This window comes from Thermus antranikianii DSM 12462 (assembly GCF_000423905.1).
Classification (GTDB): Bacteria; Deinococcota; Deinococci; order Deinococcales; family Thermaceae; genus Thermus; species Thermus antranikianii.
The window spans coordinates 1-100000 of sequence record NZ_AUIW01000009.1 but is presented as its reverse complement, the minus strand read 5'-3'; the positions used below and the strand labels follow the sequence as shown (position 1 = coordinate 100000).

The window sequence follows — 100000 nt, the reverse complement described above, 5'->3', positions numbered from 1 at the left end:
AGGAGCTTCCCCAGATGATCGAGCGGGCCCGGAGCAAGGAGGGCATCGAGGACGTGGCCATCACCACCAACGGCCTCCTCTTTCCCAAAAGGGCCAAGGAGCTGGTGCAAGCAGGCCTGAACCGGGTGAATATCTCCTTGGACGCCATCACCCCCGAGGTCTTCACCCGCATCACCCGTGGGGGAAAGGTGGAGCGGGTTTTACAGGCCATAGAGACCGCCTTGGAACTGGGGCTTCACCCCGTCAAGCTCAACGCCGTGGTCATCCGGGGGATGAACGAGGAAGAGGTGGTGCCCCTAGCCAGCCTCTCCCTGGACCGTCCCTTGCACATGCGCTACATCGAGTACATGCACCTGGACAACTCCGACCCCGAGGAGTACCGCCGCCGCTTTGTGTCAGGGAAGGAGATCCGGGCGCGGATCGAGGCGGTCTTTGGCCCCTTGGAACCCGTTCCCCATGACCCCACCTCCCCGGCCCGGGTCTTCAGGATCCCGGGGGCCATGGGCACCCTGGGGTTCATCAACCCTGTGACCGAGCCCTTCTGCTCCAACTGCTCCCGGCTCCGCCTTACCTCCGACAAAAAGCTCAGGCCCTGCCTCCTTACCGATCTGGAGATGGATATCTCCTGGGCCTTTGCCGCAAAGGAACCGGTGGAAGCCCTGGTGGATGCCATCCTGATCGCCACCAACCGCAAGCCCGCCTTCGGCAACACCCTCCCCACCTTGAGGAAGCGGGTCATGCTGGGGATCGGCGGATAGCCTGGAAGGTGGCCAGGACCACCAGAAAGGCCCCAAGGCCCCCCAGAAAGCCCAACCTTTCCCCCAAGACGGCGAAGGCAAAAAGGGTAGCCCAGACGGGTTCCATGGTGTAAAGGATGGCCGCCTGGGGCGCGGGCACGTACCTCTGTCCCCAGGTCTGGAGCCAGGTGGTGAGGGCCGTGGCCACCACCCCCAGGTAGAGGACGGCACCCCAGGGTATCCCTTCCCACCTCACCCCCTCCCAAAGGGCCCAGGGCAGGGCAAGAAATGCCGTGCCGAAGATCTGGACCGCCGTGAGGGGCAAGGAGGGAAAGGCCTTGGCGTGCACCTCGAGGCGCACGATGTATAGAGCGTAGGTGAATGCGGTGAGGAGGGTCCAGAGATCCCCCACGTTCAGGGGAGGCTGGCGGGGATCGTAGGAAAGAAACCCCACGCCCAAAAAGGCCAAAAGGGCCGCCAGCCACACGCTCCCAAGCCTCCGGCCCACCAGGCCCAGGATCAAGGGCACCAAGACCACGTTCAGGGCAGTGATAAAGGCGCTACGGCTCGCCGAGGTGTGCATGAGGCCGATGGCCTGGGAGGCATAGCCCAGAAGCAGCCAAAAGGCCAGTTCCATCCCCGGGCCCCACACCCCCTTGGGCAGGCGAAAGGCCCAGGGGAGGAAGAAAAGGCTGGCCAAAAGAAAGCGCAGGAAGACCAGGAGGCTTGGGGCCATCTCCCCTACCGCCCCCTTGACCACCACAAAGGTGGTGCCCCAAAGAAGGGTGAGGAGGTTGAGGGCGAAAAGGCCCAAGGCGTAACCGCGCATGGCCTAAAGTGTATAGCATGACCCCTGCACCTGAGGAAGTGAAAAAAGCCCTCCAAGAGCGTCTTCTTGCCGGACTAGCCCACGCCGATCCCGATTACCAGGCGCTCCTTCGGGAGTACCCCGGCCGCGGCGGCAAAATGCTCCGGGGCCTCCTCACCGTCTACGCGGGGCTGGCCCACGGTGCCTCCTTCGAGGCCAGCCTTTGGGCAGGAACTGCCCTGGAACTTTTCCAAAACTGGGTGCTCATCCACGACGACATCGAAGATGGCTCCGAGGAGCGCCGGGGAAGGCCCGCCCTGCACCGCCTCTACCCCATGCCCCTGGCCCTGAACGCCGGGGATGCCCTGCACGGGGAGATGTGGGGGCTTTTGATCCGGGGCTTGAACGAAGGCCTCTTTGGACCGGAGGTGCTGGCCGAGTTCCACCAGGTGGTGCGCCGCACCGCCTACGGGCAACACCTGGACCTCCTCTGGACCCTTTCCGGCCGCCTGGACCTGGCCCCGGAGGATTACCTCCGCATGGTGGTCCACAAGGCCGCCTACTACACCGCCGTGGCTCCCTTGAGGCTTGGAGCCCTGCTTTCCGGGAAAACGCCCCCTGCCCTTTACGAGGAAGCAGGGCTAAAGCTGGGGATAGCCTTCCAGATCATGGACGATGTCCTCAACCTCGAGGGGGACCAGGCTTACGGCAAGGAGCTCGCCGGGGACCTCTACGAGGGCAAGCGCACCCTGATCCTGATCCGCTACCTCCAGGAAGCCCCCAAGGAGGAGCGCGCCCGGGCCGAGGCCCTCTTAAGCCTTCCCCGGGAGGCCAAGCCCGAGGCCGAGGTGCGCTGGCTCTGGCAAAACCTCCTGGTCTCCGGAGCCGTGGCCTGGGCCAAGGAGGAGGCCAAGAGACTTGCCCAAGAGGGCCTGGGTGCCCTTATTCCCTACCTGGACACCCTCCCCGGACGGGAGGCCGCCTCCCATTTGCAAAACCTCCTCACCGCCCTGGTGGAGCGCAGGGCATAATGGGGCCATGCAGGGGGTTCGGTTCAAGGTGATCACCGCCAACGATCCCGATATCTTTCAGGAAAGGCTCAACCGCTTCGTGGAGGAGCTTCCCGAGGACGTGGTCCTGGTGGAGGTGAAGTTCTCCGTGGCCGAGGGGTCCTCTCCCCTCTTCGCCGCCTTGGTGCACTACAAGGAAGTGGAGGCGTGGAAGGAGTAGAGGCCTTTCTCTTTTTCCTGGCCCTAAGGGGAGAAGCCCGGCGGGAGGAGGTGCGGGCCCGCTTCCCCAAGCTGGTGCCCTTGCTCAAGGCCCTGGACCAGGAGGTGGAAGCCCAAGGGGAAACCTTTCGCCTGAGAAAACCCCTCCGCCTCTCCTGGTTCGCCCCCCTTTTCCAGCGGGAATACTCCCCCCTTCTGCCCGAGGAGGAGCGAACCCTGGCCCTGGAAAGGCTCCTCGAGGCGGCCCACCTCTCCGCCCAGGAAGGAGAACCCCCGGCCGAGGCCGAAGGCCTCTTGAGGGTAGCCCGGGCCTTCCAGGAAGGCAGCCAGGCCCTCCTAAGGGGGGCCTACCGGGAGGCCCTCCACCGCTACGGGGAGGGCCTAGGGCTTCTGGAAAAGAAGGGCCTCCCCTTCCCCGCCACCGCCTTGGCCCTCCTGGCCCTGGCCCAGGAGGGCTTCCGCCCTGGGGGCAAGGGGCGGGAAACCGCCAGGAAGGCCCTGGAAAGGGCCAAGACCCCCTTTGCCCGGGAGGTAGCGGAAAGGCTCCTCGCCCAGGACACAAAGGCACAGGAGGCGGACGCCTAGAATGGAGGGCATGGAGAGGGGGCTAAAGCGCCTCTACTTGGCCCGGCCCAGGGGGTTCTGCGCCGGGGTGGTGATGGCCATCCAGACGGTGGAGCGCTGGGCGGAGGCCCTGAAACCCCAGGGGGAACTGGTGGTGTACCACGAGATCGTCCACAACCGGGCGGTGGTGGAGCGGCTTAGGGCCAAGGGGGTGCACTTCGTGGAGGACCTTTCCGAGATCGATAGCCTTCGCCGGGAAAGGCCCCTGGCGGGCACCCTGGTCTTTTCCGCCCACGGCCACCCTCCGGCCGTGCGCAGGCAGGCGGCGGAGATGGGCTTCCACATCCTGGACGCCACCTGTCCCCTGGTCACCAAGGTGCACATCGAGGCCAGGCGCTATGCCCAGGAAGGGTACTGGATCCTCCTGGTGGGGGATTCCGCCGACCATCAGGAGGTGAAGGGCACTTACGGGGAGGCCCCGGAAAGGACCATCCTGGTGGCGGTGCACACCCACGTGGGCAAGGACCCCCGCCTGGCGGACCCGCGCACGGTGGAGGTCCCCGACCCGGAACGGGTGGTGGTCCTCACCCAGACCACCCTGAGCGTGGAGGACACCTTAAAGACCATAGAGATCCTCAAGGCCCGCTTCCCCAAGCTGGTGGTGCCCAGGCGAAAGGACCTTTGCTACGCCACCCAGAACCGTCAGGAGGCGGTGCGGCGCATCGCCCCCCACGTGGACCTCTTCCTGGTGCTCACCAGCCCCCACTCCTCCAACGGGATGCGCCTTTTGGAACTGGCCCAAAGCCTTACCGGCAGAGCCTACCGCTTGGAAAGCGCCAAGGATCTCCAGGAGGAGTGGCTTCAGGGTGCCGAAAGCGCGGGCATCACCTCCGCCGCCAGCACCCCCGAGGACCTGGTGCAAGAGCTGGTGGAGTTGCTCCGGGCAAAATACCCGGGCCTCGAGGTGATCGAGGAAGGGGAAGAAGAGGACATCGCCTTCCGCGAGCCCAGAATCCTGTCCCCGGAGGAGGTCTTGCAGGGTGTCTGACCACCGCCTATCCGTGGCCCCCATGGTGGACCGGACGGACCGGCACTTCCGCTACCTGGTCCGCCAGATCAGCCGCAAGGTGCGGCTTTACACGGAGATGACCGTGGACCAGGCGGTGCTCCGGGGAAAAGCCGAAAAGCTCCTTGCCTTCCACCCCGAGGAGCACCCCATCGCCCTGCAGCTTGCGGGCTCGGATCCCAAAAGCCTAGCGGAGGCGGCGCGGATCGGCCAGGCCTGGGGATACAACGAGGTGAACCTAAACCTGGGTTGCCCCTCGGAAAAGGCCCAGGAGGGGGGGTTTGGCGCCTGCCTCCTCCTGGACCCCATAAGGGTGAGGGAGATCCTCAAGGCCATGGTGGAAGCGGTGGACATCCCCGTCACGGTGAAGCTCCGGCTGGGGGTGGAAGGGGAAAGCTACCCCCTCCTCGCCCGCTGGGTGGAAGCGTATGCGGAAACCGGGGTGCGGGTCTTCATCGTCCACGCCCGTAGCGCCCTCCTTAGCCTCTCCACCCGGAAAAACCGGGAGGTTCCCCCCTTGCGCCACGACTGGGTCCACCGGCTCAAGGCGGACTTTCCCCACCTCACCTTTATTCTGAACGGAGGGGTGCGAACCCTGGAGGAAGCCCTTCCCCACCTGAAGAAGGTGGACGGGGTCATGATGGGCCGGGCGGTCTACGAGGACCCCTTCGTGCTGGCGGAGGCGGACCGGCGGGTGTTCGGCCTGGCGCATAGGCCAAGCCGGCTGGATGTGGCCCGGCGCATGCGGCTCTACCTGGAAGCGGAGGCGCAAAAGGGTACCCCTCCGTGGGCGGTGCTGAGGCACATGATGAACCTCTTTCGGGGGCAGCCTGGGGGGCGGCTTTGGCGACGCCTGCTTTCGGAAGGGCGTTCCCTGGGCGCCTTGGACCAGGCCCTAGGGCTTCTTCAGGAGAAGGTAGGCCAGGAGGGTGAGGAGGAACACCCAGACCCAAAGGGGAATAAGGCGGTGAAGCGGACGGCGCTGGGGTTTTCCCGTCAGGGGATCTAGGGAAACAGGCGGGCGCATCTTGAGGCGGGTGGCCTGCTTCATGTGGGCTACCATCCTGTCCAGGTCCCCCTTCCTCTTGTAAAGGGCCGCCAGGTTCTCGTGGATCAGGGGGTCCTCCGGGGCCAGTTTCAAAGCCCGCCGGTAAAGATCCAAGGCCGCCTCCAGCTCCCCCCTTTCCAGGTGGAGGTTGCCCAGGTTGCTGAGGGCCCGGTGGTGATGGGGATCCAGGGCAAGGGCCTTTTGAAAACGGGCCTCGGCCTCCTCCTTTCTCCCCTCCCTCACGGCCCTTACCCCCAAGAGCACCTCCCGCTCCGCGGCGAACAGGGGGTCTTCCAGGCGTTCAGGGGCTTCCTCCAGCAGGCTAAGCCCGGCTAAAAGCCTCTCCCTAAGCTCCTCGGGGAAGCCTTCCGCATAGGCCCTGGCCTCCTGGTACTCCTTGTGCCTTAGGAGCCGGAGAAAGTGGAGCAGGGCCTGGGCCTCCGCATCCCCCGCCAGGGCCTTGGCCTCGAGGTCCTGAAGCATCCCTCCCATGTTAGCCCAGGGCCTTTCGGTAGACCTCCAGGTAGGCCCGAGAGGACCCTTCCCAGGAGAAGTCCTTCTCCATGCCCCTCAGGCCCAGGGCCTCCGGCCCCAAGCGGAAAAGGCGCAAGACCCCGTAGAGGAGGCCCTCGGGGTGGTAGGTTTGGAAGAGCACCCCCGTGCGGCCATCCTCTATGGTGTCCTTAAGCCCCCCCACCGCCCGGGCCACGGGCGGGGTGCCGTAGCGCTGGGCGATCATCTGCACCAGACCGCAGGGTTCAAAGCGGCTCGGCACCAAAAGGGCGTCTGCCCCCGCGTAGGCCAGGCGGGCCAAGGCCTCGTCGTAGGCCTCCACAAAGCGCACGAAGCCGGGATTCTCCTCCTCCACCTGCCTCAGGGCCTGCGCTAGACCCTCGTCCCCCACCCCCTGGACCAAGAGGTAAAAGCCCAGCTCCTTCAAACGGGGAATGGCCTTCAGGATAAGGTCCAGGCCCTTTTGCCCGTCCAGCCGGCCCACGTAGGCGAGGAGGGGCCCCTTAAGCCCCGTGCGCTCCCAAAGGGCCTTTTGCGCCAGGGCCTTGCCCCTTACATCCTCCCGGGAGTAGGGGGCGGGAAGGTGGGGGTCCTTGGCCGGGTCAAAGACCTCGAGGTCCAATCCATTCAGGATGCCGAAAAGCTTACCCGCATGGCGCCTCAGTACCCCATCCAGCCCCATGCCGAACTCCGGGGTCTGGATCTCCTCCGCATACGAGGGGCTCACCGTGGTCACGGCCCGGGCGAAGACAATACCCCCCTTCATCAGGTTCACCTGGCCGTAGAACTCCAGGGCCTCCATGTGGAAAAGGCTCCACGGAAGCCCCGTCCAGTGGAAGAAGAGGGCGGGGTCCACCAGGCCCTGGTGGGCCAGGTTGTGAATGGTGTAGACGGCGGGCACCCTGGCGGTAAGGGGCAGGAGGGCAGCGGTCCAGTCGTGGGCGTGGACCAGGTCAAACCCCAGGGCCACCCGGCCCGCCGCCACGGCAAAGCGGAGGTAGCGCTCCACGTCGTCGGGGTAGCCGTAAACCCGGTCCCGTTCAAACCCGGGCACGCCCAGAAGGAGAAACCGCACCCCCTCCTCCCACCGCTCCCCCAGGGGAGCCCTTTCCTCCTGTCCGGCGAAGGCGTAGGCCACCTCCCCCACCCTTTGCGCCCTCACAAAGCGGTGCCAGGGAAGAAGCACCGTGGCCTCCACCCCCAGGGGCCTTAAGGCCTTGGGCAGGGCCCCCACCACGTCGGCGAGCCCCCCCACCTTCACCAGGGGATAGGCCTCGGGGGCCACTATAAGGACCTTCATGGTCATACTATAATCGACTATAATGGTCTTATGCGCAGGGTGTCGGTAAGCCAGGCCAAGGCCCACCTCTCCAAGCTCCTAAGGGAGGTGCGCTCAGGGGAGGAGATCCTCATCCTAGACCGCGGCAAACCCGTGGCCAGGCTGGTGCCCGCCGCCTTGCCCGAGGGCCTGGAAGAGCTGGTACGCCTGGGAATGGTGCGTCCGGGGAGCGGGGAGGTGTTGGACTTTGCCGAAATGCCCCGGATACCCGGGCTGGTGGAGGCCCTTTTGGAGGAGCGACGGGAGGAAGGATGAGGTTTTGGGACGCCTCGGCTCTTCTTCCCCTTCTGGCCCTCGAGGCCGCCACGGAAAGGGTGCAGAACCTCTATCTGGAAAATCCTTTGGTGGTGGTCTGGTGGGGAACCGAGCTGGAACTGGTTTCCGCCCTTGCCCGCAAAGCCCGAGAGGGAACCCTAAAGGATGCGCCCCTGGCCAAAGCCCTGGATCGTCTGGAAAGGTTACAAAGGGCGTGGTACGAGGTGTTGCCGGGGGAGGAGGTGCGGAAAACCGCACGGCGCCTCCTCTTCGCCCACCCCTTGCGAACCGGGGATGCCCTTCAGCTGGCCGCAGCCTGGGTGGCCAGCCGGGGCCGGCCCCAGGACCTTCCCTTTGTAACCCTGGATGCGCGCTTGGCGGGAGCAGCCCTTAGGGAGGGGTTTCCCGTCCTTCCCGACCCGGGGGAAGCCTAGGCCGGCCACACCCCTTGGGGAAGCCAAACCGCCCCCTCGAGGTCCCCCAGGTAGAGGTAGGTCCAGGCGAGAAGGGGCCCCTCCTCCGTTTTCACCAGGACCCTAACCCGCCGGTACTCCACCCCCTCCTCCTCCAGCTCGTCCAATAGGGAGAGGGCCTCCTCCGGCAAGAAGAGGACCTCCCCATAGACCCGTCCCTCCCCGGGAACCATGCCGGGATAAGGGTAAGGACGGCCCGGCCCCTCGGCCAGGTGGAAGAGGCGATACCCCTCCACGTACCCGGGCAGGACCTTCACCACCTGCTTCTCCACCAAAGGGTAGTTCCTTTCCCCCCGCTTCAGGGTTCCGTAGACGAAAACCCGCTCCATCACTCACCCACGAAGCGGTACCCCATCCCCACCACGGTTTCAATGAACCGGGGAGCCTGGGGGTCATCCTTGAGCTTTTTGCGGAGAAGGCGGATATAGGCGTCCACCACCCGCTCCGAACCCTCAAACTCGGGCCCCCAAACCCTTTCCAAAAGCTCCTCCCGGGTGTACACCCTTCCTGGGGTCTGGGCCAGGACGAAGAGGAGGTTGGTTTCGGTGGCGGAAAGCTTCAAGGGCTGACCGTCCAGGTAGGCCTTTCTGGCCTCCAGGTCCAGCTCCAGGGGACCGAAATACCGCCTCCCTTCCTTTCCGCTTCGGCGCAGGAGGGCCTTGATGCGGGCCAAAAGCTCCTTGAGGGAAAAGGGCTTGCCCAGATAATCGTCCGCCCCTTCTAAAAGCCCCTCCACCCGGCTATCCTCGTCCGCCTTACCGGTTAGGAGCAAAACCGGAAGCAAAGGATCCAGGTCCCGCAAGGATTTGAGGACCTCGAGGCCCTCCAGGTCGGGAAGCCCCCGGTCCAGGACCACCAGATCCGGCTTGGTCCCTTCCCAGGCTTGCCTCAGGGCCTCCCTCCCCGTGCGGGCCCACACCACCAAAAGCCCCTCCTTTTCCAGAAACCTCTTGACCAGCTCCCCCACCTGGGGATCATCCTCCACCAAGAGAATCCGCGCCATAAATCCTTCCCCAAATACCTAGCGTCCCAGAATCACCACCACCCCAGGGTATTCCCCCTCGGGCAACCGCAAGAGGTGAGCCACCATCTCATCATAAAAGGTTTCAGCCGGGTATGCGGCCAGCCCCTGACCGATGGCGGAAAGGAGAACCAAGCCTGCGGCGTAACCCGCCTCAAGAAGGGCGTACCGGTATCCCCTGAGGCCGAAAAGGGCCTCGCTCCTTTCCGGAACCAGGGTGAAGACCAAAAGGGCCGCCACCTGCTCGAGGTTAAGACCCAAAAGCGCCTCCGACCAGGAGGCCTCCTCCACCCTGGCGGCGATCTGGAAGAGCTGGTGTTCCTTGGGGAAGTAGTGATAGATCCCTGGGAAAACCCCTTCCACCCGGCGCACCACCAGGTAGGCCTCCAAGGGATAAGCCTCCCCCGCTGAGGGGAAGCCCCGCCTCCCCGAGCGCTCCGCCAAGGGATAGAGGACCTGGGAAAGATCCTTGAGGGTCAGGGCCGAGCCCACCTCGGGCAAGAGGGGCCTGAGCTGGGAAAGAACCCGGAACAAAGGCGGCCCTCCCTCCTCCCGGAAGGGAGGCAGGGCCTGGGTTTCCAGGGGATTGGCGTAAACCTTGGACTTGGGCTTCCGCTTTAGGGGAAGCTCCTCCCCTTGGGCCAGGCGGGAAAGGCGATAGAAAAGCTTACCCGGATGCTTCTCCATGGCTAAAAGCGGTACCCCTTGGGCACCACCACCACCCCTTCCGGGGTAACGGTGAAGCCCCGGGCGCGGTCGGCCTCGAGGTCGTAGCCGATCTCGGTATGGGGAGGGATCTTCACGTCCTTGTCGATGATGGCGTTGCGGATCCTGCAGTAGCGGCCCACCTCCACGTCGTCAAAGAGGACGGAGCGCTCCACCAGGCTGTAGGAGTTCACCCGTACCCGCCGGAAGAGGACCGACTCCCGCACCGTCCCCCCGCTCACGATGACTCCCCCCGCCAGAAGGCTGTTCAGCGCCCGTCCTACTCGTTCCCCCGTCTCGTGGACGAACTTGGCGGGGGGGCTGAAAAGGTTGGCGGTCCTGAGGGGCCACTCGGGGTTGAAGAGGTCGAACTCGGGAACCACCTTCACCAGGTCCATGCTGGCCTCAAAGTAGGCGTCCAGGGTACCCACGTCCCGCCAGTACAGGTTGGGACCTTCCTGGCCAGGAATGGGATTGCGGTGAAAGTCGTAGGCAAACACCCGGTACCCCTCCTTAAGGGCCCGGGGGATCACGTCCTTGCCGAAGTCGTGGCTGGAAGCACTCTCCTTGGCATCGGCTTCCAGGAGTTCAAAGAGGGCCTCGGTGCGGAAGATGTAGTTGCCCATGGAGGCCAGGGCCAAGTGGGGCTTGCGGGGAATGGGCTTGGGGTTCTGGGGCTTTTCCTGGAACTCGGTGATGCGCCACTCCTCGTCCACCTGCAAAACCCCAAAGCGCCGGGCCTCCTCCACCGGCACAGGGTAGGCGGCGATGGTGATGTCGGCCCGCTTCTCGTAGTGGTATTCCACCATGTGGCGGATGTTCATCTTAAAGATGTGGTCGCCGCCAAAGATGGCCACGGCCATGGGGGCGTGGTTGTGCACCAGGTGCAGGTTCTGGTAGATGGCGTCGGCGGTACCCCGGTACCACACGGGGCCCAGCTCCTCGTAACGGTACATCTGGGCGGGCACCAGAAGGATGAAGTGGTCCTCCAGGAAGGTCCCGAAGCGCCAGTAGCGCTGGATGTGTTCGGTGAGGGACTGGGCCTTGAACTGGGTGAGGACGTAGATGGAGTAGATACCCGAGTTCACGAAGTTGTTCAGGACGAAATCAATAATCCGATATTTGGCCCCGAAGGGCACCGCCGGCTTGGCTCGCTTGGCGGTGAGGGGGTAGAGGCGGCTCCCCTGTCCACCCGCCAGGATCATGCCCAGGACCTCCACCTTAACCATGAAATCCCTCCTTTGTCCGCTAGTTTACCCCAGGCCCCTTAGGGCGTGGGTCCGGGTATAGTGAGCCCGATGCGGGTTAGCGATCTCTCCTGGTTCACCCCACCCACCGAGCCCAAACCTGCTCCCCCCTTCTTCGGCCAAGAGCGGGCCCTTAAGGCCCTCGAGGCCGCCTTCCGCCAGGGGGGGCACGGCTATTTGGTGGGGCCAAGCGGCCTTGGCAAAAGAAAACGCCTCCTCGCCTACCTGCAGGACCGCCCCTTTCCCAAGGAAGAGTTGGTGTACCTTCCCCTGGGGGAAGAAGCCTTCCCCCTTCTCCTCCCCGAGGGGCAGGGCCGGGCCCTGGTGGAAGGGGTGGAGGCCCTCCTCGCCGAGTTCACCCCCGCCCTCTTCCGGGAAAAGGGCTTCCTTTACGCCAAAAGCCTGGTGGAAGCCCGCTACGAGAAGGAGGCCGAAGCCCTCCTGAAAGCCCTGGCCCAGGAGGCGGAGGGCTACGGGTTTGCCCTTTTGGAAGGGGAAGGGGGCCTGAGGCTATCGGGGAAGGGTCCCATGCCCCCAGAGCTTTCCGCCAAGCTGGAGGAAACCGTCTTGGCCTACGTGGACGTGCGGCAGCGGGCGGAAGCGGAAGTGGCTGCCTTGAGGCGGGGCTTTGCCGAACGCTTCCTCCTGCCCAAGGCCCAGGAGCTTAAAAGGCGCTTCCCCCAGGCGGGCCGCTACCTGGACTGGATCACGGAAACCCTGTTGCGGGCCGCCGCTTTGGAGGAAACCCTCAAGCTGGAAAAGCTCCTACCCCGGCTTTTGGTGGAGGGAGGGGACCGGGTGGTCTATGAGCCCAACCCCAGCCCGGAAAGGCTCTTCGGCCACCTGGAGTACGAGATGCAAGAGGGTCTCCTCTCCACCCACCTGGGGCTTTTGCGCCCCGGGGCCCTGCACCGGGCCACGGGAGGGGTGCTGGTCCTCGAGGCCCACCGGGTGTGGGAACTCGGAAGCTACACCCTCCTGAAGCGGGCCCTGGCCACGGAGGAGGTGGAACCCATCTCCCCCAGGCCCGAGGTCAAGGGCCCCCGCCTCAAACCCGCCTCCCTCAAGGCCCAGGTCTTCCTGGTGGGCCCCCCGGAGGTGATCGCCTTCCTGGAGGAGGACGAGGAATTCCTGGAACTTTTCCCCTTCCGCGTGGAGTTCAGCCCGGAGATCCCCTATACGAAGGAAAACGTGGCCTACCTGGGGGGGTTTTTGCAAGCCGAGGGGGTGGCCCTGACCCCTGAGGGTCTCTCCGCCCTGGCGGACGAGGCCCGGCGCTGGGCCGGGCACAAGGAACGCCTGGACGCCAGGCTCTACCGCCTTTTAGACCTGGCAAAGGAAGCTTCGGCCTTCAAGCACCCTCTGGACCGGGAAGCGGTGGAAAAAGCCCTCCTGGCAAGGGAGGAGCGGTTCGGCTTGGAAGAGGAGCTTTACCTGAAGGACCTCGAGGAGGGGGTGGTGGCCCTCGAGGTAAAGGGTATGCGGGTGGGGGAGATCAACGGCCTGGTGGTGGTGGAAGGCCCCCTGCCCCGGGGGCGGCCCGTGCGCATCACTGCCCAGGCAGGCCCCGGGCGGGAGGGCATCCTTTCCATCGACCGGGAAGTGGGCCTGGGGGGGCAGGTGTTCCACAAGGCGGTCCTCACCCTGGCGGGCTACCTGCGGGGAAGCTACGCCAGCCTGGGGGCCCTTTCCGCCACGGTGAGCCTGGTCTTTGAGCAAAGCTACGGGGGCATAGAGGGGGATTCGGCGGGGCTTGCGGAGCTTTTGGCGGTGCTTTCCGCCATCTCTGGCCTTCCCCTAAGGCAGGACCTGGCGGTCACCGGGGCCATAGACCAGACGGGAAGGGTTTTGGCCGTGGGCCGGGTGGCAGAGAAGGTGGAGGGATTCTTCCGGGTCTGCCAAACCCTGGGGCTCACGGGAAGCCAGGGGGTGGTGCTTCCCAAGGCCAACCTTCCTCATCTGACCCTGCGGAAGGAGGTGGTGGAGGCGGTGGCCAAGGGACGCTTCCACCTCTATGCGGTGGAGGAGGTGGACCAGGCCATAGAGCTTCTCTTCGGCCGCAAGGCCTACTGGGTCCACGACAAGGTGCGGGAGGTCCTGGGGGAGTTCCGCAAGATGGAAAACGGGGAGGAGAACCCCTCCCCGTAAGGCGGCTTCGGCTAACGCCCGGGTTCCAGAAGCAACACCCTCTCCCGGGCCGGGGCGGCGAAGGCCATGGGCAGGTACTCCCCTCCGGCCCAAAGGGGCAGGAGGTCCCCGTAGCCAGGGGCCAGGAAGTGCCCCGTCTGGCCCATGGGGTGGATGAAGAGGGAGGCCTCCGGATGGGCCAGGTCCACGATCTGGCGGTAGCTGGGCCCATGGGACATGAGGAGGGTTTCAGGGTCAAAGGGGCCCACGTTCACCGTGTACCGGTCCCCGCCAAAGGGAACCCTCCGGTCCGTAAACCGCTTCAAGGGGGTGTGGGTGAGGACCGCATGGGGGAAGGTGGCCCGGTGCACCTGGCCCCAGGAGCGCACCCTCAAGGCCTCCTTCCGGTCCAAGGCCCTTTCCAGGGCCAAGGCGGCGAAGTCCAGGCAGGACTCCCGGTACTCGGTGTTCGGCTGGTCGCAGTTTGGATCCCCTTCCCGCATGGCCCGCAGGAGGTAGCGGGGCTCGTCCCAGAACTCCTCCCCCACCTCCCTTTTGGGCAGGCGGGTGAGCTCCGTGTACCACAGGGCGAAGACCAGGGCCTCCTCCGAACTTTTATCCATGGTTCCATCCCAGGCCAAAAGCCTTTCCCGAACGGTCTTGGCCCTTTCGGAGAGGGGGTTTAGAAGCTCCAGCACCGGGCGGAAGTCCCGGAAGAGGAGGGTCTTCTGGTCCTGCTGAATGGCCCGCATGTCCGCAAGCGAAAGCTTCTCCTTGCCGAGAAGCAGCTCCCTTATACGCTCCGCCCGGTAGGGCTCCGCCCAGTCGTAGGTGAGGGCGTAGGGAAAGCCCTCGGGGGTTACCTTGTTGTTGGCGGTGACCAGGAAGCCCTCCTTGGGGTTCAACACCTTGGGCCACTCCTCCGGCTTGCGGTAGCCCTGCCAGTCCCATTCCCCATTCCCCGGCACCGGCACCATGCCCGTGTGCCCTTCCTTACGGATGGGAAACTTTCCGGGAGCGATGTAGCCGATATTGCCGTCCGCATCGGCGTAGACGAAGTTCTGGCTGGGGGCGGAGTAGTGGCTTAGGGCGGCCACGAACTCCTGCCAGTTCTGCGCCCGGTTGATCCCCAGATAGGCCATGAGGATGTGGTCCTCCTCATCCAGGCTCACCCAGCGAAGGGCCATGGGAACCTGGGGAGGGTTCTCGAGGGCGTCGGTGATCACCGGTCCATAGACCGTTTCCCGCACCCGAAGGATCTCCTCCTTTCCCCCTTCGACCGGGATCCTCTCCTCCCGCACCCGGTAGGGAAGCACCTGGCCCCTGTAGCGGTACCCTTTCCCCCCCACGTCCTCCAGGAGGTAGAGGTCCTGTACATCCGCCCCCACGTTGGTGACCCCCCAGGCGATGCGGTCGTTGCGCCCGATGACGATCCCGGGAACCCCGGGGAGGCTGGCCCCGATAACCCGGTAGCCGGGGGCTTCAAGGGCCATGAGGAACCAGAGGCTGGGAGCCCCCAGGCGCAGGTGGGGGTCGTTGGCCAGGAAGGGCTTTCCCGTGACCGTGCGGCTTCCCGCCACCACCCAGTTGTTGCTGGCCTCCAGGAAACGGGGCGGGGCCATCCTAAGCAGGGCCGCCGGGGCTTCCTCCCGCTTCAGGGGAAGCTCCAGGTCCTCCCCTTGCAGGATGGTGGGGGCATCCTCCGGGTAAGGGGGAATGAGCTCCAAAAGCCTTTCCTGACTGATCCCCCGGGCCAGGAGGCGGTGGCGCAGAAGCTCCTCCTCCCAGTTCCCGGAAAGGTCAAAGCTCATCATCTTGGCCCAGACCAACACATCCGGCCCCGTCCAGGGCTCGGGGCGGAAGCCCAGGAGGCGGAACTCGGGGGGAAGAGGAGCCCCGCTTTGCAAAAAGGCGTTCACCCCGGCCACGTAGGCGTCCACCGCCTCTTTCTCCTCAGGGTAAAGCCGCTCGTAGGCGCTCTTTGCCGCCTGGTAAAAGCCCCAGGTGCGCAGGAAGCGGTCCTGGGCCCGGGTGGCCTCCCCCAGCACCTCGGAAAGCCTTCCCTGGCCCACCCGCCGCTGAAACTCCATCTGCCAAAGCCTTTCCTGGGCGTGAACAAAGCCCTGGGCGAAGAGGAGATCCTTTAGGGTCTGGGCCCGGATCCGCACCACCCCCCGGGCATCCCGCCCCACCTCCACGGGTGCGGAAAGCCCCTTGAGGGCCACCCGCCCTTCCACCTGGGGCAGGGAGGCCCGCAGGGTGACATAGGCCGCCAGAACCACCCCCAAAACCGCCAGGATGGCCAGGCCCAAAAGCCAGGCAAAAACCCGCAAAAGGCGTTTCATAGTTGGACCGAGTATACCACTATCATAGGAATCATGAGGCTGGTGTTCGTGGAAAACGGGCCCATCCGCTTGGAAGGCCAGCGCATCGTGGTGCGCATCGGGGAACGGGAGGAGGTTCGAGAGGGAAGGGTTTCCCTTTGCCGCTGCGGGGGATCGGGGAACAAGCCCTTCTGCGACGGCACCCACAAGCGAATCGGCTTCCAGGCCCCGGGAGGGGAGCTGGAGATGGGGGACTGACCCGCTGGTCAATTTCCGCCTCGAGGGGTAAACTCCGGTAGCCATGGGCGAGATGCGCTACCGGAAACTGGGCAAATGGGGGCTTAAGGTCTCGGAGATCTCCCTGGGGGCTTGGGTCACCTTCGGGGATGTGGTGAAGGACAAGGAAACCATCCGGGAGATCGTCAGGATCGCCTACGAGGGCGGGGTGAACTTCTTTGACAACGCTGACGTCTACGCCCGGGGGTTGGCGGAGGAGATCATGGGGGAGGTGCTTAGGGAGTTTCCCCGGCACACCCTGGTCCTCTCCACTAAGGCCTACTGGCCCATGTCGGAGGACCCCAACGACCGGGGCCTAAGCCGGAAACACCTCCTGGAGAGCATCACCCAAAGCCTGAAGCGGCTAAAGACCGACTACGTGGACCTCTTCTTCGCCCACCGCTATGACCCCGAGGTGCCCATGGAGGAGATCGTCTACGCCATGCACACCATCGTGGAAAGGGGCTACGCCCTCTACTGGGGTACCTCGGAGTGGCCCGCCGCCAGGATCGCCGAGGCGGTGGCCTTTGCCCGGGAAAACGGCCTCCACCCGCCTGTGGTGGAGCAACCCCAGTACTCCATGCTCTACCGGGAGCGGGTGGAAAACGAGATCCTCCCCGAGGCAGAGCGCTTCGGCGTGGGCCTGGTGGTCTGGAGCCCCTTGGCCATGGGCATGCTCACCGGGCGATACGACCAGGGAATCCCCGAGGACAGCCGTTTCGCCCGCTACCCCCAGTTCGCCGAGCGCTTCCTCACGGAGGAAAACCGGAAGAAGGTGCTGAAGCTCAAGGAGGTGGCGGACGAGCTGGGCCTCACCCGCACCCAGCTGGCCTTGGCCTGGGTGCTTAGGCTTCCTGAAATCAGTAGCGCCATCACCGGGGCCACCCGGCCCGAGCAGATCCGAGAAAGCCTGGGAGCCGCCGGGGTGGACCTGCCCAAGGATGCCCTGGAGCGGATTGAAGCCATCCTCAAGGGGGAGGCCTAGGGGGCTTAAGGCCAGGTCCAGGTGGAGGAGGTAGCGGGCCTGGCCCTCTTCCTGGCGAACCGGAAAGAGGGCGGCGCCGTTCTGGCAAAGGAGGAGCCCGCGCCCCCGACGTGATCGGGCCCGGACGCCGGAGCAAGGCCAAGGGGTGCCCCTGCAATGTGCCTCCCTTCCCTCCCAAGGGAAGGGGGAGCCTGTAGGTTTCCCCTATGGGGAAGCCTCTCCTCGCCCCGGCCCTCCGCCTCCTGGAGGAGGGGAAGGACGGGGAGGCCCTGGCCCTTTTGCAAGGCGCCCAAGAGGACCTCCCGGAGGCGGAACGCCTGGCCCTTTTAGGTTTCGTGGAGGCCCGCAAGGGGAACTCGAGCGCCTACCGGGCCCTGGCCTGGGAGGCCGCCCAGAGGGCCCAGACCCCCCTCACCCTCTACCACCTGGGCCTGGCCCTTCCCCCAAGGGCGGGGGCCTTGGCCCTGGAGGAGGCCCTAAGCCGCTTCCAGGGGGACGCCAAGGGGGAGGCCCGGCTCCACCTGGCCCTGGCCATGGCCCTGGAGCGCCTGGGCCGGCCCGAGGCCCTGGGCCACGCCGCCCTCGCCCGCCTGAAGGACCCCTCCCCCTGGACCACCTTGCATCACTTGCGCCTCGAGCTCTTCTTCGGCACCACCCCCCTCCCTTCGGTCCTGGAGGAGGCGGAGCCCTTTTTGCCCCACCCCTCCCCCGGGGTGCGCCTCCTCGCGGGGCACACCCTGGCCCTGGCCCACCTCCTCCGGGGAAGCCCGAGGCGGGCAAGGAACCTCCTCCGGGGCCTCCTCCCCCTCCTGGAGCCGCCAAGCCTCGCGAGCTTCCTGGCCCTCGGGGCCTTGGCCCTGGACCCCCCCGAGGTCCGGCTCCTCCTAGAAGGGGCCCAGGCCTTCCTCCCCCGGGAGGGCTGGCCCTGGGGGTTTTACCTCCTCGCCCGGGGGCTTCAGGAAGGGGATGAGGCCTGCCTCCTCGCCGCCCACAGCCTTTTGCGGGAGGACGGGGCCCCCTACGCCCTCCTGGCCGAGGCCCGCCTAAAGGCGCTCGGGGTGGAGGTGGAAGCCCCCCTGGCCCCGGGGCTTGCCCCCGGCCTGCGCCCGGAGGCCCGGGCCTTCTTCCTGGGCCCGGCCGAGGCGCCCCTCCTTCGCTTCCTCGGGGGAGGCCCCCTTCCCTCCCTGGGCCCCAGGGGCACCGAGGCCCTGGCCCTCCTCCTCGCCCGCGAGGAGGGCCTACCGGGGGAGGCCCTGGCGGAGGCCCTCTACGGGGAGCCCAACCTGGGGGCCCTGAAGGCTCTCCTCCACCGCCTGCGGGAAAAGGGCCTCCGGGTCTCCCGCGCTCCTTATCGCCTGGAAACCCCTCCCCCCTCGGACCTTTCGGCCTTCCTCCGGGCCCTCTCCTGGGGAGACCTGGAGGAGGCCCTGGCCCTCTACCGGGGCCCCCTCCTCCCCTGGAGCCAGGCCCCCGGGGTGGAGGAACTCCGCGTGGAGCTGGAGGAGGCCCTGAGGCAAGCCGTGCTGGCCCAGGGCGAGGTGGAAAACCTCTTCCTCCTGGCCGAGCGCCTGGGGGAGGACCTGGAGGTCTGGGAGGCCCTCCTGGAGAGGCTACCCCCGGAAGACCCCCGCCTTCCCATCGCCCGGGCCCGGGTGGCGAGGCTCCGCCGGGAGTACGGCGTGTGAGGCCGGGGGGACGCAGTTGGGGTCCCAGCAGGCCAAAGCGGGCCCGGAAGGCCGGGCCAGGAGGAGAAGCCAGGCCAAAAGCCAAAGCCAAAGGGCCTTGCCCCTCATGCCCCCAGGGTGCCACAAGGAAGGTTACACGGGCGGTCAAGGGTTACGCGAGGTTACGCAAGATGTGAGCCGCGGAACCCTTTCCACGTAACCTCGCGTAACCTCCCCCCTGCTACCCTGGGGCTAACCCGGAAGAGGAAGCTTCCTCCGGGTTAAAGGAGGGATGAGGCATGAAAAGGCTGGTGATGCTCAGCGGCGGCGTAGATTCCAGCGTCCTCCTCTACAAGCTAAAGAAGCAGGAAAGGCTGGAAGGCCTCGTGGCAGTTTACCTGGACCTGGGTACCCCTCCCGCCGAAAGGGAGTGGAGGGCAGCGGAAAAGGTGGCTTCTCGCCTTGGTGTAGCCGTTTACCGGAACCGCGTGCCTCACTTTGAGCTCGGAGATCGTCTTTTCAGCCCACCGGAGCTGGCTTTCCCTGGAAGGGAACCGATACAGGCTGGCTGGACAGACCCTTGTACGATGACCCCCATCACGGGATCCCTAGCGGCCAAAATGGGCGTGGAGGAAGTCTACCTGGGCGTCATCAAGGACGATTTTGCTTCTCACCCCAGGCTGGAGGCGTACCTTGCCCTCGTGAAGAAATTTTTGGAGTTTAACCAAGTTCAACTCAAGATGCCCCTTTCAGGGCTTACCAAGCAAGAAGTGGTGGCTCTGGGCCACGAGCTCGGAGTGCCGCTTGAAGAAACGTGGAGTTGCGTTGCCTCAGGGGAAGCCCCGTGTGGGGCATGCAACCCTTGCATTGCCCGTGAAGAAGCCTTCGCTCTTGCGGACGCTAAGGCCCTAGCCCGGTGATCCACGACGAGATCAAGCCCACCGTAGAAGCCCGCAGCTTAGGGGTGACCTTCCGGAGGGCTAAGGAGGAAGTGCAGGCCCTCCAGGGGGTCACGTTTCGCCTTGGTCCCGGGGAGGGCCTGGCCCTTCTTGGAGGGAACGGGGCTGGCAAGTCCACCCTGATCCGGGTTCTGGCTGGACTTCTCCTGCCCAAAGAAGGAGAAGCCCGGCTTTGGGGGCTGGATCCCTGGCGCTTCCGCACCCGGCTGGCCCGCCGCTACGGGCTTGTTCTGGGCGGGCGATCCCGCCTTTCGCCCCTGCTTTCCGTGGAGGAAAACCTAAAGCTCTGGGGAGCGCTCTACGGGCTTTCCCGGGCGCACACCAGGCGTAGGATCCAGGAGGTGGCGGAGGCCCTGGGCCTCACCTCCCTCCTCGGGGTTGCCGCCTCCCGCCTTTCCCTGGGACAACGCAACCGGGCGGAACTGGCCTTGGCCCTCCTACCCGAACCGGAGCTCCTCCTTTTGGACGAGCCCTTTATCGGATTAGACGCCTTGGGGCGCAAATCTGTTTTAGGGCTCCTACAAACCCTTAAGGCCAACCGGGGTACTACCCTCATCCTGGCTTCCCACGAGCTCTCGGGAGTGGAAGGGGTCCTGGAGCGAGCCCTGGTGCTGCGGCGCGGGAAGGTGGCCTTTCTAGGAGACCTCGCCACCCTCCGAAGGGGTTTGAACTTCCGCCGCGTCAGGGTGCTCTTCCAGGATCCCTTCCAGGGAAACCCTCCCCCAGGGGCCAACGTTTCCGAGGGGGGGTATGTTCTAGAAGCTAAGGTTGCCCCGGAGGAAATTCCTAGCTTCTTATCGCAGATGCTGGCCCTCGGGAGCATGCGGGAAGTCTCCGTCCAGGAACCCAGCCTGGAGGAGGTGATGGAGGAGTGGCTTCGCACCTAGCCGTCCTGGGATTCCATCTCAAGGAGGCCTGGCGGGGTTGGCCGGGAATGGCACTATACCTCGGCTACACCTTAATCGTCTATGTAGTGCTTTTTTCCCTTTGGGGAAGCCTGGAAGCGCCGCCGTGGGTCCTAGGGTACCTCTGGGCGGCAGAGGCCCTCTACATGGGGGTACCCAGGTTTTGGGGCCAGCTTCACCAGGAGGCCCAGAGGGGAGAGTTAGGCCTACGCCTGGCCCTTCCGTACCCCTTTGTCTTCCTTCGCTTTCAACGCTACTTGGCCACCACCCTCCTTCAGATCCCTTTGGTGGCCGCCGTGGGGGGCGCGGTCATTGGGGCGCTAGGACTATCTGCCTCCCTAAGCCTTTGGAGCCTTCCGGCCTTGGCTTTGGGCCTCATCCTGAACTTCCTTTTGGAACTCACCTTCGCCTTGCTGACCTTTCGGTCTACCTCACCCATGGCCCTGGGAGTCCTCCTGGAGATGTTGCGGCTCTTGGGGGGAGCCGTGGTGCTGCCCTTGGAGTTTTGGCCCGAAGGTGGAGCCCTCCTCCTCCAACCTCTGGCCGCGACCTTCTACCTGCCGGCCCGTGTGGCCGCTGGGGGTGAACCGGTTTGGCTTCTGGTTAGCCTGTGTTGGATCCTGGTTTTCCTAGGGCTTCTGGCCCGCCTTTTTCCTCGAGCCCTGGCCGCTTTATCGGAAAGAGGGGAGGTGTAGATGGAGGCCTGGTCCCGGTGGTTTAGAGCCTGGCCTTTGCTGCTGAGAGGCCGTTTCCTAGAGGCGTGGCAGGACTCCACGGGCTTCTGGGCAAGCATCCTGGCTAGAGGGATCAACAACAGCCTCTGGCTCTTGGTCTTTTACCTCTTCTTCCTGCGCTTCCCTGAGGTACGGGGCTTCCGCTTTGAGGACCTAGTGCTCACCTGGGCGATGGCCTTTGGCGCCTTGGGGCTTTTGCAGGTGCTCTGGGGCGGGGTGTTGGGCCTAGCCCGTTTGGCGGAAACGGGGGAGCTAGAAGTCCACCTTGCGCTTCCCGTTCCTCCCTTGCCCTACCTCCTTTCCCTTCGCCTCCAGCCCACAGGTCTAGGTGACCTTCTTTGGTCCATGGGAACCCTGGTATTCCTCGGCGTGAACTGGCTCTACGCCCTATGCGCCCTGATAGGCGCTTCCCTAGTGGCCTTGGGCTTCTTCCTCGCCTTGGCCTCCCTATCCCTCTGGGGCCTCAGGGTGCAAAGCCTGCTCCCGGTGGCCTACGCCGGGCTCGTTCAGTTTGCCACCTGGCCTCCCAACGTGTACAAACCCACCATCAAGGCGCTTCTGCTTAGCCTGATCCCAGCCTTTTGGCTGGGGCCGCTACCGGCACGGGCCGTCTTGGAGGGTTCTGGCCTCCTCACGCTTTGGGCCTCTGGCCTCGGATTCTTCGCCTTGGGAAGTGTAGGCTTCTGGGTAGGCCTGCGCCGCTACGTCGCCCCGGGAGGGTAGGAATGTTCGTGGGGGAAAAAGTCCGCTTAGATCCGATACAGCGAGCTCATCTGCCAAAAATCATCGCATGGATGTACAAGGAGGAGGTTATCGCACGCGCCTTCTTCGGCGACCCCTTGCCCAAATCGCTGGAGGAGATGGAGGCCTGGCTTCAGCAGTTGCGAGCCAACCCCAACGCCAGGGTCCTTGCCGTGATCCACCGCGAAACGGAAGAGATCGTGGGCGAGGTCGCCCTTCAGCCGATAGACTGGCGAAACCGCTCCGCATTCTTTGCCATAATCTTGGGCGAAGAGTCTAGGCGGGGTGAAGGCTTAGGAACCGAAGCCAGCCGCTTGGTACTTCGGTATGCCTTTGAGGGGCTCAATTTAAACCGGGTGGAAGCTAACGTGCTGAGTTCCAATGAAGCCTCCACCCGCCTGCTAAAGCGGGTCGGCTTTACGTGGGAAGGAAGGCGGAGGGATGCCGTTTGGAGATTTGGGCGATGGGAAGACATGGAAATCTATGGGATAACGGCGAGAGACTGGCAAGAAGGCAAAGGGATGGGGGAGGCTTAGCTCCAAAGACCTCAGTGAAGGAGGCACTTAAGGAAGCGCAGGAGGCCAAGATCGGCGGCCGGACGCGGCGGGTCCACGTGAAGCCCTTCGCCTGGAACCTGCACGCGCCCACCCAGGTGGAGGGGACCCCGGAAGGCAGGCTTCTCTTCTTGACCAGCGTCCCCTAATGCTTGCGGCCCCGCTCCTTGCCCTGGAAGCCCTCCGCCTCTTCGGGGCGGGGTTCTTCTACTTCGCCCACGCCACCCTGGCCGCCCTTGGGGCCCTAAGTCCCCTGGAGGCTAGCCTAGCCCTAACCTTGCGCCTTCTGGCCGAGCCCCTTTTCGCCCTCTATGGGGGACATCTAGCCGACCGGTGGCCCAGAGGCAGGCTCCTCCTCCTGGCCGCTTCGGGCCAGGGAGGGCTCACTCTGGCCCTCCTTCCCCTCCTCGGTGCCCCCTCTCCCCTCCCCCTCTACCTCTTGGGCTTTCTCTTCGCCCTCCTGGAGGCCCTGCGGATGGTGGCTGCCGGGGCTCTCCTCGCTGACCTCCTCCCCAAAGAGGCCTTAGCCCAAGCCCGGGGGAAGCTGGGAGCCCTCTACACCGCCGCCGACACCCTCTCCGACCTTTTCGCGGGCCTCCTCTTCACCCGAAGCCGCCCTTGGACCGTAGGCCTGGGAAGCGGGCTCCTCTTCCTCGCGGCCGGGCTCTACCGCACCCTCCCCCTGCCCCCAAGGCCCCCGGGGAGGCCCGAAGGGGGAAGCCTCTCGGGCCTGCGCTTCCTTTGGCAAAGCCCTCTCCGCCCCCTTCTCATCTTGGAAGCCCTCCTAAACGTGGCCTATGCTCTCTTCGCTGGCCTCCTGCCCTTCCTAGTCCTGCGGGGCCTGGGGGAAGCCCCCTGGGTCTTGGGCCTTCTGGGCGCGGCCCAAAGCCTCGGAGGGGCCTTGGGAGGGCTCCTGGTAGGGGCGGTCTTGGGAAGGCTGGGGGAAGGGAGGACGCTAAGGCTAGCCCTGGGCCTTGCGGGGCTCGGTCTTTTGGGAGGAGCTCTCCTTCCCCCTTGGCCCCTCCTTGCGGGATCGGCCTTTCTCCTGGGGGCTGGAGGTGCCCTCTTCGGCGCAGTGGCCGGGGCCATCCGCCTAGGTGAGGCCCCCCCGGAGCTTCGGGGCCGGGTGGCGGGAGGCTTTCTCTTCCTAAGTGGGGCCCTGGCCCCCTTAGGCCCCCTCCTGGGCGGGGCCCTGGCGGGGGTGGCCCTTCCCCTCCCCTTCCTCCTGGCCGGGGGGCTCCTCCTCGGCCTGGCCCCTCTTTGGAGAAGGGGAAGGGCGGCGTAAACTCAGGGGTATGGAAAAGCTCGAGGCCCTAAGACGCCTCTTCCCCGGACAGGTGGACCTCTCGGAAAGCGAACGCCTGCGCCATGGAAAAGACGAGGGCTACCCCGAGGCCAGGCCGGTCTTGGCCGTGGTCTACCCGGAGGGCGTGGAGGACGTGCAGAAGGCCCTCCACTGGGCCCGGGAGTGGGGCGTGGCGGTGATCCCCTATGGGGCGGGGACGAGCCTCGAGGGCCACCTCTACCCGGTGCAGGAGGCCATCAGCCTAGACCTGAGCCGCGTGAACCGCATCCTGGAGGTGAGGCCCCAGGACTTCCTTTGCGTGGTGGAGCCCGGCCTCACCCGCAAGGCCCTCAACGAGGCCCTGAAGGGCACGGGCCTCTTCTTCCCCGTGGACCCGGGGGCGGACGCCTCTTTAGGGGGCATGGCGGCCACGAACGCCAGCGGCACCACCACCGTGCGCTACGGGGGGATGCGGGCCAACATCCTCGCCCTGCAGGTGGTCCTGGCCAACGGGGAGGTGCTGGAGCTGGGGCGCCCGGTGCGCAAGACCAGCGCCGGCTACGACCTGAAGGACCTCTTCATCGGCTCCGAGGGCACCCTGGGGGTCATCACCCGCCTCACCTTAAGGCTCCACCCCCTCCCCGAGCACGTCCACACCCTAAGGGTCTTCTTCCCCGGGGTGGAGGAGGCGGCGGAGGCCAGCTTCCGGGTGATGGCCAGCGGGCTTCCCGTGGCCCGGCTGGAGCTTCTGGACGAGTTCGCCCTGAAGGCCCTCAACCGCCACCTGGGCACGGGCTTCCCCGAGCGGCCTGCCCTTTTCCTGGAGTTCCACTCCTCCACCCGGGAGGCCCTGGAGGCGGAAAGCGCCCTGGCCCTGGAGATCATGCGGGAGGCAGGGGCTTTGGAGGTGGAGGCCGCCAAGACCGAAGAGGAGCGCAGGCGCCAGTGGGAAGCCCGCCACCAGGCCTACTGGGCCCTGGTGCACCTCTTCCCAGGCCATCGCTTCGTGATCACCGACGTGGCCGTCCCCCTTTCCCGTCTACCGGAGATGGTGCGCTACGCCCAAGGGCTTCTCGAGGAAATGGGCCTTACCGGAAACATCCTGGGCCACGTGGGGGATGGGAACTTCCACACCCTGGTCCCCATCCTGCCCCAGGACTACCCCAAGGCGGAGGCCTACGCCGAAGCCCTGGTGCGAAGGGCCTTGGAGCTGGGAGGCACCTGCACCGCTGAACACGGGGTGGGCCTGAGGAAGAAGAAGTATCTACCCTTAGAACACGGGACTGCTCTGGAATGGATGCGAAAACTAAAGGACCTCCTTGACCCCGAGGGGCTCCTGAACCCGGGCAAGGTGCTTGACACACCCCCTTCTTCCCGCTATAGTTAAGGATGGCGACGCGGGGTGGAGCAGCCTGGTAGCTCGTCGGGCTCATAACCCGAAGGTCGCGGGTTCAAATCCCGCCCCCGCAACCAAACGAAACCCCGGGCACACGGGCGCCCGGGGTTTTCCCTTACCCTTAAGGCATGGACTGGGAAACCTGGCAAAACCCCGAGCGCCTAGTCAAAACCTTCCGCTTTGCCAACTTCCAAGAGGCCATGGCCTTCGCCAACAGGGTGGCCGAGTTGGCCGAGGCCAAGGGCCACCACCCCCGCCTCACCGTGGAGTGGGGGCGGGTCATGGTGGAGTGGTGGACCCATAGCGCCGGTGGCATCACCGAGAAAGACCGGGAGATGGCCCGCCTCACCGACCTTCTCCTGGGGTAGCCTGGGAAAGGTATGGAGGCACGCACCTTAGAGCTCGTCTTCCCCGAGCACACCAATCCCCTGGGGGCTGCCTTTGGCGGCTTCGTGCTGGGCCTTATGGACAAGGTGGGTTCCTACGCCGCCGCCCGCAGGGCCCGAAAGCCCGTGGTAACCGTGGCAGTGAGCAGCGTGGAGTTCAAGGTACCCATCCGTACCGGGGACCTCCTGGAGGTGGTGGCCAAGGTGGTGCGGGTGGGGCGCACCTCCTTGACGGTGGAGGTGGAGGTCTATAAGGAGCACTTCGGCCAGGAAGATGGCCGGGTACTGGCCACCAAGGGGGAACTCACCTACGTGGCGGTGAACGAGAAGGGCCAGCCCGTGCCCGTGGACTAGACCCCATGCCCGAGCTACCGGAAGTGGAAATCACCCGGAGGAAACTTCTTCCCCTCTTTGTGGGCAAGAGGCTTCTCCAACTGGAACACCGGGATCCCAGGCGCTACCGCCACACGGAACGGGTGGCAGGCCAAAGGGTAGAGGGAATCCGGCGCCGGGGGAAGTTCCTCCTCTTCGCCCTCACGGAAGGGTGGGAGATGGTGGTCCACCTGGGGATGACGGGGGGCTTTCGCCTGGAAAGGACCCTCCACACCCGGGTGGCCTTCCAGCTGGAGGACCAGGAGGTCTTCTTCCACGACCCCCGGCGCTTTGGCCGCATCTGGGTGGTGAGGAAGGGGGATTACCAGGAGATCCCCCTTCTCCTTCAACTGGGCCCGGAGCCCCTTTCAGAGGATTTTCGGTTCCACGAGTTCTGGCTGGGGCTAAAGGGAAGCCAAAAGCCCCTCAAGACCCTCCTTCTGGAGCAGCGCCTGGCCGCCGGGGTGGGGAACATCTATGCGGACGAAGCCCTTTTTAGAGCCCGCCTCTCCCCTTTCCGCCGGGGACGGGAGCTTACGGAAGCCGAAGCGCAAAGGCTTTTCGCAGCCCTTAAGAAGGTGCTCGCCGAGGCCATCCTCTTGGGAGGAAGCACCCTTTCCGACCGCACCTACCAGCAGCCCGATGGCCTTCCGGGAAGCTTCCAGATGCGCCACGCCGTCTACGGCCGCACAGGGCTTCCCTGCCCGGTTTGCGGCACACCCATCGCCAAGAGGGTGGTGGGGGGAAGGAGCACCCACTTCTGCCCCCGGTGCCAAGGTATGCATGGCCTCCTCTAGCACCTCCCTCAGGCCTTCCTTGGGGATGGCGTATCCCGCCCGGATGTAGCCCCTGGCCCAAGCAAACCGCTCAAGCCCGGACCCTTGTCAAGAACAAACCGAACCACCCAAGACCTACCTCCCCTAACCCGACGCAACTCCGCAGTCCCCAGCTTCCCCCCAAGTTAGGAACCCTTAAGCCGCCAAGGCAAGACGCTGGCCCATCCCGTGGCCTTTGGGTATGCCCCCTCCCCAGCTTCGTATCCTAAAATCCAAGCCCCTACACGCGGCCTCCGCCCCATCCCTCACACAACCCTCCTGGCCCCCTAATACGCTAGAAAACCCCCATCTACCACCACAGCCTGGCCCGTAAGATAATCCGCATCCTCCGTGCAGAGCAATACCCCCACCTTAGCGATTTCCTCTGGGGAAGCCCAGCGACCCAGAGGAATACGATGGGTGATGGACTGGTACAAATCCGGGGTATTCCACACGGGGGCAGTGAACTCCGTTTTGACGTAGCCTGGGCAAAGGAGGTTGACCCGGATCCCAAAGGGGGCCCACTCCTTAGCAAGGGCCCGCGTCAAACCCAACAGTCCCGTTTTTGCGGAAACATAAGCAGAAATGGGCACAGGTCCTCCCCCGGTAAAGGTAGTCACAGATCCTATGAAAAGGATCCGCCCCCAGCCTGCGCGCATCATCTGCGGGGCCACCGCCTTCGCCAGGAGAAAAGCAACATCAAGGTGAAGGTATAAAACTCGCCGCCAATCCTCATAGGAAAGCTCTAGTGCAGGCTTGCGTACATTAACCCCTGCCGCATGGACGAGAACATGGATGTCCCCTTGACCACGAGCAAGTTCCACCGCTCTCTCAGGGGGGTCCCTTTCCAGATCGATAGGCACTCCAAACGCGGAAAACCCCTTTTGGGTAAAGGCATTTACCGCATCTTCGGGATGACGACTAGCTATACCCACCTTGAATCCTCTCTTTGCAAGCTCCTCCGCCAGGGCTCTTCCTATCCCCCGGCTTCCTCCGGTGACCAAAGCCACCCGCATGGTCTCACCCCTAGCGATCCAAACTCAAATCTTCCGCCAAAAAACCAAAAAGATCCTCTCTGGAAGGCGCTCCCTCATAGTCCCCTAGGTTCGTCACCGCCAAAGCCCCCAGCGCATTGCCCAGTTTGAGCCTTTCCTCCAAGGGATGACCCCACAGAAACCCTGCCAGATAGCCTGCATTAAAGGCGTCCCCAGCTCCCACAGGATCTACCTCCTTTACAGGGAATCCCCTTGACTCCAAGAAAGATCCGTTGGAAAAGCCCAGAGCTCCTCTTTTCCCTCGCTTTAATACAACTTCCCTCGGCCCCTTGGCAGAAAGGGCTCCAAGCAGTTCCTCTTCCCTTTCAAATCCCTCCTCAGACCAGAGGACCGCATCCTCTTCGCTTAGAAAGAGAATGTCGATCAGAGGAAGGATATCCTCCACAAAGACCCTAGCCTCCTCAGGTACCCAAAGCTTCTTGCGATAATTCACGTCAAAGCTAACCACCACGTTACGCTTCCTGGCCTCCTGCAAGATCCAGCGCGTAAAGGACCTTGTGCTTTCCGAAAGCGCGGGGGTGACCCCACTTAGGTGGAAAAGCTTTGCTTCGTTTAGGAGTTCCGGACTAAACGATTCGGGGTGCATAAAACTCGCCGCAGAGCCTTGGCGGTAATAAAAAACCCGCCCTCGGCCACTGGGCAAACACTCACGTAGGTAGAGCCCGGTAGGTGCTCTTGTTCGTTTGGAAAAAACCTGAATTCCTTCTGCACGCAAACGGTTCAGGACCAACTCACCCAGCTCATCCTGACCCAAAAACGTGAGAAAACTCACAGAAAAACCAAGCCGGGCTAAAGCCACGGCCGTGTTAGCCTCAGCTCCCCCCACGCGCACCTCGAGGTACGGTTGATGACGAAGGTAACCCTGCCTTGGAGGCAAGAGAAGCACCATGGCTTCTCCAGCAGTTACCACCTCAGACATGGCCCACCTCCAAGGTCATCCCGTAGCGCCGACCTAACTCTTGTAAGGAGCGGACAACGGCCTCCTCGAGGGGCACACCGTGAATAAGGCGCTCACCCCTAAGGCGAAATTCTCGCTCCCCAGGTATAAGGACTTCGGAAAAACCTGGCGCAGGCGGCGTGGCTTTAATCTGATCCCACAACCATGCTACCCGCCTCTGAAAGTCCTCTTTGGGCAAAAAGAAGCTGGGCTCTACCGCTATGAACAAGTGACCTACATTTTGGGGGCGATGCCAGTCGTCGTACATTCGGCCTATGGACTGCGTAATCCCAGCCCCTGTGAGCACCCCCGCAAGCACTTCTACCATCAAAGCAAGGGCATACCCCTTAGCTCCCCCTAGGGGCAGTAACGCCTTAACCCTATGAGGATCATCCGTAGGAAAGCCGTCTTCGTCTACTCCCCAATCCAAGGGAATCCTGGTGTTCTTTGCCCGGGCCATGAAAACCTTACCCATAGCAGCTTGCGAAGTGGCCAGATCTACCAAGATGATTCCCTGCGGGGCAGGAGCGGCAAAGGCTATTGGGTTAGTTCCCAGCGCTGGCTTCTTTCCGCCGAACGGCACAACATCTGGTTCCGCGTTGGTCAGCGCTAGACCCAACATTCCCTCTTGGGCGAGGACTTCCGTGTAGTATCCAGCCGCACCAAAGTGGGAACTTCGCCGTACCCCTACTACGCCCACACCCTCCCTTTTAGCCAACTCCTTAGCCTTCTCTACCGCAAATAACCCTACCCTTGGCCCCAAGCCATGATCCCCATCTATAACGGCAACAGCTCCACGCTCATCAAGAACCCGGGGGGACGGAGCTGGGTTAACCAACCCGTGCTCAAGCCGGCGCACATAGATAGGAAGGCGCACCAACCCATGACTATGAATTCCCTTCAGGTCCGCATCCAACAAGACCTGTGAAGTGGAACGTGCTGAAACTTCATCCGCCCCAGCCGCCCTTAGAACCCCTTCTGCGAAGCGTCGAAGTTCCTCCGCGGGCAACGTGATCATAGGCTCATGCCCCCATCGACCACAAACACGCTCCCCGTGGCAAAAGAGCCCTCATCAGAAGCCAAGTAAACTGCCAAAGCTGCAATCTCTTCCGGACGGCCCAAGCGCTTCAAAGCTTGACGCTCGGCAAACGCCCTCAGGCCCTCCTCACCCCCCGCCCGCTCCCGTAGAGAAGGGGTGTCCACCGTACCCGGGCAAATCGCATTGACCCGTACTCCCGCTGGAGCAAACTCCAAAGCCGCTGCCTTGGTCATAGCCACAACGGCTGCTTTGGTGGCGGTGTAAATAAAGCGGTTGGGAACCATTTTAAAGGCAGCTACCGAGGCGATATTGATCACGGCGCCACCCCCCTGAGCTGCCAACTTAGGCAGAGCCGCCTGCATCGACCAAAAAATGCTCTTCGCGTTCAATAAGAAAGCTTGGTCCCAATCTTCATCCGTGGCCTCCATAATACCCCCTACGGGCACAATACCTTGAGCGTTGACCAAAATATCCAACCTCTCCAGGCTATTTATAAGCTCAAACACCGCCCGCTTGTTCGTGGCATCTAAGTGCACTGCAGGGACCACGCCCTGAAGCTTCTCTGGGTGCAAGGTGGCTCCGAGCACTTCGGCCCCCTCGTCGCGGAAAGCAATGGCTATAGCCCTCCCGATTCCCTGCCCCGCAGCTATAACTAGGGCTTTTTTCCCCTTTAGCTTCATATCGCACTCACCTCCTGAAAAGAACTTCTGGCAAAAAGAGAACTACCTGGGGGAATAAAAGGGCGATAATCAGGGTCGTCAAGGCTGCCACAAACAACGGCCACCCCTCCCGAACATACTCCTGAATACCACACCCCATAATTGAGCAGACAGAGTACATGGAAAGCCCCACGGGTGGCGTGAGTAAGCCTATGGCGCACGCCATGACCATAAGCACCCCAAAATACACCAGGTCAATACCAAGGGCCTTGGCGGCCGGCACCAATATGGGGGTAAGCATTATGATCATAACCGTCGAATCCAAAATCGTTCCCAGCAAAAGAAGGGATACTAGGATGAGAATCAACGCAACTTGAGGATCCTCTATTACCCCGACAAGAAATCTGGAAACCTGCTGGGGAATCATCTCCCACTTCATTCCGTACCCCAATACCCCAGCCATGGCTATAAGGAACGAAACCATACCCACGTCGCGGACAGAGTTGGAGAGAGCCCTACCTATCCGCTCTAGGGAAAGCTCCCTATAAACCACGCCAACGAGGAGAGCGTATACAACCGCAGCAGACCCCACCTCGGAAGGTACAAAGACACCCAGGCGAAGGGTGACCAAGAGGAGCAGGGGAAATAGTACAGCCCAGAAACCATCCCTAAGGGCATACAAAATCTGGGCCCCATCAAAGGAACCCTCTTTGGCTGGGAGTTTCGAACTCAAAATCGTCACCGTGAACAAGAAAATCAGAGCCATAAGCACTCCTAGCCCAATTCCTCCGGCGAAAAGCTGGCCAATCGACACCTGGCCGATACTTCCGTAGAGAATTAGACCAATGCTAGGAGGAATGGCTACAGCCAACAGGCCGGCAAAACCTTGAAGTGCTGCAATAAAACCCTTGGAAAAACCTTTACGCACCATCTCAGGCCCCAAAAGCCTGGCCTGCATGGTGGCGTCTGCTATAGCCGACCCCGAAACCCCGCCCATAAGGAAGCCAAGGATTATACTTGCGTGAGCCAACCCACCCCGCACAAAGCTAGTCAAGGCATAGGCAACCCTCAGGAGTCGCCGCGTAACACCCAATTCGTTCATGAGATTGCTAGCTAAGATGAAGGTGGGAATGGCTAGCAGGGAAAAATTCTGGGTTTCTGCCAGTGCAAGTTGCACCGGCATAGTCAGCTGAAGTTCGGGCTGCGTAAGGAAGTAGACTAGGCCCCCAATCCCTATAGCGAAAACCACGGGCATTCCCAAGAGGAGCAGCGTCAGGAATACCAAAAAGCTTATTAGCAACATAATCATTCTCCTCTACCCGCTTCACGTAGCCTCCTTAAAGCAGTCAACATCATGAGCAAGCTCCCTACAGCCACGCTTAGCATTACCCACGAATAGCTAAAACCCTGGATCCCCTGAAAGCTACGGAAGCGCACCTGATAGGCAGCCAAGGCACTGTAGACAATCAGCACGCAGAGGAAAAGGACAATGAGGCCCCATATCAAGGTGCGAACATAGCGTTGATACGCTTCGGGAAGTCGACCAAGCAGGATCTCCACCGCGACATGCCGATTCTCCTTAAAGGCTAGGTCCGCTCCTAAAAACGTGGCCCAAGCAAAACAAAACGTAGCAAAGTCCATGGACCAGTCCAACGGATGCCCGACAAAGCGCCCTACCCCTCCTGCAAACACAATCAAAGCGGAAAGGAGCAAGCAGATCTTCGCTAGAACATCCTCCACTCCTTGGAGAGAAGACCACCAGCCCCTCATGCCCTACGGCCTCCTAACGAGACTTTTCACCGTTTCAACGCCTGATAAAGAGCATCCCGTATGGTTTTAAGCCCCAAGCGCTGGTAAGCCACCTCAGCCGCCTTGCGGAAAGCACTCAAGTCAACATCCGTGACGATGGTCATACCCCTCTGCTTAGCAAGCTCCCTGATCTGTCCCTCTTCGCGGGAAATGCGCTGAGAAGTCTCCCTCCCCGCCCGTACACATTCCTCCCGAAGGATTTGACGATAGTTGGCAGGAAGACGCTGGTACCAAGCTTCGCCAACCACCTGGAAGTTGATGAGAAGGAAATGCTTGGTCTCATTAACATACCGAAGGACTTCCCATAGGCTCATGTCCGGTATGTTGGCGTAAACCAATTCCACCCCATCGATGGCCCTCTGCTGAAGGGCAGAGTAGATTTCTCCGAACGGCAGGGCAATGGGGGTCGCACCCAAAGCCCGGACCGATTCCTGCCACACGGGGGCCGGTGGAGTACGAATCCTAAGCCCTCTTAAATCCTCGGGTCGACGCACGGGACGGTTGGTCATGAAATGACGATATCCCTGTACCCAGTTGAAACAAACCACACGAATACCGTACCGCTGGGCTAACCTCTCAATCCAACCTTGGACTGTGGGAAGGGTCGCTAGCCGTTCCACAGCAGCGTAATCATCCACAAAATAGGGGCCGTTGAAAACACCCAGTTCCCGCACATAGTTACCCAAGCGCGCCCCGTCCGTGTTCTGCCCTAAGGGAACACCTTGACGCAACTGCTCTATGATATCTTCTTCTATACCAAGCTGGCTGCTATGAAAAACCAGAATCCTCAGATCCCCATTGGTTCTTTGGGCCACCCGCTCTGCCCAGGTCTGGAACCCGGCATGGTAGGGGTGGTTTGGTCCCAATACGTGATTAAACCGCAGGGTATACGTCTGGCCTAGGCCCACTCCCACCCCGAGGACCAGGGTTAAAAGAACCAAGAGCCGCTTCCTCATCCTTATCCCCCCTTCTGTTTACCGCCTCTCCTCTTTGTTTCACTATATAACACAATGCTCCACATAGTGTCAAGAGCATTAGGCCTACCTAACCCCATCCCTACCCCACCCCCTTTCGCGGAACTCACGCCAAGCCTTGAACAACAGGCCCGATTTCAAAAAGCCCCCTCTCGGACCTGCTAGCCCCCACCTGCGCCCATGGAACCCCGCCTCGCAGTACCCTTTCCCGCTGCCCCGTTTGAAACCCCAAAATCACGCCCCCCACTCTGGACCCCGGGACCTAGGTTCTGCACCAAACCGCCAACACCTGGACCCTAGAAGAACCTCCAGCAACACGGGGCAAAGAGGAGAACGGCTCTGGACTAGAAGGGCAAACCCGGTAACGAGAGATCCATTCGCCCAAGAGGTTGAACGATAAAAGGCAGATGAGCTATCATCGCCAACATGGAACACCTCATGGACGTGCTCTCCAAAAGCAGGCTTCTACCAATCCTAACCATACAAAAGCGAGAGGAAGTAGAGAATCTTTCGAAATTAGCAGATGTGCTAGCAAAAGAGGGCCTCCCCATACTAGAGATCACCCTACGGACCCCCTTTGGCCTAGAAGCCCTGGACTACCTAAGGGATAGGGGACTCTATGTGGGCGCAGGAACAATACGCACCCTCGAACACGCCAAGGAAGCTGTGGCTAGGGGAGCGTCGTTCCTCGTTTCCCCCGCCTATAGCAACGATATAGCCCTCTTTGCACGCGAGCACAACATACCCTATCTGCCTGGCGTCCTTACTCCCCAGGAAGTGGAACTGGCGCTGAGTCGCGGGCTATCGATCCTAAAATTCTTCCCAGCTGAGCCCTTTCAGGGAAGTAAGGTACTGGCAATGTATGCAGAAGTCATGCCTGAGGCTCGCTTTCTACCCACAGGGGGCATAAACGAAAAAAACCTCGCAGCCTATTGCTCTCTACCCAACGTCATAGCTTGCGGCGGTAGTTGGCTGCTAAAAGGAAGCTACGAAACCATTTGTCAAAACATTCGCAAAGCCAAAGCCATCGTCAACTCCCTAGCTCACGGCTGATCGCTTGGGCAACCTGCTGAACCATGTGGGCCACTTCAGGAACCCTGGTGTCGTCCAAGTAAATGGAGGCCGTGGAAACGCTCACAGCCGCGACCGGCTCACCCCGGCCGTTGAAGATGGGCGCTGCCACACACCTCACCCCCGTTTCATTTTCTTCCATATCCAAGGCGTATCCCCGCTGCCGGGTCCGCTTGAGCTCGTCCAGGAACAACTCCCATTCAGCAATCGTTCTTTCCGTGCGCTTCAACCCAGGCACAAAAGCCCTACGAGCCTCCTCCTCAGGTAGCCAAGCCAGTATAGCCTTTCCCAAGGCCGTGGATTGAGCAGGAAACCGCGACCCAATCTGGCTGGCTAGCTGGAGCTCCCGGCGCCCGGGAACTTTATCAATATAAATCACCTCTGCACCCTCTCGAATCGCCAAATGAACCGTTTCATTCGTGGCATCCCGAAGCCTCTCCAGGTGGGGGCGGGCCAAAATCGGAAGCTGCAGCTGGCCATAGGCCTTGAACCCTAAGCGGATGAGCTGGGGCCCCAAGCGGTAGCCAATCTTGGGTTCGTGCACCAAGTAACCTGCCCGCACCAAGGCCGAGAGTATACGGTAGGTGGTGCTGCGGCTAAGCCCAAGAGAGCTTGCCAAAGTGGGTAAGTCACGCACTCCCTCACCCACCTTCTCCAACAACAACAAGCCTCGGAGTAGGGTTTGGGTTCCGCTAGTCCGAAGGGTTGGGTTTGCCCCCAAGGCCGCCTTCTTCACAACCCCCATAATACCCTGCACCCCCCTCGAGAGATGCAAACGACGCCCTTCCCTGGAGCTAGCCCAGTGGCTACTCGCGCCTGGGTAGACCACCAGCTCAAAGCCCTCCAGGCACAGGGCACCCCTCTCCCCAAACCCCAGCACCACCCAAAAGCCACCCCCATCCCCCTTAGAGGGCCCCCCATCCCAGCCGCCAGGCTACTCCATCCAGGCAAGGAGCACGTACCTCTAACCCACCCGTCCCCTTCCCCGGTCCAGGAGATAGAAGGCAAGCCCCGAGAGAAGGGCCAGAAGGGCGGCTATGGCCAAGGCCTCTCGGAAGGGGGCCTCCCCGGGCCGGCCCAGGCGCTCGTAGATGGCCAGGGTCAGGGTGGTCCACTCGGGCCGCCAAAGCACCAGGGTGGCCCCAAACTCCCCCAAAATGGCCGCCAAGGCCAGGGCCAGCCCGGATTGCAGGGCGGGAAAGACCAAGGGGACCTCCACCCGCAAAAACGCCCGAAGGGGTGTGGCCCCCAGGACCCGGGCCGCCTCGAGGAGGCTTGGGGAAAGGCTTCTCAAGGCAGGCAGGAGGGCCCGGGCAAGGAGGGGGTAGGCCAAAAGGGCATAGGCGGCAAGCAAAAGGAGCAAGGAGCCCCGGAGGTCCGGGTAAGCCAAAAGGTAGCCGAGGCCCACGGCCACCGGGCTCACCATGAGGGGGAAAAGCCCCAAGAGGTCCATGAGGGGGCTCCGGCGGGCCGTTGCGGCATAAGCTATTCCCAAAGGAAGCGCCAGGGCCAGGGCCAAGAGGGTGAAGCGGAGGCTATTCCCCAAGGCCATGGAAAGGGGGGTGAAGTCCTCCGAGGCCCAGGCGGAGGCCAAGGCCCCTAGGTCCAGGCGCAGAAACAGCCCCCACAAGGGGGCAAAAAGGAGGAGAAAGAGGACACCTAGGCCCAGGGTATACGCCCAAGGAGGAGGGGGAAGAAGCCCTCCGGGGGACAGGGGGTAGGGCCGGAGGCGCAGGTAGAGGGCCACGGCGAGGCCCAGGGTGAGGATCTCCAAAAACATGAGGGCGCTGGCCTCGGGGAAGGCCAGGCGGTAGGCCAAGAGGGTGTAGACCTCCACCTCGAGGGTGGCGTACCGGGGCCCCCCCAGGAGGAGAGGGACCCCGAAGGCGGAAAAGGCGTAGATGAACACCAAAAGCCCCGCAGAACCCAAGGCGGGGAGGAGGAGGGGAAGCCCTACCCTTAGAAAAGCCCTGGGGCTCGAGGCCCCCAGGACCCGGGCCGCCTGCAAGGGGCCCTCCAGGTTCAAGGCCACCGGCAGGAGGATCCTGAGGGCGAGGCCTAGGTTGTAAAAGATGGCGGCCAGGAGGAGGATGGCCCTGGTGCCGTAAAGGTCCACCCCCAAAAGTCCCCTGGGGCCCAGGAGGGCTAAAAACCCTAGGGCCACCACCGGGGTGGGCAGGACAAAGGGCAAGGTGGAAAGAGCCAGGAAAACCCCCCTAAGGGGAAAGCGACGGCGGAAGAGGAAGGCCAGGGGCAGGGCCAGGGACAAGGTGAAGAGGGCGGAAAGAAGCCCATACTCCAGGCTCCAGAGGTAGCGCTCCCAGTAGTAGGGGTTCGCCAGGGCCCGGGCAAACCCCTCCCCTACCCCCAGGGCCAGGATGCGGGAAAGGGGGTAGAAGAGGGCCAGGCCCAGGAAGAGGAGGACGAAAAAGCCTCCGTAGGCCATCCCCCTAAGCCTAACCCCCAAGCCGCCCGGCGGAAGGCCCCGGACCTTCCCAGCCTGAGGAAGGCGCTACCGCCTGCCCTGGCGCACCGCTTCGGGGCTTTGCCCCTGGAGGACCACCTTGGTCCACTCCTCGATCCAGCGCTCCCGGTTTTGGGCCATGGCCCTGGGGTCCATACGCACGCTCCCAAGGGGCTCAGGCGCGAAGCGGAAGACCTCAGGGAGCCTGGCATCCCGGCGGGCCGGGTACATCCACATCTCCGTGGGAAGGTTCTCCTGGACCGGCTTGGAAAGGAGCCAGTCCACCACCTTCCTGGCCCCCTCCAGGTTCTTGGTCCCCTTCAGGATCCCCACGAATTCCACCTGGAAGAAGGCCAGCTCGGGGAACAGGTTCCCCGTGGGCGGCTCCCGGTACTTCCCCTCGGAATAGTAGACCTCGGCGGCGGGGCTGGTGGTGTAGGAGACCACCAGGGGCCTATCCCCCTTGTAAAGGGTGAAGTGGGTGTAGTAGGCCTCGCTCCACCCCTTGGTCACCCGCACCCCTCCGTCCCTGAGCTTGGCCCAGAAGTCCAGGTAGCCATCCTCGCCGAAGCGGGCCACCGTGGCCATGAGGAAGGCCAGACCCGGGGAGCTGGTGGCGGGGTTTTGCACCACCAGAAGCCTGGCGTACTCAGGCCGGGTGAGGTCGGCGGGAGCCTTGGGCAAGGGACGGTCCTTGAAGTAGGCCCGGTCGTAGTTCAGGCTCACCCAACCGTAGTCCACGGGAAGGGCGCGGAAGGTAGGGTCCAGAAGCAAGGTAGCCTTCAGGTTCCGGATCTCGGGGCTACGGTAGGGCAAGAGGATGTCCGCCTCGAGGGCCCGGGAGAGGAAGGTGTTGTCAAAGCCATAGATCACGTCGGCGATGGGGGCTCCCTTGGTGAGGATGGCCCGGTTTAGGGTCTCCCCGGCATCCCCCCCCTTGAGGAAGCGGAGCTTCAGGCCGGTTTCCCGCTCAAACCGGGCGATAAGACCCTTATCCAGGGAAAAGCTGCTGTGGGTGAGGACGGTGACCTCCTGGGCGAAGCCGAAGGCCAGAAGAACCAGCAGGGCAAAAATCCTTAACATAAAACCCCTCCTTGTCACCGGGAGGGGCCTTGGTCACCTTCCCTACGCCGGCATTACCCGGATCAGGTTCCAAGGGTATCTCTCAGCCCCATAAGAGGGCACCCCCGGTGACGCCCTGAGTTTACCACCCTTTCCGGCCCTGGAAGGGCATCCCTCACACCCTCCGGGGAGCCAGCAGGCCCTCGAGGCTCTCCCGGAAGGCCTCGCCAAAAGCCTCGGGCTGGTCGATCCAGGGGTAGTGCCCAGCCCCAGATATCACCCGGATAGGGGCTTTGAGGCGCTCCGCCACCTCCTCGGCATAGGGGTAGCTGGTACCGTCCTTCTCCCCCACCACCAGGGCCACCGGCTTGCGGCTTGGGGAGAGGTACGGAGTGTAGTCTAGCCGCCAGAGACCGTTTTTCCAAAAGGCCAAGGCCGGGGTATCCGGCCCCAGGATGCCCGAACCCTCCACCACCCACTCGTACTCCAGGCGGCCATGGGGGGTGGGAAACATGAGGCGGTCGAAGAGGAACTTGGGCTCCGCCTTCTCCAAGGCCGCCCTCAGGTTCGCCTCGGGATCGGCCAAAGGCTCAAGTCCCGCCGCCTCCGCAAGCCTTGCGGAAAGCCAGGGGAAGCTCACCCAGGGGGAAAGGAGCACCGCCCCCAGGACCTCCGGGTAGCGGCGGAGGAGCTCCAAGGCCACCAGGGCTCCGAAGCCGTGGGCCAGAAGATGAAACTGCTCCAGCCCCAAGGCCTCGGCCAGGGCCACGGTATCCTCCACCAGGGCATCTATGGTGAAAAGCCTGGGGTCCTGGGGAAGCTCCAGGCTCCGGCCAGAACCCCGCTGGTCGAAGTAGATGACCCGGAAATTCTCCAGGTAGTCCTGAAGCCCTTCCCTCAAGGCGTAGGCGTTCCCCCCAGGCCCTCCGTGAAGGACCAGGAGGGCCGGGGCATGCTCGTCCCCCACGTCCTCCACGTAAAGCTCCGCCTCCCCTACGGGGATGTAGCCGATTTCTTCCCGCATCCCCTATAGACTACCCCATCCTGCAGGGTAAAGGCCCAAACCTTAACCCCGGGCAGGGCCCTGGCCTTGGCCATGGCTTCCTCCCCGGCGCCAAACACCTCCAAAAGCCAAATCCCTTCCCCCGCAAGCAGCCAGTAGGGATGGGGAAGCTCCCGGGCCAAGTCTAAAAGGACCTCCTTTTCCTTGCCCTCCACAAAGAGTACCCTCATCCCTTCCCCCAAAGGCGGTGGTACAAGAGGATCTCCGCGCTCTCCTCCAAGGTGGTGAGGAGGCTATAGGCCTCCAGAAGGGCTTCCTCCGGCCTCTCCTTAAGCCCTATGGCAAAGGCCCCGTGGCCCCTTAAAAGGCAGGCCCGGTGCCCCTTAAGGCCCTCCGCCACGGCCAGAGCAGCCTCCAGGGTGGCGCTTGTGGTCTTGGGGGCAAGCACGGGAACCTCCTTCAGGTAGTACTGGCCCTCGAGGTCCAGGGGAACAATCCGGTCCAAATGCAAGGAAAGGGCCACCGCCACCCGGGGATGGGCGTGGACGATGGCCCGGGCCGGGGTCGCCCGGTACACCTCCCGGTGGATCACGCTCTCCACGCTGGCCCCTTCCGGAAAGGGGCCCTCGAGGGGCACCTCCACCAGGTCCTCCGGGGTGAGGCGGGCCTTCTGCGCCCCACTTTTGGTGATGAGGAAGCCCTCCTTGGTGCGCACGGAAAAGTTGCCCGCGGTGGCGGAGATGAGCCTTTGGTGGAAGAGATCCTCCCCCACCTGGCGAAAGGCGGTGTAGATCCGCGCCAGCATGGGCCCATTATGGCGCAAAAGCCCTTCTGGGGGCGGCGCTTAGGAGCCCCCACCCTGGCAAAGCCAGGGTGGGGTGGCCTTAGGCCTGCTTCCCAGGCTGCTCGCGGCGGCCGGGGCGGCGAAGGGCAGGCTCCTTCTCCTTGGCCTCCACCGCTTCCTTCCTGGCCTCCTCGATGGCCTTGAGGGTCTTTTTGTCCACCACCTGGGTAAAGCGCACGTAATCGTTCCCCGTCCCCGCAGGGATCAAGCGGCCCAGGATGACGTTTTCCTTGAGACCGATGAGCTCGTCCTTCTTGCCGGCGATGGCCGCCTCGGTGAGCACATGGGTGGTGTTCTGGAAGCTGGCGGCGGAAAGCCAGCTCTTGGTGGAAAGGGCGCTCTTGGTGACCCCCATGAGGAGGGGCTTCCAGGCCACCGGGGTCTTGCCCTCGGCGATGAGCCGCTCGTTCAGGGCCTCCACGTCCCACTTCTCCAGGACCTGGCCCTCCAGCAGACGGCTATCCCCGGGGTCGGTGACCTCCACGTACTTGAGCATCTGCCGCACCACGATCTCGATGTGCTTGTCGTGGAGCTTCACCCCCTGAGCCCGGTAGACCTTCTGGATCTCGTCCACCAGGTAGCGCTCCACCGCCTCGGGGCCCTTGGCCTCCAGAAGCTGGTGGGGATCCACGGCCCCGCGGGTCAAAGGCTGGCCCGCCTCCACGTAATCCCCATCCTTCACCACCAGGCGGGCATCCTTGGGAAGCTTGTACTCCTTGGAGAAGCCCTCGGACTCCACGAAGACGGAAAGCTTCTCCTCGGTTTCCTCGATGCGCACCACCCCGTCGATCTCGGAGATCACCGCCTTGGCCTTGGGCCTGCGGGCCTCAAAGAGCTCGATGACCCGGGGCAGACCCTGGGTGATATCGGTGCCCACCGCCACGCCACCCGTGTGGAAGGTGCGCATGGTGAGCTGGGTGCCGGGCTCGCCGATGGACTCCGCCGCCACCACCCCCACCGCTTCCCCGATGGACACGGGCCTGGCCATGGAAAGGTCGTAGCCGTAGCACTTCTGGCACACCCCGTAGCGGGTCTGGCAGGTGAGGGGGCTACGCACGGGCACCTCCTTGATCTCCCCGGCCTCCGCCGCCTTGATGATGAGCCCCACGTCCTCGAGGGTCAGGTAGTGCCCTTCCTCCAAGCGTTGGCCCAGAACCTCCACATCCCGGGCCAGAACGCGGCCATAGAGGCCGGACTCAATGTCCGAGCGCTTCCTGAGGCGCAGGGTGCGGGTCACCTCGTCGGGCTGGAAGAGGGGGACGGAGATAAAGTTGGTGGTGCCGCAGTCCGCCTCCCGCACCACGATCTCGTGGGCCACGTCCACCAGCTTCCGGGTGAGGTAGCCCGAGTCCGCGGTCCTAAGGGCGGTGTCCGCTCCACCCTTCCGGGCCCCGTGGCTGGAGATGAAGTACTCCAGCACGGTGAGGCCTTCCCGGAAGGAGGAGCGCACCGGCACCTCGAAGGTCTCCCCCGAGGGCTTTTGCATGAGGCCCCGCATACCGCAAAGCTGGCGGATCTGCTGGGGGTTACCCCGGGCCCCGGACTGGGCCATCACATAGAGGGGGTTGAAGGGGTAGTTCTCCTCAAAGTTCTTGAAAACGGCCTGGGTGACCTTCTCCGTGGTTTCGGTCCAGAGCTGGATCACCTGGTCGTAACGCTCCCGGTCGGTGAGGAAGCCCATCTCGTAGGCCTGCTCGATCTGCCTAAGCTTCCTGTCGGCTTCCTCCAGGTACTTCTGCTTCTCGGGGGGAATGATGGCGTCGTCGATGCCGATGGTGATCCCGCTGGTGGTGGAAAAGGTAAAGCCGTAGTACTTGAGGGCATCCAGAAGCCTTGCGGTCTTCTCGACCCCTAGGCGCAAGAAGGACTGGTAGACCAGGTCCTTCAAGGAGTTCTTCTCCTGGGGCACATCCATCTGGATAAGCTCCTGGGCCACCTTCTCGTCCCCCACCGCCTCGCCCACGATGCGGGCGAAGAGGACCCGGCCTGGGCTGGTTTCCAGGCGCTTGCCCAGGTAGCGCACCGTGACCACATCCTGCAAGTCCAGGAAACCATGGGCCACCGCCAAAAGGGCCTCGTCAGGGTTGGAAAAGATGAACTTCAAGCGGCCCACGCTGGTCTCCTTGCCCGCCACCTTGATGGGGGCGTTCAAGGCCACCTCGCCCCGGTCGTAGGCAGCCAGGGCCTCCTCCACCGTGGCGAACTCCCGGCCCGCCCCCTTCTTCTCCCGGCGCACCTGGGTGATGTAGTAAAGCCCCAGGATGATGTCCCGGCTGGGCTTGGCCAAAGGCTCCCCGGAGGCCGGGGAGAGGAGGTTGTGGGCGGAGAGCATCTGGATGCGGGCCTCCGCCTGGGCGAAGGAGGAAAGGGGCACGTGCACCGCCATCTGGTCCCCGTCGAAGTCGGCGTTAAAGGCCTCGCAGACCAGGGGGTGGAGCTGGATGGACTGGCCTTCCACCAAAACCGGCTGGAAGGCCTGGATGCCCAGGCGGTGGAGGGTGGGAGCGCGGTTTAAGAGGACCACCTTGCCGTGGATGACCTCCTCAAGGGCGTCCCACACCTCATCCTTGATGTCCCGCTGCCTTTCCAGCATCCTGCGGGCCGCCTTGATGTTGGGGGCAATGCCCTTTTCCTCCATCTTCTTGAGGAGGAAGGGCTTGAAGAGCTCCAGGGCCATGCGCTTGGGCAGGCCGCACTGGTGGAGCTTGAGCTGGGGACCCACCACGATCACGCTCCGCCCCGAGTAGTCCACCCGCTTGCCCAAAAGGTTCTGGCGGAAGCGGCCTTGCTTGCCGGAGAGGATGTCGGTGAGGCTCCTAAGAGGCCGTTCGGAGCCCGGGTTGGTAACGGGGGAGCCGCGGCGGCCGTTGTCGATGACCGCATCCACCGCCTCCTGGAGCATGCGCTTCTCGTTGCGGATGATGATCTCCGGGGCTCCCTGGGCCAGGAGCTTCTTCAAGCGGTTGTTGCGGTTGATGAGGCGGCGGTAGAGGTCGTTGAGGTCGCTGGTGGCGAAGCGGCCGCCGTCCACCTGGACCATGGGGCGGAGGTCGGGGGGAAGCACGGGCACCGCCTCGAGGATCATCCACTCCGGGCGGTTGCCGGAGTCCAGGAAGGCCCGGACCACCTCGAGGCGCTTCCTGGCCTTGGCCCGCCGGGCCCGGGAGGGGTGCTTCATCTCCTCCAAGAGCTCGGCCTCCAGCTTCTCCAGGTCCAGCTCCTTCAAAAGGGCCTGGATGGCCTCAGCCCCCATGCGGGCGTCGATGTCGTAGGATTCCACCACCCGCACCACGTTCCGGACCAGGTCCACCTCCACCCGGCCGTAGATCTCGCTCCTGACCCTGCCGCCGTCGGCCAGGACATCCCCGGGGGCCACCCGGTCCCCAGTGGTCACCTCCACGTCCTCCTCAAAGGGGTAGAGGCGGGCCTTCATCACCACAATGCTGGCAGGCTCGTGCAGGTGAACGATGCCCTCGGCCTCGGCGATCACCTCCTCCTCGGGGTCGATGGCCGCCACCACCTTCTCCCCCGCCTGGACACGGGCCCCCTCCGGCACCACCACGTTCATGTGGGGGGCCACCGCATAGTCCTTGGGTTCCGTCCACTCCAGGAAGAAGGTGAGGTAGACGGTATCCCCTTCCTCCTCCGCCTCCACCTCCTTGGCGGTCATGTGGCGAGGCATGCGCAAAAGACCCCGCCCCTCGGCCAGGGGCTGGCCCTTCTCCACCACCTCCCCGTGGACCACCAAGGGGGTCAACCCCACGGGCAGGAAGTAGCGGGCCACAGCCTCCTCGTCCTTGAGGAGGGTGAGAAGGTAGCCCTCCTCGAGCTCCTTAAGCTCCACCACCCCCTCCTCCTCCGCCCGGAAGAGGTAGGGCTCGGGGAGTTCGGCCAGGACCTCCCCCGGTTTGTAACCCTCCCTCTCCACCCAGGCGGAAAGGGGAAGGCGGAGGCCCGCCCGCTCCTTGCGCAGGTAGTCGATCCGCACCCGCCGGGGGAAGCGGTAGAGGGCCACCCCATCCATGCGGCTCACCACCCCGGGGGCGAGCTCCTGCCCCTTTACCACCACCTCGCCGTCCTTGACCAGGGCATCCACCCCTTGGGGCAGGGGGTAGGTTTCCTGCTTGCCGTAGCGGAGCTCCCGGTACTCCTCGTCCGTGAGGAGTTGGCGCTTCTGCACGGGTACCCCATTCAGCACCGCCCCCTTGGGGTCCAAGACGATGTACTTGCTGAAGTAGAGGACCTGCTCCAGCTCGGTGGCGGAAAGGTCCAGGAGGGTGCCGATCTTGGAGGGCACATCCTTCACAAACCAGATGTGGGCCGCCGGGGTGGCCAGTTCGATGTGCCCCATGCGGTAGCGGCGCACGATGCTCTTGGTGACCTCCACCCCACAGCGCTCGCACACCTTCCCCTCAAAGCGCTGGCGCTTGTACTTGCCGCAGGCGCACTCGTAGTCCTTGGTGGGACCGAAGATGCGCTCGTCGAAAAGCCCATCCCTTTCGGGCTTCAGGGTGCGGTAGTTGATGGTTTCGGGCTTCTCCACCTCCCCGTAGCTCCAGGAACGGATCTTTTCCGGAGAGGCCAGAGCGATGCGGACCTTGCGAACTTCCTTTTTCATTCCTCCTCCACTTAAGAGCAATTCCGCTTCTGCGGTGCGGCTTACCGCTTAGACGCCAGGCCCTCAAAGATGTCCACAGGGTTATCCCGTTCGTCCAGGGTCTGCACATCCAGGGCCAAGGCCTGAAGCTCCTTTACCAGCACGCGGAAGGACTCGGGCACGCTGGGCTCGGGCACGTCCTCCCCCTTGATGATGGCCTCGTAGGCGGCATTGCGGCCCTCGATGTCGTCGGACTTTATGGTGAGCATCTCCTGTAGGGTGTGGGCGGCTCCGTAAGCCTCGAGGGCCCATACCTCCATCTCCCCGAAGCGCTGGCCGCCGAACTGGGCCTTACCGCCCAGAGGCTGCTGGGTGATGAGGGAGTAGGGGCCGGTGGAGCGGGCGTGCATCTTGTCCTCCACCATGTGGTAGAGCTTCATGATGAACATCTGCCCCACCACGATGGGGCCCTCGATGGGCTCGCCGGAGCGGCCGTCGTAGAGAACCACCTTGCCCTGGATGAAAAGCTCCCGAAGCTGCTCCTCCGGGCTCTTGCCAGGGCTCACCAGACCCAGCTTCTCCGCCCGGGCCAGGACCTCGAGCTCCCTCTTGTCCACCCCAAAACCCTCGGCCTTCCGCTTGCCGAAGTAAAGGTCAAAGGCTTCGGCCAAAAGGGCCTTGATCTCGGGCTCCGTGGCCCCGTCAAAAACCGGGGAGATGTAGCGCTGGCCCAGGAAGAAGCCCGCCAGGCCCAGATGGGTTTCCAGGATCTGGCCCAGGTTCATACGGCTTGGCACGCCCAAGGGGTTCAGGATGATGTCCACGGGGGTGCCGTCCGGCAGGTGGGGCATGTCCTCCACGGGGAGGATCTTGGCCACCACCCCCTTGTTCCCGTGGCGGTTGGCCAGCTTGTCCCCCACCTGGAGCTTGCGCTTTTGCGCCACGTAGACCCGCACCACCTCCCGCACCCCCGGTTTCAGCTCCACCCCGGGGTCCCCACGGCGCAGGCGGAGGGTACCCACCACGATGCCTCCCTCGCCCGGGGGCACCCGGAGGGAGGTGTCCTTCACATCCCGGGCCTTATCCCCGAAGATGGAGCGCAGAAGCCTCTCCTCCGGGGAGGGTTCCTGCTCCCCCTTGAAGCTGGTGCGGCCCACCAGGATATCCCCGGGCTTCACCTCGGCCCCGATGCGGACCACCCCCTCCTCGTCCAGGTCCCTCAGGGCCGCCTCGGAGAGGTGGGGGATATCCCGGGTGATCCGCTCCGGACCCAACTTGGTGTCCCGGGCCTCGATTTCGTAGCGCTCGATGTGGATGGAGGTGTAGAAGTCCCGCTTTAAAAGCTCTTCGCTGATGACGATGGCGTCCTCAAAGTTGTAGCCGTCAAAGGGCATGATGGCCACCAGGACGTTTTGCCCCAGGGCCAGGAAGCCTCCCTCGGAGGCCGGGCCATCCGCCAGGAGGTCCCCCTTCTTCACCTTCTGGCCCACGGTTACCCGGGGACGCTGGTCCAAGGTGGTGCCCTGGTTGGAGCGCACGAAGCGGCGCAAGGCGTATTCCACCAAGCGGCCATCCTCATAGCGCACGGCGATGCGGCGGCCATCCACCGCCACCACCTCCCCGTCCTCCTCGGCGTAGACCGCAGCCAGGGAATCCCGCACCACCCGCTCCTCAAGGCCCGTCATCACCACCGGGGCCTGGGCCCGGATGAGGGGCACCGCCTGGGTCTGCATGTTGGAACCCATGAGGGCCCGGTTGGCGTCGTCGTGCTCCAGGAAGGGGATGAGGTTGGTGTTCACGGAGAAGACCTGCTTGGGGCTCACGTCCATGAACTCCACCTCCTCTGGGCCCACTATCACCGGCTCACCCCGGCGCCGGGCCACCACCCGGTCGGTGGCGATACGGTTCCCCTCGAGGGGTGTGTTGGCCTGGGCAATGGTGTACCGGTCCTCCTCGGTGGCGGTCATGTAGACCACCTCGTCGGTGACCACCCCATTCCTCACCCGGCGGTAGGGGGTGCGGATGAAGCCCAGCTCGTCCACCCGGGCGTAGGCAGCCAGGGAGGTGATGAGGCCGATGTTGGCGCCTTCCGGGGTCTCCACCGGGCAGATGCGGCCATAGTGGGTGCGGTGCACGTCCCGCACATCAAACCCCGCCCGCTCCCGGGTGAGGCCCCCAGGACCCAAAGCGGAGATGCGCCGCTTGTGGCGCAAGGAGGAAAGGGGGTTGGTCTCGTCCTTGAACTGGGAAAGCTGGCTACGGCTGAAGAACTCCCGGATGGCCGCCTCGAGGGGCCGGTTGTTCACCAGCTTGGCCGGGGTAAGGGTATCAGGGGAGCCCATCACCATCCTCTCCCGCACCCCCCGGGCCAAGCGGCTTAGGCCCACCCGGAACTGGTCAGCCATGAGCTCCCCTACGGTACGGATGCGGCGGTTGCCCAGGTGGTCGATGTCGTCCACCTCGTGCCCGGGAACCCCGGCCATGAGGGCGAAGAGGTAACGCAGGGTAGGCAGGAAGATCTCGTCCTTAAACTCCCCGTCCTCAAAGCGCGCCAGGGTGCGGCCGGAAAGACGCACGCCCAGCTTTTCCTCCGCCTTGTACCGCCCCGCCTCCCCCAGGTCGTACCGCCTTGGGTCCGCCAAAAGGCCAAAGAGGTAGGCCAGGGCCTTGTCCTTCTTGGGAGGATCGCCGGGACGGAGCAGGGTGAAGAGACGAACCAGGGCCTCCTCCGGGCGCATGGCAAGCACCGCCTCGTCCAGAAGGCCCCCCAGAAACTCCCCGTAGGCCCCAAGCTCCCGGTTCAGGGTCTCGGCGTCGTAGCCCAGGACCCTAAGGAGGAGGATGAGGGGGAACTTGCGCTTGTTGACCTTCATGGAGACGGTGCCGTTTTGCTCCACCTCCAGGTCAATCCAGGGTCCCCGCTTGGGCAAGGGGATGATGCTGGCCACAAACCGCCCGGGGCGGGCGGGATCCGGGGTGAAGTAGACCCCCGGGGAGCGGTGGATCTGGGAAACGATCACCCGGTCGGCCCCGTTGATGATGAAGGAGCCGTCCTCGGTCATGAGGGGGATGTGGCCCAGGAAAACTTCGTCCTCCTTGATGAGGCCCGTGTCCTTGTGGATGAGCTGGAGGCGGGCATAGAGGGGAGCCTGGTAGGTTAGGTCCTTCTCCCGGCACTCGTCCTGGGAAAAGGGAGGCTCCCCGATGCGGTACTCCAGGAAGTCCAGGACCAAACCGCCCCTGCCCTTGTCCCCCTCCTCCACGGGGAAGGTCTCCTTGAAGGCCGCCTGGATGCCCACGTCTTCCCGCTTATCCGGGGGAACATCGGCCTGAAGGGCCCTCTTGTAGGATTCCACTTGGATTTCCGTCAAAGGGGGAAGGGGTATAACCTCTCGGATGCGACCGAACCGCTTGATCTCCATGCGTCACCTCAAGGATGGGAAAGCGGGCCGCCCGAGGTAAGCTAACAGGGTTCTTCCGCGGGACCTGGCGCCCCGCGGCGGCTGGCTCTTACCGTGCTCCCTTGGCCCAACCAAAGAGCACAAACCTTAGTTTATAGGGCAATCCCCTAAACCGTCAAGCCTACCCGACCCTTGCCTTTTGCCCCTACCGTTCCACCTCCACCTTGATTTTATAGTTTCCCCGCCTGGTTTCGCCAAGTACCTCCAAGAGCCTCAGGCTCCCCAAGCCCTCCGCCAAAAGGGTGTCCCCGGGGGCCATCTCCTCCTTGGGGGAGGCCACCTTGCCCCTAAGCCGCACCTTCCCCGCCCTCACCCCCTGGACGAAGTAGCTGCGGGAGACCCCGAAGCCCTTAGCCCCCACGGCATCCACCCGCAAAGAGGGCACCACCAGGGTCCGCACCCGTTCGCTGGTGGCCCTTAAGGCCCCCTCCGGGGGTGGGAAAAGGGTGTAGCCCGCCTCCTCCAAGGCCCTCCTTCCCTTGGCGGACACCGCCACCAGGTAACCCTCCCCAAAGGCCTCCAAGTCCCCCATGGCCTCCCCCAGATCCGGGGGCTCCTTCTCCAGGAAGACCACCTCCACCGGGTCGTGAACGGAGGGGACCTCCGGGGGATAAAGCACCGCAAGCCTCCTCTCCGCCAGGGGGAACCCCCCGAAAAAGGCCACCTTAAGTCCCTCCCCCCGGGCCTTTTCCTCCAGAAGGGCCTGCTCCTCCGGGTCCAGGAAGCCCGTTTCCACCACCCGTCCCCCCCGGGCCCGCTTCAGGTAGGCCATGAGGTCCGCCACAAGGAAAGATGATACCCTAAGGGAAGTGGAAAGGCTTAAAGAAGCCATCCGCCTTCTGGTGGAAGAGCTGGATCCCCTCGGGGTCTACCTCTTTGGCTCCGGAGCCCAAGGCCTTTTGACCCCAGAAAGCGACCTGGATCTGGCCATCCTGGGCCCCAAGCCTTACCCTCCGGAGCACCTCTTTGCCCTGCGTGCCCCCTTGAGCCTTCTTGTAGGGCGGGAAGTGGACCTGATAGACCTTCGCCAGGCCTCCCTTCCCCTACAGGCGCAGGTGGCCGCTTTTGGCGAACCCCTGTATCGAAAGAGCCTCGAGGCGGACCGCTTCCTGGACCTCGCCCTTAAGGCCTACGCCCGCCTCAACGAGGAAAGAGCGGAAATCCTCCGGGATATTCAGAGACGGGGAAAAGTCTATGGATGAGGTCCTCCTACAAAAGGCCGCCACCATCGAGCGTTGCTTAAGGCGCATCGAGGAGGAATACCGCGGGCATGAAAGGGAGCTGGAAACCAACTACTCCCGTCAGGACGCCATCGTTCTCAACTTGCTCCGAGCCTGCGAAGCCGCCATAGACATGGCCATGCATGTGGTGCGGCTTAGGCGCCTGGGTTTACCCCAAACCTCACGGGAAGCCTTTGTTTTGTTGGAAAAAGCCGGGCTGATCTCCCCAAGCCTCTCCCAGCGGATGCAGGCCATGGTGGGCTTTCCCAATGTGGCGGTGCATGACTACCAAGCCCTTTCCCTCCCCATCCTGCGCCAAATCCTGGAGGAACGGCTTCCCGACTTCCTGGGGTTCAGCGCCACCCTACTCCGCACCCTCCCGGACCACGAAGCTTAAACGGGCGCTGGCCCTTTCCTCCCCCTCCACCAAGGCCCTAACCGCCACCTTGCCCAGGCCCCGGCGGAAGAGGAGGAGCTCCCCCTCCAGGATCAGGGTATCCCCCGGCACCACGGGCTTTTTGAAGCGGGCCTCCTCCACCCCCACCAAAAAGACTAGGCCTCCGGGCTTGAAACCCGGCTGCTTGGCGATGGTGCCCACCGCCGCCTGGGCCATGGCCTCGAGGATCAACACCCCCGGCATGATGGGGTAGCCGGGAAAATGCCCCTGGAAGTGGGGTTCGTTAAAGGTCACGTTCTTCAGGGCCCGGAAGGTCTTCTCGTCGGCGTGAAGGACCCGGTCGATGAGCAAAAAAGGGTAGCGATGGGGCAGGAGGGCAAGGATCTCCCCGATCTCCACAGCTCACCTCTTCAGCACATCGTCCGAAGACAGGATGGTGTCCTCCAGCACGTGGAGCATCTCCAAGGCCTTACCCGTGCCCAAGGCCACCGCCTCAATGGGGTTTTCCGCCACCACCACGGGCACCCCCGTGGCCTCCTGCAAGGCCACATCCAGGTTCTTTAGAAGGGCCCCGCCGCCGGTTAGAAGAATGCCCCTCTCGTAAATATCCGAGGCCAGCTCGGGGGGCGTGGTTTCCAAAACCGCCTTCACCCCCTGGAAGATCTTGTCCAACGGCTCCTTCAAGGCCTCGGCCACGTCCTCGGCGGGGATCTCCGCCGTGCGGGGAAGGCCGGTGATGAGGTCCCGGCCCCGCACCTCGGCCACCTCCTTCTCCTCCCCGGGAAGGATCTTAGCCCGCCCCAGCTGGATCTTGAGCTCCTCGGCGGTGCGCTCCCCGATGAGGAGGTTGTACTTTTGCCGCACGTAACGGATGATGGCCTGATCCATCTCGTTGCCAGCGATCCTAAGGCTCTCGGAGCGCACGATGCCCCCCAGGGAGATGACGGCGATGTCCGTGGAGCCTCCCCCGATGTCCACCACCATGCTGCCCGTGGGCTCGGCCACGTTGATCCCCGCCCCGATGGCCGCCGCCAGGGGTTCCTCGATGAGGTAGACCTTGTGGGCCATGGCGGACACCGCCTGCACCACCGCCCGCCGCTCCACGTCCGTGACCCCGGAGGGCACCCCCACCATGACCCGCGGCCGGAAGAAGCGGCTCATGGGGGAGAGCACCTTCTGCAGAAAGAGGAGGAGCATGCGCTCCGTTAAGGCATAGTCGGCGATAACCCCATCCTTAAGGGGCCGTACCGCCACGATGTTTCCCGGGGTGCGCCCCAGCATGCGGTAGGCCTCGGCCCCCACCGCCTTCACTTCCCGCTTCCCCTGGACCACCGCGATCACGGAGGGTTCGCGCAAGACGATCCCTTTCCCCCGCACGTAAATGAGAACGCTTGCCGTCCCCAGGTCAATCCCGATGTCCTCGCCCCTCAGCATAATCGCCCCATTCTACTCAGGAAGAACCCGGTAGCGGACCCTGTGGTCCTCTACCACCGCCACTCCTCCCTTCTTCAAGTACTCCTCCACACCCGCCAGCACCGCGGCAACCCTGGGCCCGGCTACCTCTACCCGCAGGTCCGAAACCCGGAGGAGCACCACCCTTGCCGGAACCTCGCCACCCGAAAAAAGCAAGGCGGCAAAATCCAGGTCCTGGGTGAGGAGGACATACCCGTTCCTTTTGCGGTAGGCAAGGATCTCCTGATCCTTTGCTCGTAAATCACCCAGCTCACTCCAGTGAAAGGCCTCCAGACCCTTCTTCCTTAGGTAAGGAACCCACCTAGGGCTCAAGCACACATCCACCACCACTTTCAAAGGACCACCTCTCGCCCCTCAGCGAGATAAGCGGCGAAATCCAAAGCGGCTTCCAGGTCCTCCCGTTCCAGGTAAGGAAACTCCTGAAGTATTTCCTCGGGCGTCTGGTGCTTTAGGAGTTGCAGGAGCGTGGCCACAGGAAAGCGCATACCCCGGATGCAGGGCCGCCCCCCCATGACCTCCGGGTCCACGGTGATGCGCTCACGCCAGTCCATGTCACTTAGCGTACTCCACCGCCCGGGTCTCCCGCACCACGGTCACCTGCACCTGGCCCGGATAGTTCATCTCCCGCTCGATGCGGTTAGCGATTTCCCGGGCCAGAAGGGTTGCCTTGGCGTCCGTGATCTTGTCGGGCTTGACGATGACCCTCACCTCCCTCCCCGCCTGCACGGCAAAGGCGGTTTCCACCCCGGGGAAGGAAAGGGCGATGCGCTCCAGGGCCTCGAGGCGCTGCAGGTACTCCTCCAGGCTCTCCCGCCTGGCCCCGGGCCGGGCGGCGGAAAGGGCGTCGGCGGCCGCCACCAAAACCGCATACACGGTCTCCGCGTTCTCCGGGTCGTGGTGGTGGGCGATGCCGTCTATGACCTCCGCGGGTTCCCCGAAGCGGCGGGCCAGGGCGATGCCGATCTCCACATGGCTTCCCTCCACCTCCCGGTCCACGCTCTTGCCGATGTCGTGAAGGAGCCCCGCCCGCCGGGCCAAGGCGGCATCCAGGCCCAGCTCCGCGGCCATGATCCCAGAGAGGTGGGCCACCTGCACCGAGTGCTTGAGGACGTTCTGCCCGTAGCTGGAGCGGAAGTGGAGCCGGCCGAGAAGCTGGATGAGGCCAGGCTTTAACCCCACCACCCCAGCCTCGAGGGCAGCTTCCTCGCCCCGTTCGTAGATGAAGGTTTTCATCTCCTGCTTGGCCTTCTCCACCACCTCCTCGATCCGGCTTGGATGGATACGCCCATCCTTGAGGAGTTCCTCCAGGGCCATGCGGGCGATTTCCCGGCGGATGGGGTTGAAGGAGGAAAGGAGCACCGCCTCCGGGGTGTCGTCGATGATGAGGTCCACCCCCGTCAAGGCCTCAAAGGTGCGGATATTCCGCCCCTCCCGTCCGATGATCCTGCCCTTCATGGCATCGGAGGGAATGGGCACCACGGAAACCGCCAGCTGGGCGGCGGTTTCCGAGGCCTGGCGCTGCATGGCCTGGGCCAGGATCTTCTGGGCTTCCTTGCGGGCCTCGAGGCGCGCCCTCTCCAAGGCCGCCCGCACCCTCTGGGCCTTCTCCTCCTCCAGCTCGCGGTCCAGCTTCTCCAAAATGAGGCGCCGGGCTTCCTCCGGGGAGAGGCCCGCCACCTCGTGAAGCCTCCGTTCCACCTCGCGTTCCTTCTCCTGCAGAAGGGCCTCCTGGGCCTTAAGCGCCTCCTCCCGCTTGGAAAGGGCCTCCTCTAGGGCATCCAGCTTGAGAGCCCGGGCATCCAAGGCCTCGCCCCTCTTGGAAAGCCTTTCGGCCTCCCGCCGCAGTTCCTCCCGTTCCCCCTTAAGGCGCTCCCTCTCCGCCTTAAGCTCCTCCTGCAAGACCTTAAGCCTCTCCCGCTCAGCCTTAAGCTCCTCCCGCTCGCTCCTTAGGCGCTCTTCCGCCTCTTGCAAGCGCTTTTTAGCCTCGGCCTCCAAGGCCTCCGACCGGCGCTTAAGCTCCGCCTCCACCTCCTGCCGCAAGGCCTTGGCCCGCTCCTCGGCCTCCTGGCGCAGGGCTCTGGCCTCGGCCCGGGCAGCCTCGAGGATCTCCCTCGCTTCCCTGCGAGCCGCCTCGAGGACCTCCCTTGCCTCCCCCTTGGCCGCATCCAGGAGCCGTTTGGCTTCCCCGGTTCGGTCCTCCCCTCTGCGCCTAAGGAGCAAAGCCCCCGAAAGGAGCAAGACCAGGAGGAGAAGCCCCAGGTCCAAAAGGGTCAGGGTCATCTACTCCTCCCCTTCCTCGCTCCCTACGAGCACCACCTCGTGAGCTCTCTCCAGCACCTTGGCCCGGATCTCCTCCAGAAGCTCAGGCCGCTCCCGGAGGTAGTCCGCCGCCTTCTCCTTCCCCTGGCCCAGGCGGATCTCCCCGTAGGAGAACCAGCTTCCCGCCTTCTCGATCACGTTGGCCGCCACGGCCACGTTCACCAGGTCCATGACCGGGTCAAGGCCCCTGCCGAAGTAGATCTCCAGCTCCGCTTCGCGGAAGGGTGGGGCCAGCTTGTTCTTCACCACCTTCACCTTGACCTTGATCCCCACCGCCTCGTTCCCCACCTTGATGGGCTGGCCGCTTTTGCGCACATCCAGGCGCACGCTGGAGTAGAACTTAAGGGCCCGGCCGCCGGGGGTGGTCTCGGGGTTGCCGTACATCACCCCCACCTTCTCCCGCACCTGGTTGATGAAGATGGCGGCGGTGTTGCTCTTGGAAAGGACCGCGGTGAGCTTGCGCAGGGCCTGGCTCATGAGCCTGGCCTGCAAACCCACGTGCTGATCCCCCATTTCCCCCTCGATCTCCGCCTTGGGCACCAAGGCGGCCACCGAGTCCACCACGATGACATCCACCGCCCCCGAGCGGGCCAGAAGCTCCACGATCTCCAGGGCCTGCTCCCCGGTGTCGGGCTGGGAAACCAGGAGGTCCTCCACCTTGACCCCCAGTTTCTGGGCGTAAAGGGGGTCCAGGGCGTGCTCCGCGTCCACGAAGGCCGCCACACCCCCCTGCTTCTGGGCCTGGGCGATGATGGTGAGGGCCAAAGTGGTCTTCCCCCCGGACTCAGGGCCGTAGATCTCGATCACCCTTCCCCGGGGAATACCCCCGATTCCCAAGGCCAGGTCCAGGCCCAAGGAGCCCGTGGGGATCACATCCACCTGGAGCTTAGGCATCTCCCCCAGGCGCATGACCGCACCCTTGCCGAACTCCCTCTCAATGGTCTTGAGAGCGTTTTCTAGCGCTTTCCTCTTGTTCTCGTCCATGGTCACCTCGCAAAGGGAACTTTCCCAAAATGGTATAGACGGGCCCCTTGGGCTTAAGCTCCGAGCGTACCAGGGCGAACTCCTTCACCGGCCACTCCACGCCGAAGACCACCGGGGGTACCCGGGGAGCAGGGGCCTTGCGCCGGGCCAGGGTGATGTGGGGTTTGAAGGGCTTGTTACCGCCCGCCAAAAGCGCCTCCTCTCCCAGGATCTCCCGCACCCCTTCCCGAAGCCCTTCGGCCAAAGGAAGGAATCCCTCCCCTTCCGCCTTAGCGAACCAAACCCTCGGGGTGCCCTCGTTGGGGAAGTAACCCGTACCGCGGATGCGAGCGGTGAAGGGAGGATGGAGCCGACCCATCCGGTGGCCCAGGGCCAAAAGGTCCTCCAGGTCCTCCTCCGGCCTTTCCCCCAGGAAAAGAAGGGTAAGGTGGAGATGGTGGGGCACCACCTCCTTCCACCCCTTGTAGCGGGCCACCCGCTCCTGAGCCTCCACCAAGACCCGCTTCACCTCTTCAGGAAGAAAGATCGCGTAGAAGAGCCTCATGTTAGGAGCAAGGCCAAGGCGGCATAAACGCTTCGGAGCCGCACCACCTCGCGGTCCCCTGGGAAGCGGTAGCGGCGCACCTCCGTCCCCTTAGGCCCCGCCAGGGCCACGAAGACCGTGCCCACAGGCTCGCCCTCCAAGGGGTCCGGCCCCGCCACCCCCGTGGTGGAAAGGGCATAGGTGGAACCGAAAAGCACCCGGGCGGCCTCCGCCATGGCCTTGGCCGTTTCGGCGGAAACCGTCTTGGCGAGGAGTCCCTCCGGCACACCGAAGCGGGCCTTGGCCCCTACGGAATAGGATACCACGCCCCCCAAATAGAAGCGGCTTGCCCCCGGCACCCGGGTGATCTCCGCTCCCAGAAGCCCACCAGTGAGGCTCTCCATGGTGGAGAGGGTGGCCCCTTCCAGCTCCAGGCGGCGCTTCACCGCCTCGGCCAGGGTGAGGTCCCCCTCGCCCCAGATCTCCTTAAAAAGCCGCTTCCTGATCCTTTCCGTAAGGTCGGCCACCAGATCCTCCCGGCCCCGGATCACCACCTCCACCCCCTGAAGCTTGGGATAGGTGCCCACCTCCACCTCCGCCTCCCGTTTGAAGAGCTCCCCGAGCCTTTCCACGATCTCCGACTCCCCGATGCCCCAGGTCTTCAGGACCCGCTTGGCGTAGGGACGGCGGGGGAGGTTCAACTTGGGCAACACCTCCTCCCACATGGGCCGCCACTCAGGAGGAGGCCCGGGCAGGAGGATCAGGTCTTTTCCTTCCTTCCGCACCCACCAGCCGGGGGCGGTGCCCCTGGGGTTTTTAAGCCAGGTGGCCGAAGGGATCCTCAAGGCTTGCTTGCGGTTGGCCTCGGGCATGCTCCGACCCCGGGCCCGGAAGACAGCCTCAATTTCCGAAAGCATCTCCTCGTCCAACACCAAGGGCTCCCCCAAGGCCTCGGCCACCGCCTCCCGGGTCACGTCGTCGGGGGTGGGGCCTAGGCCCCCGGAAAGCACCAAAAGCCTCGCCCGCTCCCAGGCCTGGCCCACCTCCCGGGCCAAGGGGAGGGGCTCGTCCACCACCCTGAGGGTCCTTTCCACCTTGAGGGCGTAGGCCTCGAGGCTCCTCGCGATCTCCGCCGTGTTGGTGTCCAGGGTCTCCCCGTAGATGAGCTCCGTACCTACCCCGATGATCTCCGCCCGCTCCATGCCGCCTCCTCAAAGGGCAGGGGCTCCACCCGAAAGCGTCCCCCACCCCCTTCCACCACCGCCCCTAGGGGCACCTCCTTGCGCACCACGGCAAGGCCCAAAACCCCGAAGGGCGTTTCCATCACCCGCTTGGCCTCCCCTACCTTGCGCCCCTCCAGCAGGAGGTCAAAGGGGGCTTCTTGGGCAGGGGAAAGCCCCCTTAGGCCCACCAGGCGATGGTGCACCTCCTTCCCCTCGAGGCGGGCCATGATCTCCTGGCCCACATAACACCCCTTGCCGTAGTCCACCAGGTGGAGAAGCCCCACGCTCTGGGGAAGCTCCCCACGAATATCGGAAAGGAGCGGAAGGCCCTTAAGCAGGGTGTAAAGGGGGTAAACCCCAGCGGGATGGGCCCCCTCCCCGCTTTCCGCCACTTCCTCCCGCCCATCGGCATGGAGGCGCCGGTAAAGGGGAAGTTCCAGAAGCTCCACCTGGTCAAAGACGATGTAGCGCTTCAGCCGGGCCCTTAAGCCCTCCAAGGTGCCCCAGGGAGCCAGAAGAAAGCCTTCCTCGTGCACGAACACCGTGGCCGCCTCCTCTATCTGCCCCCGGTGGTTGAGGAACAGGGCCCCCACGGGCCCGGAAAGCCTTCTGAGGTCCCGGGTAGCCTGGCCTTGAAGGAAGGAAAGGGCGTCGGGCCCCCGCACCAGCAAAAGGCCAGGAAAGGCAAAGTACCCCTCGCCCGCCAAAGCCTTTTCCAGGGCCTCCTCCATCCCCTCCATTATTGACCAAAGGGTCAGGTAGGAGAAGAATAACGGACGTGCGCTTTTTCTGGGGCTCCTTCCTGGCGCTTTTTCTCGTGGGGGTGATCGTGGCCCTGCCCGGGGCAGCCCTGCCCGTTTGGCGGGGGCGTTACGGGGTGGGAGAGGAGGTTTCCTGGTTCTTCACCGTCCTCCTCCTGGGCCTCCTTTTTGGGGTGCGCCTGGCCCAAGGGAATAAACGCCACCCCCTTTTTCCCGCCGCCATGGGGCTTGTGGGCTTGGCTCTATGGGGGGTGGCCCTGGCCCCTTCCTTCCCCTTGGTGGTGGCCCTGGCCTTCCTCCTCGGGCTCGGGGAAGGGTTGATGAACGTGCACGGCAACAGCCTGGTGGGGGAGCTTTACCCCAGGAAACGGGTGGAACTCCTGAACCGGGTAAACGTGGCCTTCGGCCTAGGGGCGGTCTTCGCCCCCTTCGCCCTCACCCTTTTGCCCTACGGCGCCGTGTTGTTTCTGGCGGGCCTCCTGGCCTGGATAGGGGCCCTTCTCCTCTGGGGAGCCCCTCAGGTAACCCAGGTGCCCAAGGAACAGGGGCGGGGGCTTTGGCCCTTCCTCCTGGCCGTGGCCATCTACACCGGTCTGGAGGGAGCCCTGGCCACCTGGAACCGGGTCTGGCTGGAACACCTCGGCCACCCCACCCCTACGGGAGGGGTGCTTCTCTCCTTGTACTGGCTCTTTCTGGCCCTGGGCCGCCTTTTCCTGGCCAAACCGGTGGCGCAAAAGCCCCTGGCTGCCCTGAGGAGCCTCCTTCTTGGAGTCCTCGCCCTCCTTTTCCTCAACCTCCTACCCCCCACCGCCCTCCTTTTTCCCTTGGCTGGCTTTCTCCTGGGTCCCCTCTTTTCCACCCTTTTTGCCCTGGTGCAGGCCCGCTTCGGCCACCGGGCCCTGGGGGGTCTGCTTTATGCGGGCGCCACGGGGAGCACCTTGATCCCGGCCCTCTTTGCCCTTTTGCCCACACCTGGCATCCCCTATGGGCTTCTCGGCCTGGCCCTGGGCCTTTTCCTGATGGTTTCCAGCTTGGAACGGAGGGCCGTCCATGCTTAAGGCCCTTCTCTTTGACCTGGACGGCACCTTGGCCGACACCGACCCCCTGCACCTTCTGGCCTGGCGAGAGGTCTTGGCGCCCTATGGCCTCGAGGTGAACGAGGACTTCTACCGAAAGCGCATCTCTGGCCGCCTTAACCCCGAGATCGTCAAGGACCTTTTGGGGCTAGAGGGAGAGGAAGCCCGAAGGCTCATCGAGGCCAAGGAAGCCCGCTTCCGAGAACTGGCCCTGAACCTCAAGCCCATGCCCGGCCTTAAGGAGCTTCTGGAAAAGGCCCGGGCCAGGGGCCTCACCTGGGGGGTGGTCACCAACGCTCCCCGGGAGAACGCCCGCCATGTGTTGAAGGCCCTGGGTTTGAACCCGCCCCTTCTGGTCCTGGCGGAGGAGGTGGGCCGGGGCAAGCCCGACCCCTTGCCCTACCGGGTGGCCCTAAGGCACCTGGGCCTCACCCCCCGGGAAGCCCTGGCCTTTGAGGACTCGCCCTCCGGGGTGAGGAGCGCCGTGGGGGCGGGGATACCCACCTACGCCCTGCTCACGGGGCACAAGGAGGAAGCCCTCCTCGAGGCGGGAGCCTGGGGGGTCCTCCAGGACTTCAGGAAGGCCATGGAGCTACTCTAGGGCATACCGCCGAAAGGCCCCCTCGTCAAACCGCGCCTCCACCAGGTCCTCCCAGTAAAGCCACCCCTGGCGGAAGGTGGGGAAGTCCAGGAACCCCCCTTCCGCCTTGAGGTGGAAGGCCAGCTCGTTGGGTTCGGTAACCCCCTGTTGGAAGGCGAGAAGCGCCGACTGGTAGGCGCCAAAGGAGCTCTGCGCCTGGCTTCCCACCATGGCCCTTTTGCCCTTTTCCCGGGCTAAGGCCAGCATCTCCAGGGTCCAGGTCACCCCGGTGCGGGCGGGCTTCAGGTTCAGGATGTCAAAGGTGTCCAGAAGAAGCTCCCGGCGGAGGTCCTTGGGGGTCATGGCCGAGTCGTCGGCGATGAGGGGAAGGATTTTCTTCTCCCTTAGCTTCCTCCTGGCCTCCACCTCCTCAACGGGCAGGGGCTCTTCCACGTAGAGAAGGCCCATTTCCTTCCAGGCAAGGAGGTAGCGCTCGGCCTCCTTGGGGGAAAGGGTTTCGTTGGCGTCGGCGTAAAGCTCGGCGTCGGGGAAGGCTTCCTTAAGGCGACCGATCTTCCGGCCATCCTCCTCCAGGTCCCGGCCCACCTTCACCTTGAAGACCCGCACCCCCGCCTCGTAGGCCATGCGGGCATCTAAAAGCAGCTCCTCCTCCGAGGCCATGCCCAGAATATAGGAAACCCGCACCCGGTGCTTGGCGGGCTTCAATACCTGGTAAAGCTCCTCCCCCTCGCTTCTCGCCCAAGCCTCCCAAAGGGCGAGGTCCAAAGCTCCCTTAAGGCCCAGGTTGCAGGGAAAAGACTCCAGGACAGCCCGGATAGCCTCCTGGTCGTCCGCCTCGAGGCCCAAAAGCCGGGGCTTCAGATACTCCAGCCCCGCCCGCACGCTTCCCAGGGTTTCCCCGTAGATGGTGGGGCGGATGGCCACCTCCGCCTGGCCCAGGGAGCCATCGCTGAGCTCCACCTGCAAAAGGGCATGCTCCAGGGCCGCCATCTCCGAGGCCTTACCCCAGCGCAAAGGCGCCCTTAAGGGGATGCGGAAAGGAACCAGCCTGAGGTCGCGGATGGTTGCCATGAGGCCATTTTAGAGGCCAAGCCGCCTGAGGAAGCCCCTAACCGCCTCCACCTCCTCCTCGAGGGAAAGCCTCTCCGTGTCCAGGATGAGGGCCCGGGGGTGGTCCTCAAGGAGGCGCAAGGGGCCCAAGGGATCGTAGTTTCTCTTCTCCTCGGCCACGATTTTGAGCTTGGCCAAGACCTCTTCCCAAGGGGCCAGGGCCAGGGCCTCCTCCAGCTCCTCTGGGGACAAAACCCCTTCCGCCAACGCCCTTAGCTCCGCCTTCTCCTCCGGGCGAAGCTCCACCCGGTCAAAGGCATCCTGGCGGGAAAGTAGCCTTTTGAGCCGCGTGGCTTCCCGGGCGTGAAGGACCACGAAAAGCGCCTTGGGCAGATGCTCCAACGCATAGGCCACCTCCGCCTCCCCCCTAAGCCCATCAAAGAGAAGGGGGAAGCGGGGCTCCACAAACCCCCGGGCCAGGACCTCCGCCACCCCTCCCGGGAACTCCTCCCGGAAGCGCCGAGTCAGGCGAAAGCGCTCCTCCCGGGGAATGGGGAGGTTGACCCCGTAGCGGGGAAGGACATAGAGGTCCACCAGCTCCCTGCGGTCAGGAAGCCGGGAAAAGCCCAAGGCCTCCACCAAAGTGCTCTTCCCCACCCCGGTGAGGCCCACCAGGATGAGGAGGGGGTGGTCCTTTACGGGAACTAAGTTGGGACGGGGCTCGAGGGAAAAGGCTACTGGAGGAGACACTAGCATAGGGGGATTGTAAGCTAATCCAAGTTTGCCGTACAATGTTTGCCGTACAATGAATGTATGGAGAAAAGAGTTATCCTGCACACATTAACCTAACCATGCCGAACCTAACCAAAGGGAGGTAAAGCAAATGAAACGAGTGTTTCGCTCACTTGTCCTGGGTTTCCTGTCCTTGGCTTTGACAGCGTGCCCCCAGCAGTTGCCCCCCGTCCCCGACTTCACCCTTTCCCTGAACCCCACGAGCCTCACGGTGCAACAAGGGGGTAGCGGGACCACGCAGCTCACCCTGTCGCCCCAGAACGGGTTCACGGGGCAGGTGACCCTGACCCTGGAGCGGCAGGATGGTTCCCCCGCCCCTCAGGGCATCACCCTGAGCCCCACCAGCCTGAACGTGACGGGTACGAACCCGGTGACCCAGATCCTAACCCTCCAGGTGGCCTCCAGCGTGGCCACCGGCACCTACAACCTCCGGGTGAAGGCCACCGCGGGGAGCCTCACCAAGACGGCGAACCTGAACGTAACCGTCGAAGCATCCCTTCAAGCCTCACCTGGGGAAACCAGCGGAGCGTTGCAAACCTTAGCCGGAGAGATCCAACAAGTTATTCGGGAACTTGAAAACGCCATCAAAAGCCTTTTCCCACAGCAACTTTCCGGGCAGAACCTTGCCTTAGGGCAGACAGGCCTTTCCGATACCCTGGGAAGCCTAGCCGAGCTTCGCTTAGAAAGCATCTTCTCTGTGAAACCTCAGGGGCTTTATCCCCTGGCCACCTCTTCCTTACCCCGGGGAAAGATTGAGTGCATAGGGGGCAACTGCAATCAGGTGGATTTCTCTAACGATTTGGAGCTGCGCTTCAAGCAGCAGGCCACCGATCCCTGGAACAAGGCTTTGGCAGATTGGGATGCATCCACCAGGGGAACTCCCTCCCACACCGTGGAAACGCATCAGCCCTGGGATACGCAGAACACCCAAGAAATGCCTACCAAGGCCTTCTTCGCTGTGGACTTCGGCGAGAATGGATCCAATGAAGGAGAAGCTACCTTTACCGCCAGCTGGCGGCCCAGTACCTGCCTAAGCGGCAAGTACCTTTTGGAGCCCCAAAGCCTTAACCTGAAAGGCTTCCTTGATCATCCCACCACCAACCAGCGCCTGGTGGACTTGGCTAACCTTAACCTCACCACCAGCCCTTCTCGCTTGGAACTTGCGTGGAATCTCAGCCTGCTGGTACAGGGAAACGATAGCGCCCTCCACACCCAAGGCCAGGTGGGGGTGAACGGCTCTGCCACGCCGGGCACCTGCGGTAGCCTGCTGGAAAACTTCAATGCCTCCTCTGGGGATGTTTCCATAGACCTCAGCACCTCTACCCAATCCCTCCACCTTGAATTCCAGGTCACGCAGGTGGAGGAAAACCCCACGCGCATCCACATCCAAAACGGGCTCCTGCGGGTAGACAGCAAGGTGGTCACCTTTGAGGGGATCCTAGATGACGAAAACAACAACTGCGTCCCTGGGGAGAACCTCACCCTGCACTTCGCTGCTGGTCAAACCATGAGCCTCGAGGACTTCCTCATCCAGGACATGGGTGCCCAGCCGTGCAATCAGCCATAAGCCTTTACTGCCCCGATGCCCTCGGCTTGAAGCCGGGGGCTTTTGCTAGGATAGGGGGGATATGAAGCGTCTAGTCGCCCCTTTCCTCCTGGCCCTCAGCCTGGCCCTGGCCCAGATGCCCGCTTACCCGGAGAACACCCTGGGGATCGGGTACGCCCCCGATAAGGGCATCTACCTGCAGGGAAGCGCCCTTTTGCCCCTTAGCCCCTTGGGAATCGACACGGGGCTGGACCTGCAGGCCCTCGTCTCCCAGAACCCTGAGGTCTTCGCCTTCTTCAAGGCCAACCTCTTCCCGGGCCTGGTCCTGGCGGACCTCTACACCTCGGTGGGCCTGGGCCTGGACCTGCGGTATCCCTTTGGGGTGCACCTGGGACCCGTGGTGAGCCTCGAGGTGCCGGGAGGAGCCCTTTCCGCCTACGGGGGGCTAGGCTACCAAAGCGGGTTCCACCTGGCCTGGGGAGCCGGGTTCAGGCTCTACCTGGAACCCCTGGCCCTGGAGGTTTCCGCCTCCGACCGGTATCCCTTCCTGCTGAGCCTTCTCTACCTCTGGTAACCCGTGCGGCGCCTTCCCCTTTTCCTCTTCTCCCTTCCCGCCCTCCTCACCCTGGGGGTGTTCATCCTCTACCCCTTTTTGGATGTGATTCGCTTTTCCACCTGGGACTGGTCGGGGCTTTCCGAGCCCAAGCCGGTGGGGCTCAAAAACTACCGGGATCTTTTCCAAGACCCCGCCTTCTGGGGAAGCCTCTGGGTGACCCTGAAGTTCATGCTCCTGGCCCTGCCCCTTTTCGTGGGGCTTTCCATCGCCCTGGCGGTGGCTTTGGAAGGGGCACCCTACGAGCGCCTTGCCAAAAGCCTTCTCTTCCTGCCCGGGCTCGTCACCCTGGGTGGGGCCACCCTGAGCTGGTACACCCTCTTCACCCCCGAGTACGGGGCCTTAGCCCAGTTCCTGCCCATCCCCCCTTGGGACCGGGAGGGGTTCTGGGCCTTGGTCATGGTGGTCCTCTTCACCCTGTGGCGGCACCTGGGGTATGGGGTCCTGGTGGCCTCGGCCCGGCTTAAGGCCATCCCCAAATCCCTTCTGGAGGCCGCCTATGTGGACGGGGCAGGGCCCTTGGAAGCCTTCCGCTACATAGTTCTTCCCCTCATGCGCCCGGCGGTGGCCTTTTTGGTGGTGGTGGGCACCATCCTCTCCCTGCAGTCCTACTCGGCGGTCTTCCTCCTCACCCGGGGCGGGCCCTACGGGGCCACCCGGGTCTTGGGCTACTACCTCTACGAGTCGGGGTTCGAGAACTTCCGGCTGGGCTACGCCGCCGCGGTCACCGTGGTCATCCTCCTCCTCACCCTCCTCTTCGCCTATGCCCAGCTCAGGCTTCTGCGTCACGGCGAAGAATAGCGGTGCAGGCGGAGGTCCTCGAGGTGGGCCTCGAAGCTGGTGTTGAGGAAAAGCTCCCCCTTGGCGTGGAAGAAGTAGAGGTAAGGGCGCCCCTTGGGGTCGGTGCGCACGGGATTGAGCACGGCAAGGAGGGCCTCCCGCCCCGGGTTGCCGATGGGCCCCGGGGGAAGCCCGGCGTAGCGGTAGGTGTTGTAGGGGGAATCATGGGCGAAGTCCCCCGCCTTCCGGGAAAGCTCAGGAAGCCTCTTGCCCAGGGCGTAGGCCACGGTGGGATCCGCCTGGAGGGGCATGCCCCTTTCCAGTCGGTTCAGGAAAACCCCGGCGATGTAGGGCATCTCCTTTTGGCTTCCCGCCTCCGCCTGGACGATGGAGGCCAGGGTCACCCAGGCGTGGACGGAAAGCCCCCGCTCCTCCAAAAGGCGCCTCACCGGGGGCGTGAGCTCGGCCTCGAAGCGGCCCAGGAGGGCCCGCACCACCTCCTCGGGGGTAACCAGGAGGTCAAAGGTGTAGGTGGCGGGGAAGAGGTAACCCTCCAGGGACCTGCCCTCCACGTACGGGGGGCGCAGGGCACCAGGCTCCTGGACAATCCTTAAAAAACCATCCCCATCCAGGCCCGCCTGGGAAAGCCTTTTGGCGTAGTCCACCGCCCTTTCCCCCTCGGGGAAGGTGAGGGTGACCGTGAGGGGCCTCTCCCCTCCCGTGAGGGCCCTGGCCAGGCGGAAGGCCCCGTCCCCCTCGAGGCGGTAGACCCCAGGGACCAGCTTCTTGGCCCGGCCGGAGAAGCGCAGGTAGGCGGAAAAGAGGTACCCGGAGCGCAAAAGCCCGGCCTCCTCCAGGATCCTGGCCACCTCCTGCCCCGTGGCCCCCCGGGGAATGCGCACCGTGGCCTCTTTTCCCGTGGGGCCCAAAAGCCAGAGGGCGTAGAAGAGGAGAAGGGCGAAGGTGACGAAAAGGGCCACCACCCCCCGCCAGAGCCAGCGCCTAGAGCCTTCCCGCAAGGTAGCCCTCCAAGAGGATCACCGCGCTCATCTCGTCCAACCGGCCCTTCTCCCGGCGGATCCGTTTGGGGGCGTGTCTCAGACGCCTGGCCGCCGCCTGGGTGGTGTAGCGCTCGTCCACAAGCTCCACCTCCACCCCCTTGGCCCTAAGCGCCTCCACCAGGGGAAGGACCCTCTGGGCCTGGGCGCTTTCCTTGAGGTCGGTGCGCAAGGGAAGGCCCACCAGGAGCTTCCCTAACCCCTCCCGGCGCACGAAGTCCAGGAGGGCCGCCACGTCCTCTTCCAGGCTCCTCCGCACCAGATAACCCCGGCCGAAGGCGAAGGGGCTTCCCTCCTCCCCCACCGCCAGGCCGATCCTGGCCTCTCCCACGTCAAGCGCGCCCACCCGCATACTGCACGCTGCGATCCGCCAAGACCACCCCGAGGTAGAGTAGGGCAACCCCAATGGCCCTTCCCGCCTCCTCGAGGCCCACCACCCCAAAGCGGTTTAAGGTGCTGGTGGAGGCCAACACCAAAGCCGCCAGGAAGATGAGGGCCGTGCCCTGGGCCCTAAGGGGGTTCTTTCTCCAGAAGAGGAGGGTGGTGTAAAGGGCCACCCCGGCCAGCAGCACCGTGCCCAGGAGGTTAAAGGGAATGGTCCAAAGCCTGGGCGAGGTGAGGCTCGGCTCGGGGAAGGCTTTGCCCGAGGGGGCATAGGGCGCAGGGAGCTGGGAAAAGTCCAGAGGGGCCGAGACCACCAGATAAAACCCATAGAGGATAAAGGGCAGGAGCACCCAAAGAAGCCCCCGGGCCGCCTTGGGGTTCAAAAGGGCCAGGCTTCCCAGGCCCAAAAAGGTCACCCCGTGCATGGCCCCGGTGAGGTACCAAAGCCGATAGAGGAAGGGGTTCCAGGCACCCAGGAGCTTGGACAGAAACTCGGCGGAAACCGCCAGGGCGAAGAGAAGGAGGCCCAGGGAGTAGAGGGCGTTGTGAAGGGAGGGACGCCCCCGGTACCGCCCAAAGGTGAGGCCGAAAAGGGCCCAGGAAAGGGCCACCGCCACCAGGTTCAGCAACATGGCCATGGGCTCATTTTACCGGGGGAGGGTGTCCCCTGCCAGGCACCCCGGCGAGGCTAGGGGCCTCCCTCAAGGAAGGAGGTCGGGAAGAGCCACCCGGGCCTTTTCCGGGGAAAGCCCTGCCCCCTGGGCCAGGGCTCCCTTCCCACCCCCCCGCCCCCCCGCTCGCTCCGCAAGGGCCCGGAAAAGGGCCCCCGCCTCGAGGCCCCTTTCCTGGGCCTTTGGGGAAAGCTTCAGCACCGCCTGCCCCCCGCTCAGGACCAGGGCCACATCCGCCCCCTTGGCCACCAGATCGTCCGCCGCCTGGCGCAAGGCGGCCATATCCACCCCGGAAAGCTCCAGCACCCCGTAGCGCAAGCCCCCCTTCTCCGAAAGGGCGACCTCCTTCTTAAGCTCCGCCTGCACCAGGCGCGCCTTAAGGCTTTCCACCTCCTTTTCCTTGGCCTTAAGCTCCTGCAAGAGCCTCTCCAGCCGCTCCTCCAGGTTGGCCTCCCCCACGGAAAGCCTCTCGGCCAAAGCCCTCACTCGGTTCAAAGCCCTGCGGGCGAAGCGCACCGCCCATTCCCCGGCCACCGCCTCGAGGCGCCTCACCCCGGCGGAAACCGCCTCCTCCTTCTGGATGAGGAAGGCCCCGATCTCCCCCGTGCGCCGCACGTGGGTGCCCCCGCAAAGCTCCTTGGACTCCACCCCAGGCAGGGGGCTTCCCTCCACCCGCACCACCCGCACCACCTCCCCGTACTTCTCCCCGAAAAGGGCCATGGCCCCTTCCCGCTTGGCCTCCTCCAGGGGCAGGTAGCGCCAGGTGACGGGGAAATCCGCCAGGATCCAGCGGTTCACCAAAAGCTCAATCCGCTCCAGCTCCTCCTGGGTCAGGGGCTCGGGGTGGGTGAAGTCAAAGCGCAGGCGGTCCGGGGCCACCAGGCTCCCCGCCTGGCGCACATGGGGGCCCAAGACCGCCCTCAAAGCGGCGTGGAGGAGGTGGGTGGCGGTGTGGTGGCGCTCCGTGTCCCGGCGGGCAGGGTCCACCACCGCCCGCACCCTTTCCCCCACCCGGAGGGTGCCCTCCTCCACCTTGGCCCGGTGCAGGAAGATCCCCCTTTCCGTCTTGAGGGTGGTCTCCACCCTGGCCCGGCCCGAGGGCCACTCCAGGTGGCCGAAGTCCCCAATCTGTCCCCCCCCTTCCGCGTAGAAGGGAGTCCGGTCCAAGACCACCTGGACCTCGGTCCCGGGGCCCGCCTCCTCCAGGCTTTGGTCCCCCGCCAGAAGGGCCAAGACGGTGCCCTCCGCCTCCAGGGTCCCGTAGCCCAAGAACTCCGTGGCCCCCCGTTCCGCGTAGAGTTCCTCCAGCACCTGGGCGCTCTTCTTGAAGATCTCCCGCTCAAAGGCCATGGCCGCCCGGGAACGCTCCTGCTGCTCCTCCATGGCCCTTTTGAAACCCTCGGTGTCCACCCCGAAGCCCCTTTCCGCGGCGATCTCCACCGTGAGGTCCAGGGGGAAACCGTAGGTGTCGTAGAGGCGGAAGGCCTCCGCCCCCGGAAGCACCTCCCCGGGCCTAAGGCCCGAAAGCAGGGTGTCCAGCCGCTTCAAGCCCCCTTCCAGGGTTTCCAGGAAGCGCTCCTCCTCGAGGCGGATCTGCTTCTCCACCGCGGGAAGGTTCTCCCGCATCTCCGGGTAGAAGTCCCCAAGAAGCTCCGCCACCACCGGGGCCAGGCGGTGGAGGAAGGGTTCCTGCAGGCCCAAAAGGTAACCGTGGCGGAGGGCCCGGCGAAGGAGCCTGCGGATCACGTAGCCCCGGCCGGTGTTGGAGAAGGTCACCCCGTCGGCCAAGGCCGCCACCACCGCCCGGATATGGTCGGCGATGACCCGGTGGCTCACCGAGGCCTTCCCCTCGTAGGGCTTACCGCTAAAGAGGGCCACCCGCTCGATGATGGGGTAGAAGGTGTCCGTGCGGTAGAAGTCCTCCACGTCCTGCAGGATGGCCGCCACCCGGTACAGGCCCATGCCGGTGTCGATGTTCTTCTGGGGCAAGGGCTTGAGGATCCCGGGGCCGGGGATGGGGCCTTGGCGGTCGTACTGGGTGAAGACCAGGTTCCAGATCTCCACGAACCGGTCCCCGCTTCCCGTGTTGGGGCCGGTTTCGTCCGGGGTACCGAAGGCCGGGCCCCGGTCGTAGAAGATCTCCGAGCAAGGGCCCGAGGGCCCATTGGGCCCGTGGGTGATGGCCCCTCCCGGCCAGTAGTTCTCGTCCTCCCCGAAGCGGCCGATCTTTTCCTCGGGCACCCCCACCAGGTCCCGCCAGATGGCGTAGGCCTCGTCGTCGTCCTCGTAGACCGTGACCCAGAGCCGATCCGGATCCAGGCCCAGCCACTTGGGGTCGGTGAGGAACTCCCAGGCCCAGAGGATGGCCTCCTTCTTGAAGTAGTCCCCGAAGGAGAAGTTGCCCAGCATCTCGAAGAAGGTGTTGTGCCGCCCCGTCCGCCCCACGTTCTCGATATCCCCCACCCTAAGGCACTTCTGGCAGGTGGTGATCCTTCGCCACTCCTTGCCCCCGAAGATGGGCTTGGCCCCCAGGAAGTAGGGCTTTAGGGGAGCCATGCCCGCCGAGGTGAAGAGGAGGGAAGGGTCGTTCTCGGGGATGAGGCTAAAGGAGGGGAGGCGCAGGTGCCCTTTGCCCTCAAAAAAAGACAGGTACTTCTCCCGGATCTCCGCCGTGCGCATGCCTTTGATTATAGGGGCTCAACGCGCTGGCCTTCACCCCTTTGACGTCAAACCCTCATGCCGTCAAAATGGTGGCATGGCCAGGCGCAAGACCACCCTGTACCTGGAGGAAGAGGTGCTCCGGGCCGCCAAGGTGCGGGCGGCAAGCCTGGGCCTACGGGAGTCGGAGCTGGTGGAGCGGGCCTTGCGCCACTACCTGGGCCTGGAACGCCTCGAGGCCCTTCTGGCCAAAGGCCCCCTCTCCGAGGAAGAGGCCCTGAGGCTGGCCTACCAGGAGCTCCACGCCTCCCGGGGATGATCCGCGCGGTCCTTGACCCAGGGGTGCTGGTGGCGGCTCTCCTTTCCTCCCAGGGGGCCCCGGCGCAGTTTTTGCGCCTCTTGGTGAAAGGGCGCTTCCAGCTCGTCCTCTCCCCCAAGCTTCTTGAGGAAGCCGAGCGGGTCCTAAAAAGACCCAAGTTCCGGGACTACGTGAGCCTCGAGGAGGTCCAGGACTACCTGGCCTTCCTGGTCCGCTGGGGGGAGGTGACCCCCGACCCCCCGGAAACCCCCGGCCTCTCGCCGGATCCCGGGGACGATTACCTGGTGGCCTTGGCCCGGGCCGCGAGGGCCAGGGTCTTGGTATCGGGGGACCGACACCTGCTCGGGCTCGCCCACCCGGAACCCCCGGTGCTGTCCCCTAGGGCCTTCTTGGAGCTGCTGGAATCCTTGGATCCTCAAGGGTAAGCTTGGACCATGACGGTCCAGATGCGCCGCTACCGGATCAAGGAAGGGGCCAGGGAGGCTTTTCAGAAGGTGTTCTTGGAGGTCATCGTCCCCTTGCGCCAGGCCACGGGTTTCCAGGTCCTGGGGGCCTACTGGATCGGGGAAAGGGAGTTTTTGTGGTTCGTGGGCCACGAGAACTTTCAGGAGGCGGAAAAGGCCTACTACCAGCACCCTGAACGCCAGAAGGTGGACCCCCGCCAGTTCCTGGAGGAGATAGAGACCCACTTCGTGGAGAGGGTCATCTAGAACGTTCCCCCTCGGGTTTGGCCTTCCCTGGGCCTAGCCGCGTCCGCTTTCCGCACCAGGAATAAGCTTGAAGAAGATGGAAATCCTTTCCATGGCCCTTCGCAACCTCCTGGCCCGCCCCGTGCGCAGCCTCCTCACCCTCCTGGGGGTGCTCATCGCCACCACCAGCATGGTCCTCTTCCTCTCCTTCGGGGAAGGCTTAAGGCGCTCCCTGGCCCAGGAGCTTGCCCGGGTGGGCCCCGCCATCCAGCTGGTCCCCGAGGGCATGGAGGGCCTGGGGTTTTCCGGCTACCCCGAGATCACCCCCGAGGAGTACCGGCGGGCGGTGGCAGCGGGGAAGGAGCTGGGGGTGAGGAGCATCATCCCCACCCTCTTCCTGGTCCGGGGAGGGTTTGACCCCCAAACGAGCTTCTTTTTCCAGGGCCTTCCGCAAGGCGTGGCCCCCGACCTCCTCTACCCCGGGGTGAGGGTCCAGGAGGGCGGGCTTCTCCCCTCGGCCAAGGGAGCCGTCGTGGGGGCCAAGGTGGCCAAGCGGAGCCAGCTTTCCTTAGGAAGCCCCCTCAGGCTCTCCCCCCGGGTGGAGCTACGGGTGGAGGGCATCCTGGAGGAAGGCGGGGGGCTTGCCGACAACCTCATCTTCGTTCCGCTAAAGCCCTTGCAGGAGGTCTTGGGCACGCAAAACTACACCGCGCTTCTCGTGGCCCTGAACCCCGGGCAGAAGGCGGAGGAGGTGGCCCGGGCCCTCGAGGCCAGCCTCCCCGGCCTCAAGACCCAGACCACGGGGGACGTGATGCGCTTTGCGGAAAGGGCCTTGCGCATCAGCGACCTGGTGCGCTTCGGCATCAGCTTGGTGGCCCTGGCGGTGGGGGGGCTTCTGGTGGCCAACACGGTGATGATGTCCGTGTACGAGCGCACCCGGGAGTTCGGGGTCATGCGCGCCCTCGGGGCCAAGCGGGGCTTCATCTTCCGGCTGGTGGTGCTGGAGGCCCTCCTCCTCTCCTCCTTGGGGGGGCTGCTGGGCCTCCTCCTGGGAAGCGCGGTTTCCCAGGCCATCAACCTCTACACCCTGGAGCAGGTGGGCTTAGCCCTTTCCGCCGTCACCCCCAGGCTTTCCCTTTTCGCCCTTCTCGTGGCCCTGGGGCTTGGGCTTTCCGCGGGGATCCTCCCCGCCTACCACGCCAGCCGGATTCCCGTGGTGGAGGCTTTGGGGAGGGTTTGAGACCACCTTGGCTTTCCCAGGAGTAAACCCCCTTCTCGGGGGCTGTTCCGGAGCAGCCAGGAGGAAGGATATGACGAGCGTCCTGCGGGCGGAAAACCTGGGCAAGCGCTACCGGCAAGGGGAGAAGGAAGTGATGGCCCTGGAAGGGTTTACCTTCGCCTTCCCCCAAGGAAGCACCGCGGTGGTGGGACCCTCGGGTAGCGGCAAAACCACCCTGCTAAACCTCCTTGCGGGCTTTGACCTGCCCACGGAAGGAGGGGTGTACCTGGGGGAGCTGGCCTTGCACCGGCTTTCCGAGGACCAAAGGGCCGAGGTGCGCCTTCAGCACATGGGCTTCGTCTTCCAGCAGTGGAACCTCATCCCCACCCTCACCGCCTGGGAAAACGTGGCCTTCCCCCTCCTCCTGGCGGGCCTTCCCCCTAAAGCCCGCAAGGAAAGGGCCTTAGGGCTCCTGGAAAGGGTGGGGCTTCTGGAAAGGGCCCACCACCTGCCAAGCCGCCTTTCCGGCGGGGAACAGCAACGGGTAGCCTTGGCCCGGGCCCTAGCCCTGGACCCCCCTATCCTCTTTGCCGACGAGCCCACCGGCAACCTGGACGCCGCCTCCCGGGAGCAGGTGGCATCCCTGCTCTTTGAAGCCGGGAAAAAGCGCACCCTGATCCTGGTCACCCACGACCTGGAGCTGGCCGCCCAGGCGGAACGGATCCTCTACCTCAAGGGAGGGCGCCTGGTGCGGCAGGAGGTGCCTGGGCCCCCGCGGTAGCCACCCCCTGCCCTTTCCCCGGGACATCCCGCCCACCCCGCCTGTGGCACAATACCCCCTATGGGCAAGCGGCTGGTGGTGATCGGGGGGGTGGCGGGCGGGGCCTCCGCCGCCTTTAAGGCCAAGCGGGAGAACCCGGACCTGGAGGTGGTGGTCTACGAGAAATCAGGGTGGGTTTCCTACGGGGCCTGCGGCCTGCCTTACGTGCTTTCCGGGGAGATCCCCCGTCTGGAAAAGCTGGTGGCCAGGACCCCGGAGGAGTTCCGGAAGCAGGGGATCCACATCCACGTCCATCACGAGGTGGTGGACGTGGACCCGGAGCTTAAGACCCTCACCGTCTTCGACCACCAGGAGGGACGTACCTTCCAGGACCGGTACGACTACCTGGTCCTGGCCACCGGGGCCAGGCCGAGCCTTCCCCCCATCCCGGGCACGGAGCAGGAAGGGGTCTACACCTTAAGGAGCATGGAGAATGGGGAAAGCCTCCTCAAGGCCCTGGAGGGAGCCCAAAGGGCTGCCATCCTGGGGGCCGGGTACATTGGCCTCGAGGTGGCCGAGGCCTTCCGCAAACGGGGCCTCGAGGTGACCCTCCTGGAGCTCAAGGACCGTCCCCTACCCCACTGGGACCAGGAGGTGGGGAACCTCCTTAAGGAGGAGCTGGAGCGGCACGGGGTGGAGGTCTGGACCGGGGTGGAGGTGAAGGCCCTAAGGGGCCAGGGCCGGGTGGAGGCGGTGGAGACCTCGGAAGGCGTGGTGCCCGCCGACCTGGTGCTGGTGGCCACGGGGATCAAGCCCAACACCCTTTTGGCCCAGGCCATGGGGGTGGCCCTGGGTTCCACGGGAGCCATCGCCACCGACGAGAGGATGCGCACCAACCTGGAGGGAGTGTATGCCGCCGGGGATGTGGCGGAAAGCTTCCACCAGGTGCTCAAGCGCCCCTACTGGCTTCCCTTGGGGGACGTGGCCAACAAGCACGGCCGCACCGCCGGGACGGTGATCGCCGGCAAGGAGGCCCGCTTCGCCGGGGTGGTGGGCACCGCCATCTTCAAGGCCTTCGGTCTGGCGGTGGCCACCACCGGGCTTTCCCAGGAAGCCGCCCTAAAGGAAGGCTTCCAGGCCAGGAAGGTCTTCATCCAAAGCCGGGACGGGGCCCACTACTACCCGGGAAGCCAGCCCCTATGGGTGGAGCTTATCTACGAGGAGGGCACGGGAAAACTCCTGGGCGGGGCGGTGGTGGCCCATGGGCACGGGGCCTTGCGCATCGACGCCCTGGCCGCCCTCCTGCACCAGGGGGGCACGGTGGAGGACCTCCTGAGCCTAGACCTAGCCTACGCCCCACCCTACAGCCCCGTCTGGGACCCCCTCCTCATCGCCGCCCAGCAGGTGAAATAAAACAACCCAACTAAACTAACGGTACTAACCGGTGTAGCTAATAGGAGGACACACCACCACCGGGTGTCAAGTCCCTGACCTTACACCCTACACTGTAACCTCTCCCACCTCCAGACTGACCCTTGGAGGTGGCTCATGGACCCTCTGAGCGTGCTGACCCCAGAGATGCAGCAGGAAGCGGAGGAACTTCGGCGGGATTGGGCGACCAACCCCCGGTGGAAGGGAGTGAAGCGGGACTACCGGCCTGAGGACGTGGTCCGGCTTCGCCCCAGCGTGAAGGTGGAGTACACCCTGGCCAAGCGAGGAGCGGAGAAGCTCTGGCGGCTTTTGCACGAGCGACCCTACGTGCACACCTTCGGGGCCTACACCGGGGCCATGGCGGTGGAGATGGTGCGGGCCGGCTTGGAGGCCATCTACGTTTCCGGTTGGCAGGTGGCCGCGGACGCCAACCTGGCCTGGCAGACCTATCCCGACCAGTCCCTCTACCCCTATAACTCGGTGCCCCAGATCGTGAAGCGCATCAACAACGCCCTGATGCGAGCCGATGTGATCGAGCGCTCCGAGGGCAAGGTGACCCGGGACTGGTACGTGCCCATCGTGGCCGACGCCGAGGCGGGCTTCGGCGGGGCTTTGAACGTCTTCGAGCTCACCAAGGCCATGATCGAGGCCGGGGCCGCCGGCATCCACTACGAGGACCAGCTGGCCTCGGAGAAGAAGTGCGGCCACCTGGGAGGCAAGGTCCTGGTGCCCACCTCCCAACACATCCGCACCCTGCAGGCTGCCCGCCTGGCAGCGGACGTCATGGGGGTGCCCACGGTGATCATCGCCCGCACGGACGCCGAGGCCGCCACCCTCATCACCAGCGACATCGACGAGCGGGATCGGCCCTTTATCCTGCCTGGGGAGCGCACCCCCGAGGGCTTCTACCGGGTGAAAAACGGCCTCGAGGCAGGGATCGCCCGGGCCCTGGCCTACGCCCCCTACGCCGACGTCATCTGGATGGAGACCTCCAAGCCCGACCTGGAGGAGGCCCGCAAGTTCGCCGAGGCGGTGAAGAGGGAGTTCCCGGATAAGCTCCTCGCCTACAACCTCTCCCCCTCCTTCAACTGGAAGAAGTTCCTGGACGACGAAACCATCGCCAAGTTCAACCGGGAGCTGGGGGAGATGGGGTACAAGTTCCAGTTCATCACCCTGGCGGGCTGGCACACCGTGAACTACTACACCTGGGAGCTGGCCAAGGAGTACAAGGCCCGAGGCATGCCCGCCTTCGTGGAACTCCAGCAGAAGGAGTTCCTGGCCCAGGCCCAGGGCTTCACCGCCGTGAAGCACCAACGGGAGGTGGGGGCGGGCTACTTCGACGAGGTGCTCCTGGCCCTCACCCAAGGGGAGGCCTCCACCCTGGCCCTCAAGGGCTCCACCGAGGAGGCCCAGTTCAACGAACCCGTGCGCTAGGCTCGGCAGAAAGTCCGCTGACCGCCGCCCTCCAAACCCGGGGGCGGCAGACTCCTTTTCTGTGGTAGACCGAAGGCACACCAAAGCTGATATAGTGTAATCACCATGCCAGAGGCCAATACACCCTGGCTGCGCTACCTGGAAGACCTCCGTCCCCACCTTAAGGGCCGGGACCATCGGGGCAAGCGGGGCTCCTTAAGGTGGCTCGAGGCCCTCATGGCCGAGCGGGGCGGGAAGGCGGGGACCGTGCGCAACATCCTCTACAAGGACCTGGGAAGCCCCGAGGAGAAGGAAAGGCTTTACGGGGTCATCGCCGACCTGTACCAGGAGGCGGGCCTCCCACCCCCCCCTCCCCCGGCGGAGCTTTTCCTGGAAAGCGCCCGCAAGACCCTGGGCCGGGACAAGCGCCGCATCTTCCGACGCTTTCTGAAGGAGCTGGAAGCCGGGGGGAAGCCCCAGATGGTGGTGGTGGGGGGGCCGGCCACGGGCAAGGGAGTCCTCCTAGCCGCCTTGAACCGTGCCCTTTCCGCTTTGCCGGGCAAGGAACCCTTCCTCCTCAACCTGGGGGGGGAGCTGGCCCAGGCTTTGGTCCCCTTAGCCGAGGGCCTGGGAATAGGGGAGGAGGTGCGGGCCCTTTTGGCCCAGCTCTCCCCCACCCAGCCCTACATCCTGCAGGGAGCCTTGGAACAGGAAGTGCTGGCCCTTTTGGCCCGGGGCCTGAACCGGGAAGGCCGCCCCCTCCTCCTCAGGGCTGAGGCGGAGGGAACCCTGGAAGGCCTCCCCCTGCGGGGCCCAGACGGCACCCAACGAAAGCTCGCCATCTGGCTGGAACCTTTCCTAAAAGCTCTGACCATCCCCTACGTGGCGGCCCTAAGCGAGCCACCCCCTACCCTGCCCCATCAGCCCCTTTCCCCTCCGAGCCGGGAGGAGGCCAGGCGCTTCGTGCGGGAACGGCTTCCCCATCTGCCCCCGGAGAGGCTGGAGGCCCTGGTGAACCAGGCGGGGCGCAACTTCGGCGAGCTTTCCCGCCTGGTCCTTCTCGAGGCCGCCAAGCACGACCCCAAGACCCCCCTCCAGGACGACCCGGCCCTAAAGCCCCTGCTCCTGGCCCTTTCCGCCTTCAGCCCCGAGGCCGATCCCGCGTTTCCCGCAGAGCTTTTAGAAAAAGCCCTGGGCAAGCCTCTGGAACGCCTTTCCCAGGCGGAGAGGGCTCTTTTGGACTGGGTGGGGGAAGGCTTGGTGCGCCCCGCCCTAAGAAGCCTCCTTCCCCAGGAAGCCCCCAGGGAACTCCACCGCCTGGCCCTCTCCTTCTTCCCCAAGGAAAACCTCTTCCGCAAGCTCCACCACGCCTACAAGGCGGGGGAAACCCAGATACTGCTGGATCTTCTCCAGGAGGATCCCGCCCGGCTGGCCCTCCTTCCCGGGCTTTGGCAGGAAGCCCAGGCCTGGCCCCGGGAGGACCTCGAGGCCCTGGCCGCGGTGGTGGTGCGCTACCGGGCCGTCTTGGGCCAGTACGCCCACCCCGAGGCGGAGGAAGCCCTCAGGGTGCTCTCGGAAGCCCAAAACCCCTCCTTGCGCACCTGGGCCCGCATCAAGGCGGCGGAGGCCAAGGCGGACGCCGCCCTTTACAAGGAGGCGGAGGAGCTTCTGCCCCCCAAGGAGGACCTCAAGCTCCTGGACGATACCGCCCAGGCGGAGGGGCTTTTGGTCATGGCGGCGGTGGAGCGCTGGAAAGGGGATTACGAGAAGGCAGCCCACTTTGTGGAGGAGGCGCAAGGGCTTCCCGTGGCCCCCTTCCTGCAAGACCGGGTATACCTGTGGCGGGGCCTGGTGGCCAAGGACCTAGGCCGCTACCAGGAGGCCCTGGAGGCCCTCTCCCGGGTGGGCCATGACCCCCTCCTCCTGGGGAGGGCCCGCTACCAGATGGGGGACCTCCTCATGCGCTTAGGAAGCCTGGAGGCCAAGCTCCGCATGGAGGAGGGCCTAAAGGCCCTGGAGGAAGCAGGAGCCCCCAAGGACGAGGTGGCCCGGGTGCGGGCCCGCTACGCCACCCTCCTCCGGCGCCTAGGCCTGTACGAGGAAGCAGGAAAAGCCATGGAGAAGGCCCTGGCCGAAGCAGAGGACCCCTTTACCCGGGCCCGGGTGAAAAGCGAGGCCGGGATCCTCGAGGCGGCCCGCGGCCGCCCCTTTGCCGCCCTAAGCCTTTTGGTCCCCGCCGAGGCCTACTTCCGCACCACGGAGGAGAGGCCCAAGGAAGCCCGCTACCGCCATCTGCGCACCCTCTTCCGCCTGGGAGCCACCTACCTGCTTTTGGAGGCAGGGCAGCCCTACCGGGCCCCCTTCCTGGGAGGGCTCCACGCCCCCACGGCTCAGCGCCTCCTCGAGGACCTTCTGGAGCAAATCCCCTGGGAAGCCACGGATCGCTACACCGCCTTGCGGCTGGACACCGCAAGCCTCCTGGCCCTCCTTCTTCCCCCCGCCGAGGGGAAGGTCCTTCTAAAACCCCTTTTGGATGTGGAAAACCCCTACCTCAGGGCCCAGGCCCGCCTGAGTTACGCCGAGGCCCTGGTCCGCGAGGGCAACCTGGGGGAGGCCCTGGCCCAGGTGGTGGCCCTGCCTCCCCTGGAAGACCCTGGCCTTTTAGTCCAAGCCCGGGCGGTGGAGGTGCTGGCTCTTCTAGGCCTGGGAGAGAAGGAGGCCGCCTGGCAAAAGCTTTCAGAGGTGAGGAAAAGCCTTCTCCCCGAACCCTTCCGCTTCCAGCTGGGCCGGGCTTTGGGCCGCTTCTGCCCCGAGCTCCAAAGGCGCCTTCCTCCCACCCCTCTGGCCCTTCCTGAGGCCCTGGGCTTCTACCTGGCAAATCCCGACTAAATCACTATACTTTAGGGGGTGGAGGGGTTATACTCTTACTGCGAATGGGTCGCAGTAAGAACCCGACCCGGCATCAGGAGGCAGAACGATGAACCAGCTGGAAATCCGCGACCTCTGGGCTTCCATTGACGGCGAGACCATCCTAAAGGGCGTGAACCTGGTGGTTCCCAAGGGCCAGGTGCACGCCCTCATGGGCCCCAACGGGGCCGGGAAGAGCACCCTGGGCAAGATCCTGGCCGGGGACCCCGAGTACACGGTGGAACGGGGGGATATCCTTTTGGACGGGGAAAGCATCCTGGATCTATCCCCGGACGAGCGGGCGAGGAAGGGCCTCTTCCTGGCTTTCCAGTACCCCGTGGAGGTGCCGGGGGTCACCATCGCCAACTTCCTGCGCCTGGCCCTGCAGGCCAAACTGGGCCGGGAGGTGGGGGTGGCGGAGTTCTGGGCCAAGGTGAAGCGGGCCCTGGAGCTTCTGGACTGGGACGAGGGCTACCTCTCCCGCTACCTCAACGAGGGCTTTTCCGGCGGGGAGAAGAAGCGGAACGAGATCCTGCAGCTTTTGGTCCTGGAACCCACCTACGCCGTCTTGGACGAGACCGACTCCGGGCTGGACATCGACGCCCTAAAGGTGGTGGCCCGGGGAGTGAACGCCATGCGGGGGCCCAGCTTCGGCGCCCTGGTCATCACCCACTACCAGCGCCTACTGAACTACATCGTCCCTGACCGGGTGCACGTGATGATGGACGGGCGCATCGTGGCGGAGGGCGGCCCCGAGCTGGCCCTGGAGCTGGAGGCTAAGGGCTACGAGTGGCTCCGGGAAAGGGTGAAGGAGGGAGCATGAGCGAGGTAGATCTTAGGGCGCTGGGCGAAGAGTACAAATACCACTTCGTGGACGAGGTCAAGCCGGTCTTCGTGGCCGAGCGGGGCCTCACCCGGAGGGTGATCGAGGCCATCAGCTACCACAAGGGGGAGCCCGAGTGGATGCTGAAGTTCCGCCTGCGGGCTTTGGAAATCTTCCAGAAAAAGCCCATGCCCACCTGGGGCCCGGACCTCTCGGGCCTGGACCTGGACAACCTGGTCTACTACGTGAAGCCCGCAGAGGTGAGGGACGCCAAGAGCTGGGAGGAGATCCCGGAGGAGATCCGCCGGACCTACGAGCGCCTGGGCATCCCCGAGGCCGAGCGCAAGGTGCTCGCCGGGGTGGGAGCCCAGTACGACTCGGAGATGGTCTACCACCGGGTCAGGGAGGAGCTGGAGCGGCAGGGGGTCATCTTCGTGGCCATCGAGGAGGGGATGAAGAAGTACGAGGACCTCTTCAAGGAGTACTTCGCCAAGGTGGTCCCCCCGGAGGACAACAAGTTCGCCGCCCTGAACTCCGCCGCCTGGTCCGGGGGCTCCTTCGTCTACATTCCCCCCGGGGTAAAGGTGGAGCTTCCCCTGCAGGCCTACTTCCGGGTCAACACCCCCGAGTTCGGCCAGTTTGAGCGGACCCTGATCATCGTGGACGAGGGGGCCGAGGTGCATTACATCGAGGGCTGCACCGCCCCCATGTACTCCACGGAAAGCCTCCACACCGGGGTCATCGAGATCGTGGTGAAGCGGGGGGCCAGGAGCCGCTACACCACCATCCAGAACTGGTCCACCAACATGTACAACCTGGTGACCCAACGGGCCCTGGTCTACGGGGATGCCTTCCACGAGTGGCTGGACGGCAACCTGGGCTCCAAGGTCACCATGAAGTACCCCTCCAGCTACCTCCTGGAGCCCGGGGCCCGCACGGAAATCCTCTCCATCGCCTTTGCCAAGACCGGCCAGCACCAGGACACCGGGGCCAAGATCATCCTGGCAGCCCCCCACACCTCGGGCACCATCGTCTCCAAGAGCATCTCCAAGGGGGAGGGCCGGGCCAGCTACCGGGGCCTGGTGAAGGTGCTGGAAGGGGCTAGGGGTGCCAAGGCCAATGTGGAGTGCGACGCCCTTCTCATCGACCCGGAGAGCCGCACCGACACCTACCCCTACATCGAGATCGAGGAGGACACCGCCCACGTGGGCCACGAGGCCACGGTGTCCAAGATCAACGACGAGCAGATCTTCTACCTGCAGACCCGGGGCCTCAAGGAGGATGAGGCCGCAGCCCTCATCGTGCGGGGCTTCATCGAGCCCATCGCCAAGGAGCTGCCGCTGGAATACGCGGTGGAGCTGAACCGGCTCATCGAGCTGGAGATGGAGGGCTCCGTAGGCTAAGGGCTTCCGTCAAGGGTCTTAACCTTTGCGCTAGGAGGATTCATGCAGGTACTGGACAAAACGCAGGTGGAAGCCATCTCCCGGGCCCTAAAGGAGCCGGGCTGGGTGCTGGAGAAAAGGCTAAAGGCCCTCGAGGCCTTCGCCCGCCTCCCCTACCCCAGCAAGAAGGACGAGGCCTGGCGCTACACGGATCTCTCCGAAGCCCCCTTGGAACAAGAGGTGGAAACCCCCAAGGGGCGCAGGCTTTCCCGGGACGGGCTTCCCGAACTGGTGAAGCGCCGCCTGGAGAAGACCGATGTTTCGGGCTTTCTGGTCTTCGTGGGCCCGGATTTGGTTTACGCCGAGGTGCCGGAGGAGCTTTCCGCCAAGGGCCTGGTCTTCACTAGCCTGGCCGAGGCCTTGAAGACCCACCCCGGTAAGGTGGAGGCTACCCTCTTCCGGGGGGTCTACGTGGAGGACAAGTTCGCCGCGGAAAACTCCGCCTTCTTCACCCACGGGGCCTTCCTCTACGTGCCCGCGGGGCTCGAGGTGGAAAAGCCCCTCGGGGTCTTCAAGGTGCTGGAAGGGGGCAAGGCCTCGGCGGGCCGGAGCCTCATCTTCCTGGAGGACAACGCCAAGGCCGCCTACATCGAGGAGTACCTCTCCTTGGACCTCCCCCCCACCCTGCACCTCTCCGCCACGGAGATGGTCTTGAGGCCTGGAGCCCGGCTGCGCCACGCCCACGTGCAAACCCTGGGCGACGGGGTCTGGCACTTCCACCGGCAAAGGGCCCTGCTGGAGCGGGATGCCGCCTTAAACGACCTGGTGGTGAACCTGGGCGGGCGCTACGCCAGGAGCGAGGTGGCCTCGGAGCTATTGGGCCCAGGAGCGGAAAGCGAGATGCTGGGGCTTTACTTCGGCCACGGCCTCCAACACTTCGACCACTACACCCTGCAGCACCACGTGGAGCACCACACCCGAAGCGACCTCCTCTACAAGGGGGCGGTGAAGGACGAGGCCCGGGCGGTCTTTTCCGGCCTCATCAAGCTGGAGCGGGGAGCCCAGAAGACCGACGCCTACCAGGCCAACCGCAACCTCATCCTCTCCCCCACCGCCCGGGTGGACTCCATCCCCCAGCTGGAGATCGGGGCCAACGACGTGCGTTGCACCCACGGCAGCACCACCGCCCCTGTGGACGAGATGCAACTCTTCTACCTGCAGTCCCGGGGCCTGCCCCGTAGCCTTGCCCAGGAGCTCTTGGTCAAGGCCCACCTGGCGGACGTTCTTAACCGCATTCCCCTCAAGGCCTTAAGGGCTCACCTCGAGGCGGTGATCGAGGAAAAGGTTAGAATCTGAAGGCCATGTGGACCCCGGTGGCCAAGCTGGGCGATCTGGAAAACGGCAGGCTGGTGGTCAAAAGGCCCGAGCACCGGAAGCCCATCCTCCTCCTCTACACCGGGGAGGAGGTCTTCGCCCTGGAGGACATCTGCACCCACGACGACGGCCCCCTCCACGAGGGGGATGTGGAAGACGGCCAGATCGTCTGCCCCCGGCACGGGGCCCGCTTCGATCTGAAAACAGGCCGGCAGACCCTTCCCGCCCCCAGGCCCGTCAAGGTCTTCCCCGCCAAGCTGGAGGGGGATACCATCCTCCTGGACCTCTAAACGCTCATCCCGTCCGCAAGGCCCCAAGTCTTCCTTGGGGCCTTTGTCCTTGACGGTAGGTGGAAGAAGCGCTAGGGTGAGAGTACCCACCCCACCTGGGGTGGGGGGAGGTGCGAGGATGCTGAAGCTCAAGGTAGAAGGCATGACCTGCAACCACTGCGTGATGGCGGTCAAGAAGGCCCTCATGAAGGTGCCTGGGGTGGAGAAGGCCGAGGTGAGCCTGGAACGGGCCGAGGCCCTGGTGGAGGGCAAGGCGGACCCCGAGGCCCTGATCCGGGCGGTGGAAGAGGAAGGGTACCGGGCTGTCCTGGCGGGCTAAGGAGGCCCTGTGCCCCGCCACCCCCTCCACCTGGACCCCAAGGTGCGGGAAGAGGCCAAAAGGCGCCTCCTCTCCGCCAAGGGCCACCTCGAGGGCATCCTGCGCATGCTGGAGGATCCCCACGTCTACTGCGTGGACGTGCTGAAGCAACTCAAGGCGGTGGAGGGTGCCCTGGACCGGGTGGGGGAGATGGTCCTAAGGGCCCACCTCAGGGACCACGTGGCCACCGCCCACGAGCGGGGGGACGTGGAGGAAATCGTGGAGGAACTGATGGAGGCCCTCAAGTACCGTTGATCCCACCCGGTCCAGGGTGGGATAGAGGCCCAAGGACACACCAGCCCGTGGAAAGCAAAGGGTTTCCGCCAGGGGGTATGAGGCTATGGCACTGGAAGTGAAGGTAGGGGTAAAGGGCATGACCTGTGCCTCGTGCGTGGCGCGGGTGGAAAGGGCGCTCAAGCGCGCCCCCGGGGTGGAGGAGGCCCGGGTCAACCTCACCACCGAGGAAGCCTTTTTGCGCCTTCAGGAAGGGATAGACCTCAAGGAGGTCCTGAAGCAGGTGGAGGAGGCCGGCTACGAGCCAGTGGTGGCCCGGGTGGAGATCCCCATCCGGGGCATGACCTGCGCCGCCTGCGTGGCCCGGGTGGAAAGGGCCTTGAAGAAGCTACCCGGGGTGCTTTCCGCCCACGTGAACCTGGCCACGGAGAAGGCCTTTGTGGAGTACCTCCCGGACACCGTGACCCTTCCCCGCCTGCGCCAGGCCATCCGGGATGCAGGGTACGAGCCCCTAGAGGTAACCCAGGAGGAAAAACCGGCCCCCGCTTACCCCTTGGATCTCCTCATCGCCTTGCCCTTTGCCTTCCTCACCCTTCTCCTAGCCATGGGGCCCCTGCTCCTTCCCCTTCCCCACCTCCCTCCTCTTTTCCAAGCCCTCACCGCCCTCCCCGTCCTCTACGCCGGCCGGCGCTTCTTCCGCCAGGCCCTGGCGGAGATCCGGCACCGTTCCCTGGGCATGAGCACCCTGGTGGCCCTGGGGGCAGGAAGCGCCTACCTCTACTCCTTTCTGGTCCTGCTCTTTCCCACCCTTTTCCCGGAGGAGGCCCGCCATCTCTACCTCGAGGCGGGGGCGGTGATCCTGGCCCTGATCCTTTTGGGCAAGCACCTGGAGGAAAAGGCCAAGGGGAAGGCCTCGGAGGCCATCCGCAAGCTCCTGGCCTTGAGGCCCAAAACCGCCCGGGTGGTTCAGGAAGGGGAGGAAAGGGAAATCCCCGCCGAGGCCCTCATCCCCGGGGATCTGGTGCGGGTGCTTCCCGGGGAGCGCATCCCCGCAGATGGGGTGGTGGTGGAGGGGTTCAGCCATGTGGACGAGGCCATGCTCACCGGGGAGCCCATCCCCAAGGCCAAGAAGCCCGGGGATGAGGTGGTGGGGGGAACGGTGAACGGGGAAGGTCCCCTCCTCATCCGGGTAAGCCGGGTGGGGGAGGCCACGGTCCTGGCCCAGATGGCCCGCCTGGTGGAGGAAGCCCAGGCCTACAAGCCCCGGGTCCAGGAGGTGGCGGACCGCATCGCCAGCGTCTTCGTGCCCATCGTGCTCCTCATCGGCCTTATCACCTTCGCCCTCTGGCTTCTTTTGGGGCCCGGCCTCTCCTACGCCTTCGTGGCCCTTCTTTCCGTGCTCCTTATCGCCTGCCCCTGCGCCATGGGCCTCGCCACCCCAGCGGCCATCGCCGTGGCCACGGGCAGGGCGGCGGGAATGGGCCTCCTTTTCCGCAAGGGCCAGGCCATCGAAGGCCTTGCCCGGGCGGATACCGTGGTGCTGGACAAAACCGGGACCCTGACCCAAGGGAAGCCCACCCTCACGGAACGCCTGGGGTTCGCCCTAAGCCCTGAGGAGGCCTTGCGCCTCGCCGCCGCCTTGGAGCGGGGAAGCGAACACCCCATCGCCAAGGCGGTTCTGGAGGCAGCCAAGGATCTCAACCTGCCCGAGGCCGAAGGGGTGCGGGCCCTGCCCGGGGAGGGCATCGAGGGAGTGGTGGAGGGAAGAAGGCTTTACCTGGGGGGTCCAGCCCTCATGGAGCGGCTCAAGGTGGCCCTTCCCCAGGAGGCCCAGGAGCTTTCCCAAAAGGGCTACACTCCCCTTTACCTGGCGGATGGGGAGAGGCTTTTGGCCGCCTTCGGGGTCTTTGACCCCCCCAAGCCCGAGGCGCGAAGGGTGGTGGCCGCTTTAAAGGCCCTGGGCCTCAAGCCCGTCCTCCTCACCGGGGACCATCCCGTCCCGGCCAGGCGGGTGGCCGAGGCCTTGGGCATAGAGGAGGTGCTGGCCGGGGTGCGCCCTGAGGGTAAGGTGGAGGCCATACGGCACCTCCAGACCCAGGGGCGGAAGGTGATCTTCGTGGGGGACGGCATCAACGACGCCGCCGCCTTGGCCCAGGCCGATGCGGGCATCGCCCTGGCCACGGGCACGGACATCGCGGTGGAGGCCGGGGATGTGATCCTGCTTTCGCCAAGCCTGGAAGGGTTGGTGCACGCCATCCTCCTATCCCGGCGCACCCTAAGGACCATTTACCTCAACTTCTTCTGGGCTTATGCCTACAACATCCTCCTCATTCCGGTGGCGGCCGGGGCTCTTTACCCCTTCACCGGGCTTCTTCTGAACCCCATGCTGGCGGCCGGGGCCATGAGCCTCTCCAGCCTCTTCGTGCTCACCAACTCCTTGAGGCTGAGGGGATTCCAACCGAAGAGCTTAACCGGGGCTTAACCGGCCCCGGCTAAGGTGAAACCGGAGGTGATGGGTATGTGGTGGTGCGGCAACTGGGGGTACATGGGTTGGTGGGGGCCCCTCTTCGGGCTTCTCTGGTTCGTCCTCCTGGGCCTCTTCGTCTATTGGCTGGTTCGGAGCCTGGTGCCGGAACGCCGGGACCGGGCCCTAGAGATCCTCAAGGAGCGGTACGCCCGGGGGGAGATCGACAAGGAAACCTTTGAGCGCATGAAGCGTGAGCTCGCATGAGGGTTCTCCTGGTGGACGACGACCCGGCCCTCCTCGAGGTCCTAGGGGCCTACCTGAGGGGGGCTGGGTTTGAGGTGCTGGAGGCACAGGATGGGGAAAAGGCCCTGGAGCTTTTTCCCCGGGCCGATCTCGTCATCCTGGACCTCATGCTGCCCAAGCTGGACGGCTTCAAGGTCCTGGAGGAGGTGCGCCGGGAAAGGCCCGAGCTTCCCATCCTCATGCTGACCGCCAGGGGGGAGGAGGAGGAAAGGGTTAAGGGGCTGGAGCTAGGGGCCGACGACTACGTGGTCAAGCCCTTCAGCCCCAAGGAGGTGGTGGCCCGGGTCAAGGCCCTCCTAAGGCGGGCCGGCCTCAAGGAGGAGCTCTGCTATGGCCCCTTGCGCCTTCTTCCCAAGGAACGGCAGGCCTACCTGGAGGGCAAGCCCCTTCCCCTTTCCCAGCTGGAGTTTGACCTCCTCCTCACCCTGGCCCAGCACCCGGGCATGGTCTTTACCCGGGAAAGGCTCTTGGAAAAGGTGTGGGGACCGGACTTCCCGGGCATAGACCGGGTGGTGGACGTGCACATCGCTGCTTTGAGAAAAAAGCTCATGGACGATCCGGAAAACCCCCGGTTCATTGAAACGGTACGGGGAGTGGGGTACCGCTTCCGGGAAACCGATGCGCCTCTTCGCTAAGCTCTTCCTCAGCCACCTTCTGGTGGCCCTCCTGGCCCTGTTCCTCTTCTTCCTCCTGGCGGAGACCCTGGCCCCCTCCTTCTACCGGGGGCATGTGGAGCGCATGTACCACGCCCTATCCATGATGGGCGGGCTCATGATGGGCGAGGCCTTAAGGCGGGACCTCGAGGAAGGCCTCCGCTCCACCCTCACCACCGCCCTCCTTGCCGCCCTCCCCTTGTCCGTGGCCGGGGCCGCCCTCTCCGCCTCCTTCGCCAGCCTGCGCTTCTCCCGCACCGCCAGGCTTCTGGCCGAGGGAAGCCGCCGCATGGCCCAAGGGGAGTACCGGGTTCGCCTTCCCCCCCTGGAACGGGACGAGCTCGGCGAGGTGGCCCTTCACTTCAACCGCCTGGCCGAGGCTCTGGAACGGGTGGAACAAAGCCGGGTGGAGCTCATCGGCACCGTGGCCCACGAGCTTAGGACTCCCCTGTCCGCCCTGCAAGCCTACGCCGAGGCCCTGGCGGACGGGGTCATGGAGCCCGAAAAGGCAGCGGAAAGGATCCAGCAGGAAGTGCGGGCCATGAGCCGGCTGATCCGGGATCTCTCCCTGGTTTCCCAGGTGGAATCGGGGGCCGTGGAGCTTCACCCCGAGCCCCTGGACCCCAAAGGCCTCCTGGAACAGGCGGCGGAACGCTTCCGCCCCGCCTTCCAGGCCAAGGGCGTGGCCCTGGAGGTGGCGGCTCCCTCCTTTCTCCCCCGGGTCTGGGCCGATGCGGAACGGACCCTCCAGGTGCTCGCCAACCTGCTTTCCAACGCCCTCCGCCACACCCCAGAGGGAGGAAGGGTAACCCTTGGAGTGGAAAGGGCAGGCCAGGCAGTGGTCTTCAGCGTGGAGGATACAGGGCCCGGCATCCCCGAGGAACACCTTCCCCGCATCTTTGAGCGCTTCTACCGCATAGACCCCTCCCGCAGCCGTCAGGACGGGGGAACCGGAGTGGGCCTCACCATCGCTAAGAGCCTGGTAGAAGCCATGGGGGGAAGGATCTGGGTGGAAAGCCAGCTGGGCCGGGGAAGCGTTTTCCGCTTCACCCTGCCCCTTTACACAGGCTTAATGGGAAAGGCTTAGGGTGGGAACCATGAAGAAGCTTCTGGCGCTTGTCCTAGGCGTGGCTTTAGGCCTGGCCCAGACTCCCTCCCCCGAGGCCCTCAAAGGCCTGAAGCCCGAAGAGGCCCTGGCCCTGGCCAAGCGGTGGCGGGAGGAAGGGCAAAGGGTGGTGAGCTACGTGACTCCCGAGGCCTTCTTCTTCGAGTTCCCGGACGGCCGCAAAGCCCAGGTGGCCCTCAAGGACCGCTTCCTCCTGGCGATCGCCCCTTACGTGAGCCGTACCCATCCCTGCCAGGTCCACTACTTCTCCAGCTGCACGGGGGAGCTCCAGGAGGAGGTCTTTGAGGTTCGGGTGCTGGAGGGGGAAAAGGAGGTGCTCAAGACCCAGGTCAAAACGGGGAAGGACGGGTTCTTTGAGCTCTGGTTGCCCCGCAACCGCCGCTACACCCTGGAGATCCGCTGGGGGAACCTGGCGGCCACCGGCTCCGTAGCCACCTTCAGCCAAAGCCCCACCTGCCTTACCGGCTTCCGCCTCGCCTCACGGTAGAACGCCATGCGCCCTTTCACCTTTTTTACCCTCTTCCTCGGCCTCGCCCTGGCCCAAACTCCCTTGGGTCCGGTGCCCACGCGGGACGTTCACGCCCTTTTGTGGCACCCCTCGGGAGCCTTGCTCCTGGGCCACCACGACGGCATCGTTGCCTGGAAAAACAGCACCCCCCAGGACCTGGTGCGGCGGCGGGACTGGGACGCCATGAACCTGGCCTGGGATGGCAAGCGCCTTATCGCGGCCGGGCACTGGATCCTTGCGGAAAGCCGGGATCTCAAGCGCTTCCGCGACCTAAGGCCCAAGGGCCTTCCCGCCCTGGACCTCCACGCCTATGCCATCGATCCCAGGAAGCCTGAGGTCCACTACACCCTCGAGGCCACCTACGGCTACTTCCGCAGCCGGGACGGCGGGCAGACCTGGGCAAAGCTTCCCGCCCGGGGCCTGCCCAAAGCGGGGATGGCCTTCTTCCTGGTGGACCAAAAGGGCCGCCTCTGGGCTTCCCTGATGGAAAGGGGGCTCTTCCTGAGCGAGGATGGGGGCGAAAGCTTCCGCCCCATTCCCTCCCCTGACCCCGCCCCGGGACCCCTGGCCCTCTCCCCTTCGGGCACCCTGTACCTGGGAGGAAAGCTCGGCCTCTGGCAGCGGACGGAAGCGGGGTGGCGCAGGATCTGGCAGGGAGCGGTGTTGGCCCTCACCGCCCATCCCCAGGAGGAGGGTTGGCTGGCCTGGGTGGACGAAAGGGGCACCCTCTGGCAGGGGCGCTGAGGGCTATCCCTTCCAGGCCACCCCGGCCACATGAGGGGCCACCAGGGGAAGGGGCAGTTCGAAGGCCTCCGCCTCCACCCGGGCAAACCCGGCTTCCCGAATAAGGGCTAGGGTTTCCCGGTTGGGATGGCAGCCGTCCCCCAAAAACCCCCATAAGGGGCAAAGGAGGTCCTGGAATCGACGCAGGGAAGAGCCCGGGGGAGCGGCCACGTGTTCCAAAAAAACCAAACGCCCCCCGGGCTTCAACACCCTGAGGATCTCCGCCAAGGTCGCCCTAGGATCCGCCACCGAGCAAAGGACCAAGGTGGCCACCACGGCCTCCACGCTTTCCTCCGGCAGGGGGATGGCCTCCGCCTGGCCTAAAAGAACCTCGCCGGAAAGCCCCCTCAGGCTCAGGGCCCGCTTAAGGTGGGGGTGGAGGTAGGGATTGGGCTCGAGGCCAATCCAGTGGACGCCATCCGGCAGATAGGCCAGGTTAACCCCTGTCCCCGGGCCGATCTCCAAAACCTTCCCCGCCAGGCTTCCCAGGAGTTTCTTCCGCCAGGGTTCGCTCAAGCCCACGTGCCCCCGGGAAAGGGCGGGAAGGAGGGCGGCGAAAAACCGAGCCCTTAAGCCCCTCTTCATGCCCTTGCCTCCCATGCTAGAGGTTCCAGTAAAGCACCGTGTCCAACATCCCCAGGGCCACGAAGACCGCCCCTGCACCCCTTAGAAGACGGCTTCCCACGAGGCGCATTCCCTTGAGGGCCTGGCCCCGGCCCATGCGGGCGAAAAGGAGGAGCAGGAAACCCAGGGGAAAGCCCGTCCCCAGGGCGAAGAGAAGGGGAAAGAGAAGCCCAAAGGGAGAGGCCAGGGCTAGGGGAAGGAGAAGCCCGAAGAAAAGCCAGAAGAGGGTAGGGCAGAAGGCCAAGCCGTAAACCCCGCCCAAAGCCAAGGGCCCAACAAGCCCACCCCACGCCCCCACCCGGGCCACCCAGCTCTCCGGCGCCGCCCAGGCCAGGGGCCAGCGCACCACCCCCAAAAGGCCCAGGCCCACCAAGACCATAAAGGGCCCAAGGGCCAGCCGCACCGGGCGGAAGATGGCCCCGGGGTTGTCCAGGGTCCCGCCCAAAACGAAGAGAACCACCCCGGCGAGCACCAGGTAGGTGAAGGCCTTCCCCAGGAGAAAGGCCAGAAACCTGGGCCAGACCCTTCCCTCGAGGGCGGAAGGAGCCAGATAGGCCAGGGCGCTGGCCCCGGTGGTGATCTGGCAGGGAGCAAAGGCCGCCAAGACCCCAAGCAGGAAAGCGGAAAGCCAAGGGACCCCCACCTCCCGCCTCAGGCCATCCACCCAGGGGGCCAGGAGAGCGTACAGGGTGTTGGCCGTTCGGTAAAGGCTTCGGGAAACCTCCTCCAGTAACCCGCTTCCCAAGGCCAACCCCACCAGGCCCAGGACAGCGAGACCAAGCGCCAGGAGCTCTCTTCGCATACCCATCAGCTTAAGGGACGAACGTTAAGTGCCGGTAAAGGCCCTTTACGCCAGCTTAACAGTACCGGGCTAGGGTATAGGTGGAGGTGAACCGTGGGCATGATGGGTTGGGGCAGCATGGGTTTCGGGTGGTTCTTCGGGCTTCTCAACATGCTCCTGGTGCTGGCCCTCTTGGGGCTTCTCCTGTACCTGGGCCTTCGGGCTTGGGAACGGGGAAGCGGGGAGCCGAGAAAGGATGCGGCCCTGGAGGCCCTGCGCCTCCGGTACGCCAGGGGCGAGCTGGACGAGGAAACCTACAGAAGGTTGCGGAAGGAACTGGAAAAGGGAGGTGAAGCATGAAACGCTACGGTTTGGCTTTAGGAGTTCTGGCCCTTATGCTTTTAGGCCTCGCCCTCACCCAAGGCATGATGGGGGGTTTTGGTCCGGGAATGATGGGCTACGGCCCGCAGTATGGCCCGGGGATGATGGGCTACGGCATGATGGGCGGCTACGGGATGATGGGCATGATGGCGGTCTACCCTCCGGAGGCCCAGCCCATTCCCCAGAAAGAAGCTAAAGCGCGGATGGAAGCCTACGCCAAGCGCATCTACCCGGGGGCACGCCTTAAGGACTTCATGGCCTTCAGCCAAAACTACTACGCCCAGGTGGTGGACGAGAAGGGACAGGGGCTTTTTGAGCTCATCGCCGATCGCTACACGGGGGTGGTTTCCCCGGAACCTGGCCCCAACATGATGTGGAACACCCGTTACGGCATGATGGGCGGGCCCGTGCAGACCCCTGTCCGCTTCCCCTTGACGGAAGCCAGGAAGCTGGCCGAGACCTTCCTGAAAGGTTACCTCCCGGGTGCCCAGGTGATGGAAGCCGGGGCTTTCCCGGGGTACTACACCTTTGACTTCGGGCGCAAGGAGGTGGAGGGCATGCTTTCCGTGAACGCCTACACGGGGGAGGTCTGGGTCCACACTTGGCATGGCTTCTTCCTGGGAGAGTGACCCCGGTAGGGCCCATGCCCGGGGCAGCTACCCCGGGCAGGGCCCAGGGCCTTTCCTATACCCCTCAAAACTCCTCAATACGACTTTCACTAAAGGTCTTTTCTCTCAGGTTCCGCTACACTTTAGGTAGGGAGGGTACCATGACGGACTTAAGGAAAACCCTGAAAACCAGCCTGGCCGAGGCCCGTGCCCGCCTGGAAGCCGCCTTGAAGGAGGAAGGCTTCGGCATCCTCACGGAGATCGACGTGGCCGCCACCCTAAAGGCCCGCCTGGGCCTGGAAAGGCCCCCTTACCTGATCCTGGGAGCCTGCAACCCGAACCTGGCCGCCAAGGCCCTCGAGGCCGAGCCCGACATCGGCCTCCTCCTCCCCTGCAACGCCGTGCTCAGGGAAGGCGGAGAAGGCGTGGAAATCCTCCTCCAAGACCCCAAGGGCATGTTCCAGGTCCTCCCTCCGGAAAAGCAGGAGGCCCTGAAACCCGTGGTGGAAGAGGCTAGAAGCCGGCTAGAAAAAGCCCTGGCCAAACTCTAGAGGGTTCAAAAGGGACCTTTATACTTCCTTTACAAACCTCCCCTACCCTCTGGAGGTATGAACACGGATCGCCGAACCCTTTTAAAGCTCACCGCAGGCCTCCTCCTCTCCCCCCTGGCCAGGGGACAGGCCTCCTTTCCCGAGCCCCCGGTGCTCAAAAGCCGGGACGGCCTTCTTCAGGTGCGGCTGAAGGTTGCCCCCACCCCCCTTTCCCTGGCGGGACGGGAAGCGCGGCTTTGGACCTACGGGGGCAGCTTCCCAGGGCCTACCCTCAGGGTGCGCCCGGGGGATGCCGTGCGCCTCGAGCTGGAAAACCTGCTCCCCGAGCCCACGAACCTGCACTGGCACGGGCTTCCCATCTCCCCTAAGGTGGACGATCCCTTCCTGGAAATCCCCCCCAAGGAAACCTGGAGCTACGCCTTCACCGTTCCCCAGGACCTGGCAGGCACCTTCTGGTACCATCCCCACCTGCACGGGCGGGTGGCCCCCCAGCTTTTCGCCGGACTGGCGGGGGCCATCGTGGTGGAAAGCCCCGTGGACGGGATTCCCGAGCTCCGGGAAGCCGAGGAGCACCTTTTGGTGCTCAAGGACCTGGAGCTCGCATCGGGCCGTCCCGCCGCCCACACCCCCATGGACTGGATCAACGGCAAGGAGGGCAACCTTCTTCTGGTCAACGGGGCTTCCCGCCCCACCTTGCGGGCCAGCAAGGCCACCTTGCGCCTCCGCCTCCTGAACGCCAGCAACGCCCGCTACTACCGGCTCCAGTTGGAAGGGCATCCCCTTTACCTCATCGCCAGCGACGGGGGCTTCCTGGAGGAACCCTATGAGGTCCCCGAACTCCTCCTGGCCCCCGGGGAACGGGCAGAGGTCCTGGTGCGCTTCCAGAAGGAAGGGGCTTTCCGCCTCCTCGCCCTGCCCTACGACCGAGGGATCCACATGATGGGCGGGATGGAGCACATGGGCCACGGAGGAATGTCCATGGGAACGAGCCCCAGCGGCCCGCAAACCCTCCTCACCCTGGTGGCTCCGCCCCGCCCCAAACCCCTCCCCCTGCCCAAGGCCCTGGCCAAACTGCCCGCCCTCAACCCCAACCAGGCCAGGGTGACCCGGCGCATCACCTTCACGGAGGACATGATGGCCGGGAAGTTCTTCATCAACGGCCGAACCTTTGATCACCTCAGGGTGGACTTCCAGGGACGGGCGGGGGACCTCGAGGTCTGGGAGGTGGACAACCAAGGGGACATGGACCACCCCTTCCACCTCCACACCCACCCCTTCCAGGTTCTCTCGGTGAACGGCAAGCCCCTTCCTTACCGCGCCCTCAAGGACGTGGTCAACCTGAAGGCCAAGGAGGTGGTGCGCCTTCTGGTTCCCCTTAGGAACCTTCCCGGGAAGACCGTCTTCCACTGCCACATCGTGGAGCACGAGGACCGGGGCATGATGGGGGTGCTGGAGGTGGTCTAATGCATCCCCACCCCCATCCCCATCCTCCCCCCGCCTCCCCCTCCCAGGCCCATGACCGGCATGCGGGCCACACCCCGGAGATGTTCCGGGACCGCTTCCTGGTTTGTCTTCTCCTCACCCTGCCGGTCCTCTACGCCTCCGAGGAGGTGCGGGGCCTCCTCGGCCTTCCCCCCTGGGAGGGAGCCTCCTGGATCCCCCTCCCCCTGGGAACCCTGATCTACCTCTACGGCGGCGGCGTCTTCCTCCAGGGGGCCCTCCGGGAGCTTGGGGGCAGGCGGCCGGGGATGATGACCCTGGTGGCCCTGGGGATCAGCGTGGCCTATATCTACAGCCTGGCCGTGGAACTGGCTCCCCTGACCGAGGGGAAGCCCTTCTGGTGGGAGCTGGCCACCCTGGTGGATGTGATGCTCCTCGGCCACTTCCTGGAGATGAAGGCCATCCTGGGAGCGGGCGAGGCTTTAAAAGCCTTGGCCAAACTGATGCCCCAGACGGCCCACCGCCTGGTTGATGGCCGGGTCGAGGATGTACCCACCACCGCCCTCCGGGAGGGGGACCTCATCCTCATCCGCCCGGGGGAGCAGGTGCCCGCGGACGGCGTGGTGGTGGAAGGGGCCACCAGCATGAACGAGGCCTTCCTCACCGGGGAGTCCCGGCCCGTGGCCAAGGGGGTGGGGGACGAGGTCCTGGCCGGGGCGTTAAACGGGGAGGGGGCCATCCAGGTCCGGGTGACCCGCACCGGAACCTCCACCACCCTGGGGCAGATCATGCGCCTGGTGGAGGAAGCCCAGGCTTCCCGGAGCCGCTTCCAGGACCTGGGCGACCGGGCGGCGGGGTGGCTTTTCTACCTGGCGGTGCTGGGGGGAAGCGCAACCTTCTTCCTTTGGCTTCTAGCCGACGCATCCTTGTCCTTCGCCCTGGAGCGGGCGGTGACCGTGGTGGTCATCGCCTGCCCCCACGCCTTGGGCCTGGCCATACCCTTGGTGGTGGTCAACGCCACGGCCATGGCCGCCCAAAGGGGAATCCTCATCCGAAACCGGGAAGCCTTTGAGCGGGCCACGGGCCTAAGGTATGTGGCCCTGGACAAGACCGGGACCCTCACCGAGGGGCGGTTCGAGGTGCGGGGGGTGTATGCGGAGGGCCTCGAGGAAGGGAAGGCCCTGGCCTTGGCCGCGGCCCTCGAGGCCTTCTCTGAACACCCCCTGGCCGAGGCCATCCGCGAGCACGCCAAGGCCCACCTGGGCCCCGAGGCCCTTCTTCCCTCCCCCACCAGGGTGCAGGCCGTGCCGGGCAAAGGGGTGGAGGGGTATCTAGATGGGCAGCTTTACCGGGTGGGCCGGCCGGAGTGGGCCGAGGAACTGGGCCTTTCCCTCCCCCCCTACCTCGCCCAGGCCCTGAGGGAAGTAGAGGCCCGGGGGGAAAGCGCCGTGGTCCTCATGGATGAAACCCGCCTCCTCGCCCTTTTCGCTCTTCGCGACCGCCCGCGCCCTTCGGCCCGGGAGGCCATCCAACGCCTCAAAGCCCTGGGCCTCACCCCCGTTATGGTCACAGGGGACGCCGAGGCGGTGGCGAAAACCCTGGCTGGGGAACTGGGTATCGCCCTCTACCACGCCCGGGTCCTGCCCCAGGACAAGGCCCGCATCGTGCGGGAGCTAAGGTCCCAAGGCCCCACCGCCTTCGTGGGGGACGGCATCAACGATGCCCCTGCCCTCCTGGAAGCGGACCTTGGGGTAGCCATCGGGGCGGGAACCCATGTGGCCATGGAATCCGCCGATGTGGTGCTGGTCAAGAGCGATCCCCTGGACGTGGTCCGCCTCCTCCACCTGGCCCAGGCCACACGGAGGAAGATGCTCCAAAACCTCTTCTGGGCCACAGGGTACAACGCCATCGCCCTGCCCCTGGCCGCGGGCGCGGCCTACCCTTTCGGCTTCCTCTTCCCTCCGGCCCTCGGTGCCCTCTTCATGAGCCTCTCCACCGTGGTGGTGGCCTTCAACGCCCTTCTCCTAAGGCGGGCACACCTGGACGCCTAGGGCTAGACTGGAGGCATGGACTTTACCACCCTAAGGGAGGACTTCCCCTTGATCGCGGGGCGGCCGGATCTGGTCTACCTGGACTCCGCCGCCACCAGCCAGAAGCCCAAGCGGGTCCTGGAGGCTTTGGACCGCTACTACAAGGAGCTCAACGCCAACGTCCACCGCGGGGCTTACCGCCTCTCCGTGGCGGCCACCGAGGCCTACGAGGAAGCAAGGCGCCGCATGGCCCGCTTCCTCAACGCCGAGGAAAGGGAGATCATCTTCGTGCGCAACACCACCGAGGCCCTGAACCTGGTGGCCTACGCCTGGGGCTTAAGGAACCTTAAGGAGGGCGACGAGATCCTGGTCACGGAAATGGAGCACCACGCAGGGCTTGTGCCCTGGCACCTGGTGGCGGGGCTCAAGGGAGCCCGGATCAAGGCCATCCCCCTCACCGAGGAGGGCCGGTTGGACCTTTCCGCCCTGGACACCCTCCTCACGGAAAGGGTCAAGGTGGTTTCCGTGGTCCACATGTCCAACGTCCTGGGCACCATCAACCCCGTGGCGGAGATCGCCAGGAGGGCCAAGGAGGTGGGGGCCCTGGTGGTGGTGGACGGGGCGCAAAGCGCCCCCCACCTGCCCGTGGACGTGAAAGCCCTGGGAGCCGACTTCTTTGCCCTCTCCGGCCACAAGATGCTGGGGCCCACAGGGGCCGGGGTGCTCTTTGGACGGTACGAGGTCCTGGAGGGGATGATGCCCTTCCTGGGAGGAGGGGAGATGATCCGGGAAGTCCACGTGGACCGCTCCACCTACGCTCCCCCTCCCCAACGCTTTGAAGCCGGCACTCCCCCCATCGCCGAGGCCATCGCCTTGGGAGAAGCGGCCAGCTACCTGATGGAGATCGGCATGGAGCGGGTCTATGCCCATGACCGGGCCCTTTTGGAATATGCCCTAAAGCGCCTTGCGGAGGTGCCGGACCTCAAGGTGTACGGTCCCAAGGGGGAGGATCGGGGCGGAGTCATCCCCTTCACCTTAGGCCGCCTCCACCCCCATGACCTGGCCACCTTCCTGGACCAGGAGGGGATCGCGGTAAGGGCAGGGCACCACTGCGCCCAACCCCTGCACCGGAAGCTGGGCCTGGCCGCCACGGCCCGGGCGAGCTTCTACCTCTACAACACCTTCGAGGAGGTGGACCGCTTCGTGGAAGCCCTCCTTCGCATCCACACCCGGTACCGGGCCTGGCTATAATGGGGGAATCCATGAGCGTCCTTGACGAGCTTTACCGGGAGATCATCCTCAAGCACTACCAGAACCCCAAAAACTTCGGGGTCCTGCCCCAGGCCACCAAGACCGCCGGGGGCATGAACCCTTCCTGTGGGGACCAGGTGGAGGTGATGGTGCGGCTGGAAGGGGATACCATCGCCGACATCCGCTTCCAGGGTCAAGGGTGCGCCATCAGCACCGCAAGCGCCTCCATGATGACCGAGCTGGTGAAGGGGAAGAAGGTGGCGGAGGCCCTGGAGCTTTCCAGGAAGTTCCAGGCCATGGTGGTGGAAGGAGCCCCCCCCGACCCGGCCCTTGGGGATCTCCTGGCCCTTCAGGGGGTGGCCAAGCTCCCCGCCCGGGTGAAGTGCGCCACCTTGGCCTGGCACGCCCTCGAGGAGGCCCTGCGGTGAGGCGTTACCCCGCCCACAAGGTGACCCCCTTGCTGGTCCAGTACCCCGACCTCATGGAGGCCTGGAAGGAGGCTGCCAAGGCTGGGCTCCTTAGGGCGGAGAGCCAGGATGGGCGCAACTACGTGGTGGTGGAAGACCCAAGCCTCATCGCCCGGCTCAAGGCCTTGGGCCTCGAGGGGGAATCCGTGAAGGAGGCCTAGATGCGAGGCGTGGTGTTCCTGCACGCTTTCCCCTACAACCCCCGGATGTGGGAGGAGGAGATGGGCTACTTTCGGGGGCGGCTTCCCGTCCTGGCCCCCCATTACTTAGGGCTATCCCTTTCCCAGGCAGCGGATAAGGTGCTGGGGGAGATGGATGAGGCGGGCCTCGAGGAGGCCGTCTTCGTGGGGCTTTCCATGGGGGGCTACCTCATCTTCGAACTTTGGCGCAGGGCCCCCGAGCGCTTCCTGGGCCTGGTGCTGGCGGATACCCGCGCGGGGGCCGACACCGAGGAGGGCCGGAAAAACCGCTATGCCCTAAGGGAAAGGGTTCTGGCGGAAGGGGTGGGCTTCCTGCCCGAGGCCCTTCTCCCAAACCACCTGGGCAAGACCACGCAGGAGGAGAAGCCCGAGGTGGTGGCAAGGGCCAAAGCCCTCATCCTGGAGGCCAGCCCCGAGGCGGTGGCAGGAAGCCTCCTGGCCCTGGCGGAACGGCCCGACTCCACCCCCCTGCTTCCCGGGATGCGCCGCCCGGCCCTGGTCCTGGTGGGGGAGGAGGACACCCTAACCCCCCCGGAGGAGGCCAAGCGGATGGCCAGGGCCCTGCCCGACGCCCGCCTGCTCATCCTTCCCGAGGCCGGGCACCTGGCCAACCTGGAAAACCCCAAGGCCTTCCGCACGGCCCTTCTGGGCTTTCTGGCCGAGGTGCTCTAAAGGCGGAAGGCCTCCTCGGCCCGCAACACGAGGTCCAGGCAGGGGATCAAGGCCTCTTCCCCTTCCTCCTCCGCAAAGCCCTCGGGGGTCCTGCGGTAAAGGGTGAAGCGGCGGGCCTCGGGGTCCACCAGAAGGTAGACCTCCAAGCTGTCCAGGGTTTCATAAAGGGCCCGTTTTTCCCGGCGGTCCTGCACCTCGGTGGCGGGCGAAAGAACCTCCACCACGGCGCAAGGAGCCTCCTCGTAGTAAGGGTGGGGAGGCCCGGGTTGGCACACCACCATCACGTCGGGGTAGTAGACGGCTTCATCCCGGATCCGTAGCTTCATGTCGCTCATGTACACCCGGCACCCCCTGGGCCTGGCCGCCTCCAGAAACCGGGCGGCGATGTTGAGGGCCACCCGGTTATGGAGGGCGCTGGCCCCCGCCATGGCGTAAAGGCGCCCCCGCAAGTACTCCCGCTTCACCGGAGACTGGGCCTCCTCCTCCAGGTAGGCTTCCAGAGCTTTAGGAAGCTTGGGGGCTAACATTCCCAATTCCATTCTACGGTTTTTCGCCCAGCCCCGACCTCAGCCAGACCAATAAGGAAGCTTGGGAAAGGGATTCTCCAGGGTCCCAAGGCCAGGCAGGGCGGTCCCAGCCAGCTACTCCGCCTTGGGCTCCCGGGCCATGAGGGCGGAAAGGGCCTTCAAGGGATCCAGCCCCTCGTAGACCACCTGGTACACCGCCTCGGCGATGGGAAGCTCAAGCCCAGTTCGCTCCCGCCAGGCCATGAGGGCCTTGACCGCATAAAGCCCCTCCACCACCCCCCGGTCCTCGAGGCGCTCCAAAGCCTCCCCCCGCACCAGCCTCTCCCCCGCCCCCCGGTTTCGGGAGTGGAGGCTATAGGCGGTGGCCAGGAGATCCCCCAGGCCGGAAAGCCCATAAAAGGTAGCCTCCTCTCCCCCCTGGGCGGTACCGAAGCGCACCATCTCCCTAAGGCCCCGGGTGAGGAGGGCCGCCTTGGCGTTATCCCCCAGGCGAAGCCCGTCCACCATCCCCGCCGCCAGGGCCAGGATGTTCTTCAAGGCCCCGCCCAGCTCCACCCCACGCCGGTCTTGGCTGGTGTAGACCCGGAAGGTGGGCCCGGAGAAAAGCTCCTGCACCCTTTTGGCCAGCTCCAAGGGACCCGCGGCCACGCTGGCGGTGGGGAGAAAGCGGGCCACCTCCTCCGCGTGGTTGGGGCCGGAAAGGGCGACCACGGGCCTGCCGGTCAAGGCCTCCACTACCTCGCTGGGGGTGTGAAGCCTCCCCTCCTTGAAGAAAAGCCCCTTAGTGGCGGAAAGGTACCACGGGGCCCGGGGCAGAGCCCTTAAGGTGTCCTCCAGGGCCTTGGAGGGCAGGGCCACCACGGCCAGCTCCACTCCCTCCAAGGCCTCCTCCGGGTCGGCGGTGGGGTACAGGTAAGCGGGGAGGGCCACCCCCGGCAGGTAGTCCTTGTTCTCCCGGTTGGCCCTTAGGGCCTCCGCCTGCTCCTTCCTCCTGGCCCAGAGGGCCGTGGGAATCCCCTTGCTGGCCAGAAGGACCGCCAAGGCGGTGCCCCAGGCCCCAGCCCCCAGAATGGCCACCTTCATAGGAGCACGCTCACCTCCCAGGCCTCATACCAGGCCGCCAAAAGCAGGAAAAGAGCCCCCAGGTAGAAGGTGAGGAGCAAGGCCCTAAGCCCCTTCCTATACCCCTCCCCTCCCGCCGTCTTAGCCAGGAGCACAAGCCCCCCGAAGGTGACCAGGATGTAGGCCTGAAGCTCCAGGAGAAGGGTGGGGAGGTGAACCAGGAAGGCAGCGCCCAGAAGCGCCGGAGACAGGGCGAAGCCGAAGACCAGATAGCGGAGGGCGTTCAAAAAAAAGACAGGAACCCCCAAAAGCAAGGCGGGCAGAAGCCCGGTGAGGAAAAGCCCCTGGCCGAAGTTCCAGTGGAAGATCACCCCGGCCAAGACCAGGATGCCCTTTCCCGTGGCCTCCTCCAAGCCTATGGCCTCGAGGGCCCCGCCGAAAAGGGCCTGCACCGCCCGGGCCATCTCCGGCATCCCATAGGCCAGCAAACTCCCGAGGGCAAAGAGGCCATAGAGGAAGAGGTTGGTGAAAAGGTAAAGCCCCCTATAGGCGCGAAGCAGGGCCAGGGCCTCCAAAAGCCAGGCGCGAAAGGGCGAGGGCTGGAAGAGGAGAAAGCCAAAGAATAGGGAAAGGAGCAAAAACCCCCACCCCGAAGCCGGGTTAAGCAGGTACCCGGGAAGGGCAAGCCCCTCGGGGCGGAAGTAGACCCGCTTGGCCTCGCCGCCCTCCAGGACCACCACCACCTCCCCCACCTCGTCCCCCACCGCTGCGGGGAAGAGGACCCGGTTTCCCTCCACCCTGGGGCTATCCAGGTTGAGGGAGAGGCCTCTGGGAGGCGGTGGGAAAAGGGCGTAGCGCTCCAAAAGCTTCGGGGCCTCCTCAGGGGAAGCCCTTAGGACCTCCTCGAGGCGCGGCGAAAGCTTTCCCGCAAGCCAGGCCTCTGCCGCCTGGCGGGCCAACTCCACCGAAGAAGAGGCCATGGCCCAGGGAAAAAGAACAAGAAGAAAGGCCAGGAGGCGCATGGCCTCAGACCTCCTCCAAGGGCACACCATCCCGGCACAGAGGGCAGGCTTCGGAAAGGTACTGGGGCACCTCCAGCTTCAAAAGGGCCCGGAAGGGGACACCGAAATCCGCCTCCCCCCTGCTCCGGTCCACGATGGCCCCCACGCCCACCAAAACCCCTCCCCTGGCCTCCGCCACCCGAATGGCCTTGCGCACGCTCTCCCCGGTGGTCACCACATCCTCCACCGCCAAAAAACGGTCGCCTGGGTTCACGGTGAGGCCCCTGCGCAGGGTCATGCCTCCCTGGCCATCCTTCTCGGCGAAGAGGGCCCTGGCCCCCAGGGCCTTGGCCACCACGAAGGAAAGCACCACACCCCCCAGGGCCGGGCCGATGACGAAATCCACCTTCTCGTCTTCAAATAGCTTGCCCAAGGCCTCCCCCACCGCCTCCGCATAGAGGGGATGCTGCAAGAGGGCAGCGGATTGCAGGAAGATGGGCGAGTGCAACCCCGAGCGCAGGAGGAAGTGCCCTTCCAGAAGGGCCCCCGTCCTGCGGTAGAGCTCCAGGACATCCATCCCCCCTACTCTACCAAAGCCCTATGGAAGTCCTCCGCCGCCTGTAAGGCTCCCTCCAGATCCGGCCTGCCCCCCGGGTAGAAAAGGGCGCGGCTTGCGGCGTTCAAAAGGCCAGGGCCCTTCAAGGGCCTTCCCCCTTGGGCCCCTACGCCGGGGAGGAGGAAGGGAGCATGGGGAGCCTTTTCCCGCACCGTCAAGACCACCTCCGGGTAGGTGGCCCCCACCACCATGCCCACGCGGCTCCACTCCCCTTCCCGGTATCCCTCCCCCTCCCGGGCCAGGGCCTCCGCCAGGTGAAGGTAAAGGGGCCTTCCCTCCACCAGAAGATCCTGCAAAAACCCTGATCCTGGGTTTGAGGTCTTGACCAGGACGAAAACCGCCCCCTGGCTTTCCCGGGCCGCCTGGAAGAAGGGCGTGAGGGTATCCAGGCCCAGGTAGGGGTTCACGGTAAGGGCGCTTCCGGGAAAGCGCAGGAGGTAGGCTCGGGCGTAAGCCTCGGCGGTGGAACCGATATCCCCCCGCTTCCCGTCAAAGATCACGGGCAAACCCATGACCCGTGCGGCGCTGGCCAGCTCAAAAAGAAGCCCGAACCCCTCCGGGCCCAGGGCCTCAAAGAAGGCCAGCTGGAACTTGACCGCAGCCAACCTGGGAGCCAAGGCCTCGAGAAGCTCCACCGTGTACCGCTTCAAGTGGGCAACGGGCTCACGCCCGTGAAGCTCGGGCCTGGGATCCACCCCGAGGACCAAAGGAGGGCGGGAAAGCGCCAGGAGAAAGTCCACGCCTTCCACTATAGGCCTTGACAACCGTTGACAACCCCAAGCTCCCGGGCGGGTCGTGTAAGGATTTATGTGTAAGGGTCCGTGTTTAATAGGGGGGCACACCTTAGCACGAGGAGGTGCCCCGTGGACCAGGATACCTTGCGAATCTTGCTGAGGGAAGCGGTGCGGGAGACGGTGGCCGAGGTTTTGCAGACGGTTCTGGAGTTGGACCGGACGGCCTTCTTGCAGGTGCACGGAGGCCGCAGGAACGGCTACTACCCCCGCAAGCTGGAGACCGCCTTTGGCCAGGTGGACCTGAAGGTCCCTAGGGATCGGGAATCTCGGTATTACCCGGCTTTCCTTAAGCCCTACGTCCGCCGCCTGGTGGACGTGGGGGAA

General features: G+C 64.6%; 107 protein-coding genes, 1 tRNA gene and 1 riboswitch (1 of these 109 cut by a window edge). Of the genes, 62 read left to right on the top strand and 46 right to left on the bottom strand.

All coding sequences use genetic code 11. The features are described 5' to 3' along the window. On the top strand, positions 1–758 hold the 3' portion of the coding sequence (gene moaA / locus G584_RS0107590; protein WP_028494089.1) for a GTP 3',8-cyclase MoaA. Its footprint begins 220 nt before the window's first position; the window shows 758 of its 978 coding nt (coding positions 221–978); its start codon lies off the left edge, out of view; it ends in the stop codon at positions 756–758. Here moaA and G584_RS0107585 read toward each other — a convergent pair. Next, positions 736–1566, bottom strand: coding sequence for a DMT family transporter (locus tag G584_RS0107585; protein WP_028494088.1), 831 nt, complete (start codon positions 1564–1566; stop codon positions 736–738). The two genes, moaA and G584_RS0107585, sit on opposite strands and share 23 nt — an antisense overlap. A gap of 17 nt (positions 1567–1583) precedes the next feature. On the opposite strand from G584_RS0107585, the gene G584_RS0107580 reads away from it, so the two are divergent. Genes G584_RS0107580 through dusA form a run of 5 tightly spaced genes read left to right on the top strand, consistent with a single transcriptional unit; the run spans position 1584 to position 5413 of the window. Next, complete coding sequence (locus G584_RS0107580) at positions 1584–2576, top strand: polyprenyl synthetase family protein (protein WP_028494087.1); 993 nt, start codon at positions 1584–1586, stop codon at positions 2574–2576. Between the two features lie 7 nt (positions 2577–2583). Continuing rightward, the gene (locus G584_RS0107575) at positions 2584–2775 is read left to right on the top strand and encodes a hypothetical protein (RefSeq protein ID WP_015716379.1); all 192 of its coding nucleotides are present in this window, start codon (positions 2584–2586) and stop codon (positions 2773–2775) included. After that, complete coding sequence (locus G584_RS0107570) at positions 2763–3359, top strand: hypothetical protein (RefSeq protein ID WP_028494086.1); 597 nt, start codon at positions 2763–2765, stop codon at positions 3357–3359. The genes G584_RS0107575 and G584_RS0107570 overlap by 13 nt, the downstream gene beginning before the upstream one ends. 1 nt (position 3360) lies before the next feature. Further along, the gene (ispH, locus tag G584_RS0107565; RefSeq protein WP_028494085.1) at positions 3361–4386 is read left to right on the top strand and encodes a 4-hydroxy-3-methylbut-2-enyl diphosphate reductase; all 1026 of its coding nucleotides are present in this window, start codon (positions 3361–3363) and stop codon (positions 4384–4386) included. After that, positions 4379–5413, top strand: a complete 1035-nt coding sequence (gene dusA / locus G584_RS0107560) for a tRNA dihydrouridine(20/20a) synthase DusA (protein WP_028494084.1) — start codon at positions 4379–4381, stop codon at positions 5411–5413. Before ispH ends, dusA begins: the two co-directional genes overlap by 8 nt. Here the strand turns inward: dusA and G584_RS12495 are convergent. Beyond that, complete coding sequence (locus G584_RS12495) at positions 5300–5935, bottom strand: tetratricopeptide repeat protein (RefSeq protein WP_245563357.1); 636 nt, start codon at positions 5933–5935, stop codon at positions 5300–5302. The two genes, dusA and G584_RS12495, sit on opposite strands and share 114 nt — an antisense overlap. A 10-nt stretch (positions 5936–5945) precedes the next feature. Then, positions 5946–7265: a glycogen synthase gene (locus G584_RS0107550; protein WP_028494083.1), complete on the bottom strand. Its 1320-nt coding sequence runs from the start codon at positions 7263–7265 to the stop codon at positions 5946–5948. A 30-nt stretch (positions 7266–7295) separates the two neighbouring features. Between G584_RS0107550 and G584_RS0107545 the strand changes: the two genes are divergently transcribed. Further along, on the top strand, positions 7296–7559 hold the full coding sequence (locus G584_RS0107545) for a type II toxin-antitoxin system Phd/YefM family antitoxin (RefSeq protein ID WP_028494082.1): 264 nt from the start codon (positions 7296–7298) through the stop codon (positions 7557–7559). After that, positions 7556–7993: a type II toxin-antitoxin system VapC family toxin gene (locus G584_RS0107540; RefSeq protein WP_028494081.1), complete on the top strand. Its 438-nt coding sequence runs from the start codon at positions 7556–7558 to the stop codon at positions 7991–7993. Before G584_RS0107545 ends, G584_RS0107540 begins: the two co-directional genes overlap by 4 nt. Here G584_RS0107540 and G584_RS0107535 read toward each other — a convergent pair. From G584_RS0107535 to glgC, 4 genes are read right to left on the bottom strand one after another with little or no spacing between them, the layout of a single operon-like run. Continuing rightward, positions 7990–8361, bottom strand: a complete 372-nt coding sequence (locus tag G584_RS0107535) for a gamma-glutamylcyclotransferase family protein (protein ID WP_028494080.1) — start codon at positions 8359–8361, stop codon at positions 7990–7992. The genes G584_RS0107540 and G584_RS0107535 overlap by 4 nt on opposite strands. Then, positions 8361–9035, bottom strand: coding sequence for a response regulator transcription factor (locus tag G584_RS0107530; protein WP_028494079.1), 675 nt, complete (start codon positions 9033–9035; stop codon positions 8361–8363). Before G584_RS0107530 ends, G584_RS0107535 begins: the two co-directional genes overlap by 1 nt. Positions 9036–9053: 18 nt before the next feature. Beyond that, positions 9054–9740, bottom strand: a complete 687-nt coding sequence (locus tag G584_RS0107525) for a SagB/ThcOx family dehydrogenase (RefSeq protein WP_028494078.1) — start codon at positions 9738–9740, stop codon at positions 9054–9056. 2 nt (positions 9741–9742) lie between these two features. Next, a complete protein-coding gene (gene glgC / locus G584_RS0107520) occupies positions 9743–10987 on the bottom strand; it encodes a glucose-1-phosphate adenylyltransferase (protein ID WP_028494077.1) in 1245 nt (414 codons plus the stop codon). Positions 10988–11056: 69 nt separating this feature from the next. Here glgC and G584_RS0107515 point away from each other — a divergent pair, with 69 nt between their 5' ends. After that, positions 11057–13153 (top strand): AAA family ATPase, encoded by a 2097-nt coding sequence (locus G584_RS0107515; RefSeq protein ID WP_028494076.1) that lies wholly within the window; start codon positions 11057–11059, stop codon positions 13151–13153. A gap of 11 nt (positions 13154–13164) precedes the next feature. Here G584_RS0107515 and G584_RS0107510 read toward each other — a convergent pair whose 3' ends face one another. Beyond that, the gene (locus tag G584_RS0107510; RefSeq protein ID WP_028494075.1) at positions 13165–15477 is read right to left on the bottom strand and encodes a penicillin acylase family protein; all 2313 of its coding nucleotides are present in this window, start codon (positions 15475–15477) and stop codon (positions 13165–13167) included. A 33-nt stretch (positions 15478–15510) separates the two neighbouring features. Between G584_RS0107510 and G584_RS0107505 the strand changes: the two genes are divergently transcribed. The 15 genes from G584_RS0107505 (at position 15511) to mutM (ending at position 26510) form a co-directional block, all read left to right on the top strand. Next, positions 15511–15714 (top strand): CDGSH iron-sulfur domain-containing protein, encoded by a 204-nt coding sequence (locus G584_RS0107505; RefSeq protein ID WP_028494074.1) that lies wholly within the window; start codon positions 15511–15513, stop codon positions 15712–15714. Between the two features lie 43 nt (positions 15715–15757). Beyond that, positions 15758–16717 (top strand): aldo/keto reductase family protein, encoded by a 960-nt coding sequence (locus G584_RS0107500; protein WP_028494073.1) that lies wholly within the window; start codon positions 15758–15760, stop codon positions 16715–16717. 206 nt (positions 16718–16923) lie between these two features. Next, on the top strand, positions 16924–18402 hold the full coding sequence (locus G584_RS0107490) for a hypothetical protein (protein ID WP_028494072.1): 1479 nt from the start codon (positions 16924–16926) through the stop codon (positions 18400–18402). 278 nt (positions 18403–18680) lie between these two features. Beyond that, the gene (locus G584_RS0107485) at positions 18681–19301 is read left to right on the top strand and encodes a 7-cyano-7-deazaguanine synthase (protein ID WP_028494071.1); all 621 of its coding nucleotides are present in this window, start codon (positions 18681–18683) and stop codon (positions 19299–19301) included. Next, positions 19298–20227 carry an ABC transporter ATP-binding protein gene (locus G584_RS0107480; protein WP_015716361.1) on the top strand — a complete coding sequence of 310 codons (930 nt, stop codon included), beginning with the start codon at positions 19298–19300 and terminating at the stop codon, positions 20225–20227. Before G584_RS0107485 ends, G584_RS0107480 begins: the two co-directional genes overlap by 4 nt. Continuing rightward, positions 20212–20940 carry an ABC transporter permease gene (locus G584_RS0107475; protein WP_028494070.1) on the top strand — a complete coding sequence of 243 codons (729 nt, stop codon included), beginning with the start codon at positions 20212–20214 and terminating at the stop codon, positions 20938–20940. The genes G584_RS0107480 and G584_RS0107475 overlap by 16 nt, the downstream gene beginning before the upstream one ends. Then, on the top strand, positions 20941–21702 hold the full coding sequence (locus tag G584_RS0107470; protein ID WP_028494069.1) for an ABC-2 family transporter protein: 762 nt from the start codon (positions 20941–20943) through the stop codon (positions 21700–21702). 2 nt (positions 21703–21704) lie between these two features. Next, entirely contained in the window at positions 21705–22256 is a 552-nt protein-coding gene (locus G584_RS0107465; RefSeq protein WP_038050892.1) for a GNAT family N-acetyltransferase, read from the top strand. A 14-nt stretch (positions 22257–22270) separates the two neighbouring features. Then, positions 22271–22423: a hypothetical protein gene (locus G584_RS12795; RefSeq protein ID WP_169378085.1), complete on the top strand. Its 153-nt coding sequence runs from the start codon at positions 22271–22273 to the stop codon at positions 22421–22423. Beyond that, on the top strand, positions 22423–23559 hold the full coding sequence (locus G584_RS0107455; protein ID WP_028494068.1) for an MFS transporter: 1137 nt from the start codon (positions 22423–22425) through the stop codon (positions 23557–23559). Before G584_RS12795 ends, G584_RS0107455 begins: the two co-directional genes overlap by 1 nt. Positions 23560–23569: 10 nt before the next feature. After that, complete coding sequence (locus G584_RS0107450; protein WP_028494067.1) at positions 23570–24946, top strand: FAD-binding oxidoreductase; 1377 nt, start codon at positions 23570–23572, stop codon at positions 24944–24946. Between the two features lie 9 nt (positions 24947–24955). Then, positions 24956–25032, top strand: a tRNA-Met gene (locus G584_RS0107445). Positions 25033–25083: 51 nt separating this feature from the next. Beyond that, on the top strand, positions 25084–25323 hold the full coding sequence (locus tag G584_RS0107440) for a 4a-hydroxytetrahydrobiopterin dehydratase (RefSeq protein ID WP_028494066.1): 240 nt from the start codon (positions 25084–25086) through the stop codon (positions 25321–25323). 12 nt (positions 25324–25335) lie between these two features. Beyond that, positions 25336–25695, top strand: coding sequence for an acyl-CoA thioesterase (locus G584_RS0107435; RefSeq protein ID WP_028494065.1), 360 nt, complete (start codon positions 25336–25338; stop codon positions 25693–25695). Positions 25696–25700: 5 nt separating this feature from the next. Continuing rightward, the gene (gene mutM / locus G584_RS0107430) at positions 25701–26510 is read left to right on the top strand and encodes a DNA-formamidopyrimidine glycosylase (protein WP_028494064.1); all 810 of its coding nucleotides are present in this window, start codon (positions 25701–25703) and stop codon (positions 26508–26510) included. A 305-nt stretch (positions 26511–26815) separates the two neighbouring features. On the opposite strand, the gene G584_RS0107425 is transcribed toward mutM, so the two are convergent. From G584_RS0107425 to G584_RS0107395, 7 genes are read right to left on the bottom strand one after another with little or no spacing between them, the layout of a single operon-like run. Beyond that, the gene (locus tag G584_RS0107425) at positions 26816–27544 is read right to left on the bottom strand and encodes an SDR family NAD(P)-dependent oxidoreductase (protein ID WP_038050890.1); all 729 of its coding nucleotides are present in this window, start codon (positions 27542–27544) and stop codon (positions 26816–26818) included. A gap of 10 nt (positions 27545–27554) precedes the next feature. Next, positions 27555–28502 (bottom strand): sugar kinase, encoded by a 948-nt coding sequence (locus G584_RS0107420; protein ID WP_028494062.1) that lies wholly within the window; start codon positions 28500–28502, stop codon positions 27555–27557. Further along, the gene (locus tag G584_RS0107415) at positions 28495–29538 is read right to left on the bottom strand and encodes an Ldh family oxidoreductase (RefSeq protein WP_038050888.1); all 1044 of its coding nucleotides are present in this window, start codon (positions 29536–29538) and stop codon (positions 28495–28497) included. Before G584_RS0107415 ends, G584_RS0107420 begins: the two co-directional genes overlap by 8 nt. Then, complete coding sequence (locus tag G584_RS0107410) at positions 29535–30239, bottom strand: SDR family oxidoreductase (protein ID WP_028494060.1); 705 nt, start codon at positions 30237–30239, stop codon at positions 29535–29537. Before G584_RS0107410 ends, G584_RS0107415 begins: the two co-directional genes overlap by 4 nt. A gap of 7 nt (positions 30240–30246) precedes the next feature. Continuing rightward, the gene (locus G584_RS0107405; RefSeq protein WP_028494059.1) at positions 30247–31518 is read right to left on the bottom strand and encodes a TRAP transporter large permease; all 1272 of its coding nucleotides are present in this window, start codon (positions 31516–31518) and stop codon (positions 30247–30249) included. Positions 31519–31523: 5 nt separating this feature from the next. Further along, positions 31524–31988: a TRAP transporter small permease gene (locus G584_RS0107400; RefSeq protein ID WP_028494058.1), complete on the bottom strand. Its 465-nt coding sequence runs from the start codon at positions 31986–31988 to the stop codon at positions 31524–31526. 26 nt (positions 31989–32014) lie between these two features. After that, on the bottom strand, positions 32015–32983 hold the full coding sequence (locus tag G584_RS0107395; protein WP_028494057.1) for a C4-dicarboxylate TRAP transporter substrate-binding protein: 969 nt from the start codon (positions 32981–32983) through the stop codon (positions 32015–32017). A 444-nt stretch (positions 32984–33427) separates the two neighbouring features. On the opposite strand from G584_RS0107395, the gene G584_RS0107390 reads away from it, so the two are divergent. Further along, positions 33428–34054 (top strand): bifunctional 4-hydroxy-2-oxoglutarate aldolase/2-dehydro-3-deoxy-phosphogluconate aldolase, encoded by a 627-nt coding sequence (locus G584_RS0107390; RefSeq protein ID WP_028494056.1) that lies wholly within the window; start codon positions 33428–33430, stop codon positions 34052–34054. Here the strand turns inward: G584_RS0107390 and G584_RS0107385 are convergent. The 9 genes from G584_RS0107385 to G584_RS0107345 all read right to left on the bottom strand — a co-directional run bounded on the left by G584_RS0107385 (position 34032) and on the right by G584_RS0107345 (position 48287). Then, positions 34032–34808, bottom strand: a complete 777-nt coding sequence (locus G584_RS0107385) for an IclR family transcriptional regulator (protein ID WP_245563354.1) — start codon at positions 34806–34808, stop codon at positions 34032–34034. The genes G584_RS0107390 and G584_RS0107385 overlap by 23 nt on opposite strands. A 228-nt stretch (positions 34809–35036) precedes the next feature. Then, positions 35037–36518: an ABC transporter permease gene (locus G584_RS0107380; protein ID WP_028494054.1), complete on the bottom strand. Its 1482-nt coding sequence runs from the start codon at positions 36516–36518 to the stop codon at positions 35037–35039. Positions 36519–36584: 66 nt separating this feature from the next. Then, complete coding sequence (locus tag G584_RS0107375) at positions 36585–37619, bottom strand: thiamine ABC transporter substrate-binding protein (RefSeq protein WP_028494053.1); 1035 nt, start codon at positions 37617–37619, stop codon at positions 36585–36587. A gap of 21 nt (positions 37620–37640) precedes the next feature. Continuing rightward, positions 37641–37735: riboswitch (TPP riboswitch) on the bottom strand. A 38-nt stretch (positions 37736–37773) separates the two neighbouring features. After that, a complete protein-coding gene (locus G584_RS0107370) occupies positions 37774–38622 on the bottom strand; it encodes an alpha/beta fold hydrolase (protein ID WP_028494052.1) in 849 nt (282 codons plus the stop codon). Continuing rightward, positions 38592–38831: a hypothetical protein gene (locus G584_RS0107365; protein WP_028494051.1), complete on the bottom strand. Its 240-nt coding sequence runs from the start codon at positions 38829–38831 to the stop codon at positions 38592–38594. The genes G584_RS0107370 and G584_RS0107365 overlap by 31 nt, the downstream gene beginning before the upstream one ends. Next, positions 38828–39406: a fuculose-1-phosphate aldolase gene (locus tag G584_RS0107360; RefSeq protein WP_028494050.1), complete on the bottom strand. Its 579-nt coding sequence runs from the start codon at positions 39404–39406 to the stop codon at positions 38828–38830. The genes G584_RS0107365 and G584_RS0107360 overlap by 4 nt, the downstream gene beginning before the upstream one ends. 79 nt (positions 39407–39485) lie before the next feature. After that, positions 39486–44063 carry a DNA-directed RNA polymerase subunit beta' gene (gene rpoC, locus G584_RS0107355; protein ID WP_028494049.1) on the bottom strand — a complete coding sequence of 1526 codons (4578 nt, stop codon included), beginning with the start codon at positions 44061–44063 and terminating at the stop codon, positions 39486–39488. 41 nt (positions 44064–44104) lie between these two features. Further along, on the bottom strand, positions 44105–47464 hold the full coding sequence (gene rpoB, locus G584_RS0107350; RefSeq protein ID WP_028494048.1) for a DNA-directed RNA polymerase subunit beta: 3360 nt from the start codon (positions 47462–47464) through the stop codon (positions 44105–44107). Positions 47465–47648: 184 nt separating this feature from the next. Beyond that, a complete protein-coding gene (locus G584_RS0107345) occupies positions 47649–48287 on the bottom strand; it encodes an RNA-binding protein (protein WP_028494047.1) in 639 nt (212 codons plus the stop codon). 25 nt (positions 48288–48312) lie between these two features. Here G584_RS0107345 and mntA point away from each other — a divergent pair, with 25 nt between their 5' ends. Continuing rightward, on the top strand, positions 48313–48705 hold the full coding sequence (gene mntA, locus G584_RS0107340) for a type VII toxin-antitoxin system MntA family adenylyltransferase antitoxin (RefSeq protein WP_028494046.1): 393 nt from the start codon (positions 48313–48315) through the stop codon (positions 48703–48705). Next, complete coding sequence (gene hepT, locus G584_RS0107335; RefSeq protein WP_028494045.1) at positions 48698–49120, top strand: type VII toxin-antitoxin system HepT family RNase toxin; 423 nt, start codon at positions 48698–48700, stop codon at positions 49118–49120. Before mntA ends, hepT begins: the two co-directional genes overlap by 8 nt. On the opposite strand, the gene fabZ is transcribed toward hepT, so the two are convergent. Genes fabZ through G584_RS0107290 form a run of 9 tightly spaced genes read right to left on the bottom strand, consistent with a single transcriptional unit; the run spans position 49088 to position 56373 of the window. Then, positions 49088–49519 carry a 3-hydroxyacyl-ACP dehydratase FabZ gene (fabZ, locus tag G584_RS0107330; RefSeq protein ID WP_028494044.1) on the bottom strand — a complete coding sequence of 144 codons (432 nt, stop codon included), beginning with the start codon at positions 49517–49519 and terminating at the stop codon, positions 49088–49090. The genes hepT and fabZ overlap by 33 nt on opposite strands. A gap of 3 nt (positions 49520–49522) precedes the next feature. Then, positions 49523–50554 carry a rod shape-determining protein gene (mreB, locus tag G584_RS0107325; RefSeq protein WP_028494043.1) on the bottom strand — a complete coding sequence of 344 codons (1032 nt, stop codon included), beginning with the start codon at positions 50552–50554 and terminating at the stop codon, positions 49523–49525. A 12-nt stretch (positions 50555–50566) separates the two neighbouring features. Continuing rightward, on the bottom strand, positions 50567–50917 hold the full coding sequence (locus tag G584_RS0107320) for a DUF5615 family PIN-like protein (RefSeq protein ID WP_276324493.1): 351 nt from the start codon (positions 50915–50917) through the stop codon (positions 50567–50569). Positions 50918–50925: 8 nt separating this feature from the next. Continuing rightward, complete coding sequence (locus tag G584_RS0107315) at positions 50926–51144, bottom strand: DUF433 domain-containing protein (RefSeq protein ID WP_028494041.1); 219 nt, start codon at positions 51142–51144, stop codon at positions 50926–50928. A gap of 1 nt (position 51145) precedes the next feature. Further along, entirely contained in the window at positions 51146–52867 is a 1722-nt protein-coding gene (gene rny, locus G584_RS0107310; RefSeq protein ID WP_028494040.1) for a ribonuclease Y, read from the bottom strand. A 6-nt stretch (positions 52868–52873) separates the two neighbouring features. Continuing rightward, a complete protein-coding gene (gene recA, locus G584_RS0107305; protein ID WP_028494039.1) occupies positions 52874–53896 on the bottom strand; it encodes a recombinase RecA in 1023 nt (340 codons plus the stop codon). Further along, positions 53847–54440: an RNA 2',3'-cyclic phosphodiesterase gene (gene thpR, locus G584_RS0107300; protein WP_028494038.1), complete on the bottom strand. Its 594-nt coding sequence runs from the start codon at positions 54438–54440 to the stop codon at positions 53847–53849. Before thpR ends, recA begins: the two co-directional genes overlap by 50 nt. Next, entirely contained in the window at positions 54437–55621 is a 1185-nt protein-coding gene (locus tag G584_RS0107295) for a CinA family nicotinamide mononucleotide deamidase-related protein (protein ID WP_028494037.1), read from the bottom strand. The genes thpR and G584_RS0107295 overlap by 4 nt, the downstream gene beginning before the upstream one ends. After that, the gene (locus G584_RS0107290) at positions 55594–56373 is read right to left on the bottom strand and encodes a YgfZ/GcvT domain-containing protein (RefSeq protein WP_028494036.1); all 780 of its coding nucleotides are present in this window, start codon (positions 56371–56373) and stop codon (positions 55594–55596) included. Before G584_RS0107290 ends, G584_RS0107295 begins: the two co-directional genes overlap by 28 nt. Before the next feature lie 38 nt (positions 56374–56411). Here G584_RS0107290 and G584_RS0107285 point away from each other — a divergent pair, with 38 nt between their 5' ends. Continuing rightward, the gene (locus tag G584_RS0107285) at positions 56412–57461 is read left to right on the top strand and encodes an MFS transporter (protein ID WP_038050900.1); all 1050 of its coding nucleotides are present in this window, start codon (positions 56412–56414) and stop codon (positions 57459–57461) included. After that, on the top strand, positions 57454–58080 hold the full coding sequence (locus tag G584_RS0107280) for an HAD family hydrolase (RefSeq protein WP_028494034.1): 627 nt from the start codon (positions 57454–57456) through the stop codon (positions 58078–58080). The genes G584_RS0107285 and G584_RS0107280 overlap by 8 nt, the downstream gene beginning before the upstream one ends. Here the strand turns inward: G584_RS0107280 and G584_RS0107275 are convergent. Both G584_RS0107275 and G584_RS0107270 read right to left on the bottom strand, forming a co-directional pair. Next, entirely contained in the window at positions 58072–59151 is a 1080-nt protein-coding gene (locus G584_RS0107275; protein WP_028494033.1) for an enolase C-terminal domain-like protein, read from the bottom strand. The genes G584_RS0107280 and G584_RS0107275 overlap by 9 nt on opposite strands. A gap of 9 nt (positions 59152–59160) precedes the next feature. Then, positions 59161–59886: a DEAD/DEAH box helicase family protein gene (locus G584_RS0107270; RefSeq protein ID WP_028494032.1), complete on the bottom strand. Its 726-nt coding sequence runs from the start codon at positions 59884–59886 to the stop codon at positions 59161–59163. Between the two features lie 127 nt (positions 59887–60013). On the opposite strand from G584_RS0107270, the gene G584_RS0107265 reads away from it, so the two are divergent. From G584_RS0107265 to G584_RS0107255, 3 genes are all read left to right on the top strand, one after another. Then, positions 60014–61489, top strand: coding sequence for a COG1470 family protein (locus G584_RS0107265; protein WP_157626392.1), 1476 nt, complete (start codon positions 60014–60016; stop codon positions 61487–61489). Between the two features lie 61 nt (positions 61490–61550). Further along, positions 61551–62042 carry a hypothetical protein gene (locus tag G584_RS0107260; RefSeq protein WP_028494030.1) on the top strand — a complete coding sequence of 164 codons (492 nt, stop codon included), beginning with the start codon at positions 61551–61553 and terminating at the stop codon, positions 62040–62042. Positions 62043–62045: 3 nt separating this feature from the next. Continuing rightward, a complete protein-coding gene (locus G584_RS0107255; RefSeq protein WP_028494029.1) occupies positions 62046–62882 on the top strand; it encodes a carbohydrate ABC transporter permease in 837 nt (278 codons plus the stop codon). Here the strand turns inward: G584_RS0107255 and mltG are convergent. The 4 genes from mltG to alaS form a co-directional block, all read right to left on the bottom strand. Next, positions 62867–63880, bottom strand: a complete 1014-nt coding sequence (mltG, locus tag G584_RS0107250) for an endolytic transglycosylase MltG (RefSeq protein ID WP_028494028.1) — start codon at positions 63878–63880, stop codon at positions 62867–62869. The genes G584_RS0107255 and mltG overlap by 16 nt on opposite strands. Continuing rightward, positions 63864–64271 (bottom strand): Holliday junction resolvase RuvX, encoded by a 408-nt coding sequence (ruvX, locus tag G584_RS0107245; protein WP_028494027.1) that lies wholly within the window; start codon positions 64269–64271, stop codon positions 63864–63866. Before ruvX ends, mltG begins: the two co-directional genes overlap by 17 nt. Continuing rightward, on the bottom strand, positions 64252–64935 hold the full coding sequence (locus tag G584_RS0107240) for a hypothetical protein (protein WP_028494026.1): 684 nt from the start codon (positions 64933–64935) through the stop codon (positions 64252–64254). The genes ruvX and G584_RS0107240 overlap by 20 nt, the downstream gene beginning before the upstream one ends. Positions 64936–65004: 69 nt before the next feature. Further along, positions 65005–67653, bottom strand: coding sequence for an alanine--tRNA ligase (gene alaS / locus G584_RS0107235; protein ID WP_028494025.1), 2649 nt, complete (start codon positions 67651–67653; stop codon positions 65005–65007). A 76-nt stretch (positions 67654–67729) separates the two neighbouring features. On the opposite strand from alaS, the gene G584_RS0107230 reads away from it, so the two are divergent. The 20 genes from G584_RS0107230 (at position 67730) to G584_RS0107135 (ending at position 86632) form a co-directional block, all read left to right on the top strand. Next, positions 67730–67951 carry a hypothetical protein gene (locus G584_RS0107230; protein WP_015716320.1) on the top strand — a complete coding sequence of 74 codons (222 nt, stop codon included), beginning with the start codon at positions 67730–67732 and terminating at the stop codon, positions 67949–67951. Then, on the top strand, positions 67948–68376 hold the full coding sequence (locus tag G584_RS0107225; protein WP_028494024.1) for a putative toxin-antitoxin system toxin component, PIN family: 429 nt from the start codon (positions 67948–67950) through the stop codon (positions 68374–68376). Before G584_RS0107230 ends, G584_RS0107225 begins: the two co-directional genes overlap by 4 nt. 9 nt (positions 68377–68385) lie before the next feature. Then, the gene (locus G584_RS0107220) at positions 68386–68661 is read left to right on the top strand and encodes an NIPSNAP family protein (RefSeq protein ID WP_028494023.1); all 276 of its coding nucleotides are present in this window, start codon (positions 68386–68388) and stop codon (positions 68659–68661) included. A gap of 76 nt (positions 68662–68737) precedes the next feature. Then, complete coding sequence (locus G584_RS0107215) at positions 68738–69880, top strand: ABC transporter permease (protein WP_028494022.1); 1143 nt, start codon at positions 68738–68740, stop codon at positions 69878–69880. Between the two features lie 70 nt (positions 69881–69950). Beyond that, positions 69951–70640 carry an ABC transporter ATP-binding protein gene (locus tag G584_RS0107210; protein ID WP_028494021.1) on the top strand — a complete coding sequence of 230 codons (690 nt, stop codon included), beginning with the start codon at positions 69951–69953 and terminating at the stop codon, positions 70638–70640. Between the two features lie 60 nt (positions 70641–70700). Next, positions 70701–72032: an FAD-dependent oxidoreductase gene (locus G584_RS0107205; RefSeq protein ID WP_028494020.1), complete on the top strand. Its 1332-nt coding sequence runs from the start codon at positions 70701–70703 to the stop codon at positions 72030–72032. Between the two features lie 135 nt (positions 72033–72167). Beyond that, positions 72168–73484: an isocitrate lyase gene (gene aceA / locus G584_RS0107200; RefSeq protein WP_028494019.1), complete on the top strand. Its 1317-nt coding sequence runs from the start codon at positions 72168–72170 to the stop codon at positions 73482–73484. 105 nt (positions 73485–73589) lie between these two features. Further along, positions 73590–76352 (top strand): hypothetical protein, encoded by a 2763-nt coding sequence (locus G584_RS0107195; RefSeq protein ID WP_028494018.1) that lies wholly within the window; start codon positions 73590–73592, stop codon positions 76350–76352. 88 nt (positions 76353–76440) lie between these two features. After that, positions 76441–77193 (top strand): Fe-S cluster assembly ATPase SufC, encoded by a 753-nt coding sequence (gene sufC, locus G584_RS0107190; RefSeq protein ID WP_028494017.1) that lies wholly within the window; start codon positions 76441–76443, stop codon positions 77191–77193. Beyond that, complete coding sequence (gene sufB / locus G584_RS0107185) at positions 77190–78596, top strand: Fe-S cluster assembly protein SufB (RefSeq protein WP_028494016.1); 1407 nt, start codon at positions 77190–77192, stop codon at positions 78594–78596. The genes sufC and sufB overlap by 4 nt, the downstream gene beginning before the upstream one ends. 42 nt (positions 78597–78638) lie before the next feature. Further along, complete coding sequence (gene sufD, locus G584_RS0107180; RefSeq protein ID WP_028494015.1) at positions 78639–79931, top strand: Fe-S cluster assembly protein SufD; 1293 nt, start codon at positions 78639–78641, stop codon at positions 79929–79931. A gap of 5 nt (positions 79932–79936) precedes the next feature. After that, positions 79937–80239, top strand: a complete 303-nt coding sequence (locus G584_RS0107175; RefSeq protein WP_028494014.1) for a Rieske (2Fe-2S) protein — start codon at positions 79937–79939, stop codon at positions 80237–80239. A 118-nt stretch (positions 80240–80357) separates the two neighbouring features. Next, complete coding sequence (locus G584_RS0107170) at positions 80358–80558, top strand: CopZ family metallochaperone (protein WP_028494013.1); 201 nt, start codon at positions 80358–80360, stop codon at positions 80556–80558. Positions 80559–80567: 9 nt separating this feature from the next. Beyond that, positions 80568–80852 carry a metal-sensitive transcriptional regulator gene (locus tag G584_RS0107165; RefSeq protein WP_015716307.1) on the top strand — a complete coding sequence of 95 codons (285 nt, stop codon included), beginning with the start codon at positions 80568–80570 and terminating at the stop codon, positions 80850–80852. 85 nt (positions 80853–80937) lie between these two features. Next, positions 80938–83313 (top strand): heavy metal translocating P-type ATPase, encoded by a 2376-nt coding sequence (locus G584_RS0107160; protein ID WP_028494012.1) that lies wholly within the window; start codon positions 80938–80940, stop codon positions 83311–83313. A 36-nt stretch (positions 83314–83349) separates the two neighbouring features. Then, positions 83350–83562 carry an SHOCT domain-containing protein gene (locus tag G584_RS0107155; RefSeq protein WP_014510815.1) on the top strand — a complete coding sequence of 71 codons (213 nt, stop codon included), beginning with the start codon at positions 83350–83352 and terminating at the stop codon, positions 83560–83562. After that, positions 83559–84236, top strand: coding sequence for a response regulator transcription factor (locus tag G584_RS0107150; RefSeq protein WP_028494011.1), 678 nt, complete (start codon positions 83559–83561; stop codon positions 84234–84236). The genes G584_RS0107155 and G584_RS0107150 overlap by 4 nt, the downstream gene beginning before the upstream one ends. Continuing rightward, the gene (locus G584_RS0107145; protein WP_028494010.1) at positions 84220–85341 is read left to right on the top strand and encodes a sensor histidine kinase; all 1122 of its coding nucleotides are present in this window, start codon (positions 84220–84222) and stop codon (positions 85339–85341) included. Before G584_RS0107150 ends, G584_RS0107145 begins: the two co-directional genes overlap by 17 nt. 10 nt (positions 85342–85351) lie before the next feature. Then, on the top strand, positions 85352–85867 hold the full coding sequence (locus G584_RS0107140) for a CueP family metal-binding protein (RefSeq protein ID WP_028494009.1): 516 nt from the start codon (positions 85352–85354) through the stop codon (positions 85865–85867). Positions 85868–85873: 6 nt separating this feature from the next. After that, positions 85874–86632: a WD40/YVTN/BNR-like repeat-containing protein gene (locus G584_RS0107135; protein WP_028494008.1), complete on the top strand. Its 759-nt coding sequence runs from the start codon at positions 85874–85876 to the stop codon at positions 86630–86632. Positions 86633–86635: 3 nt separating this feature from the next. Here the strand turns inward: G584_RS0107135 and G584_RS0107130 are convergent, their stop codons facing one another. Together G584_RS0107130 and G584_RS0107125 are read right to left on the bottom strand one after the other, a co-directional pair. Beyond that, positions 86636–87256, bottom strand: a complete 621-nt coding sequence (locus G584_RS0107130; protein WP_028494007.1) for a class I SAM-dependent methyltransferase — start codon at positions 87254–87256, stop codon at positions 86636–86638. 16 nt (positions 87257–87272) lie between these two features. Further along, a complete protein-coding gene (locus G584_RS0107125) occupies positions 87273–88103 on the bottom strand; it encodes an urease accessory protein UreH domain-containing protein (protein ID WP_028494006.1) in 831 nt (276 codons plus the stop codon). A 93-nt stretch (positions 88104–88196) separates the two neighbouring features. Between G584_RS0107125 and G584_RS0107120 the strand changes: the two genes are divergently transcribed. The 9 genes from G584_RS0107120 (at position 88197) to G584_RS0107080 (ending at position 95676) form a co-directional block, all read left to right on the top strand. Further along, positions 88197–88436: an SHOCT domain-containing protein gene (locus tag G584_RS0107120; protein ID WP_028494005.1), complete on the top strand. Its 240-nt coding sequence runs from the start codon at positions 88197–88199 to the stop codon at positions 88434–88436. After that, a complete protein-coding gene (locus tag G584_RS0107115) occupies positions 88433–89086 on the top strand; it encodes a hypothetical protein (protein WP_028494004.1) in 654 nt (217 codons plus the stop codon). Before G584_RS0107120 ends, G584_RS0107115 begins: the two co-directional genes overlap by 4 nt. Before the next feature lie 140 nt (positions 89087–89226). Next, a complete protein-coding gene (locus G584_RS0107110; RefSeq protein ID WP_028494003.1) occupies positions 89227–89616 on the top strand; it encodes a DUF302 domain-containing protein in 390 nt (129 codons plus the stop codon). A gap of 57 nt (positions 89617–89673) precedes the next feature. Then, entirely contained in the window at positions 89674–91080 is a 1407-nt protein-coding gene (locus G584_RS0107105; protein WP_028494002.1) for a multicopper oxidase family protein, read from the top strand. Then, positions 91080–93107: a heavy metal translocating P-type ATPase gene (locus G584_RS12070; RefSeq protein WP_038050878.1), complete on the top strand. Its 2028-nt coding sequence runs from the start codon at positions 91080–91082 to the stop codon at positions 93105–93107. The genes G584_RS0107105 and G584_RS12070 overlap by 1 nt, the downstream gene beginning before the upstream one ends. 15 nt (positions 93108–93122) lie before the next feature. Then, the gene (locus G584_RS0107095; protein ID WP_028494001.1) at positions 93123–94337 is read left to right on the top strand and encodes a cysteine desulfurase; all 1215 of its coding nucleotides are present in this window, start codon (positions 93123–93125) and stop codon (positions 94335–94337) included. A gap of 11 nt (positions 94338–94348) precedes the next feature. Continuing rightward, on the top strand, positions 94349–94765 hold the full coding sequence (sufU, locus tag G584_RS0107090) for a Fe-S cluster assembly sulfur transfer protein SufU (protein ID WP_028494000.1): 417 nt from the start codon (positions 94349–94351) through the stop codon (positions 94763–94765). Further along, the gene (locus G584_RS0107085; RefSeq protein WP_019551551.1) at positions 94762–94965 is read left to right on the top strand and encodes a hypothetical protein; all 204 of its coding nucleotides are present in this window, start codon (positions 94762–94764) and stop codon (positions 94963–94965) included. Before sufU ends, G584_RS0107085 begins: the two co-directional genes overlap by 4 nt. Next, entirely contained in the window at positions 94966–95676 is a 711-nt protein-coding gene (locus G584_RS0107080; RefSeq protein ID WP_028493999.1) for an alpha/beta fold hydrolase, read from the top strand. It begins immediately after the preceding gene. On the opposite strand, the gene G584_RS0107075 is transcribed toward G584_RS0107080, so the two are convergent. From G584_RS0107075 to pyrF, 5 genes are all read right to left on the bottom strand, one after another. After that, positions 95673–96203, bottom strand: a complete 531-nt coding sequence (locus G584_RS0107075; RefSeq protein WP_015716289.1) for a Uma2 family endonuclease — start codon at positions 96201–96203, stop codon at positions 95673–95675. The two genes, G584_RS0107080 and G584_RS0107075, sit on opposite strands and share 4 nt — an antisense overlap. Before the next feature lie 114 nt (positions 96204–96317). Continuing rightward, positions 96318–97286: an NAD(P)H-dependent glycerol-3-phosphate dehydrogenase gene (locus tag G584_RS0107070; RefSeq protein ID WP_028493997.1), complete on the bottom strand. Its 969-nt coding sequence runs from the start codon at positions 97284–97286 to the stop codon at positions 96318–96320. Then, positions 97283–98287 (bottom strand): hypothetical protein, encoded by a 1005-nt coding sequence (locus G584_RS0107065; RefSeq protein WP_028493996.1) that lies wholly within the window; start codon positions 98285–98287, stop codon positions 97283–97285. The genes G584_RS0107070 and G584_RS0107065 overlap by 4 nt, the downstream gene beginning before the upstream one ends. 4 nt (positions 98288–98291) lie before the next feature. Next, positions 98292–98843 (bottom strand): orotate phosphoribosyltransferase, encoded by a 552-nt coding sequence (gene pyrE, locus G584_RS0107060; RefSeq protein ID WP_028493995.1) that lies wholly within the window; start codon positions 98841–98843, stop codon positions 98292–98294. A gap of 5 nt (positions 98844–98848) precedes the next feature. Continuing rightward, the gene (gene pyrF, locus G584_RS0107055; protein WP_028493994.1) at positions 98849–99622 is read right to left on the bottom strand and encodes an orotidine-5'-phosphate decarboxylase; all 774 of its coding nucleotides are present in this window, start codon (positions 99620–99622) and stop codon (positions 98849–98851) included. An 81-nt stretch (positions 99623–99703) separates the two neighbouring features. Between pyrF and G584_RS0107050 the strand changes: the two genes are divergently transcribed. Next, on the top strand, positions 99704–100000 hold a 297-nt coding region (locus G584_RS0107050; protein WP_028493993.1), incomplete at its 3' end, for a transposase.

Bases quoted from the DNA above. Each gene is read 5' to 3' on its own strand.
- G584_RS0107505 (WP_028494074.1), top strand. From the start codon at position 15,511: ATGAGGCTGGTGTTCGTGGAAAACGGGCCCATCCGCTTGGAAGGCCAG.
- G584_RS0107515 (WP_028494076.1), top strand. From the start codon at position 11,057: ATGCGGGTTAGCGATCTCTCCTGGTTCACCCCACCCACCGAGCCCAAA.
- G584_RS0107280 (WP_028494034.1), top strand. From the start codon at position 57,454: ATGCTTAAGGCCCTTCTCTTTGACCTGGACGGCACCTTGGCCGACACC.
- G584_RS0107525 (WP_028494078.1), bottom strand. From the start codon at position 9,740: ATGGAGAAGCATCCGGGTAAGCTTTTCTATCGCCTTTCCCGCCTGGCC.
- mreB (WP_028494043.1), bottom strand. From the start codon at position 50,554: ATGCTGAGGGGCGAGGACATCGGGATTGACCTGGGGACGGCAAGCGTT.
- pyrE (WP_028493995.1), bottom strand. From the start codon at position 98,843: ATGGATGTCCTGGAGCTCTACCGCAGGACGGGGGCCCTTCTGGAAGGG.
- G584_RS0107265 (WP_157626392.1), top strand. From the start codon at position 60,014: ATGAAACGAGTGTTTCGCTCACTTGTCCTGGGTTTCCTGTCCTTGGCT.
- alaS (WP_028494025.1), bottom strand. From the start codon at position 67,653: ATGCGCACGGCGGAGATCCGGGAGAAGTACCTGTCTTTTTTTGAGGGC.
- G584_RS12495 (WP_245563357.1), bottom strand. From the start codon at position 5,935: ATGCTTCAGGACCTCGAGGCCAAGGCCCTGGCGGGGGATGCGGAGGCC.
- G584_RS0107545 (WP_028494082.1), top strand. From the start codon at position 7,296: ATGCGCAGGGTGTCGGTAAGCCAGGCCAAGGCCCACCTCTCCAAGCTC.
- G584_RS0107540 (WP_028494081.1), top strand. From the start codon at position 7,556: ATGAGGTTTTGGGACGCCTCGGCTCTTCTTCCCCTTCTGGCCCTCGAG.
- G584_RS0107210 (WP_028494021.1), top strand. From the start codon at position 69,951: ATGACGAGCGTCCTGCGGGCGGAAAACCTGGGCAAGCGCTACCGGCAA.
- G584_RS0107575 (WP_015716379.1), top strand. From the start codon at position 2,584: ATGCAGGGGGTTCGGTTCAAGGTGATCACCGCCAACGATCCCGATATC.
- G584_RS0107360 (WP_028494050.1), bottom strand. From the start codon at position 39,406: ATGCTGGCGCGGATCTACACCGCCTTTCGCCAGGTGGGGGAGGATCTC.
- G584_RS0107510 (WP_028494075.1), bottom strand. From the start codon at position 15,477: ATGAAACGCCTTTTGCGGGTTTTTGCCTGGCTTTTGGGCCTGGCCATC.
- G584_RS0107415 (WP_038050888.1), bottom strand. From the start codon at position 29,538: ATGATCACGTTGCCCGCGGAGGAACTTCGACGCTTCGCAGAAGGGGTT.
- G584_RS12070 (WP_038050878.1), top strand. From the start codon at position 91,080: ATGCATCCCCACCCCCATCCCCATCCTCCCCCCGCCTCCCCCTCCCAG.
- G584_RS0107270 (WP_028494032.1), bottom strand. From the start codon at position 59,886: ATGCTAGTGTCTCCTCCAGTAGCCTTTTCCCTCGAGCCCCGTCCCAAC.
- glgC (WP_028494077.1), bottom strand. From the start codon at position 10,987: ATGGTTAAGGTGGAGGTCCTGGGCATGATCCTGGCGGGTGGACAGGGG.
- G584_RS0107260 (WP_028494030.1), top strand. From the start codon at position 61,551: ATGAAGCGTCTAGTCGCCCCTTTCCTCCTGGCCCTCAGCCTGGCCCTG.
- G584_RS0107195 (WP_028494018.1), top strand. From the start codon at position 73,590: ATGCCAGAGGCCAATACACCCTGGCTGCGCTACCTGGAAGACCTCCGT.
- G584_RS0107145 (WP_028494010.1), top strand. From the start codon at position 84,220: ATGCGCCTCTTCGCTAAGCTCTTCCTCAGCCACCTTCTGGTGGCCCTC.
- G584_RS0107140 (WP_028494009.1), top strand. From the start codon at position 85,352: ATGAAGAAGCTTCTGGCGCTTGTCCTAGGCGTGGCTTTAGGCCTGGCC.
- G584_RS0107155 (WP_014510815.1), top strand. From the start codon at position 83,350: ATGTGGTGGTGCGGCAACTGGGGGTACATGGGTTGGTGGGGGCCCCTC.
- G584_RS0107150 (WP_028494011.1), top strand. From the start codon at position 83,559: ATGAGGGTTCTCCTGGTGGACGACGACCCGGCCCTCCTCGAGGTCCTA.
- G584_RS0107075 (WP_015716289.1), bottom strand. From the start codon at position 96,203: ATGTTAGCCCCCAAGCTTCCTAAAGCTCTGGAAGCCTACCTGGAGGAG.
- recA (WP_028494039.1), bottom strand. From the start codon at position 53,896: ATGGACGAGAACAAGAGGAAAGCGCTAGAAAACGCTCTCAAGACCATT.
- sufB (WP_028494016.1), top strand. From the start codon at position 77,190: ATGAGCGAGGTAGATCTTAGGGCGCTGGGCGAAGAGTACAAATACCAC.
- sufU (WP_028494000.1), top strand. From the start codon at position 94,349: ATGAGCGTCCTTGACGAGCTTTACCGGGAGATCATCCTCAAGCACTAC.
- thpR (WP_028494038.1), bottom strand. From the start codon at position 54,440: ATGAGGCTCTTCTACGCGATCTTTCTTCCTGAAGAGGTGAAGCGGGTC.
- G584_RS0107420 (WP_028494062.1), bottom strand. From the start codon at position 28,502: ATGTCTGAGGTGGTAACTGCTGGAGAAGCCATGGTGCTTCTCTTGCCT.
- G584_RS0107130 (WP_028494007.1), bottom strand. From the start codon at position 87,256: ATGAAGAGGGGCTTAAGGGCTCGGTTTTTCGCCGCCCTCCTTCCCGCC.
- G584_RS0107425 (WP_038050890.1), bottom strand. From the start codon at position 27,544: ATGCGGGTGGCTTTGGTCACCGGAGGAAGCCGGGGGATAGGAAGAGCC.
- G584_RS0107500 (WP_028494073.1), top strand. From the start codon at position 15,758: ATGGGCGAGATGCGCTACCGGAAACTGGGCAAATGGGGGCTTAAGGTC.
- G584_RS0107125 (WP_028494006.1), bottom strand. From the start codon at position 88,103: ATGGGTATGCGAAGAGAGCTCCTGGCGCTTGGTCTCGCTGTCCTGGGC.
- G584_RS0107175 (WP_028494014.1), top strand. From the start codon at position 79,937: ATGTGGACCCCGGTGGCCAAGCTGGGCGATCTGGAAAACGGCAGGCTG.
- G584_RS0107550 (WP_028494083.1), bottom strand. From the start codon at position 7,265: ATGAAGGTCCTTATAGTGGCCCCCGAGGCCTATCCCCTGGTGAAGGTG.
- G584_RS0107135 (WP_028494008.1), top strand. From the start codon at position 85,874: ATGCGCCCTTTCACCTTTTTTACCCTCTTCCTCGGCCTCGCCCTGGCC.
- rpoB (WP_028494048.1), bottom strand. From the start codon at position 47,464: ATGGAGATCAAGCGGTTCGGTCGCATCCGAGAGGTTATACCCCTTCCC.
- hepT (WP_028494045.1), top strand. From the start codon at position 48,698: ATGGATGAGGTCCTCCTACAAAAGGCCGCCACCATCGAGCGTTGCTTA.
- G584_RS0107220 (WP_028494023.1), top strand. From the start codon at position 68,386: ATGACGGTCCAGATGCGCCGCTACCGGATCAAGGAAGGGGCCAGGGAG.
- G584_RS0107225 (WP_028494024.1), top strand. From the start codon at position 67,948: ATGATCCGCGCGGTCCTTGACCCAGGGGTGCTGGTGGCGGCTCTCCTT.
- G584_RS0107400 (WP_028494058.1), bottom strand. From the start codon at position 31,988: ATGAGGGGCTGGTGGTCTTCTCTCCAAGGAGTGGAGGATGTTCTAGCG.
- G584_RS0107120 (WP_028494005.1), top strand. From the start codon at position 88,197: ATGATGGGTTGGGGCAGCATGGGTTTCGGGTGGTTCTTCGGGCTTCTC.
- sufD (WP_028494015.1), top strand. From the start codon at position 78,639: ATGCAGGTACTGGACAAAACGCAGGTGGAAGCCATCTCCCGGGCCCTA.
- G584_RS0107095 (WP_028494001.1), top strand. From the start codon at position 93,123: ATGGACTTTACCACCCTAAGGGAGGACTTCCCCTTGATCGCGGGGCGG.
- G584_RS0107490 (WP_028494072.1), top strand. From the start codon at position 16,924: ATGGGGAAGCCTCTCCTCGCCCCGGCCCTCCGCCTCCTGGAGGAGGGG.
- G584_RS0107160 (WP_028494012.1), top strand. From the start codon at position 80,938: ATGGCACTGGAAGTGAAGGTAGGGGTAAAGGGCATGACCTGTGCCTCG.
- mutM (WP_028494064.1), top strand. From the start codon at position 25,701: ATGCCCGAGCTACCGGAAGTGGAAATCACCCGGAGGAAACTTCTTCCC.
- G584_RS0107410 (WP_028494060.1), bottom strand. From the start codon at position 30,239: ATGAAGCTAAAGGGGAAAAAAGCCCTAGTTATAGCTGCGGGGCAGGGA.
- ispH (WP_028494085.1), top strand. From the start codon at position 3,361: ATGGAGGGCATGGAGAGGGGGCTAAAGCGCCTCTACTTGGCCCGGCCC.
- ruvX (WP_028494027.1), bottom strand. From the start codon at position 64,271: ATGCGGGTGGGCGCGCTTGACGTGGGAGAGGCCAGGATCGGCCTGGCG.
- G584_RS0107065 (WP_028493996.1), bottom strand. From the start codon at position 98,287: ATGCGCCTCCTGGCCTTTCTTCTTGTTCTTTTTCCCTGGGCCATGGCC.
- G584_RS0107215 (WP_028494022.1), top strand. From the start codon at position 68,738: ATGGAAATCCTTTCCATGGCCCTTCGCAACCTCCTGGCCCGCCCCGTG.
- G584_RS0107240 (WP_028494026.1), bottom strand. From the start codon at position 64,935: ATGTTGCTGAACCTGGTGGCGGTGGCCCTTTCCTGGGCCCTTTTCGGC.
- G584_RS0107440 (WP_028494066.1), top strand. From the start codon at position 25,084: ATGGACTGGGAAACCTGGCAAAACCCCGAGCGCCTAGTCAAAACCTTC.
- G584_RS0107110 (WP_028494003.1), top strand. From the start codon at position 89,227: ATGACGGACTTAAGGAAAACCCTGAAAACCAGCCTGGCCGAGGCCCGT.
- G584_RS0107170 (WP_028494013.1), top strand. From the start codon at position 80,358: ATGCTGAAGCTCAAGGTAGAAGGCATGACCTGCAACCACTGCGTGATG.
- G584_RS0107115 (WP_028494004.1), top strand. From the start codon at position 88,433: ATGAAACGCTACGGTTTGGCTTTAGGAGTTCTGGCCCTTATGCTTTTA.
- G584_RS0107450 (WP_028494067.1), top strand. From the start codon at position 23,570: ATGGAAAAGCTCGAGGCCCTAAGACGCCTCTTCCCCGGACAGGTGGAC.
- G584_RS0107435 (WP_028494065.1), top strand. From the start codon at position 25,336: ATGGAGGCACGCACCTTAGAGCTCGTCTTCCCCGAGCACACCAATCCC.
- G584_RS0107205 (WP_028494020.1), top strand. From the start codon at position 70,701: ATGGGCAAGCGGCTGGTGGTGATCGGGGGGGTGGCGGGCGGGGCCTCC.
- rpoC (WP_028494049.1), bottom strand. From the start codon at position 44,063: ATGAAAAAGGAAGTTCGCAAGGTCCGCATCGCTCTGGCCTCTCCGGAA.
- aceA (WP_028494019.1), top strand. From the start codon at position 72,168: ATGGACCCTCTGAGCGTGCTGACCCCAGAGATGCAGCAGGAAGCGGAG.
- G584_RS0107455 (WP_028494068.1), top strand. From the start codon at position 22,423: ATGCTTGCGGCCCCGCTCCTTGCCCTGGAAGCCCTCCGCCTCTTCGGG.
- G584_RS0107535 (WP_028494080.1), bottom strand. From the start codon at position 8,361: ATGGAGCGGGTTTTCGTCTACGGAACCCTGAAGCGGGGGGAAAGGAAC.
- G584_RS0107275 (WP_028494033.1), bottom strand. From the start codon at position 59,151: ATGGCAACCATCCGCGACCTCAGGCTGGTTCCTTTCCGCATCCCCTTA.
- G584_RS0107105 (WP_028494002.1), top strand. From the start codon at position 89,674: ATGAACACGGATCGCCGAACCCTTTTAAAGCTCACCGCAGGCCTCCTC.
- G584_RS0107530 (WP_028494079.1), bottom strand. From the start codon at position 9,035: ATGGCGCGGATTCTCTTGGTGGAGGATGATCCCCAGGTGGGGGAGCTG.
- G584_RS0107315 (WP_028494041.1), bottom strand. From the start codon at position 51,144: ATGGACTGGCGTGAGCGCATCACCGTGGACCCGGAGGTCATGGGGGGG.
- G584_RS0107230 (WP_015716320.1), top strand. From the start codon at position 67,730: ATGGCCAGGCGCAAGACCACCCTGTACCTGGAGGAAGAGGTGCTCCGG.
- G584_RS0107295 (WP_028494037.1), bottom strand. From the start codon at position 55,621: ATGGAGCGGGCGGAGATCATCGGGGTAGGTACGGAGCTCATCTACGGG.
- G584_RS0107080 (WP_028493999.1), top strand. From the start codon at position 94,966: ATGCGAGGCGTGGTGTTCCTGCACGCTTTCCCCTACAACCCCCGGATG.
- G584_RS0107370 (WP_028494052.1), bottom strand. From the start codon at position 38,622: ATGCGGGAAGAAATCGGCTACATCCCCGTAGGGGAGGCGGAGCTTTAC.
- G584_RS0107580 (WP_028494087.1), top strand. From the start codon at position 1,584: ATGACCCCTGCACCTGAGGAAGTGAAAAAAGCCCTCCAAGAGCGTCTT.
- G584_RS0107290 (WP_028494036.1), bottom strand. From the start codon at position 56,373: ATGGAGGAGGCCCTGGAAAAGGCTTTGGCGGGCGAGGGGTACTTTGCC.
- G584_RS0107375 (WP_028494053.1), bottom strand. From the start codon at position 37,619: ATGTTAAGGATTTTTGCCCTGCTGGTTCTTCTGGCCTTCGGCTTCGCC.
- G584_RS0107585 (WP_028494088.1), bottom strand. From the start codon at position 1,566: ATGCGCGGTTACGCCTTGGGCCTTTTCGCCCTCAACCTCCTCACCCTT.
- sufC (WP_028494017.1), top strand. From the start codon at position 76,441: ATGAACCAGCTGGAAATCCGCGACCTCTGGGCTTCCATTGACGGCGAG.
- G584_RS0107380 (WP_028494054.1), bottom strand. From the start codon at position 36,518: ATGGCCTACGGAGGCTTTTTCGTCCTCCTCTTCCTGGGCCTGGCCCTC.
- G584_RS0107395 (WP_028494057.1), bottom strand. From the start codon at position 32,983: ATGAGGAAGCGGCTCTTGGTTCTTTTAACCCTGGTCCTCGGGGTGGGA.
- G584_RS0107390 (WP_028494056.1), top strand. From the start codon at position 33,428: ATGGAACACCTCATGGACGTGCTCTCCAAAAGCAGGCTTCTACCAATC.
- G584_RS0107465 (WP_038050892.1), top strand. From the start codon at position 21,705: ATGTTCGTGGGGGAAAAAGTCCGCTTAGATCCGATACAGCGAGCTCAT.
- G584_RS0107470 (WP_028494069.1), top strand. From the start codon at position 20,941: ATGGAGGCCTGGTCCCGGTGGTTTAGAGCCTGGCCTTTGCTGCTGAGA.
- G584_RS0107485 (WP_028494071.1), top strand. From the start codon at position 18,681: ATGAAAAGGCTGGTGATGCTCAGCGGCGGCGTAGATTCCAGCGTCCTC.
- G584_RS0107070 (WP_028493997.1), bottom strand. From the start codon at position 97,286: ATGAAGGTGGCCATTCTGGGGGCTGGGGCCTGGGGCACCGCCTTGGCG.
- G584_RS0107365 (WP_028494051.1), bottom strand. From the start codon at position 38,831: ATGAGGGTACTCTTTGTGGAGGGCAAGGAAAAGGAGGTCCTTTTAGAC.